This is a genomic window from Dongia sp., assembly GCF_041910485.1.
Lineage (GTDB): Bacteria > Pseudomonadota > Alphaproteobacteria > Dongiales > Dongiaceae > Dongia.
The window spans coordinates 168,832-284,174 of the sequence record NZ_JAYRQR010000035.1; the positions used below are offsets into that span (position 1 = coordinate 168,832).

At 61.3% G+C, this 115,343-nt stretch carries 102 protein-coding genes, 2 tRNA genes, 1 pseudogene and 1 riboswitch (2 of these 106 only partly in view); of the genes and pseudogenes, 38 read left to right on the forward strand and 67 right to left on the reverse strand.

Going from position 1 to position 115,343, the window contains the following annotated elements; translation table 11 throughout:
• Positions 1-723, forward strand: partial view of a serine hydrolase domain-containing protein gene (locus ACE3PP_RS11650; protein WP_374382264.1) — the 3' portion only. Its footprint begins 474 nt before the window's first position; 723 of the gene's 1,197 nt are visible here — the last part of the coding sequence; its start codon lies beyond the left edge, outside the window; it ends in the stop codon at positions 721-723.
• A gap of 3 nt (positions 724-726) precedes the next feature.
• On the opposite strand, the gene ACE3PP_RS11655 is transcribed toward ACE3PP_RS11650, so the two are convergent.
• From ACE3PP_RS11655 to ACE3PP_RS11665, 3 genes are read right to left on the reverse strand one after another with little or no spacing between them, the layout of a single operon-like run.
• Positions 727-1,827 (reverse strand): ABC transporter ATP-binding protein, encoded by a 1,101-nt coding sequence (locus tag ACE3PP_RS11655; protein WP_374382267.1) that lies wholly within the window; start codon positions 1,825-1,827, stop codon positions 727-729.
• A gap of 4 nt (positions 1,828-1,831) precedes the next feature.
• The gene (locus ACE3PP_RS11660) at positions 1,832-2,635 is read right to left on the reverse strand and encodes an ABC transporter permease (protein WP_374382270.1); all 804 of its coding nucleotides are present in this window, start codon (positions 2,633-2,635) and stop codon (positions 1,832-1,834) included.
• 2 nt (positions 2,636-2,637) lie between these two features.
• Positions 2,638-3,621 carry an ABC transporter permease gene (locus tag ACE3PP_RS11665; RefSeq protein WP_374382273.1) on the reverse strand — a complete coding sequence of 328 codons (984 nt, stop codon included), beginning with the start codon at positions 3,619-3,621 and terminating at the stop codon, positions 2,638-2,640.
• 285 nt (positions 3,622-3,906) lie between these two features.
• Between ACE3PP_RS11665 and ACE3PP_RS11670 the strand changes: the two genes are divergently transcribed.
• Positions 3,907-5,022, forward strand: coding sequence for a PotD/PotF family extracellular solute-binding protein (locus ACE3PP_RS11670; RefSeq protein ID WP_374382276.1), 1,116 nt, complete (start codon positions 3,907-3,909; stop codon positions 5,020-5,022).
• Between the two features lie 67 nt (positions 5,023-5,089).
• Here ACE3PP_RS11670 and dhaK read toward each other — a convergent pair whose 3' ends face one another.
• The 12 genes from dhaK to ACE3PP_RS11730 form a co-directional block, all read right to left on the reverse strand.
• Positions 5,090-6,091 (reverse strand): dihydroxyacetone kinase subunit DhaK, encoded by a 1,002-nt coding sequence (dhaK, locus tag ACE3PP_RS11675; RefSeq protein WP_374382279.1) that lies wholly within the window; start codon positions 6,089-6,091, stop codon positions 5,090-5,092.
• A gap of 19 nt (positions 6,092-6,110) precedes the next feature.
• Positions 6,111-6,563, reverse strand: a complete 453-nt coding sequence (locus ACE3PP_RS11680) for a hypothetical protein (protein WP_374382281.1) — start codon at positions 6,561-6,563, stop codon at positions 6,111-6,113.
• On the reverse strand, positions 6,548-8,245 hold the full coding sequence (gene ptsP / locus ACE3PP_RS11685) for a phosphoenolpyruvate--protein phosphotransferase (protein ID WP_374382284.1): 1,698 nt from the start codon (positions 8,243-8,245) through the stop codon (positions 6,548-6,550). Before ptsP ends, ACE3PP_RS11680 begins: the two co-directional genes overlap by 16 nt.
• Positions 8,139-8,468 (reverse strand): HPr family phosphocarrier protein, encoded by a 330-nt coding sequence (locus tag ACE3PP_RS11690; RefSeq protein ID WP_374382287.1) that lies wholly within the window; start codon positions 8,466-8,468, stop codon positions 8,139-8,141. The genes ptsP and ACE3PP_RS11690 overlap by 107 nt, the downstream gene beginning before the upstream one ends.
• 37 nt (positions 8,469-8,505) lie before the next feature.
• On the reverse strand, positions 8,506-8,895 hold the full coding sequence (gene dhaM / locus ACE3PP_RS11695) for a dihydroxyacetone kinase phosphoryl donor subunit DhaM (RefSeq protein WP_374382290.1): 390 nt from the start codon (positions 8,893-8,895) through the stop codon (positions 8,506-8,508).
• The gene (gene dhaL, locus ACE3PP_RS11700; protein WP_374382293.1) at positions 8,892-9,503 is read right to left on the reverse strand and encodes a dihydroxyacetone kinase subunit DhaL; all 612 of its coding nucleotides are present in this window, start codon (positions 9,501-9,503) and stop codon (positions 8,892-8,894) included. Before dhaL ends, dhaM begins: the two co-directional genes overlap by 4 nt.
• A gap of 37 nt (positions 9,504-9,540) precedes the next feature.
• A complete protein-coding gene (locus ACE3PP_RS11705; RefSeq protein WP_374382296.1) occupies positions 9,541-10,560 on the reverse strand; it encodes an ABC transporter ATP-binding protein in 1,020 nt (339 codons plus the stop codon).
• Positions 10,553-11,650 (reverse strand): ABC transporter ATP-binding protein, encoded by a 1,098-nt coding sequence (locus ACE3PP_RS11710; RefSeq protein WP_374382299.1) that lies wholly within the window; start codon positions 11,648-11,650, stop codon positions 10,553-10,555. The genes ACE3PP_RS11705 and ACE3PP_RS11710 overlap by 8 nt, the downstream gene beginning before the upstream one ends.
• Positions 11,651-11,653: 3 nt before the next feature.
• The gene (locus tag ACE3PP_RS11715; protein WP_374382302.1) at positions 11,654-11,857 is read right to left on the reverse strand and encodes a hypothetical protein; all 204 of its coding nucleotides are present in this window, start codon (positions 11,855-11,857) and stop codon (positions 11,654-11,656) included.
• Positions 11,858-11,868: 11 nt separating this feature from the next.
• Positions 11,869-12,825 carry a carbohydrate ABC transporter permease gene (locus ACE3PP_RS11720; RefSeq protein ID WP_374382305.1) on the reverse strand — a complete coding sequence of 319 codons (957 nt, stop codon included), beginning with the start codon at positions 12,823-12,825 and terminating at the stop codon, positions 11,869-11,871.
• Positions 12,822-13,775 (reverse strand): carbohydrate ABC transporter permease, encoded by a 954-nt coding sequence (locus tag ACE3PP_RS11725; protein ID WP_374382308.1) that lies wholly within the window; start codon positions 13,773-13,775, stop codon positions 12,822-12,824. The genes ACE3PP_RS11720 and ACE3PP_RS11725 overlap by 4 nt, the downstream gene beginning before the upstream one ends.
• Before the next feature lie 68 nt (positions 13,776-13,843).
• Complete coding sequence (locus tag ACE3PP_RS11730) at positions 13,844-15,160, reverse strand: ABC transporter substrate-binding protein (RefSeq protein ID WP_374382311.1); 1,317 nt, start codon at positions 15,158-15,160, stop codon at positions 13,844-13,846.
• A 400-nt stretch (positions 15,161-15,560) separates the two neighbouring features.
• On the opposite strand from ACE3PP_RS11730, the gene ACE3PP_RS11735 reads away from it, so the two are divergent.
• Genes ACE3PP_RS11735 through ACE3PP_RS11755 form a run of 5 tightly spaced genes read left to right on the forward strand, consistent with a single transcriptional unit; the run spans position 15,561 to position 21,699 of the window.
• Complete coding sequence (locus ACE3PP_RS11735; protein ID WP_374382314.1) at positions 15,561-16,598, forward strand: LacI family DNA-binding transcriptional regulator; 1,038 nt, start codon at positions 15,561-15,563, stop codon at positions 16,596-16,598.
• A gap of 16 nt (positions 16,599-16,614) precedes the next feature.
• Complete coding sequence (xylB, locus tag ACE3PP_RS11740) at positions 16,615-18,072, forward strand: xylulokinase (protein WP_374382650.1); 1,458 nt, start codon at positions 16,615-16,617, stop codon at positions 18,070-18,072.
• Entirely contained in the window at positions 18,069-19,394 is a 1,326-nt protein-coding gene (gene xylA / locus ACE3PP_RS11745) for a xylose isomerase (RefSeq protein WP_374382316.1), read from the forward strand. Before xylB ends, xylA begins: the two co-directional genes overlap by 4 nt.
• A gap of 54 nt (positions 19,395-19,448) precedes the next feature.
• Complete coding sequence (locus ACE3PP_RS11750; protein WP_374382319.1) at positions 19,449-20,504, forward strand: sugar phosphate isomerase/epimerase family protein; 1,056 nt, start codon at positions 19,449-19,451, stop codon at positions 20,502-20,504.
• Between the two features lie 13 nt (positions 20,505-20,517).
• Positions 20,518-21,699, forward strand: a complete 1,182-nt coding sequence (locus ACE3PP_RS11755; protein WP_374382322.1) for a Gfo/Idh/MocA family protein — start codon at positions 20,518-20,520, stop codon at positions 21,697-21,699.
• Between the two features lie 13 nt (positions 21,700-21,712).
• On the opposite strand, the gene ACE3PP_RS11760 is transcribed toward ACE3PP_RS11755, so the two are convergent.
• The 3 genes from ACE3PP_RS11760 to ACE3PP_RS11770 form a co-directional block, all read right to left on the reverse strand.
• Positions 21,713-22,465, reverse strand: a complete 753-nt coding sequence (locus tag ACE3PP_RS11760; protein ID WP_374382325.1) for an SDR family NAD(P)-dependent oxidoreductase — start codon at positions 22,463-22,465, stop codon at positions 21,713-21,715.
• A complete protein-coding gene (locus ACE3PP_RS11765; protein ID WP_374382328.1) occupies positions 22,462-24,492 on the reverse strand; it encodes an adenylate/guanylate cyclase domain-containing protein in 2,031 nt (676 codons plus the stop codon). Before ACE3PP_RS11765 ends, ACE3PP_RS11760 begins: the two co-directional genes overlap by 4 nt.
• 77 nt (positions 24,493-24,569) lie before the next feature.
• Positions 24,570-25,262, reverse strand: a complete 693-nt coding sequence (locus tag ACE3PP_RS11770) for a hypothetical protein (protein ID WP_374382331.1) — start codon at positions 25,260-25,262, stop codon at positions 24,570-24,572.
• A 193-nt stretch (positions 25,263-25,455) separates the two neighbouring features.
• Between ACE3PP_RS11770 and ACE3PP_RS11775 the strand changes: the two genes are divergently transcribed.
• Genes ACE3PP_RS11775 through ACE3PP_RS11785 form a run of 3 tightly spaced genes read left to right on the forward strand, consistent with a single transcriptional unit; the run spans position 25,456 to position 29,878 of the window.
• Entirely contained in the window at positions 25,456-26,421 is a 966-nt protein-coding gene (locus tag ACE3PP_RS11775; protein WP_374382334.1) for an autotransporter outer membrane beta-barrel domain-containing protein, read from the forward strand.
• Positions 26,328-28,853, forward strand: a complete 2,526-nt coding sequence (locus ACE3PP_RS11780; protein WP_374382336.1) for a PQQ-binding-like beta-propeller repeat protein — start codon at positions 26,328-26,330, stop codon at positions 28,851-28,853. Before ACE3PP_RS11775 ends, ACE3PP_RS11780 begins: the two co-directional genes overlap by 94 nt.
• Positions 28,854-28,864: 11 nt before the next feature.
• Positions 28,865-29,878, forward strand: a complete 1,014-nt coding sequence (locus ACE3PP_RS11785) for an ornithine cyclodeaminase family protein (RefSeq protein ID WP_374382339.1) — start codon at positions 28,865-28,867, stop codon at positions 29,876-29,878.
• Positions 29,879-29,885: 7 nt separating this feature from the next.
• Here the strand turns inward: ACE3PP_RS11785 and ACE3PP_RS11790 are convergent, their stop codons facing one another.
• From ACE3PP_RS11790 to ACE3PP_RS11810, 5 genes are all read right to left on the reverse strand, one after another.
• The gene (locus ACE3PP_RS11790) at positions 29,886-31,268 is read right to left on the reverse strand and encodes an L-serine ammonia-lyase (RefSeq protein WP_374382342.1); all 1,383 of its coding nucleotides are present in this window, start codon (positions 31,266-31,268) and stop codon (positions 29,886-29,888) included.
• 153 nt (positions 31,269-31,421) lie between these two features.
• Positions 31,422-32,720, reverse strand: a complete 1,299-nt coding sequence (locus ACE3PP_RS11795; RefSeq protein WP_374382345.1) for an HlyD family type I secretion periplasmic adaptor subunit — start codon at positions 32,718-32,720, stop codon at positions 31,422-31,424.
• Positions 32,717-34,435 (reverse strand): type I secretion system permease/ATPase, encoded by a 1,719-nt coding sequence (locus ACE3PP_RS11800; RefSeq protein WP_374382348.1) that lies wholly within the window; start codon positions 34,433-34,435, stop codon positions 32,717-32,719. Before ACE3PP_RS11800 ends, ACE3PP_RS11795 begins: the two co-directional genes overlap by 4 nt.
• A 3-nt stretch (positions 34,436-34,438) precedes the next feature.
• The gene (locus ACE3PP_RS11805) at positions 34,439-40,396 is read right to left on the reverse strand and encodes a hypothetical protein (protein ID WP_374382351.1); all 5,958 of its coding nucleotides are present in this window, start codon (positions 40,394-40,396) and stop codon (positions 34,439-34,441) included.
• A gap of 268 nt (positions 40,397-40,664) precedes the next feature.
• A complete protein-coding gene (locus ACE3PP_RS11810; protein WP_374382354.1) occupies positions 40,665-41,162 on the reverse strand; it encodes a PAS domain-containing protein in 498 nt (165 codons plus the stop codon).
• A gap of 229 nt (positions 41,163-41,391) precedes the next feature.
• On the opposite strand from ACE3PP_RS11810, the gene ACE3PP_RS11815 reads away from it, so the two are divergent.
• Positions 41,392-42,564 (forward strand): LL-diaminopimelate aminotransferase, encoded by a 1,173-nt coding sequence (locus ACE3PP_RS11815; RefSeq protein ID WP_374382357.1) that lies wholly within the window; start codon positions 41,392-41,394, stop codon positions 42,562-42,564.
• Here the strand turns inward: ACE3PP_RS11815 and ACE3PP_RS11820 are convergent, their stop codons facing one another.
• Positions 42,565-43,689, reverse strand: a complete 1,125-nt coding sequence (locus tag ACE3PP_RS11820; RefSeq protein WP_374382360.1) for a class I SAM-dependent RNA methyltransferase — start codon at positions 43,687-43,689, stop codon at positions 42,565-42,567. It abuts the gene before it with no gap.
• Between the two features lie 135 nt (positions 43,690-43,824).
• On the opposite strand from ACE3PP_RS11820, the gene ACE3PP_RS11825 reads away from it, so the two are divergent.
• Positions 43,825-44,187: a hypothetical protein gene (locus ACE3PP_RS11825; RefSeq protein WP_374382363.1), complete on the forward strand. Its 363-nt coding sequence runs from the start codon at positions 43,825-43,827 to the stop codon at positions 44,185-44,187.
• An 8-nt stretch (positions 44,188-44,195) separates the two neighbouring features.
• Here the strand turns inward: ACE3PP_RS11825 and ACE3PP_RS11830 are convergent, their stop codons facing one another.
• From ACE3PP_RS11830 to epsC, 21 genes are all read right to left on the reverse strand, one after another.
• Positions 44,196-45,449, reverse strand: a complete 1,254-nt coding sequence (locus ACE3PP_RS11830) for an Hsp70 family protein (RefSeq protein WP_374382367.1) — start codon at positions 45,447-45,449, stop codon at positions 44,196-44,198.
• A gap of 225 nt (positions 45,450-45,674) precedes the next feature.
• Positions 45,675-47,174 (reverse strand): cysteine synthase A, encoded by a 1,500-nt coding sequence (cysK, locus tag ACE3PP_RS11835; RefSeq protein WP_374382369.1) that lies wholly within the window; start codon positions 47,172-47,174, stop codon positions 45,675-45,677.
• Positions 47,175-47,201: 27 nt separating this feature from the next.
• Positions 47,202-47,633, reverse strand: coding sequence for a GFA family protein (locus ACE3PP_RS11840; protein WP_374382372.1), 432 nt, complete (start codon positions 47,631-47,633; stop codon positions 47,202-47,204).
• 11 nt (positions 47,634-47,644) lie between these two features.
• Positions 47,645-48,526: an alpha/beta fold hydrolase gene (locus ACE3PP_RS11845; protein WP_374382375.1), complete on the reverse strand. Its 882-nt coding sequence runs from the start codon at positions 48,524-48,526 to the stop codon at positions 47,645-47,647.
• Between the two features lie 214 nt (positions 48,527-48,740).
• A tRNA-OTHER gene (locus ACE3PP_RS11850) sits at positions 48,741-48,858 on the reverse strand.
• A 56-nt stretch (positions 48,859-48,914) separates the two neighbouring features.
• Entirely contained in the window at positions 48,915-49,466 is a 552-nt protein-coding gene (locus ACE3PP_RS11855) for a hypothetical protein (RefSeq protein ID WP_374382378.1), read from the reverse strand.
• Positions 49,467-49,942: 476 nt separating this feature from the next.
• Positions 49,943-50,785 carry a hypothetical protein gene (locus ACE3PP_RS11860; RefSeq protein ID WP_374382382.1) on the reverse strand — a complete coding sequence of 281 codons (843 nt, stop codon included), beginning with the start codon at positions 50,783-50,785 and terminating at the stop codon, positions 49,943-49,945.
• A 176-nt stretch (positions 50,786-50,961) separates the two neighbouring features.
• Positions 50,962-51,036 (reverse strand) — tRNA-Met (locus ACE3PP_RS11865).
• 121 nt (positions 51,037-51,157) lie between these two features.
• Entirely contained in the window at positions 51,158-51,463 is a 306-nt protein-coding gene (locus ACE3PP_RS11870; protein ID WP_374382385.1) for an SCP2 sterol-binding domain-containing protein, read from the reverse strand.
• Between the two features lie 18 nt (positions 51,464-51,481).
• On the reverse strand, positions 51,482-52,639 hold the full coding sequence (mnmA, locus tag ACE3PP_RS11875; protein ID WP_374382388.1) for a tRNA 2-thiouridine(34) synthase MnmA: 1,158 nt from the start codon (positions 52,637-52,639) through the stop codon (positions 51,482-51,484).
• Positions 52,640-52,665: 26 nt separating this feature from the next.
• Positions 52,666-53,979, reverse strand: coding sequence for an alpha/beta fold hydrolase (locus tag ACE3PP_RS11880; protein ID WP_374382391.1), 1,314 nt, complete (start codon positions 53,977-53,979; stop codon positions 52,666-52,668).
• A 25-nt stretch (positions 53,980-54,004) separates the two neighbouring features.
• Positions 54,005-54,211 carry a Fe-S cluster assembly protein IscX gene (iscX, locus tag ACE3PP_RS11885; RefSeq protein ID WP_374382394.1) on the reverse strand — a complete coding sequence of 69 codons (207 nt, stop codon included), beginning with the start codon at positions 54,209-54,211 and terminating at the stop codon, positions 54,005-54,007.
• Between the two features lie 17 nt (positions 54,212-54,228).
• Positions 54,229-54,561 (reverse strand): ferredoxin family 2Fe-2S iron-sulfur cluster binding protein, encoded by a 333-nt coding sequence (locus ACE3PP_RS11890; protein ID WP_374382397.1) that lies wholly within the window; start codon positions 54,559-54,561, stop codon positions 54,229-54,231.
• 48 nt (positions 54,562-54,609) lie between these two features.
• Positions 54,610-56,505, reverse strand: a complete 1,896-nt coding sequence (gene hscA / locus ACE3PP_RS11895) for a Fe-S protein assembly chaperone HscA (protein ID WP_374382400.1) — start codon at positions 56,503-56,505, stop codon at positions 54,610-54,612.
• A gap of 13 nt (positions 56,506-56,518) precedes the next feature.
• Complete coding sequence (gene hscB, locus ACE3PP_RS11900) at positions 56,519-57,163, reverse strand: Fe-S protein assembly co-chaperone HscB (RefSeq protein ID WP_374382403.1); 645 nt, start codon at positions 57,161-57,163, stop codon at positions 56,519-56,521.
• Positions 57,164-57,172: 9 nt separating this feature from the next.
• Entirely contained in the window at positions 57,173-57,493 is a 321-nt protein-coding gene (locus ACE3PP_RS11905; RefSeq protein WP_374382653.1) for a HesB/IscA family protein, read from the reverse strand.
• A gap of 77 nt (positions 57,494-57,570) precedes the next feature.
• Positions 57,571-57,972 (reverse strand): Fe-S cluster assembly scaffold IscU, encoded by a 402-nt coding sequence (gene iscU, locus ACE3PP_RS11910; RefSeq protein WP_374382656.1) that lies wholly within the window; start codon positions 57,970-57,972, stop codon positions 57,571-57,573.
• Positions 57,973-58,003: 31 nt separating this feature from the next.
• Positions 58,004-59,257 (reverse strand): IscS subfamily cysteine desulfurase, encoded by a 1,254-nt coding sequence (locus ACE3PP_RS11915; protein WP_374382659.1) that lies wholly within the window; start codon positions 59,255-59,257, stop codon positions 58,004-58,006.
• Positions 59,258-59,304: 47 nt separating this feature from the next.
• Complete coding sequence (locus ACE3PP_RS11920) at positions 59,305-60,495, reverse strand: cysteine desulfurase family protein (protein WP_374382406.1); 1,191 nt, start codon at positions 60,493-60,495, stop codon at positions 59,305-59,307.
• The gene (locus ACE3PP_RS11925; protein ID WP_374382409.1) at positions 60,455-60,964 is read right to left on the reverse strand and encodes an Rrf2 family transcriptional regulator; all 510 of its coding nucleotides are present in this window, start codon (positions 60,962-60,964) and stop codon (positions 60,455-60,457) included. Before ACE3PP_RS11925 ends, ACE3PP_RS11920 begins: the two co-directional genes overlap by 41 nt.
• A gap of 48 nt (positions 60,965-61,012) precedes the next feature.
• On the reverse strand, positions 61,013-61,789 hold the full coding sequence (epsC, locus tag ACE3PP_RS11930; RefSeq protein ID WP_374382411.1) for a serine O-acetyltransferase EpsC: 777 nt from the start codon (positions 61,787-61,789) through the stop codon (positions 61,013-61,015).
• Between the two features lie 248 nt (positions 61,790-62,037).
• Here epsC and ACE3PP_RS11935 point away from each other — a divergent pair, with 248 nt between their 5' ends.
• Positions 62,038-62,706, forward strand: coding sequence for an alpha/beta hydrolase (locus tag ACE3PP_RS11935; protein ID WP_374382414.1), 669 nt, complete (start codon positions 62,038-62,040; stop codon positions 62,704-62,706).
• 21 nt (positions 62,707-62,727) lie between these two features.
• Here ACE3PP_RS11935 and ACE3PP_RS11940 read toward each other — a convergent pair whose 3' ends face one another.
• From ACE3PP_RS11940 to ACE3PP_RS11955, 4 genes are all read right to left on the reverse strand, one after another.
• The gene (locus tag ACE3PP_RS11940) at positions 62,728-63,429 is read right to left on the reverse strand and encodes a pirin family protein (RefSeq protein WP_374382417.1); all 702 of its coding nucleotides are present in this window, start codon (positions 63,427-63,429) and stop codon (positions 62,728-62,730) included.
• A gap of 92 nt (positions 63,430-63,521) precedes the next feature.
• Entirely contained in the window at positions 63,522-64,211 is a 690-nt protein-coding gene (locus ACE3PP_RS11945) for a YoaK family protein (protein WP_374382420.1), read from the reverse strand.
• Position 64,212: 1 nt separating this feature from the next.
• Positions 64,213-66,162, reverse strand: a complete 1,950-nt coding sequence (locus ACE3PP_RS11950) for an amidohydrolase (protein ID WP_374382423.1) — start codon at positions 66,160-66,162, stop codon at positions 64,213-64,215.
• A gap of 67 nt (positions 66,163-66,229) precedes the next feature.
• The gene (locus tag ACE3PP_RS11955) at positions 66,230-66,916 is read right to left on the reverse strand and encodes a hydrolase (protein WP_374382426.1); all 687 of its coding nucleotides are present in this window, start codon (positions 66,914-66,916) and stop codon (positions 66,230-66,232) included.
• Positions 66,917-67,055: 139 nt separating this feature from the next.
• Between ACE3PP_RS11955 and ACE3PP_RS11960 the strand changes: the two genes are divergently transcribed.
• The 4 genes from ACE3PP_RS11960 to ACE3PP_RS11975 all read left to right on the forward strand — a co-directional run bounded on the left by ACE3PP_RS11960 (position 67,056) and on the right by ACE3PP_RS11975 (position 69,800).
• Entirely contained in the window at positions 67,056-67,967 is a 912-nt protein-coding gene (locus tag ACE3PP_RS11960) for a LysR family transcriptional regulator (protein ID WP_374382429.1), read from the forward strand.
• 52 nt (positions 67,968-68,019) lie between these two features.
• Positions 68,020-68,475, forward strand: a complete 456-nt coding sequence (locus ACE3PP_RS11965; RefSeq protein WP_374382432.1) for an RbsD/FucU family protein — start codon at positions 68,020-68,022, stop codon at positions 68,473-68,475.
• A 108-nt stretch (positions 68,476-68,583) separates the two neighbouring features.
• Entirely contained in the window at positions 68,584-69,087 is a 504-nt protein-coding gene (locus tag ACE3PP_RS11970) for a hypothetical protein (RefSeq protein ID WP_374382435.1), read from the forward strand.
• Positions 69,088-69,320: 233 nt separating this feature from the next.
• A complete protein-coding gene (locus ACE3PP_RS11975) occupies positions 69,321-69,800 on the forward strand; it encodes a PAS domain-containing protein (protein WP_374382438.1) in 480 nt (159 codons plus the stop codon).
• Positions 69,801-69,835: 35 nt separating this feature from the next.
• Here the strand turns inward: ACE3PP_RS11975 and ACE3PP_RS11980 are convergent, their stop codons facing one another.
• Complete coding sequence (locus tag ACE3PP_RS11980; protein WP_374382441.1) at positions 69,836-70,615, reverse strand: IclR family transcriptional regulator; 780 nt, start codon at positions 70,613-70,615, stop codon at positions 69,836-69,838.
• A 127-nt stretch (positions 70,616-70,742) separates the two neighbouring features.
• On the opposite strand from ACE3PP_RS11980, the gene ACE3PP_RS11985 reads away from it, so the two are divergent.
• The gene (locus ACE3PP_RS11985) at positions 70,743-72,356 is read left to right on the forward strand and encodes a GMC family oxidoreductase (RefSeq protein ID WP_374382444.1); all 1,614 of its coding nucleotides are present in this window, start codon (positions 70,743-70,745) and stop codon (positions 72,354-72,356) included.
• A 32-nt stretch (positions 72,357-72,388) separates the two neighbouring features.
• On the forward strand, positions 72,389-73,669 hold the full coding sequence (locus ACE3PP_RS11990; RefSeq protein WP_374382447.1) for an MFS transporter: 1,281 nt from the start codon (positions 72,389-72,391) through the stop codon (positions 73,667-73,669).
• Positions 73,670-73,733: 64 nt separating this feature from the next.
• On the opposite strand, the gene ACE3PP_RS11995 is transcribed toward ACE3PP_RS11990, so the two are convergent.
• The 6 genes from ACE3PP_RS11995 to ACE3PP_RS12020 form a co-directional block, all read right to left on the reverse strand.
• Positions 73,734-75,875 (reverse strand): methyl-accepting chemotaxis protein, encoded by a 2,142-nt coding sequence (locus tag ACE3PP_RS11995; RefSeq protein WP_374382450.1) that lies wholly within the window; start codon positions 75,873-75,875, stop codon positions 73,734-73,736.
• A 717-nt stretch (positions 75,876-76,592) separates the two neighbouring features.
• Positions 76,593-77,843, reverse strand: coding sequence for a hypothetical protein (locus ACE3PP_RS12000; protein ID WP_374382453.1), 1,251 nt, complete (start codon positions 77,841-77,843; stop codon positions 76,593-76,595).
• 196 nt (positions 77,844-78,039) lie between these two features.
• Complete coding sequence (locus ACE3PP_RS12005) at positions 78,040-78,924, reverse strand: DMT family transporter (RefSeq protein ID WP_374382456.1); 885 nt, start codon at positions 78,922-78,924, stop codon at positions 78,040-78,042.
• A 209-nt stretch (positions 78,925-79,133) separates the two neighbouring features.
• Positions 79,134-80,618, reverse strand: a complete 1,485-nt coding sequence (locus ACE3PP_RS12010) for a PAS domain S-box protein (protein WP_374382459.1) — start codon at positions 80,616-80,618, stop codon at positions 79,134-79,136.
• Between the two features lie 464 nt (positions 80,619-81,082).
• The gene (locus tag ACE3PP_RS12015; RefSeq protein WP_374382462.1) at positions 81,083-81,436 is read right to left on the reverse strand and encodes a carboxymuconolactone decarboxylase family protein; all 354 of its coding nucleotides are present in this window, start codon (positions 81,434-81,436) and stop codon (positions 81,083-81,085) included.
• Between the two features lie 120 nt (positions 81,437-81,556).
• Positions 81,557-82,309 carry an SDR family NAD(P)-dependent oxidoreductase gene (locus tag ACE3PP_RS12020; RefSeq protein WP_374382465.1) on the reverse strand — a complete coding sequence of 251 codons (753 nt, stop codon included), beginning with the start codon at positions 82,307-82,309 and terminating at the stop codon, positions 81,557-81,559.
• Between the two features lie 166 nt (positions 82,310-82,475).
• Between ACE3PP_RS12020 and ACE3PP_RS12025 the strand changes: the two genes are divergently transcribed.
• Entirely contained in the window at positions 82,476-83,387 is a 912-nt protein-coding gene (locus tag ACE3PP_RS12025; RefSeq protein WP_374382469.1) for a TauD/TfdA dioxygenase family protein, read from the forward strand.
• A gap of 19 nt (positions 83,388-83,406) precedes the next feature.
• Here the strand turns inward: ACE3PP_RS12025 and ACE3PP_RS12030 are convergent, their stop codons facing one another.
• A complete protein-coding gene (locus ACE3PP_RS12030) occupies positions 83,407-84,495 on the reverse strand; it encodes an anhydro-N-acetylmuramic acid kinase (RefSeq protein ID WP_374382472.1) in 1,089 nt (362 codons plus the stop codon).
• Positions 84,496-84,609: 114 nt separating this feature from the next.
• Between ACE3PP_RS12030 and tyrS the strand changes: the two genes are divergently transcribed.
• Complete coding sequence (gene tyrS, locus ACE3PP_RS12035) at positions 84,610-85,872, forward strand: tyrosine--tRNA ligase (protein ID WP_374382662.1); 1,263 nt, start codon at positions 84,610-84,612, stop codon at positions 85,870-85,872.
• A 150-nt stretch (positions 85,873-86,022) separates the two neighbouring features.
• Here tyrS and ACE3PP_RS12040 read toward each other — a convergent pair whose 3' ends face one another.
• Both ACE3PP_RS12040 and ACE3PP_RS12045 read right to left on the reverse strand, forming a co-directional pair.
• The gene (locus tag ACE3PP_RS12040; protein ID WP_374382475.1) at positions 86,023-87,168 is read right to left on the reverse strand and encodes a pyridoxal phosphate-dependent aminotransferase; all 1,146 of its coding nucleotides are present in this window, start codon (positions 87,166-87,168) and stop codon (positions 86,023-86,025) included.
• A gap of 9 nt (positions 87,169-87,177) precedes the next feature.
• A complete protein-coding gene (locus tag ACE3PP_RS12045; protein WP_374382478.1) occupies positions 87,178-88,770 on the reverse strand; it encodes a gamma-glutamyltransferase in 1,593 nt (530 codons plus the stop codon).
• A 71-nt stretch (positions 88,771-88,841) separates the two neighbouring features.
• On the opposite strand from ACE3PP_RS12045, the gene ACE3PP_RS12050 reads away from it, so the two are divergent.
• A complete protein-coding gene (locus tag ACE3PP_RS12050) occupies positions 88,842-90,272 on the forward strand; it encodes a M48 family metalloprotease (protein WP_374382481.1) in 1,431 nt (476 codons plus the stop codon).
• Positions 90,273-90,324: 52 nt separating this feature from the next.
• Complete coding sequence (locus tag ACE3PP_RS12055; protein ID WP_374382485.1) at positions 90,325-91,107, forward strand: DsbA family protein; 783 nt, start codon at positions 90,325-90,327, stop codon at positions 91,105-91,107.
• Positions 91,108-91,136: 29 nt separating this feature from the next.
• Here ACE3PP_RS12055 and ACE3PP_RS12060 read toward each other — a convergent pair whose 3' ends face one another.
• Positions 91,137-92,837 carry a methyl-accepting chemotaxis protein gene (locus ACE3PP_RS12060; RefSeq protein ID WP_374382488.1) on the reverse strand — a complete coding sequence of 567 codons (1,701 nt, stop codon included), beginning with the start codon at positions 92,835-92,837 and terminating at the stop codon, positions 91,137-91,139.
• Between the two features lie 253 nt (positions 92,838-93,090).
• On the opposite strand from ACE3PP_RS12060, the gene aroQ reads away from it, so the two are divergent.
• From aroQ to aat, 4 genes are all read left to right on the forward strand, one after another.
• Positions 93,091-93,552 carry a type II 3-dehydroquinate dehydratase gene (aroQ, locus tag ACE3PP_RS12065; RefSeq protein WP_374382491.1) on the forward strand — a complete coding sequence of 154 codons (462 nt, stop codon included), beginning with the start codon at positions 93,091-93,093 and terminating at the stop codon, positions 93,550-93,552.
• Positions 93,549-93,992 (forward strand): acetyl-CoA carboxylase biotin carboxyl carrier protein, encoded by a 444-nt coding sequence (accB, locus tag ACE3PP_RS12070; RefSeq protein ID WP_374382494.1) that lies wholly within the window; start codon positions 93,549-93,551, stop codon positions 93,990-93,992. The genes aroQ and accB overlap by 4 nt, the downstream gene beginning before the upstream one ends.
• 19 nt (positions 93,993-94,011) lie before the next feature.
• Positions 94,012-95,349: an acetyl-CoA carboxylase biotin carboxylase subunit gene (gene accC, locus ACE3PP_RS12075; protein ID WP_374382497.1), complete on the forward strand. Its 1,338-nt coding sequence runs from the start codon at positions 94,012-94,014 to the stop codon at positions 95,347-95,349.
• Between the two features lie 62 nt (positions 95,350-95,411).
• Positions 95,412-96,095, forward strand: coding sequence for a leucyl/phenylalanyl-tRNA--protein transferase (gene aat / locus ACE3PP_RS12080; protein WP_374382499.1), 684 nt, complete (start codon positions 95,412-95,414; stop codon positions 96,093-96,095).
• On the opposite strand, the gene ACE3PP_RS12085 is transcribed toward aat, so the two are convergent.
• The 5 genes and pseudogenes from ACE3PP_RS12085 to ACE3PP_RS12105 all read right to left on the reverse strand — a co-directional run bounded on the left by ACE3PP_RS12085 (position 96,035) and on the right by ACE3PP_RS12105 (position 98,256).
• Entirely contained in the window at positions 96,035-96,478 is a 444-nt protein-coding gene (locus tag ACE3PP_RS12085) for a DUF2155 domain-containing protein (RefSeq protein ID WP_374382502.1), read from the reverse strand. The genes aat and ACE3PP_RS12085 overlap by 61 nt on opposite strands.
• Positions 96,475-96,714 carry a hypothetical protein gene (locus ACE3PP_RS12090; protein ID WP_374382505.1) on the reverse strand — a complete coding sequence of 80 codons (240 nt, stop codon included), beginning with the start codon at positions 96,712-96,714 and terminating at the stop codon, positions 96,475-96,477. The genes ACE3PP_RS12085 and ACE3PP_RS12090 overlap by 4 nt, the downstream gene beginning before the upstream one ends.
• 68 nt (positions 96,715-96,782) lie before the next feature.
• Complete coding sequence (gene mlaD / locus ACE3PP_RS12095; RefSeq protein ID WP_374382508.1) at positions 96,783-97,259, reverse strand: outer membrane lipid asymmetry maintenance protein MlaD; 477 nt, start codon at positions 97,257-97,259, stop codon at positions 96,783-96,785.
• 43 nt (positions 97,260-97,302) lie between these two features.
• Positions 97,303-97,662: pseudogene (locus tag ACE3PP_RS12100) on the reverse strand (NADH:ubiquinone oxidoreductase subunit NDUFA12); the annotation flags it as partial.
• A gap of 66 nt (positions 97,663-97,728) precedes the next feature.
• Entirely contained in the window at positions 97,729-98,256 is a 528-nt protein-coding gene (locus ACE3PP_RS12105; RefSeq protein ID WP_374382511.1) for a GNAT family N-acetyltransferase, read from the reverse strand.
• A 166-nt stretch (positions 98,257-98,422) separates the two neighbouring features.
• Between ACE3PP_RS12105 and ACE3PP_RS12110 the strand changes: the two genes are divergently transcribed.
• From ACE3PP_RS12110 to ACE3PP_RS12130, 5 genes are all read left to right on the forward strand, one after another.
• Entirely contained in the window at positions 98,423-99,421 is a 999-nt protein-coding gene (locus ACE3PP_RS12110) for a hypothetical protein (protein ID WP_374382514.1), read from the forward strand.
• 44 nt (positions 99,422-99,465) lie between these two features.
• A complete protein-coding gene (locus tag ACE3PP_RS12115) occupies positions 99,466-100,464 on the forward strand; it encodes a DMT family transporter (RefSeq protein WP_374382517.1) in 999 nt (332 codons plus the stop codon).
• A gap of 291 nt (positions 100,465-100,755) precedes the next feature.
• Positions 100,756-104,466 (forward strand): vitamin B12-dependent ribonucleotide reductase, encoded by a 3,711-nt coding sequence (locus ACE3PP_RS12120; protein WP_374382520.1) that lies wholly within the window; start codon positions 100,756-100,758, stop codon positions 104,464-104,466.
• An 802-nt stretch (positions 104,467-105,268) separates the two neighbouring features.
• Positions 105,269-105,799, forward strand: a complete 531-nt coding sequence (locus tag ACE3PP_RS12125) for a hypothetical protein (RefSeq protein ID WP_374382523.1) — start codon at positions 105,269-105,271, stop codon at positions 105,797-105,799.
• A 69-nt stretch (positions 105,800-105,868) separates the two neighbouring features.
• Positions 105,869-106,504 carry a phosphoribosylanthranilate isomerase gene (locus ACE3PP_RS12130; protein ID WP_374382526.1) on the forward strand — a complete coding sequence of 212 codons (636 nt, stop codon included), beginning with the start codon at positions 105,869-105,871 and terminating at the stop codon, positions 106,502-106,504.
• A gap of 140 nt (positions 106,505-106,644) precedes the next feature.
• On the opposite strand, the gene ACE3PP_RS12135 is transcribed toward ACE3PP_RS12130, so the two are convergent.
• Together ACE3PP_RS12135 and ACE3PP_RS12140 are read right to left on the reverse strand one after the other, a co-directional pair.
• Complete coding sequence (locus ACE3PP_RS12135) at positions 106,645-107,958, reverse strand: aspartate aminotransferase family protein (protein WP_374382529.1); 1,314 nt, start codon at positions 107,956-107,958, stop codon at positions 106,645-106,647.
• A gap of 14 nt (positions 107,959-107,972) precedes the next feature.
• Positions 107,973-109,055 (reverse strand): phosphotransferase, encoded by a 1,083-nt coding sequence (locus tag ACE3PP_RS12140; RefSeq protein WP_374382532.1) that lies wholly within the window; start codon positions 109,053-109,055, stop codon positions 107,973-107,975.
• Between the two features lie 173 nt (positions 109,056-109,228).
• On the opposite strand from ACE3PP_RS12140, the gene ACE3PP_RS12145 reads away from it, so the two are divergent.
• The 6 genes from ACE3PP_RS12145 to ACE3PP_RS12170 form a co-directional block, all read left to right on the forward strand.
• Positions 109,229-109,693 (forward strand): RidA family protein, encoded by a 465-nt coding sequence (locus tag ACE3PP_RS12145; RefSeq protein WP_374382534.1) that lies wholly within the window; start codon positions 109,229-109,231, stop codon positions 109,691-109,693.
• A 21-nt stretch (positions 109,694-109,714) separates the two neighbouring features.
• Positions 109,715-110,872 carry a GNAT family N-acetyltransferase gene (locus ACE3PP_RS12150; protein ID WP_374382538.1) on the forward strand — a complete coding sequence of 386 codons (1,158 nt, stop codon included), beginning with the start codon at positions 109,715-109,717 and terminating at the stop codon, positions 110,870-110,872.
• A complete protein-coding gene (locus ACE3PP_RS12155; protein ID WP_374382541.1) occupies positions 110,865-112,076 on the forward strand; it encodes a TIGR03862 family flavoprotein in 1,212 nt (403 codons plus the stop codon). Before ACE3PP_RS12150 ends, ACE3PP_RS12155 begins: the two co-directional genes overlap by 8 nt.
• An 18-nt stretch (positions 112,077-112,094) precedes the next feature.
• Positions 112,095-112,320, forward strand: a riboswitch (cobalamin riboswitch).
• A 230-nt stretch (positions 112,321-112,550) separates the two neighbouring features.
• Positions 112,551-113,573, forward strand: coding sequence for an ABC transporter substrate-binding protein (locus tag ACE3PP_RS12160; protein ID WP_374382543.1), 1,023 nt, complete (start codon positions 112,551-112,553; stop codon positions 113,571-113,573).
• 5 nt (positions 113,574-113,578) lie between these two features.
• Complete coding sequence (locus ACE3PP_RS12165; RefSeq protein WP_374382546.1) at positions 113,579-114,634, forward strand: FecCD family ABC transporter permease; 1,056 nt, start codon at positions 113,579-113,581, stop codon at positions 114,632-114,634.
• Positions 114,631-115,343, forward strand: partial view of an ABC transporter ATP-binding protein gene (locus ACE3PP_RS12170; protein WP_374382549.1) — the 5' portion only. 85 nt of this gene lie beyond the right edge of the window; 713 of the gene's 798 nt are visible here — the first part of the coding sequence; it begins with the start codon at positions 114,631-114,633; the stop codon falls past the right edge of the window. The genes ACE3PP_RS12165 and ACE3PP_RS12170 overlap by 4 nt, the downstream gene beginning before the upstream one ends.

The following is a 115,343-nucleotide window of genomic DNA, read 5'->3' on the forward strand; positions in this document are numbered from 1 at the left end:
GTCCGGCATGTGCTGGATATGACGGTCGCCATCGACTTCAAGGAAGACTATCTCGACCCCAAGGGCGATTTCATGCGCTATCGCCGGGCAAGCGGCTGGAACCCGCTCGACGATCTCAGCGACATGCCGGACCTGCGCGGCTTCCTGGCGACGACCAAGCGCGCCGGCACCGATCACGGTCATACCTTCCACTACGTCTCGCCCAACTCGGACCTGTTGGGGTGGCTCCTGGAACGTGCCGCCGGCCGGAAGCTCGCCGATCTCCTGAGCGACGGAATCTGGCAGCATATCGGTGCCGAAATGCCGGCCTATGTGACCGTCGACCGCCTGGGTGCCGCGCGCACGGCCGGCGGCATGAGCGCCGCCTTGCGCGATCTCGGTCGTTTCGGCGAGATGATGCGCAACCACGGTACCGTTTCAGGCAAGCAGATCGTGCCGCGCAACTGGGTCGACGACATTCTCGCCAATGGCGATGCCGGCGCCTGGGCACGCGGCGACATGGCCCAGTTCATTCCGGGCGGCAAGTATCGCAGCAAATGGTACATTGTCGACGAGAAGCGCGGATCATTCTGCGCCGTCGGCATTCATGGCCAGTGGATCTTCATCGACCGCAAGGCCGATACCGTGGTGGTCAAGGTATCGTCGCAGCCGTTGCCCGTCGATGAAGGCATGGACCGCCACATCCTGGCGGGCCTCTGCGCCATCGGCGCCCATTTCGGCTGATCGTCAGCTATCGAGCAGTACGGCGGCGCTTTCCGGCCAAGTCAACCAAACCGGCCGGCCGATGGTGCTGGCATCGTCGAGCGACCGCTCGGACTTCTGATGCGCCACGGCGATAGGTGCCGCGAGGCCCTCGATCGCCACGTGATAGTGGCTGCGATCGCCGAAATAGGCCTCGGCCGCAACCGTACCGGCGATGGCATTGCCGGCGCCAGCCGGCTTCTCCCAGGCGAGGCGCATTTTTTCCGGGCGTACCGCGACAGTCACCGCTGAACCAAGTGCGGGGGCCGCTCCGTTGACGCTGACAGCCAGATTGCCCATCGCACCAGCATCGACGCTGGCGGATCCACCGGCCACCGAACGCAGCTTCCCGGCAAAGAAGTTCATCGACCCGATGAACGCCGCCACCTCCCGGCAGTTCGGCGCTTCATAGAGGCGGGTGGCACTGTCGATCTGCATCGCCCTGCCCCCCGACATCACGGCGATGCGGTCGGAGAGCGCCAGCGCCTCTTCCTGGTCGTGCGTGACGAAAACGAAAGTGACGCCGACTGTCCGCTGAATCTGGCGCAATTCGATCTGCATTTCCTCGCGCAATTTCTTGTCGAGCGCCCCCAGCGGCTCGTCGAGCAGCAGAACCTTGGGCTTGCACACGAGCGCCCGCGCCAGGGCCACTCGCTGACGCTGGCCACCCGAAAGCTGATGACTGGCGCGGGCGCCATATCCCGGCATCTTGATCAGTTCCAACGCCTCTTCGACCACGCGGCTCAGTTCCGGCTTGGGCAGCCCCTTTTTACGGAGCCCATAGGCGATGTTCTGCCCGACATTGAGATGCGGAAAGATCGCGTAATTCTGGAACACCATGTTCGTCGGCCGCGCATAGGGCGGCACGGTCGAGACGTCCTGTCCATCGATCACGATTGAGCCCGATGTCGGCACCTCGAAACCCGCCAGCATGCGCAGCAAAGTGGTCTTGCCGCACCCAGACGGCCCCAGAAGCGAGAAGAACTCGCCGCGCCGGATTTCGAAGCTGACATTGTCAACAGCGCGTACGGGCCCGAAATGGCGGGACACATTGTTCAGGGAAATGATGGAATCGGCACTCGGCATGATCTCACAACCCGCTTGGCTTGGTGGTGGGAACGCCGCGACGACGCAGCATTTCCGAGAAGATGACAATGATCGTCGAGACGAAGAGAATCGTGCTGCCCAATGCCAATGTCATCGGCAGGCGTTGCGGAAAGCGCAACTGGCTATAGAGGAAGATCGGCAGCGTCTGGTCGAGCCCCGACAAGAAGAAGGCCATCACATACTCGTCGAGCGAGATTGTGAAGGACATCAGCAGACTGGAGACGACGCCCGGCAACGCCAGCGGGAACGTCACGCGCCAGAAAGTCATCCAGCCATTTTCACCCAGATCCGCCGAAGCCTCCTCGAGGCTGCGGTCAAAACCTTCGAGACGCGCCATCAGCACCATCATGGAAAACGGCACGCAGAGCAGCACGTGCCCTGCCCCGACGGTCCACAGGGTGAGCGGAATATCGAAGACTTGACGAACGATAACCAGCAACGCGACGGAGAGAATGATGCTGGGCACCACCAGCGGCAGCATGATCCCGCTCATGACCGGCCCCTGCCCCGGCATCTTGTAGCGCGTGACACCCATCGCCGCCAGCAGGCCGAATGTGGTGCTGACCAGGGAAACGCCGATGGCCACCGTCAGGCTGTTCTTAAGGGCTTTGATCAAGGACGGGTCGTGGACCATCTGCTGATAGGCCTTCAGCGTGAAGCCCTTCAGCGGAAAGATCGCGTAGATCGCATCATTGAAGGAAAAGAGCGGCAGCAGAAGAACGGGACCATAGAGGAAAATCAGAAAGAGAATCCCGTACACAAGGAGGAAGTCGATCTTCTTCGTCATGATCAGGCTGCCTCACGCGCGCGGATCTTGCGATAGCCGACAGCCCAGAGGAACAGACAGACGACCGCCGTCACGAGTGCCATCATCACCACCGAAACCGCTGAACCCAAAGGCGCATCGTTCTGGCGGCCGAACAGGATCTGGATGGAATTGCCGACCATGCTGCCACCGGAACCGCCGACCAGGGCCGGTGTCACGTAATCGCCGACCGTCGGGATGAAGACCATCAAGGCCGTGGCGATCGTGCCCGGTGCCGACAAGGGCAGCGTGATATGCCAGAAGCGCTCCCAGGGCCGGTCACCGAGATCGGTCGCCGCTTCAAGCAGCGATCGGTCAATTTTCTCAAGGCTCACGTAAATCGGCAGAATGGCGAAGGCCACCCAGGCATGTGCCAGCGTCAACATCACGGCTGTCGGGCTGTAGAGCAGAAACTCCAGCGGCTGATCGATGAGCCCAAGCTTCATGAGGCTCGAATTGATGACGCCATTGAAGCCCAACATGATCTTCCAGGCGAAAACGCGGAGCAGATAGCTCGTCCAAATCGGCACCGTGATCAGGATCAACCACAGCACTTTGCGGCGGTGCACGCGAAAGGCCATGAAATAGGCCATCGGATAGGCCAGCAGGACCACAAAAGCGGTCACAGTCAGCGACATCAGGATCGATTTGACCAATAGGATAAGGTAGACCGGATTGGCGAAGGGAAATGGAATTCCCATCCAATAGGTTATCTTGTCGCCCAACCCAAAAATCTGCAGGTAGTTGCGCATGGTGAACGTCGTATCGATCTCGAAGACGTTCTGAGTCCAGAAGCTACGCACAACCATCGCGATAATTGGCGCCACCAGCATCGCCAGCATGACAACTAGCGTCGGCAACATCAGCAGATACCCTCTTATCCAGGGATAACGCTGTAGTACCGTACTCTTAGCCGCCAAAACACGGACCGACCCAGTGCCGACGCCGCTCTCCGCCGCGTCGCTCATTTCGCGAAAATCCCAGTCACGCCACCATCCCTTGCAACACGATCTTACTGCGCCGTGTCTTGAAGCAGAGTTTCAATGGCTCGACGCTCGACTGTCAAGTCGCGCGTGATTCATGGATGCGCGACCTTGTTTCATGGGTTGGGAGAAGCAAAAGCCGGTCCACAATCAAACATTTGCGATACCCTGCAATGCCCGTTGACAGCCGTATACAGGTGGTCGTCAAATCGCCAAGTTGAGATCAACTAATCAAATAAGACGATCCAGACAGATAGGGGGCTTACGGGTATGAACCGCGTTAAATTTATCGATCGCATGGCGCAGGGCCGCGTTTCACGGCGTGATGTCATGCGCTCTGCCGCTGCCTTTGGTGTCGGCTTCATGCTGATGCCGAGACAGGCGCGCGCCGCCGAGCAACTCGTCGTCATGGAATGGAGCGGCTATGACATTCCGGATCTTTTCGGGTCCTATGTCGCCAAATATGGTGCGCCGCCGGCCTTCTCCATCTTCGCTAACGAAGACGAAGCGCTGCAAAAGGTCCGTGGCGGGTTCAATGCAGATGCCGTGCATCCTTGCACCTATTCGCTTCTGCCCTTCGTTGAAGCTGGCATGGCCAAGCCGATCGACACGTCCCGCCTCAGCCATTGGAACGATGTCTTCGATCCACTGAAGACCGGCGGCGTTATGGTCAACGGACAAGTGTACATGGCGCCGGCCGATTGGGGTATTTCCAGCATCGCCTATCGCACCGACCTGGTTGAGCCGGACTTTGCCCAGAACGAGTCATGGGCCATCTTCACGGACGATCGCTACCAGGGCAAGGTGGCCATGTCAGACACAGAAGCTGCGCTTGAAATTGCGGGGCTTTTGCTTGGCTATTCCCGGAAGAAAATTTTCGAGATGACCGATGAAGAGCTGGCTGCAACACGCCCGCTCGCAGAAAAGATGGTCAAGAACAGTCGCTTTCTGTGGACCGATCAAACGGAAATCAATCAAGCACTTGCGTCTGGAGAAATTGTTGCCGCCTATGCCTGGAACGAAGCCGTGAAGTCGTTGACCGAACAGGGAATTCCGATGGCTTTCGCCAAGCCCAAGGAGGGTCGGTTCACCTGGCTTTGCGGTTTGACGCTGCTCAACACCGGCAAGGCGGATGAAGCCGCTGCCTATGATTTCCTCGACGCCTGGCTGTCACCAGAGACAGGCAAATATCTCATTAATGAGTATGGCTATGGCCACGCCAACCGGAAGGCCTTTGAAATTGCCGATCCGGAGAAGGTGAAGGCGCTTGGCATTACCGATCCGATTGCCTACTTGGCGGATGGCATTCTGTTCGAGCCGGTCGAAACGGCGCGGAATCAGAAATACATCAAGCTGTGGGAAGAGATCAAAGCGCTGAAGCAGTAGACTTCCGGCGATACGGGAAAGCCCGGCGTTGGGACGCGCCGGGCTTTCTTTGTAGCTCATCCAAGCATCACATTTTCCAACGCAAGGCGGCCGTGTGCAGCGGTGAGTCCCATAGCGCCAAGTCGGCATCATCGACCAGCGACAAGGTCAGCGAACAGCCGGCCATTTCCAGAGACGTGACATAAGACCCGACCAAACAGCGGGCGACCAGCACTTTCTGGCCCGCGAGAATTCGCCGCGCTGCATTGCACATCAAATAGAGCTCCATCGACGGTGTGCCGCCGAATCCATTGACGAGCAAGATCGCCTGCTGCCCCGGCTTTGGCGTCAGATCGCCGGTAATCGCCCCAAGCATCTCGGCTGCGATTGCATCAGCCGACGCCAATTTGACCCGGCGCCGTCCAGGCTCGCCGTGAATACCGACACCCATCTCCATTTCATCTTCAGCCAAAGTGAATGTGGGCTTGCCGGCGGCCGGCACTGTGCAACTGGTCAGCGCCACACCCATCGATCGGGTACGGCTGTTGACGTCATCGCCATAGGTCTTGAGCGCATCGATGGTCGTCCCCTGTTCAGCTGCAGCACCGACCAGACGCTCGACGATCAATGTTCCTGCAACCCCACGCCTGCCCGTGGAATAGGTCGACGTTTCCACGGCAACATCATCGTCCGTGATCACGGTTGCGATCGGCCCATTCGCCATCTCAGCGGCCATTTCAGCGGCCATCGCAAAATTCATCACATCGCCTTCATAGTTCTTCACGATGAAGAGGACGCCACCACCCGTATCCACCGCCTGGGCTGCGGCAAGCATTTGATCCGGTGTCGGAGAGGTGAAAACTTGGCCAGGGCAAGCAGCATCGAGCATCCCATGCCCGACAAAACCACCGTGCAGCGGCTCGTGCCCAGAACCGCCACCGGAGATCAATCCGACCTTGCCTTTCTTCAATATGCGGCGGCGGATGAACTTGCGCTCGTCTCCCAATTCGACGATGTCGGCATGGGCGGCCGCAAAGCCATCCAATGTTTCAGCAAGAACCGTATCAGTGGTGTTGATCAGTTTCTTCATGGCGATCCTCCCCGGCAGTTTATTGGCCGTCGTCGATGATCTTGGCAATCTGGACGGCTAGTTCGCTCAACATATGATCAAGGCGACGATTGCGATCCTCGTCACCCAGATCGGGGACGTGAAGCGTGGCCGTCCGATTGCGGCGCCCTGCTTGCGCCCGCTGCAATCGCCCCGGATGGGCACGTCCGTAGGCATCGAGAAATGCCTGACGTTCCGCTGTCGGAAAGTGGACGATCTCGAAGATCGTCTCCAAATGTGGCGCGGGAATCGGCACGGCATAACCTGGATTGGTTATTTGCGTGATGAAGCTGCGATTCTTGCCCAAGGCATGCGCCAACCGCTGCCGCGTGCCGGAAGGACGGTTGTCGAGCAGCCGTTGCAGAATGCCCTTATATTCCGCCATCGCAGAGGCTTCGACACCAATTCCATCGCGTACAATATTGTCACTATCGGCGTTCATGATCTCTGCCACCCTGATATCACCGACTTCGCCCGGGCCAGCATACTGGGCGCCATTGAGACGTTGCGCACACCGGCAGCCAGCAACAGCGGCAGCAAACGCGGATCGCCACCGGCATCGCCGCAAAGGCTGACTTCGCGCCCGGCATCCCGACCAAAACGTGCGACATGCTCAATCAACATCAATACGGCAGGATTGGAGGTATCGTTGAGAGCGGCCACCGACGACACATCGCGAGCCGCTGCCGTTACATATTGCGTAAGATCGTTGGAGCCGATCGAGTAGAATGCAGCTGGATAGCGATCGACCGCCAATGCTGCCGCAGGCACTTCAACCATGATACCCAGGGAAGGCAAGCGGCACGGGACACCCGTGCGTTCAAGATCAGCCACTTCCCCCGACAACAGGGCCTGCGCCGCCTCGATTTCCGACGGGATTGTCACCATCGGCAGCATAACCTTGATGGCCCCATGCACGGCCGCCCGCGCCAGTGCACGCAACTGGATCCGGAATATATCCGGATAAGCGAGCGACAAACGAATGCCACGCAGGCCCAGGAATGGATTTGATTCAGCCGCAACCGAAAGGCCGGGGATCGGCTTGTCGCCCCCTGCATCAAGCGTGCGGATGGTGACTGGGCGCCCGTCCGCCCAATCGACAATCCGGCGATAGACCTGATATTGCTCCTCCTCATCGGGTAAATGAGGCTGATCATGGAAGAGAAACTCCGTTCGCACCAATCCGATCCCATCGCAGATTGACGGGTCTATTCCATCAAGTTCTGCCGGCGCAGCAACATTGATTTGCGTCGTTACCCGTTCCCCATCCGCAGTGACAGCGGGTTGATGCAGATATTGCGACCATTGCTGCGCCTCGGCGGCCGCAGCCGACATACGTTGAGCGAACGCGTCGGCGAGTTCCGGCTCCGGATCAAGGGTCAGCCGCCCACCCGCGCCATCCAGCAAGGCCTGCATCCCGGCGACCGGCTGCGATAGATCGAAGTCAAGACCCACGACCATTGGCACGCCCCGCGCCCTTGCCAACATAGCAACGTGGCTGGATGGACTGCCGCCGGTCAGCGCTATACCACCACCGGCCGACCAGTCGCAGGCCAGAAAGCGCGACGGCGGCAGATCCTCGGCCAGATAAATAGAACCACTCGGCGGCAGACTGACGGCCCTTCCCTGCAATTGGTCCAGGACGCGGTCCCGAATATCTGCCAAGTCGCTGGCGCGTGCCCGGAAATATTCGTCCTCGGCCGCTGCGTATTCCGCGACTTGCACGTCAAGTGCCGCGCTCCAGGCGGTTCCGACCGCCTCACCGCTTTCAATATCGACAAAGGCGCCTTCAGCCAAAGCCTCGTCACCAAGCATGGCAATCTGGAATTCCAGAATCTCGGCGGCCTCGCCGTCGCTTTCCCGCTGCAGCGCCTCGATGTCTGCGATGGCGCGTACTATGGCACGGCGCAGCTTTTCCGCTTCTTCGTCCGGCGCGCCGACCGCAATCTTCGAGCCGGTATCCGGACGGGCGACAAAGAGTGGCCCAGCGGCAAGCCCAGGTGCCGCAGCCCGCCCGATATGCCACGACTCAGCCGCCATGCCCCGTCCCGGCAGATCCAGCGCCCTCGCCCTCCAGATGCTCGTCGAAATCACGCCGCACCAAATCGGTGAGGGCCGCGACCGCATCGCCCGCATCGGCGCCGCTGGCGGCAAAATGCAGGACCGCTCCCTTCGGCGCTTTGAGCGCCATCACCTTTACAACACTCTTGGCGTCGATCCAGGGGCCGTCCGCTGCAAAGGCAAGCTGCACCTTGGCCACAAAGCTCTTGGCGAGCTTGGTCATCTTCACCGCCGGCCGGGCATGAAGGCCGGTCGGGTTGGTGATTTCGATGGCTGCCTTGATCGTGCTTTCCGTCATGCTCACCTGGATCAAAGAACGACTCGGATTGGTTCACTCACTGCGGCGACAGTTCTTCGGCGGTTCGCCGGACAATGTCCAGTGAAGACCCACCCGACGCCTCGGTCGCGGCAATGACGGCGCCCTCGACAATCGGCGCATTGCAAACGACGACCTTGCCCTGGCGCTCGGCCGGCAGCATCTCGACCGCCATTTCGGAATTCGTCTCCGCGCCGCCAAGATCCACCAGGATGGCGACCCCGGCGTCGGACCATGCCTTGTCTATCGCGCCCAATATGTGTTCGACCGAGGTTCCCAAATTGCCGCCCGGATCACCGCCGCACCACGCCAGCGGCACCTCATCGCCGACCATCTGCCGCACCATGTCCGCCGCCCCTTCCGCCACTTTGGGCGAATGCGAAACGATAACGATACCAACCCTGTTCATGCCACTTCCTTCAGTACATCCACCACAGCACCGATCATCAAGGCTGACGACCGAGCCCCCGGATCAACGTGTCCAATCGAGCGGTCGCCAAGGAACGAAGCGCGCCCGCGGATAGCCCTCAGCGGTTTGGTGGCCTCGGCCGAGCCAAGCGCCTTTTCCTTCAATTGATCGAGGGAGAGATTGCCCGCCTCCAACTGTTCTGCCACCGGGATGAGAACATCCAACATGGTCTTTTGCCCAGCTTCAGACTTGCCACGCGCCTGAACAGCAACAATGGCTGCGCGCAGGGCCTTGACGACATCCCCAGCCCGCGGCTCTGGCGGGAGTTCCTTCCCCAACGTCATGAAGAGCGTGCCGAAGAGCGGGCCGGACGCGCCACCAACCTTCATCACCAGCGTCATGCCGACGGCCTTCAGGAAGTCCGGCCACGGTTTCGAGGTGAGAGCCGCAGCGTCGCCCATCACGGCCTCGAAGCCACGCTTCATGTTGATGCCGTGATCGCCATCGCCAATGGCCTGGTCGAGGGAGGTCAATTCCTCGGCATGCCCGGCAATGACCTCGCCGATGGCCCGCAACAGCGCCGCCCGCAATTCCGCATCCTGTTTCATGCAATCAAGCTCGTCTATTCGACCGTTCCACAGAAACCTAGGCAGCTATACGCTCGCCATCCGCTCCAAAGTAAAGCGCCCCGCGCAGGCTCAGGTCCACGGCATCGCCGACCTCAAGGGACATATCGGGATCAACCAAAGTGACCAGCTTGTGCGGACCGAGGCTGAGGTGAAGGTGGTTCTGGTCGCCCAAATGTTCGATCCACTCCACCTTCGCAGCATGTCCGCGATCCTTTGCCGACCGATCGACAACCACATGCTCCGTTCGCGCGCCAATAGTCGCCGTCCCGGGCGGCATTGGCTGGGCAGCAAAGGCCGACGCCGGCAGGAGATTGATCGACGGCATCCCCAGCCGGGTTGCCACATAAATGTTGCGCGGCGATTCATAGATTTCACGCGGCGTTCCTACCTGGACCAGGCGACCATGATCAAGCACGCCAATCCGGGTCGCCATTGTCATGGCCTCGATCTGATCGTGCGTAACGTAGAGCATGGTGGCGCCGAGATCGCGTTGGATATGTTGCAGTTCCAGCCGCATATCGGACCGCAGCTTGGCGTCAAGCGACGACAGCGGCTCGTCCATCAAATAGATCGACGGTGAACGCACAAGAGCCCGCCCGATCGCCACACGTTGCATCTCACCACCCGACAGTCGCGTCGCCCGGTTTTGAAGCTTCTTCTCTATTCGCAAGAGCGCTGCAATTCGCTCCACCGTCGATTTGATGGCCGCCTCCTTCAATCGCCGGGTCGGAGATCGCAACGGAAAGGCCAAATTCTCAAAGACCGTGAGATGCGGGTAAAGAGAGTATTGTTGGAATACGAAGGCAACATCCCGTTCCGCCGGAGATAGGCCGGCTGCATCCTTGCCATTGATTGAAATGTGCCCAATATCGGGCTTCTCGAGCCCGGCAATGAGACGGAGGGTCGTGGTTTTGCCGGCACCGGTCGGACCAAGCAAGACGACAAACTCGCCATTCCGCACATTGAGGTCGATATTTTCAACGGCCGTCACGTCGCCAAAGTTCTTGGTAACGCCTTCGAGGCGGATGTCAGCCATGAATTCCTCCCTCGAACAACGCGGTCCGCACAGCACGCCCATCCTTGCCATGAAAGAGCGATAGACGATCGGCCGATAGACGCAGGCCAACATGGGTACCAGCCGCCACCTGGATGTGAGAGTTGGTTCGCGCCTTAACTTGCCCGAATTCTGTATCGACCGTCACGATCTGCGTCGTCCCCAGATATTCGGCCCCATAGACGGACCCCCGCAACGGCGAGGAATCGTCGAACCGGATATGCTCCGGCCGTACGCCGAGAACGAGCGGCCCCGGCGCTACATCCTCGTGAACGGATGGCATCGACACCAGCGCATCACCCAGTCGCGCCTCGCCCGTACCACGGGCAAGACCTGCTTCGAACTGAAGAAAATTCATCGGTGGCGACCCGATAAAGTCCGCGACGAACATGCTGACCGGCCGTTGGTAGATCTCCTGCGGCGTCCCAAATTGCTCGATGAGGCCACCATTCATCACCGCAATCTTGTCTGCCATCGACATGGCTTCCAACTGGTCGTGGGTGACATAAACGGTGGTCGCCTTCAGCCGATTATGCAGGGAGCGCAGCTCACCGCACATGACGTGCCGAAACTCGGAATCGAGTGCCCCCAGCGGCTCGTCCATCAGGAAACACATCGGCTCTCGCACGATGGCCCGGCCAAGGGCGACACGCTGCCGGTCGCCGCTGGAAAGACCGGAAACCGACTTGTCGAGAATATGCTCGATACGCAGGATGCGACCTGCTTCATCGACCCGTCGCCTGATCTCAGCTCGCGAGAAGCCCTGGCACTTCAGCGAGAAGCCGATATTCTCGCGGACATTCATGTGCGGATAGAGGGCGAAGAGCTGGAACACAAAGGCGATGTCCCGCTCCGCCGCACGTTTGAACGTCACATCGCGGCCACCGAGCAGGATGCTCCCCGAGGTTGGCAGCTCCAAGCCGGCAATCATGCGCAAGGTTGTCGTCTTGCCGCAACCCGACGGTCCCAGCAGCACGAAAAACTCGCCATCCTCAACCGTGAAGTTCGAGTTCTTCACCGCAGCGAAGTCGCCGAAACTCTTGTGCAGGTCGCGTACTTTTATCTCGGCCATCGCCTACTCCGGAAATTTGCTGACGATGGTGAACATCACAACGCCGACCAGCACGGTCAGGAACGACCAACCGTAAAGCGTGATCGAGAACGGTTGCACGAGCATGACCACACCCAGCAGGATCAAAGCGATGGCCACATTCTCCAGAAAGCCACGCCTTGCCCAACCCGGCCAACTGCGCTTGGTCCCGCCCGTCATCTTGGTCATCGGATCCGGGCTCATTTGCGCACTGCCCCAAATGTGATACCGCGCAAGAGCTGCTTGCGTAGCAGGACGGTGAACACCACGATTGGGATCAGGAACAATGTTGTACCTGCGCCGACCGCTGGCCAATCCATGCCGCCTTCGCCAATAATGGTCGGTATGAAGGGTGGTGCCGTCTGCGCCTCGCCCGAAGTGAGCAGCACGGCGAAGGCATATTCATTCCAAGCGAAGATCATGCAGAAGATCGCAGTGGCGGCGATTCCGGTCGCGGCCTGCGGCAGCACGACCTTGAAGAAGGCCTGGAGACGTGTATACCCGTCGATCATCGCGGCTTCTTCATACTCGCGCGGGATTTCGTCGATGAACCCTTTGAGCAGCCAGACCGCCAGCGACACGTTGACCGCTGTATAGAGCAGGATCATACCAAGCGCAGAGTCCGAGAGCCCCAAGGCGCGGTACATCAGATAGATCGGGATGGCGACGGCGATTGGCGGCATCATGCGGGTCGACAGGATGAAGAACAGCAGGTCGTCCGCCAGCGGTATCTTGAAGCGCGAGAAGGCATAGGCCGAGAAGACGCCAAGCGACACTGCGAGAAAGGTCGAACCGAAGGCGATGATCAGCGAATTGGCAAAGCGCGGCAGGTAATTCGACGCCCCCGCAATCACCATTTCGCGCCGCCGCGTCACTTCATCGCATTCACCGCTTGGAGCACCAAGTGCCGCGATATACTCAGCCGTTTGGCGCGTACGCGTGGTGAACAGGTTGCAATACCCTTCAAGCGACGGATTGAAGATGACTTTCGGCGGGTATGAGATCGAATCCGGGGGTGTTTTCCAGCCAGTGAAGAATATCCATGCCAACGGCACCATTGAGACCAAGGCGTAGAGGATCACCAGGAACCCGGCGACTCTTTTCGAATTGGCCGATGGCTCGACGACGGAATGAGCTGTAGTCGACGCGCCGCTCATCTTTGCTTCACCTTGTTAAGAGCCTTTACATAGACATTGGCCAAGCCAAAGACGACGACAAACAGGATGATGGCAAATGCCGAGGAATATCCTGTCCGGTAGGCTTCGAACGCCTGGCGCTTTAGGGCAATCGAGGCAAGCTCGGTGGTCGAGCCGGGGCCGCCACCGGTCAGCAGCATAACCATGTCGAACATCTTGAAGTTTTCGATGCCGCGGAACAGCACTGCCAACATGATGAAGGGCAAGGCCATCGGCAACGTGATGGACCAGAATTGCTGCCAGCGCGAGGCTCGATCCACCTCGGCCGCCTCCAGGATGTAATCGGGAATGGAACGCAGACCGGCAAGGCAGATGAGCATCACATAGGGCGTCCACATCCACGTATCGACGATGATGATCGCCCAAGGCGCCAGCGTTACCGATCCCAGCATCTCGAAGGAAGAAGGGGGGATGCCGGTGAAGAACGAGACGACATAGTTGAACAAGCCGATCTGCGGCTGATAGAGGAATTTCCAGAAATTGCCGACCACAGCCGGCGACAGCATCATCGGAATAAGAATGATGGTCGTCCAGAAGGCATGGCCACGGAACTTTCGATCGATGAGATAGGCGAGCGAGAAGCCGATCAAAGTCTGGAACACGATCGTCCAGAACACGAAATGCGCCGTCGCCTGCATTGCTGCCCACACCTCAGGCGAGCTTAGAATGTCCTGGTACCATTTGAGGCCGACATTGACGACCGGCCGATTGGGACGGTTTGAGGCATAGTTGGTGAAGGACAGGTAGACGGTCCAAATCAACGGGAAGATGTTGATTGCCAACAGAAGGATCATCGTTGGCGCGACGAACAGCCAGGCGATGGATCGATCGGACAAACCACGGACGGCCCGGGCAACGGCAGGCGGCGTCGCGGAAGCGGCACGATCGGCAATGGCATCAATATCAGGCATGAGTCTCTCTGGAAGAAGCGGCGTCTCCGGCACGGCCGGTCGGAGACGCCGTCATACGCGAACAGGTCTTAAAGCTTGCCTTCTTCCTTGAAGATGGCGGTCCAGTCCTGGATCAGGCCATCAAGGGCCTCCTTGGCCGTGCCTTTGTCGGCCACGACATAGTCATGCAACCGCTTTTGCATGGCCTGCAGCAGCTGGGCATAGGACGGCTCCTGCCAGAAATCCTGAACACCGCCCATCGCTTCCAGGAACTGCGCCGCGAAAGGTTGCGAGTCCTTGAAGCCCGGGTCATTCAGCACGGCATTGTGGCAGGCATAGCCACCGAGCGACCACCACTTCTTCTGCACATCCGGCTGGGCGAACCATTTGATGTAGGCGAGCGCCCCGTCCATGTTGTCGGTATTGGCAACAACCGAGATGCCTTGCCCACCCAGCGTGGACGCAGCAACCTTGGCGCTCGGGTTGACGAAGAAGCCGGTCTTGGAACCGACATTCTCATCCTTGGCCATGCCCGGCATGAAGGCAAACCAGTTCATCATCATGGCCACCTGGCCGGATTTGAACGCGTCGAGGCCTTCACCCATATAGCTGTCGGTATAGCCCGGAGGGGTGCAGCACTTGTAGATCGCCTTGTACATCTCAAGGCCGGCAACCGCGTCGGGGGAATTGACAGCGCCTTCCATGTCATACTTGCCGGGTGTGTTCTCGTACTTGAAGCCGTAGGGATAGAGCGCCGAAGTGGCGCCCATGGTAATCCCTTCCGACGCGCGCTCGGTGAAGATGGCGGCGCCGTAGACTTTCTTGCCGTCGATCTCGCGGCCCTGGAAAAATTCCGCCGTTTCCTTCAACTCTTCCCAGGTCTTCGGCGGGGCCAAGTCGCGATTGTACTTGGCCTTGTATTCCTTCTGCAGGTCCGGATTGGCAAACCAGTCCTTACGATAGAACCAACCATTGGCATCGCCCATCGCCGGCAGCGCCCAATAATTCGGCGTGCCCTTGGGCCAGGTCGAATAGGCGTAAACGGTTGCCGGCGCAAAGTCCGACATTTTGATTCCTTCCTTGTCGAAGAAATCATTGAGCTTCACGTAATAGCCGTTCTCCGCGGAACCGCCGATCCACTGTGAATCGCCGATCAAGAGGTCGCACAGCTTGCCGCCCGAATTGAGTTCGTTGAGCATACGGTCAGCGAAGTTCGGCCAGGGCACAAACTCGAACTTCATCTGCGTACCGGTCTGCGCCGTGAAATCTTTCGAGAGTTCCACCAGCGCGTTCGCCGGATCCCAGGCAGCCCAACAGAGCGTCAGTTCATCGGCCTTGGCGTTCGAGGCTGGCGCAAAGACGATGGCTGTGGCCAACGCGCCCGCGCACGCAAGGAGCTTTTTCATCCAAATACCCTCCCATGGTTGCATCCATACCCGCCAAGCTGCTCCCGATCTTGCGGTGGCGCCGACGGCCCCCGATCACGCTCCCCGCGTGTCGGATATTGTTCGATGGATTCCGCGCCGGTATAGCCGCTTGAGGTCTTTTTCGACCGGCTCGTGGTGTTCAGTGATAATTCAACTCACTAAACAACTCAAGCCAGGACATGCTACTTTCGCTCATTTTGTTATGCTGCACTGCGAATGTTTGATCATTAAGTTTTGTGCAGTCGCGAATTTGCGTCCGCTCTGAAACGACGGCCCAGCACTGCACTAAACAGCATAAACACCATTTGAGTGCTCAAATTTCTTCTTCACGTCATTTTTTGCGTTGCGCACCTCATTTTTTGCCGTCACCTTCCCGGCCATGAATGACAAACCCCGCCGCCCTACTCTCGTCGACGTCGCCGAGCACGCCCAGGTAAGCCTCGCGACTGTTGATCGCGTCTTCAATCGTCGCCCTGGCGTCAGCAACAAGACGGTCCAGCGCGTTGAACAGGCCCTGGCCAAGCTCGGCTATAGGCCCGACGCGGCCGCGGTGCGATTGGCACGCGGCATCCAATTCAACTTCTGTTTTGTCCTTCCCACCGGCACCAACACTTTCATGTCCATGCTCGCCAACCAGGTTGAGCGGTCACTGCAATGGCTCGACGACCAAAATACGTTCGGCGACATGCTGCGCGTTGATGTGTTCAACCCTGAAGTCTTGGCCGAAACACTGCGTGGCCTTGTCGGTCAATATCACGGTGTGGCAGTGGTAGCGCTTGATCACCCGGCCGTGCGCGATGCCATCAATACACTCGTCGACGCCGGCACCTATGTTGTGACACTGGTCTCCGATGTGCCGGCATCTCGCCGCCAACGTTATGTCGGCATCGACAACTCCGCGGCCGGTCGGACGGCCGCGACGCTGATGGGCCGCTTTGCGGCGCAACGAAGTGGAACGATCGGCCTAATCGCTGGCAGCCTGTCGCTCCGCGACCATGCCGAGCGCCTTTTCGGCTTCCAACAGGTGCTCGCGGCGGAGTTTCCGACACTGACCGCCCTACCGCCGCAAGAAGGAAATGACGATGCGGGGCGATGCAAAGACCTAACTGCCGCCATCCTTGCCGGCAATCGCGACATCGTCGGCATCTACAATATCGGTGCCGGCAATCGCGGCATCGTCGAAGCGCTCGATGAAGCCGGCCGTACCCGCGACATCCTCTTCATTGGACATGAACTGACCGAATATTCCCGTCGATACCTGATCCAAGGAACTATGGATGCGGTCATCAATCAGGATCCCGGACACGAGGCCAGATCTGCCGCCCGCGTGCTCCTCGCCTATTGCAGCGGTCAGCCGATGATCGATGACATGGAACGAATCCGTATCGACATCTTCCTCCGCGACAACCTTCCTTGAAACGACGGGGCGACCATTGTTCCTGGGGCTCGATCTTGGCACATCTTCCATCAAGGCCGTGCTCGTAGACGAGCAGCAATCGGTCGTTACGACGGCGTCGGCACCGCTGGAGGTAAGCCGGCCAGCGCCGACACATTCCGAACAGGACCCGACACATTGGTGGCATGCCACATTGTCGGCGATGGATGCCATCGCGGCTCAAGCACCGCGAGAGATGGGGGCCGTACGCGGCATAGGCCTCTCCGGCCAAATGCACGGCGCCACGCTGCTCGACGCCGCAGACCGCGTCTTGCGCCCCTGCATTCTCTGGAATGATGGTCGTTCCGCACTGGAATGCGACGACCTGGAGGCAGCTTGGCCGAGCCTGCGCACTGTCACCGGCAATATCGCCATGCCGGGCTTCACAGCGCCAAAGCTCCTATGGGTGCGAAAGCACGAGCCCGACATTTTCAGTGCGATAGCGAAAATACTTCTCCCCAAAGCCTATCTGCGCCTGCTGCTCAGCGGAGAACATGTCGAGGAAATGTCGGATGCCGCTGGCACCCTCTGGCTTGATGTCGGCAGACGCGATTGGTCCGACGATGGCCTTACTGCCACCCACCTCTCACGCAGGCAAATGCCCCGGCTGGTGGAAGGCTCGGCAGCGGCGGGACGCCTGCGTCCGGAACTCGCCCGGCGCTGGAAAATGGCAGCATCTCCTATCATCGCTGGCGGTGCCGGCGACAATGCTGCCGGCGCTGTCAGCCTGGGCGCCATCCGGCCCGGTGATGCATTCGTGTCCCTCGGTACATCCGGTGTGCTTTGGGCGACGACGGCACGCTTTGCCCCCAACCCGAATGCGGCCGTCCATGCCTTTTGCCACTGCATACCGCAAACTTGGCACCAAATGGGCGTTATTCTCTCCGCCGCTTCCTGCCTCGCATGGCTCGCCGAAATTTTGGGCCAGTCCGAGGTTACGCTCCTTGCTTCGATGCCAGAGCGCCCTGCTCGTCCCAGTGACATCTTCTTCCTTCCCTATCTCTCCGGCGAGCGTACGCCACATAACGATCCTCGTATCCGCGGCGCCTTCGTCGGCCTCTCGCACCAAGCGGACCGCGCCACAATGGTTCAGTCCGTGATGGAAGGTGTCGCCTTTGCCTTGCGCGACTGCCTGGAGGCATTGCGTGCCGCCGGGACGCAAATCGACGCCGCTGATGTCATCGGCGGCGGCGCACGCTCGCCACTCTGGCGGTCGATCCTCGCCAACGTTTTGGACCTGCCTCTCAGCGAAATTGTCGGCGCCGATGTCAGTGGAGCATTCGGTGCGGCTCGCCTCGCTCGTCTCGCCGTCTCTGGCGAGCCACCCGCTGATGTCTGCCTGCCACCAGAGCGTGGCCGCACGATCGCCCCTGACCGAGATCTCCGCGATGCCTATGCCGCGGCCTATCTGCGCTACCGAAAGCTTTATCCTGCCTTGAAGGAGATTGCGTCATGAACGCCCCTACCCGCCCCTTCTTCACAGCGACGCAGCCGATTGCCTATGAAGGTGCCGGTTCGCGCAATCCACTGGCGTTCAAATATTACAATCCCGATCAGATGGTCCTGGGCAAGCGCATGGAAGATCACCTGCGCTTCGCCATCTGCTATTGGCATTCCTTCTGTTGGCCGGGAACCGATCCATTTGGCGGCGACAGCTTCCAGCGTTTCTGGATGCAACCCGGCGACGCCATGCAACTCGCCAAGATCAAGGCGGATGTGGCGTTCGAGCTCTATCGCCTGCTGGGCGTTCCCTTTTTCACCTTTCATGATCGAGACATAGCGCCGGAAGGCACATCCATTGCCGACTCCAACCGCCAGCTGCGGGAAATGGGTGACTATATCGGCCGCAAGATGGATGGCGCCAAGGTGAAACTCCTTTGGGGTACGGCCAACCTCTTCTCCCATCGCCGCTATATGGCTGGCGCCGCCACCAATCCCGACCCACAGGTCTTTGCCTATGCTGCCGCGCAGGTAAAATCGGTCCTCGAACTGACACATGACCTTGGTGGAGCCAATTATGTTCTCTGGGGTGGACGCGAGGGCTACGAAACACTGCTCAACACCGATCTGCGGCGCGAGCTCGATCAACTTGGGCGATTCCTCAACCTCGTCGTCGAACACAAGCACAAGATCGGCTTCAGCGGCACAATTCTCATCGAACCGAAGCCGCGCGAGCCGACCAAGCACCAATATGATTTCGATGTCGCCTCGGTCTACGGCTTCCTGGTTCGTTACGGATTGGATAAGGAAGTCAAAGTGAATATCGAGGCCAATCACGCAACGCTTGCCGGCCACAGCTTTGAACACGAAATTGCGCTTGCACAGGCCCTCGGAATTTTCGGTTCCATCGATATGAATCGCGGTGATCCGCAACTTGGCTGGGATACGGATCAATTCCCGAACAATGTGCCGGAGACCGCGCTGGCGATGTATTACATCCTGCAGGGCGGCGGATTCACCACCGGCGGGCTCAATTTCGACGCCAAGATTCGCCGCCAATCCCTGGATGCCGACGACCTTATTCATGGCCATATCGGCGGCATGGACGTTAGTGCGCGCGGATTGTTGATAGCGGAGAGGATGATCAAAGACGGAACCCTTTCCGCCCATGTATCCCGACGCTACGCCGGTTGGGACACCGATGCGGGAAACGCCATTCTGGACGGAAAGCGCAGCCTTGCCGAAATCGCGGCGGACGTGGAGGCGCGCAACACGGAGCCGCAACCGCTGTCGGGCCGTCAGGAATATCTGGAGAACCTCGTCAACACCTACCTCTGACCGACCGTCAAGACGAACGCGCCGGCAACAAGGCGCAACAAGGGAGAAACGATCATGGCCACGACGATCAAGGGACCTGCCATTTTCTTGGCTCAGTTCGCCGGCGACAAAGCGCCATTCAACTCATTTGACTCCATCTGCAAATGGGCCGCATCGCTCGGCTTCAAGGGCGTTCAGGTTCCCAGCTGGGACGGACGCATGATAGACCTTGAGAAGGCGGCGAAGTCGAAAACCTATTGCGATGAGTTGAAAGGCACCGCCGCCAAACACGGCATCACCATCACCGAGCTTTCCACCCATCTTCAAGGCCAATTAGTTGCCGTGCATCCGGCCTATGATCAAGCGTTCGACGGCTTTGCGCCAACCAAGGTGCGGGGCAATCCGAAGGCACGGCAAAAATGGGCGGTCGACCAAATGATGCTGGCGGCAAAGGCGTCTTCCAATCTGGGCCTCAACGCGCATGTCACCTTTTCAGGCGCGTTGGAATGGCCCTTCATGTATCCGTGGCCGCAACGGCCGAAGGGGCTCACCGACACCGCATTCGAAGAATTGGCCAAGCGATGGCTCCCCATTCTCAATGCATTCGACAAGGTCGGTGTCGACGTCTGTTATGAGATTCATCCGGGCGAAGATTTGCATGACGGCGTTACATTCGAAATGTTCCTGGAGCGCGTGAAGAACCACCCGCGCTGTAACATCCTCTACGACCCGTCGCACTTCATCCTGCAGTGTCTCGACTATCTCGACTACATCGACATCTATCACGAGCGCATCAAGATGTTTCACGTCAAGGATGCGGAATTCAACCCGACCGGCCGCCAAGGTGTCTATGGCGGCTATCAGAGCTGGGTGAACCGGGCCGGCCGCTTCCGTTCCCTCGGCGACGGCCAGGTCGATTTCCGGGCCATCTTCTCTAAATTTGCGGCCTACAACTTCAAGGGTTGGGCCGTGCTGGAATGGGAATGCTGCCTGAAGCATCCGGAGGATGGTGCAAGGGAGGGTGCAATCTTCATCCGCGACCATATCATCCGCGTGACGGAAAAGGCCTTTGACGACTTTGCCGCCGGCGGAACGGACAAGGCAGCCAACCGCCGTATGCTGGGCATCTGAGGGAGAAAAAGGGATGTCGATCGAGGGTCGTAAGGATAAATCCGGCAAGGACCGCATTCGTCTCGGCATGGTCGGCGGCGGCGAAGGTGCCTTCATCGGCGCCGTTCATCGCCTCGCTGCTCGTATGGATGATCAGTATGAGTTGGTTGCCGGTGCCCTCTCCTCCACGCCGGCGAAAGCCAAACGCTCTGGTGCCGCACTCGGTCTCGTCCGGGACCGCATCTATACCAGCTTCGCGGAAATGGCCGAGAAAGAGGCTGCTCGAGAGGACGGCATCGAGGCCGTAGCGATCGTGACGCCCAACCACATGCATGCGCCGGCAGCACGGGCATTTCTTGATGCCGGCATTCATGTCATCTGCGACAAGCCACTGACGACAAACCTCAAAGACGCGCTCGACCTGCAAAAACGAGCCAAGACGTCCCGCCGACTTTTGGCCGTTACCTACAATTACACCGGCTATCCGATGGTGCGACATGCGCGGCAGATGGTGGAGGAAGGTGCTCTCGGCGCCCTGCGCGTGGTCCAGGTGGAATATCCGCAGGATTGGCTGACGGAACGCTTGGAAGCCACGGGACAAAAGCAGGCTGCATGGCGATCGGACCCCAAGCAATCCGGTGCCGGCGGTTCCATCGGCGACATCGGTACGCATGCCTACAATCTCGCCAGTTTCGTCAGTGGACTGACGCTCGACTCACTGGCCGCCGACCTTTCCAGTTTCGTCCCTGGCCGCAAGCTCGATGACAATGCCCACATTCTGCTGCGCTTTCGCGGTGGCGCTAAAGGTATGCTGTGGTGCAGCCAGGTCAGCCCCGGGAACGAAAACAACCTGCGTCTGCGCCTCTACGGCTCCAAGGGCGGACTGGAATGGCATCAGGAACACCCGAACCAACTGCTATGGTCGCCATTTGGCGAGGCGACCAGGATCATTTCGCGCGGTACAGGCTCGGCCAACGCAGCGGCAGCACGCATGACCCGCATCCCTCCCGGACATCCGGAAGGCTATCTGGAAGGCTTTGCCAATATCTATGGTGAGGTTGCAGCAGCAATCCGCGCTGCCCGGCACCGCCGTCGCCCCGACCCTTCGGTCACTTTTCCCACGGTCACCGATGGGGCCAAAGGCGTCGCTTTCATCGAGGCTTGCGTCAAATCGGCCAGCCGCAATGCCGGATGGGTGAAGGTGCCCAAACTCTAAATGGCCACCTGATCTAGACCATCAGCTGCCCGCCATTCACCTCGATTACTTGCCCGGTGACATAGCCTGATAGCTTGTCCGAGGCCAAATAGAGGACTGTGCCCGCACAATCTTCGGCCGTGCCCAGGCGTTGCTGGGGGATGGTCTTGCGCGTCGCCTCGAGCTTTTCTGGTGTGGAATGGCGAACATGAAAATCGGTGTGGATGGTGCCCGGCGACACCGCATTCACCCGCACGCCATCGGGCGCCAGCTCCCGCGCCAAAGATCGGGTGAAGGTCGAAATGAAACCCTTGGCGCCGCTATAGATGCTTGAGCCCGGCGAGCCACCGGTAATCGCCGAGACAGAGCTGACATTGATGATGGTGCCATGCTCTTGCGCCCTGAACGGATCGATCGCCGCGCGACAGCAATGCACCGTCGAGCGAACATTGAGATTGAACACTTCGTCAATGAACGCATCGTCGATTTCCGATAGCGGCCGACGCCCGACCATACCACCGGCATTGTTGACGAGAACATCGAGCCCGCCCAACTTCTCGACGACCGCCTGCAGCAACCTGTTGCAGGCGTCTGCCTTCGAGAGATCCGCGCCAACGGCCAATGCCGCCTTCTTTTCCGCTACCAAGGCGTCTGCAGCCGCTTTGCCGGCGTGATAGTGCACGGCAACCTTGGCCCCCGCGTCGGAGAAGGCGCGCGAAATTGCCGCGCCGATCCCTGTCGCACCGCCCGTCACCAGAACGCGCTTTCCTTGCAACTCAACCATCATTTCGATCCCTGCTGAATGATGCCTTCCCAGTTCGACATCGGTGTTTCGGCATAAGTTTGCGCCCAGGCAACATAGCGAGCCGCCAGCGTGTCGCCCTGTGCTGCGAGCACACCGAACGCCTTGCCGGCCTCGACAAACTGACCACGGCGCCACAGATGCAGCGCCGTTTCGAAGCCTGCAAGGTCCAAGGATGCAGCCACTTCCGGTTCCAGCGGCTGGAAAAGACGAACCGGTTGATCGCGCCCCACAACACGTATGAAATCAAGTTCCCGGAATACGATCCGTCCGGTCTTGATTGCCAATTCCTGAACCTGCTCGCTCACCACGATCGGGATACCGTAGTGCTTGCCGACACCTTCAAGACGCGACGCGACATTTACCGCATCACCCATGACAGTATAGTTGAAGCGCTGTGCCGAGCCGATATTGCCGACAATCGCTTCGCCCCGATGAAGGCCGATGCGGATGGCGATCCGGCCGTCGCCACCGATGAACAGCGGATCTTGCTGCAGCGAACGGATCATTGCCAAGCTTGCCAGTACAGCGTCGGCTGCAGCATTCTCCCGCGCCAGAGGCGCGCCGAAAATCGCCAGCACGCCATCACCGATGAATTTGTCGACAAAACCGCCATGCGCTTGGACGATGTCCGTCATGCGACCGAAATAATCGTTGAGTTCATCGACCAAAGGTCCCGGCGGGACCCGTTCGGACAAAGTTGAATAGGACGCAATATCGGAAAAGAGGATCGTAACGTCGCGCAATTCGCCGCCGAGCGCCGGCAGAGTCTCCTCTTTCACCAGCCGATCCACCTCGCTCTTGGGCAAGTAGAGTGAAAAGGCGCTGCGCAATTGCCGGCGTGAGCGATCCATTGAGCCCAACCGCAAGGCGATACCGGCAGGGGCCGCCAGCGCCATCACAGCAAGGCCGGTAATCAAAGGGGCAGCAACATACACATGAAAAGCGATCATCGCGGCGGCAATCCAGATGCCCCCCAAGACCAGCCATAGCGGCAGCGCCAATCGCACGCGCACGTGGACGAATATGACGATTGATGCCAACGCCACCAGCAAAATAGCAATGGCGCGTGTCGTCGTGCCCGGTTCGCGCAAACCGCTTCCATTGAGGAGATTGTCGACGGCGGCGGCGTGAACCAGGACCCCCGGGATGAGATCGCGCGCGAACCCGCTGAAGTACCTCCCAACATCGCCACTAGTGGCGCAGCGGGGGCCATAGCCGCTCCCTTCGGGGGAGGTTGCAAATCGGTTCGACGTCAGTTTGCGGTCTTCCACGTCGAGAATGCCGCCCAAAAGCACGACCTTGTTCGAAAAGGCTTTGACGAGGAAATCACTCTTCCCCGCTTCGACGCAGGCGCGCAGATCGGCCAATGAATAGAGGACTGGCCGCTTTGCTGCGGCAAAATTGAGGATGAGTTCGCCCTGCCCAGCCAGTTCCTCGGTCTTTGTACCGGTCACTCGCTGATACAGTGCCGCTGAGAGGACCGGCAGCGGCCCATCTCTCGCCGGAAGGACCACGGGCATGCGCCGGACGACGCCGTCCGGGTCCGTTACGGTATTGGTTGGCGCTTGGTTGACATAGGCATTGTAGAAATCCTTGACTGCCTTTCGCTGCTGGATCGTCGGCAGGATCGGTTCAGCCTGGTTCTGCGAGAATCCGAGAACGACCTTATTTGCATCGGCGCCGCGCTTAAGGGCCATCAACCACGGGCGGTCATAGCCCGGCGCAATACTGTCCGCGGTCGTACCAATGATGATATCGACGCCGACCGCTTTTGGCTCGGCCGCCAGCACGGCATCCAGTACGCGTCCCAACTCAGGCGTCCACAGCGCCTGCGGCAGGTTGCGGAAATGCTCGTCGCGATAGGTTTCTTCGTCGATGGCGATAATCGCGATCTCGTCGCTGATCGGCGCTTGGCCGCGAATCTTGAAATCGATGAGATGCAGGACGTCCAATGACAATCCGTCGAGCGCCCGCCCCCAGGGAGAAAAGGACGCAACACTCAGCAGCACTGCCACTGCCAGCGAAATAATGAGATTGCGCCGTCCCCGCAAAAAGCCGCCCCACCCTGTCTAGTCGCGGTCAATCCTCAATCGAGAATGACGAGACGCTCAAGCTTGCCGGTCTTTGCGCTGGTCGCCTTAGGGTCAACCTCAACAATGACGGTTTGGGTGAAACCCTTCAGGCGGTAACTGGCGCCAGGTGTCAATTCGATTTTCTCGTCAGCGAAATCGATTCGACCGTTCTTAGGCACGACCTTCCAAGTCTGATCACCATCCATCGCTTCGACGACAACGCCCTCGCTTTTGCCGGCCATCACGACGGGCTGGCGCACATAGATATGTTTTACGGCGCCGCGAAAGGCAATGGTCGCGCTCTGTGCCGATTCGTCAGCGTTCAGGGCCAGTTTGTTGACCGCACATTGTACAGTTTCCCGGTTGACGCTCCCCCCCGTTACGGTCGATTCCTTGCGACCCACGACCACCCTGCCACCGGTGATGTGCTCACGGACACACGACTTGGTGTAGCCCAGAGTAATTGTCTCAGTCGGCGCGAGTTCGATGACGTCGTTTTCCGCCAACATGTCAAAAATCTGGCCAAGACCTGCCGTTTTCTGCGAATCCTCGACCACGGCCACCCGGGGCGGGGTCGCCTGTGCACTCCCGGCTAGGGCGGTCAGGATCAGTCCAGCAATAGCAAGAGTTTTAGTCAAGTTCATGATCTTTAGCAGTTTTTTAGGGTTGAGCGGAGAAGTGCCACCTTCTCTCGCCGATTTCTTCATGCATCATAGCGCCCAAGTTTGATTGGACGCCACAGCAGGTCGATCGGTTTGTGACTGAGGTCACAAGGGTGCATTGACGGGCTTGGCTCCTGTCATTAGAACCGCTATTCGACCAATTGTACAAAAATAATCATCTTCGTGAATCGGCCGTCGCCCAATGCGGCAGCCGCGTCACAGACTTTTGAGGGACGACATGACTTTGTTGGCAAAAACATTGCGGCTCACGCCGCGACTGCTCCTGGCCGCCACCATTTTCAGCGGCGTGACTGCCACCCTGGCCCGGGCAGATGACGAAATCGAGAAGAAGATCCGTGACGAAGTCGGCCGCCGCGTGACGGACGCCATTTCGAAGCGCATTGGTGACGACGTGACCTCCGACATGGATGGCATGCCCGACACCGGCTACACCAACAGCGTCTGGCTTACCCCCAGCTACGCCAACATCACCAGTGACAGCGACAGCCTCATCGAGAAGGCTGGCAGCAGCTTCAGCACCGATCTCTGGACGATCCCGTTCGGCATCGACCATCGGTTCGGCGACAGCTTCTTCGTTGGCATTTCCGGCGCCTATGCGAATGCAGCGACGGATATCGACGTCGATGGTAGCGACACAGACTCTGACTTCTACGCCGATACCTTTACGGTCTCGCCCTACGTCGCCTATCGCTTCGCCGATTACTTCTTTGCAACAGCACTCTTCTCCTACGCCTATACAGACGGCAAGGCGACGTCAGACGATGCGGAATCAGTCGATTCCGACAGCCAGACCTACTCGGGCGAACTGGCATTGAATGCCGCCGCTCCGGTTGGCGACTTCATCCTGAAGGGCAAGGCCGGTTGGCGTTATTCCTACACCGAACTACTCGACTTTGAAGCCGAAGGCGATGACGACAGCGATGCCCATACGGCGGTTGCATCATTCGAAGTCGGCTACAATCTCGACCCGTTCGTCCCCTATCTCGGCGTCCAGTACGAGCATAGCTGGCCGGAAAACGTCCCGGAAGTGGATGAAGGCGATCAGGACTTCCTCTATCTCTCGGGCGGCGTTCGCGGCCAGGTCAATAATTGGCTGTCGCTCGGCGCCGGCGTGCGCGCGGAAGTCGTCAACCAGGAAACCAACCAGATCGGCGGCCAGTTGGAGCTCAAAGCTCGCTTCTGATCCGACGATCGGCCTGGGATGGCATAGAATGGGGGTGTGTTCGCCACTGGCGGGCACACCCCTTCTCGTTTAAGCGGGACGGGACAGCAGATCAGGAGACGACGTTCATGTGCGCCTTCAAACCAAAGCTTACTTTGGGTGCCCTTGGATTAACCCTCGTGCTCAACTCAATTTCAGGGGCCGCGCAGGCGCAGGACGCCGTATTCGATGCCATCAGCAACAACCTGTTCGAAAATGTTCTCTACGCCCAGGCGCAGCTCAAGATTTCAACGCCGCTCCTGAAGCTGGACAGCGTCGTCACGGCAACAGGCGGCAACAACTTTGCCATCAAGGGCAGCGACGGCGCCTATCACCTGTGGAGCTTGCAGGCAGGGTCTCAGCAGGCCGTCATCAAAGCGAACGCCGGAACAGTCTCTGCACCCTCGGCCGGTGGAACAACCTTCTTCGTCGGACAGGCCGACGGTGCCGTGCAAATGATCGACACGCAGAGTGGTAAGCCCTTCGCCAGCTTGCCCGGCAAGGGATCGACGGTTGCGGCAATTGCCAGCGCACCTGATGACGCAACCCTCTATGTCGCCTATGCCAATGGGGAGATTACCGCCTGGCAACTCGATTCACGAAAGATATTGTGGCAGGCGCCCATCGCCGGCGCGGCTCCATCGCGCCTTGCTGTTGACCCCGACGGCAAGTCGCTGGCCGTTGCCAATTCCGACGGCGCTCTTCTGGCCCTTGACCCAACCAACGGCAAAGCACTTTCGGCACAAGTGTCGCTCGGCGCCGCTCCCGTGGCACTGCATGTGGGCAACAATGGTATCAGCGCCATTTCCACGGCTGGTAAACTGGTGCACGCTGGCAAAGGCAGCGACATCGGCGCCCTTAAGCTGGCCGATATCGGGCTAGCAGGCACAACGGCAGCGGTCATCCGATCTGATGATTCGCTGGCTGTCATCGACCTAGCGAGTGGTAAGCCGAAGCAGATAATCGCCAAGCTGGAAACGCCCGCTGCCGGCCTAGTCTATGACGAGGCGGCTGCCAAGGCTATCGTGATCGGCGCCGATGGTACGCTCAAAGTATACGATACCGTGACCAAGGACATGGTTCTCTCGATCTTCATCAGCAGCCAAGGCTGGGCCATGATCGACCGTCAGGGCCGTTTCGACGGCTCGACGAGCGGCCTGCGTGGCATTTCCTGGGCCGTCAAGAAATCGAACTTCCCAATCACTTCGCTCGGCCAGGCGTTCGCTGACCCCGGCATGCTGTCTGCTGTTCTCGACAAGGACAAGCGCGACCTGCGCAAAGTTCCGGGCAACCCGACCGAAAAATTCCCCCTGCCGCCCAAGGTCGAGATCGAACCTATTTCGACCGAACTCTCCGGCGATAAACCCTATCAGCTTTTGGTCGTTGCAACGGATCAAGGTGGCGGCATCAAGGATGTCCGTCTCTATCACAATGGCAAGATTGTTGATGTCGGTGCTGTCCTTGAGCAAAAGGACGCCAATGCGGACGGCAAGCATATTCGCGTAATCGGCTACAATCTGTGGCCGGTTCCTGGTCCCAATGTCTTTCAAGCGGTGGCGACCGGCGTCTATGACAATCCTGGCGATCAAGCAGAGTTGCGACAGACTTTCTCCGGCGAACCGCGCAAGGGTCGCCTCAATCTCGTCACTGTGGGCGTCTCCAGATACTCTCGCCTTCCGCAAGAGTACCAGTTGAAGGTCGCTGCCGACGATGCCGAGCGCGTCAAGGCGGTCGTGTCGAACTACTCGAAGTCGGTCTTCAGTGAGATTGCCGCGACAGATCTCACCGACGCCAAGGCAACTCGAGCCCAGATACTGGCTACCCTGGCCGGCCTGAAATCAGCCAAGCCGGAAGATTCCGTCATCCTTTTTCTATCTGGCCACGGCCTTACCGACGAGAATGACTGGTACTTCCTGCCGAGCGACGCCAGCGCCGACGATGCGGACAGCTGGATTTCTGCGACTGATTTGCGCGAAGCGCTTGAGAAGTCCGGCGCCCAACGGGTTTTTGTCATCATCGACGCCTGCTATTCCGGTGGCACGGTCGAGAATTTCTATGCGGTCAGTTCGTTCCAAAAGCGTTTTCTCGCCAACGGTCTCAGAAGCTCTGGCATTCAGGTTCTGACTGCAACCCGGCGCGATCAGTTGGCGCCAGAAAGCGCGGAACTCGGCGCCGGCTTCCTCACATATCTGGTCGATCAGGCCTTAAAGGGCAAAGGCGATGTCGACCCACGTGATGGTTGGGTTTCCTCGCAGGAAGTTGCCAAATTTACCTATGCTTCGCTCCCGGACCTGTTTCTGGCGCAGCGTGAAAAGAACCCCAAAGCATTCCGTGTGGCCTATGGAGCAGATGTTCAGCAGCCTGACATCTATACGATCGGCGCCGATCTGCTGATCGCGAAAACGCAGCCATAGCGGGGCAAACGATGACAGCGAGCCAGCCGATCCATATCACCTTCCTAAATGGCGCCGATGTGGCGGCACTGGCCCTGACAGATGATGAGATCCTGGTCGCGGTGGAAGATGCTCTCCGCGCTCAAGGCAATCGCCAGACTGTTATCGAACCGCGCGTCCACTTGATTCCCGAGGATTCGGCCAAAGGGCATTTCAATGTTCTGCGCGGTGTCGTGAAGCCCTTGGGCCTGGCCGGCGTCAAAGTCGTCGGAGATTTCGTCCACAATTTCGAGCGCGGCCTCCCATCGGAGATGGCAGTGCTCAATCTCTTTGACCCAGAGACAGGCATGCCGCGTGCGATCCTGGATGCGACCGCTATCACGGATATGCGAACCGGAGCCATTACGGCCATCGGCGCCAAACATCTGGCGCGCAGGAACGCCAAGATCCTCGGCCATGTCGGCGCCCGCGGTACGGCCTATTGGAATGTGCGCCTGCTCGATCACCTATTCGATTTCGATGAGATCCGCATTCACTCTCGCCGGAAAGAAAGCCGGGATGCTTTCGCTTCTCGGCTGGAGGCTGACCTCGGCAAGAAGGTCCATGTTACCGAAGATTGGGAATCCTGTGTCCGCGGTTCGGATATCGTTGTTGAAGCGTCTCGCCTTCCCGCACCACAACCGCTTCTCAAGACCGAGTGGATCAAGAAAGGAGCCCTTGTCGTCCCCTACGGCACGATGAGCGCAGTCGAACTATCTCTTACCGACATCATGAACAAGATGGTGGTCGACGATTGGGGCCAGTGCCGCAAAGGTCTGCCATTTGGCGCCTTGCGCCAGCATGTCGACAGCGACCGGCTGAATGAACAGAACCTGCACGCTGAACTTGGCCAGATCGTAGCAGGGCTAAAGCCAGGGCGGCAGAGCGATGCCGAAACCAACCTTTTCTGGCACCGCGGCCTCAGCCTCAGCGATATCGCGCTCGGTCACGCTCTGCTTGCCAAGGCGGCTAAGGCGGGTATCGGTCAGTCTCTACGCTTTATCTGACGAAAGGTCAGCATTCCGGCAGATTGACCGCAAGTCCGCCGAGGCTTGTCTCCTTGAATTTCGAGCTCATTTCCTCGCCGGTCTGTCGCATCGCTTCGATGCAATTGTCGAGCGGCATGAAGTGAGAACCATCACCACGCAGTGCCAAGGACGCAGCAGCAACAGCCTTGATGGCACCGATACCGTTGCGCTCGATACACGGCACCTGCACCAAGCCCCCGACCGGATCGCAGGTCATGCCCAGATGATGTTCCAGCGCAATCTCGGCCGCATTTTCCACCTGTCGGGGCGAACCGCCCAGCACCGCACAAAGGCCAGCCGCCGCCATCGCGGACGCCGAGCCGACTTCACCTTGGCAACCGGCTTCGGCGCCTGAGATTGAGGCATTGTGCTTGATAAGGCCGCCGATGGCCGCTGCCGTCAGCAGGAATTCAGGCACACGTGCAACACTCGCTCCGATGCAATGATCCAGATAGTAGCGGATAACGGCTGGCACCACGCCTGCAGCCCCGTTGGTCGGCGCGGTCACCACCTTGCCACCGGCGGCATTTTCTTCATTGACGGCCATTGCATAGACGCTGAGCCAATCGGACGAGACATGGGGCTGCGCCATATTGCTGCCCTTCTCCCTTTCCAACTGAGCGCGGATCGACTGTGCCCGGCGTTTGACATGCAATCCGCCCGGCAATTCGCCCTGTCGCGATAGGCCGCGCTCGATGCAGCCATTCATCGTCTGCCAAATCTGGTCCAGGCCGTCGTCAAGTTCGGCCTTGGACATGGTCTTCAGCTCATTCTCGCGCTTCATATCGGCGATAGATCTGCCGCTTGCCGCCGCCATCTCGAGCATCGTCTCAGCGCAATCAAAGGGAAACGGCCTTTCGACGCGCATGCCGCTATTGTCAGGCTCCTTGGGTTTCCCAAGCTCCCCCTCGGTTACCACGAAGCCGCCGCCGATCGAATAGTAAGTCTCCCGCAATACCGGGCGACCGTCGGCATCGAACGCTTCAAAGATGAGGCCGTTTGAGTGCCCGGGCAAGGGTGGGCCATAGTTGAAGATGATGTCGTTCGCAGGATCGAAGGTCAGCGCCGGCAATCCGATCGGATGAACCACTTTTTCATCAGCCAAGACCGCGAGCTTTTCATCAGCCTCCCCCGGCACGATCCCGGCTGGTGTATAGCCGATTAGACCCAGCGCCACGGCGCGGTCGGTCGCGTGCCCCTTGCCGGTAAAGGCAAGCGACCCATAAAGCGTCACGCGTACGTTGGACGGTCTGCCACCCTGCGCCCGCAGCTGATCCAAGAACCGCACTGCCGCCGTCATCGGTCCCATTGTGTGCGAGGAAGACGGCCCGATACCGAGCTTGAAAATATCGAAGACACTCAAAAACATGCGATGATCTCAGGAACGCTGCTGTAGCCGGCTGCACCGGATTCGCGTTCATGCTACCCCAACATGGCCTTGGCGTCATAATGTCGCCAGCGACGAACTCGCGTCATTTACCGACGCCATGAATTCGCTGCAGCGCAGCAAATTTCTGGCTTGTCAGTCCTCCCGGAAGGTCCGGGCCAGCTGGTCCGTAAGCGGCTTCATGAAATAGCTGAGGACCGAACGCTCACCAGTCTGCACATAGACCTCCGCCGGCATACCCGGCACAAGCTTGGTCCGCAGTTCCTCAGGCAGGGCGTCGCGCTCAAACTGCAGCCGCGCAAGATAATAGCTGACACCCGTTTTCGGATCGACGGTCGCATCGGCCGACAGGCTGTAGACCCTACCCGTCAATTCCGGCGTGGTCTTCTGGCTGAAGGCACTGAAGCGAACAAAGGCTTCCCGGCCGATCGACACTTGGTCGATATGCTGTGGGTCGATCTTCGCCTCGACGATGAGCCTGTCTTCCTCCGGGACGATCAGCATCATCGTCTCACCTGGATTGACGACACCGCCAATCGTGTGGACCGTCATTTCTTGCACAAAGCCGGCGCGTGGCGCCAGAACGTCGATGTGGCGCAGTTCGTCTTCTGCGGCCACATGCCGCTCGGCAAGCTCCGAGAGCTTGGCCGAAACGTCACGCAATTCCGTCAGGGTTTCGGCCAGCAGATCCGCATCGATCTGCGTCATCTGCATTTCGATTTCGCTGATCTTGTTCTTCGATTGCGCCAGCTGGGCCGCCAGTTCCCCACCTTCACCATTGAGCTGCTCGGCGTCCCGCTCCAGTGCCATGACGCGCGTCACTGGTACCAGCTTCTTGGCGGCAAGCTCTCTCACCCCGACAAGCTCCTGGTTGATCAGCGCCAATTGTGCCTCGCGCGATTGTGCCTGGGCGGTCACGCCCTTCATTTCCTGCCGGATCTGTGCCACCTGTTCCTTGAGCTGCTTCTGCTTCTGGTTTCTCAGATCCCGTTGAGCGGCCAGTAGATTTTTCTCTGCGTTCAACGCGCTTTGGAATTTCTCCGCCTCTCCCGGCACGACCAAGTTCGAAGCCGGCACGATTTCTTCAGCATTGTCCCGAATGGCTTCCAGTCGCAGCCGGCGCGCTGTCAATTCGATCAACTGGTTGCGAATGACCTCCAAATTGGCCCTGGGCAACGTATCGTCCATGCGGACAAGCACCTCCCCAGCGCCGACGCGCTGCCCCTCACGCACAAGAAGCTCGGCGACGACGCCACCTTCTCGATGCTGGACCTTCTTGGTATTCGATTCGACGACAACTTGACCCGCCGCGACGACAGCACCGGCGATATCGCTGGCCGCGGCCCAGCCGCCAACCACCCCAAAGAACAGCACAATCATGAAGGCGCCGACGACAATATGTCGCCGAATGCCCCACGGATCCTTGTCCATCATTCCGCAGCCTGCACGACTTTGGGTTTCTGCTGCACCAGAACCTGACGCAGCACCTCATCTTTTGGACCGAAGGCCTGCGCGCGACCATCCGCCAACGCCAGAATCAAGCCGACCTCAGCCAGGGCACTTGGCCGATGCGCAATCACAATGACGATACCACCACGATCGCGAACGGAAGCGATGGCCCGGCCAAGCGCCTCGTCGCCAATGACGTCCAAGTTGGAATTCGGTTCATCCATGACGACAAGGAATGGGTCACGGAACAAGGCACGTGCCAGGGCGATACGCTGCCGCTGACCGGCCGACAGCCGTTGTCCGCCCTCGCCGACCTGGGTGTCAAAGCCCTGGGGCAAGCGCCGAACCAGATCGTCGACGCCGGCAAGCTGCGCCGCCCGCAATATCTCGTCCGAACTGGCCGTAGGATCAAAACGAGCGATATTCTGGGCCACCGTACCGGCCATCAGTTCGATCTGCTGCGGCAGATAGCCAAGAAAACGGCCCGCCTGGACGCGCGTCCATTGATCTAGCGTGGCACCGTCGAGGCGCACCGTACCCCGAGCCGGCGTCCACATGCCGATCAATGCGCGCGCAAGGGTCGACTTACCTGATCCGCTTGGACCGATGATCCCCAGCGCATCACCCGCTTTCAACGCAAATCCGACATCGCGCAGGATCGGTTCCGCCAGTCCTTCAGCCGCAACCGTCAGCTTGTCGATCTCCAGCCGTTGGCTCGGCGTCGGCAGAAAGACCATGCTGGATGGGGTCGGCGCCTTCAGTTCGTCCTGCAGGCGCCGATAGCTTTGCCGTGCGCCGATAAAGCCCTTCCAATTGGAAATGGCCAACTCGACCGGCGCTAGGGCCCGCCCTAGCAGAATCGACGAGGCAATCATGACGCCACCAGTGGATTCGCCGCTGATGACCAAATAGGCCCCCAGCGCCAACACCAGGGATTGCAGCGACATGCGCGCAAACCGCGACAATGACGAGAAGAAGGATGTGATATCGCTGCTTGCCAATTGCTCCAGAGCCGCTTCCTGGGCCACTTTGCGCCAGCGGTCAAGCAGATGACCGGCCATGCCCAGCGGCAGGATCGACTCCGCATTCCGCCGTGACGCTTCGGCCAATATGGTCGCCTCTCCACTCTTTTGACTGGCACGGCGCTGATGATCGACGCTGAAGCGATCCGTGAAGAAAGTCAGGCTCGACAATGTGACGATGCCAGCCAGACCGATATAGCCAAGCCAAGGATGCAGGCCGAACAGTAGAAAGACATAGAGCGGCATCCACGGCAGATCGAACAAAGCCGAAGGGCCGCCACCGGCCAGAAAGCCACGCAACTGTTCTATGTCGCGAAATGGTGAATGCGGGGAAGTCTTTGCCCCGCCTGGAGCGCCTCGCTCGAGATAGGCGTCGAAGGCACAATCGGCAAGCTTCGCATCCACCGACCTCCCGATCCGGGTAAAGATGCGCGAACGCAGCATCTCCAAACCACCCAGGAAGGCATAGACCAGCACGATCATGACGACGAGCGCCGCCAGTGTCGGCACGCTTCGGCTGGCCAACACCCGGTCATAGACCTGCAGCATGAAAATGGAGCCACTCAACATCAAAATGTTGATGGCACCGCTGAAGCCCGCGGTCGCCAGAAAGGCGCCGCGGGCCGATGCGAGTGCCGCCGCGGCTGGTGACCGCGGCGGCTTCTGGTTTACGGTCATGACTTAGACAAAGCGGAAGTCGCTCTCATGCAGGTGATTGATGACCACGTCCTTGATGACGACCGAATTGTCATCATTGAGAGTGATCACCACATCGTCACCATCCTGTTCGGCTGCCGCCATGACAGCCGAGAAGTTGGCGAAGAGCGAATGGTCGAACTCGATCGCATCGGCGCTGCAGCTGCTGCTACGAAAATCCGTGATCGTGTCGTGGCCGAAATCGGCTTTGAAAACGAAGACATCCTTTCCAGCACCGCCGGTCAGATCGTCGTCACCAAGACCGCCATCGATACGGTCGGCTCCGGCATCGCCACGGATCGAGTCATCGCCGGAACCGCCATTGATGATATCGTTCCCAGCTTCACCGCGGATGTCGTCCGCGTCGGCACCACCATCCACCTTGTCATTGCCGGCACCGGCCCGGATTGTATCCTCGCCGTCCCCGCCATTGATTGTGTCGTTGCCGGCACCACCGCGCAATTCGTCCGCGCCACTGCCACCTTCGACATGGTCGTTGCCGGTGCTCGCGTCGATATAGTCGTCGCCACCGCCACCGATCAGTGTGTCATTGCCTTGACGGCCCAGCAACGTATCGTCGGCATCGCCGCCCTGCAGCAGGTTGGCGCCGCTCGTGCCCTTGAACTCAACGGCCACGTCCGGCGATCCATTCACCAGGTTTTCGACTTGGCTGACCGTCGATCCGTCGTAATTGCCGCCTTCGACATGACCATGAGCCAGATCGACCGCAACATCGTCGCCGCCTGATGTAACGATCAATGTGTCGGTCCCGGTGCCGCCGTTGAAGCTGGACTTCTGCACCGCATCGTCGCCGCCAAGCGTATCGTTGCCGGCGCCACCGCTGAGGCTGTTGTCACCTGTACCGCCGACCAATTTGTCGTCGCCGGCACCGCCAAGCATGCTGTCATTTCCGGCACCGCCATCGAGTTGATCATTGCCGTTGCCGCCGTCGATCTGGTCATTGCCCTGGCCACCCGACAGCTTGTTGGCTTCTTCATTGCCCGTCAGCTGGTCGTTCTGGTTGGTGCCGACCACATTCTCAAAGTGGATCGCCTGGAGGGCAGCCCCATTGAGGCTCGTGGCGCCGGTCGCCAGATTGACAACGGCGGGTCCAGTCGCCTTGGAAAGATCGAGCGTATCGCCCTCGGTCTCATTCCCCTCGCCAGCATCAACTTGCGCCGATCCGAAGACGTTGCCAATGACCACCCGGTCGTCGCCGCCCTTCAGGTCAGCCGTGACCGGCGTGTTGCTGGTCAGGTCGCTGAGATCCAAGGCGTTGGCACCGTTCGAACCCTGGACGTCGACCTTCGTGACGCCGGTAAGCGAGCCATTGAGATCGGCCTTCTCGCCGTCCGCCAGTTCGACCTTCAATGTCTCGATGCCACCGGTCTTCACCAGGGCGTCGGAACCACCGGCTGCCAGTCCGATCGCGATGTCAAACCCGCCAGCCTTGCCATTGACTTCATAGTTCCGAGGTGTCCCGGTCTCATTGCGCAGCACGGTCAAGCCGTCATTGCCGGCACCGCCCGTGAACTTGTCGTCACCGCCAGGTACCTGATAGAAGAACTGGTCGTCACCAGCGCCACCGTCGACGGTATCGTCACCGGTGCCGCCGTCGAGCGTGTCGTTGCCGGCACCACCGGCAAGGACGTCGTCACCGGCGCCACCGATGAGGTGATCATCGCCCGCATTGCCCTCCAGATCGTCATCGCCTTCACCGCCATCGACGGTATCGTTGCCACTGCCGCCATAGAGGGTGTCGTCGCCCGCAGCACCGCCCAAATCGTCATTGCCGGCACCACCGTCGACCGTGTCGTCGCCGGCGCCGCCATCGAGATGGTCATTGCCATTGCCGCCGGTCAGATCATCATCGCCGCCATTGCCGAACACTTGATCGTCGCCATTGCCACCGGCAAGCACGTCATCGCCGGCGCCCCCCGTCAGGCTGTCATTGCCTGCACCGCCGGTAATGTCGTCATCTCCGCCATTGCCGGCCAGAACGTCGTCACCTGCCATGCCGTCGATGATATCGGCACCGTTTCCGCCCGCCAGATTGTCATTGTCCGGCGTACCGTCGATCACCTGATCTTCGTCAGTTGCCTCGTCGGCGAGCGAGACGACACTCACATCTTCAAAGGCCAGGCCCTGGTTACCCCAAGAATAGAGAGCAAAGCCGCCCTTGGTCAGGGAATGGTCGGCAATCTCATGACCGAAGATCTGCACGCCATCGAGATAGGCCTCGATGATGCCGCCCTTGATGTCGACACGCAGGTTGGTGAGTTCGCCCGGTGTATACTTGCCCGGAACGATCCCGAGGATTTCTTCGACCCCGTTGCGCATGCGGATCAACTGGAAGATGCTGCCGGCCCCGTTGCTGGGGTTGCGGTCGAGATCGCCTTCCGCATCAAGCTCCAGCTTGTAGTAGTTGTTGGCATCCACATAGTGGAAGAGAATGCCAAGTCCGTCATTGTCCGGCGTCACGAAGTTCGTTTCGACCGAGTAGTCCTCCCAGTCGCCGGCACCATCGCCATTGTAGAGCGCATAGGTGCCCTTGCGCAGGACATTGACGCCGTCACCCAAGGGGCTCCAGCCGCGATCCCACAGATCTGCTGCCGTCGCACCGGTCCACTCCAGTTCGCGGCTCTGCAGGTCGGAAAGCTGTTCCAGCTTGCCGCCCTCGAAGCGCCAGTCGGATTGCAGACCATTGGCGCCAAGGCCGCCGAATTCGCCTTCATCGACGATGGTCCAGTTGCCGGCCGAGGCCACGGTCGCAAAATCATCGTGGAACAGCACGTTACCCTTGGCTACGACATCGATTTTGACGGTATCGGTCGAAACCGTGCCGTCGCTGTCGGTTACCTCAAGCGTCAGCACATGGGCATCGGCACTGAGGGTCACTGTCGGGTTGGCTCCCGTCGCCAGGACATTGCCGTCGGCATCCTTCCAGACATACTGGCTGATCGGATCCTTGCCAAAGGTCGAACCGGCATCCAGGGTCACACTGACCGAACCGTCACCGTCCAGGTCGATGATACGCTGATCATCACCGGCATGGGCCTCCAACGTTACCTGGTTGACGGTGATATTGTCGAAAATCGTCGCCTTCTGCTCATCCGAGTAAATGCCAACCGTGCCCTTTGACAACGGGCTCGTCGCATCGGTGACGGGCCCATCGAACAGCGCCTTGTTATCAACGAAGACGGAGATTTCATTTCCGACGACAGCCACTTTCAAGGTCATGTCGGCGTTGAAGCGATAGCCGCCATTCTCGCTGGCAAGCACCGTTTCGACGCCGTTCTGAACCTTCACCAACTCGTGGGTATTGGTTTCGGCATTGAGCTCGAGACGATAATAGTTGTTGGCATCGGTGTAGTAGAAAACAACACCGACACCGTCATTGTCCGTCGACCGGATACCGGCTTCGAAGACATAGTCGTGCCAATTCTTCGCAGCGGCATCGCCCCAGACGAGAATGTTGCCGTCGGTGTCCGACTGATCGTAGAGGCTGCCTTCCGGCGCTGGCATGCCCGCTTCGGCGGCATCGCGTGAAAAGACAGTGCCCTTGACGATAAAGTTGCCCGTTGCCCCGCCTTCGCCCACCGTGAGCGAGGCTGCACCAAAGGTCGGCGCCAGCGTTTCGTTATTGAAATCGAACTGCACCGAGGCTGGCGTCGGCGCCGAGGCCAGGATGCCACCAGCTTTGGCCGTGCCCAGAGTCGCGATTTCGGCGTCGCTGAACAGCTTGTCGGTGACGAGTACGCTATTCACATAGATATCGCTGGTTTCACCGTCTTCGTCAGTGAAAAGCAGCAGACCGGTGCCGGCATCGAGGCTGAAGCGGGCAGCGTCGACCGTCTGCGTGCCGATCTTCACGCCCTCGATATACTTGCTCATCGTCAGCGTGCCGTCGCCATTATCGCTGAACGTCACGGCAACACGCTGCCACACGCCATAGGTAAAGCCGGCCGGGTAAGTACCGCTGATGCCGATACCGCCCTGACCGCCGCCAATATCTTTGACGAAGAAATCGCCATCGTCATTGTTGTTGGTGTTGAGCTGGAACAGCGACGTATAGCCGTTGTGGGTGGTAGGGATGAGAATATCGAAGACCAGCGAATATTCCGGCACCTTATAACCGGCCGGGAGACCCAGGTTCGGATTTACGACCAGTTTCTGGCTGGGTGGCAGTGCGTTGATCAGCGCCACCGTGTCGTTGCCACCCGGAACAGCCGGAATGCCAAGCGCCGCCGGCGTATCGATGGTCAGGACGTCGCTGCCATCCTGCGTGGGCTTCACCCAGCCGTCGGCATTTCCATCGTTGAAATTCTCGACCAGCAGCGTCTTTTCGCCTTCGACGACGGTGAGGAACTTGTCGGTCGTGACGTAACCTTCCGAATCGGTCACGCGGAGGGTCAGATGATGCTGACCAAGATCCAGTTCGACTTGCGGCGTTGCGCCCGTCGCGATGACATTACCATCCTCATCGAGCCACTCGTAGCTGACGATATCGTGCTTCGGATCGAGCGTCTGCGAGGCATCAAGAGACACCAGCGCCTTATCTGAACCGTTCGGCGCATGGACGAAGAGATCATCGCCAGCGCGCGCCTGCGCGAGAACCAAGGGCGTGCCGAGGTCGACATTCTCGAACACTTCCTGATGTCCGCGATAGTAACCCGTGAGGCCGTCGCGATCGAGCTCGGGCTTCACACGATAGCCGTCGAGGTAGTCGTCGAATTCGGTGAAATAGGTTTCGGTCGTGACTCGGTTGTTGTCCGGATCGATCGTCACGAGGCGAATGGCGCCATTTCCGCCGCGATTGCCCAGCGACTCATCACCATTGCCGGTGATCTCACGTGACACGCCGTTCTGGTAGTTCACCAGCATCTGGAAGGTCGGGGTGCCGTACTGAGATTCAACCACATCGGTCTCGGCACCGTCGCCGAAAATATGGCCGGAGAAAGTGAAGGTGATGTTCGGATACTTTGACAGCAATTCGCGATAGACGGTTTCGCCATCGTTCGCGCCTTGCGGGTCGCTGCCCATGCCGTAGTCGTAACCGGCGCCCTCGTCATAGAGCGGTGCGCCGAGCGGATCGTGCTGGCCGGCATAGGATGTCAGTGAGTGGGAGGCCAGAATGACACGGTGGTCAAGATGCTGATCCAGAATGTCGCTGGCCCAGCGCAGAACGTCGTCGCGCGGGCCGAACTCCAGCGACAGGACGAGCCATTTGGTACCGTCGGGCGCGGTAAACGTGTGATAGTTGTTGGCGCTGCGATCCAGTTCCTGATCATAGACGCCACCGAACGTGTCGCTGACCGCTGCTTGTTCTTCGGGCGAAAAGCGATCGTCGAGATAATAGGTGGAATGGTCGGCAGCCGAACCGCCAGCCGCCTGGTCATGGTTACCAGGAAGAAGCGAGTACGGAATGACACCGTCGAGGATACGGAGCGCCGGTTCGGCGACGTTCCACTGGTATTCCAGGTTGTTGTCGGTGATATCGCCGACATGGACGAGAAATTGGATATTGTGGCTTTCCTTGTTGTCGACCAGCCACTGCGTCATGTCGGAGAAGATGTAGTTGAGCTCCGGGTGCGACGTGTAGTTCTGCGTGTCCGGGAACACAGCGATCGTATAGGCATTCTCGCCCGCCACGCGGACGCGGAAATCGTCATAGGCCGTGTGGCCGAGCCCATCGTTGGCAATGACACGAATATCAGAGTGGCCAAGCGCACCCGGCTCGATCGTCAAAATGCCGTTCTCGTCAATGCTGGCTCCGGTCACCACGTCGCCGTTCGAGTTCTGCAGCGTGTAGGTAAAGCCGGTACCACCGAAGGCCGTGTTAAGGTCGATCGTCTGGGCTTCACCACCGGGGTGAAGCATCATGTCGAGGATCGGCTGGGTACGTTGCGGAACGGTGGTGGGCAGCACGGAGGAATCGGGCATGTCGTGAATGTCCTTCTTCTGGCGTCTTTAAGTGACTGAGTGAATTGAGTGTGCGAAATGGGCGAGCAAACTCGCGCCGCGAATCCGGCTTTTTCAGCACGTTGAATCGGGTACGACCTCGCTCTGCCAAGGACGATAAAATTGATTCCTAATACTGTGTGTTAATGTTTCGTTAGCCAAATATGACTCGTCGACGTCACCACAAACCTCGATCAGGTAGCGGTGTACGCAGCGCGGCTAGAGCGAAACGAGGGTGGCCTCTGCGCGTCTATTGCAGACGCCAATTCTGCAGCGGCGCGCGATACCATTGGCGCAAAAGCGAATGTCTGTTGCCATAGTCTTCGAGCGCGATGAACTGCCCAACAGCTCCCTCCTTGGTCCGCAACGGCCAGATGCCGTATGGATATTCCAAGGTCTTATCAAAGACAGTCGCAACGCGATTGATGCCATAGACCGGCGCCGCCGTATCGAAGGAACGGCGATAGCGCGCGGGCCAGTCCTCCTCATCGCCCGGCGCGATAAGTTCGTCGAGATAACGGCCGACGAAGTTGAAGCCGGACGTGTCGGCGACCTCGGTTCCAATCAAACGATATTTCACGCGGAAAGGCGCCACCACCTCTGAAAGGACGAGATAGGGAAGCAGCCGCCGGAATTGCGCCGGATCGAAAGCATCGCGCGCAGGCGGCGCACCGGGAGAGCCAGCCTGGTGCCACCAACTGTCGAGCTCGCGGATTCGTTGTGATGATATCTGATCAAGACTGGGCACGGCTGGCATCATGACTGATCGCTGGTTCTGATCGCATCAGGATAGTCAGGGGACGATCAATCCCTTTGATATACGTCAACACGGGCGGGGAAAGCCGCCAAACAGCCTCTATTCTTCTTATACACGCGTAAAATCAGCTAGTTAGCCGATACCGTTATTGACAGTTGGCCGATCACCCTTCAGCGTGCGCAGCCCCTCACCTCTGCGAAAAGGTTGAAAGTCGATTCCGATGGATGCCGAGTTCCACCGCACTAAGCGCCTGCCGCCCTATGTCTTCGCCGAGGTTAACAAGCTGAAGGCCGCCCTGCGCGCAGCCGGGCGCGACATCATCGATTTCGGCATGGGCAATCCCGACCAGCCTCCGCCCAAGCATGTCAGCGACAAGCTGGCCGAGACTTTGGCCGACCCGCGCGCCCATCGCTATTCCAATTCGCGCGGCATACCGGGCCTGCGGAAGGCGCTCGCCGCCTATTATGCGCGCCGCTTCAATGTCGAGATCGACCCGGAGCGCGAGGCGATCGTGACCCTTGGCTCCAAGGAAGGCCTGGCCAACCTCGCCCAGGCGATCACGAGCCCCGGCGACGTCATTCTGGCCCCCAATCCCTCCTATCCCATCCACGCCTTCGGCTTCATCATCGCCGGCGCAGCCATCCGTTCCATCCCGTTCCACCCCGACAATGAGTTCCTGGTGGCAATGGATCGGGCCGTGCGCCATTCGGTGCCGAAACCGCTGGCGGTCATCGTCAACTATCCCAGCAACCCGACTGCCGAGGTGGCGAGCCTCGACTTCTATCGCGAGGTGGTCTCCTTCTGCCGCCGGCACGAGATCTTCATCATCTCCGACATCGCCTATGCCGAGGTCTATTTCGACGGCGTCCCGCCACCTTCGATCCTTCAGATTCCCGGCGCCAAGGATATCGCCGTCGAATTCAGCTCGCTATCCAAGACCTATTCCATGCCGGGCTGGCGCATCGGTTTCTGTGCCGGCAATCAACGCCTCATCGGCGCCCTGACGCGGGTCAAATCCTATCTCGACTACGGCGCCTTCACGCCGATCCAGGTAGCGGCGACGGCGGCCCTCAATGGTCCGCAGGATTGCGTCGATGAAATGCGGGCGCGTTACAAAAGCCGCCGCGATGTCCTCATCGAAGGGCTCAACGCCGCGGGCTGGCCGGTCACGCCCCCACCCGCCTCCATGTTTGCCTGGGCGCCCATCCCTGAGCGGTTCCGCGAGATGGGCTCGCTCGAATTCTCGAAATTCCTCATCGAGAAGGCCGGCGTTGCCGTGGCTCCCGGTATCGGCTTCGGCGAGTATGGCGATGACCATGTCCGCCTCGCCCTGGTCGAGAACGAGCATCGCACGCGCCAGGCCATCCGGGCCATCAAGGCGGCACTGAAATAGCTATTCGGTGAGCGGCGCCGTGAGATAAAGGGCAACGCGCGTGCCGCCGTGCGAGACGGTCCCTCCCGGCGTCGCGAAAGGCAGCCCGGTCGCTTTGGCCAGTTGCGGATCGCTGGTGATAAGCGCCACGCGCCAACCAGCAAAGCGTGCGAGCATCGTCTGCCCGAAGGATTTATAGAGCGCGAAGAGATTCTTCTTGTCGCCGAGCCGCGCGCCATAGGGCGGGTTGACGATGACCAGCCCCTTAGGCCCGCCTGGTGCCGTCGCCGCACTCACGGCGCATTGCCGGAAAGCGGTGATATCAGCGACTTCGGCGCGCGCAGCATTGGCACGGCTCATTTCGATGGCGCCGGTATCCCGGTCGCAGCCATAGAAGCGGAAATCGGGCTTCGGCTTGGCTGCCCCACCCTTCGCCTTCATTTTCGACCAGGCCGCAGCGTCAAAGGTTGCCAGTTTTTCGAACGCAAATTCGCGTGCTCGCCCCGGCAGCAGACCCAATGCCACTTCCGCGGCTTCAATGACGAAGGTGCCCGACCCGCACATCGGGTCGAGCACGGGCTCCGTCCCGGCAAAGCCGGCTTGCCGCAGGAAGAGTGCAGCCAGCGTCTCGCGCATGGGCGCCTTGTTGACCGCTTCCTTGCTGCCGCGCTTGTGCAGGCTCTCGCCGGACGTGTCGATGCTCAGCGTGCAGATATCATCCTCAATGCGCGCCTTGACGCAAACCTCCGCCTCGTCCGACAGCGGCGCTCCCAAGGTTTCGGCGATGGCCGTCTCGACACGCTGCTGTGCTGCGCCAGAATGATAGATCTTGGAATGCTTGCAGGAGGCCTCGACCCGGAACGGCACGTCCTTTCGCAGCACCCTGCCCCATTCCACCTTCCGCGCCCGTTTATCGAGCTGCGCCAAGTGAAAGACCGGAAAGCTGGCGATGCGCGCAAAGACCGATGAGGCGCCCCGCAAGGTCAAATTGGCCCGCCACACCTCGGCCCAGCCGCCGGCAACGGTGACCCCACCGCCAACGATGGTCACCCCTTTGAACCCCGCCTCCCGTGCCTCGGCCGCCAGTACCGGCTCGAAGCCGGGCGCCGCCACCAGGAAGATCTCGAAATCGCTTTCTTTGCTCATGACGCATGTATATCGGCTGCTCATCGCTGCGGCGACTGGTTTCTGCCCAAGCTGCGCCACCCCTTGCGGTCGACTCAAGTTCAACCATAAGGTTCGATCCGCGAGGCGGAACAGTCGAACGGAAGGGCAATCTCGATGAAATGGACACTGATCGCCGTTGCGGGACTGGCCGTACTGGCCGGCATTGGCTACGGCATCTGGACCAAGCTCGCCATCGATACCGCGCAACCGGAGTTCGTCGCCAGCTACAAGAAGAGCTTTGCTACGAGTTGCGTTGACGGCGCCGTGAAGACGGTTACCGAAAATGGCAAGACCGTCGACGACACCCTAAAAGCCAAAATCACCGAGGTCTGCGCGTGCGGCGCCGAGACCAGCGTTGGTGAGTTCAAGGAAGGCATGAGCTTCGCCGACATGATGGCCCTGAAGGATAACCCCGCCTTCCGTCAGAAGGTGAATGAGATCATGGTTTCCTGTCGGCAGAAGATCGGCGGTTTCTGAGCCGGGATTCAGCTGAACTTGCGTGCAGCATCCATGGCAAGGCCGAGGCCCACGCTGCCGAAGAGATCGCCGGTCACGGGCCGTGCATTCGGAAGGTGCGCAAGGATCTGGCGGCGGATTTCGGGAACGGCGGTCGAACCGCCCGTCAGGAAAACCGACTGAATCTTGGTGGCTGCAATCCCCGCAGCACTGAGGCACATGTCGATGGCATGTACGATGCGCATTCCGTCATCATAGACCGCATGATCGAGATCACCCCGATGAAGGATCTTCTCCCGGGGCGGTTCCAGCGGCACGCGCAGCGCGACCTCCGGCTGTTCGGACAGAGCGATCTTGGCGGCTTCGACTTCCGCGGCGATGCGATGGCCTTTCCGTTCGGCGAAGACGGCAATCAGTTGCTCGATCATCTCGGGATGATCGACCTGATGGAGGATCGAGCGCAGATAGTTTATGTTCTGCGGCGTATAGAGCATCGGGATGCGATGCCAGGTGGCAAGGTCATGATAGAAATGGCTTGGCATCGGCAGCTTTTTCGGCCCGATGAGCGCATCATAGCCCAGCATCGGCATCACATGATTGATGCTGAGGCGCCGATCGAAATCGGTACCGCCGATGTGAACACCGCTGCGCCCCAGAATATCGCCGGATCGGTCATTCAGCCGGGCCCGCTCGGGCGACAGGCGCGCTATGGCAAAGTCAGACGTACCGCCGCCCAGATCGACGATGAGCGCCAACTCTTCACATTCCAATGATTGTTCATAGGCGAGCGCTGCTGCCACCGGCTCGAATTGCATCTCGACATGGGCAAACCCTTGCGCCCGCGCGATGGCGATGAGCTCGGCCTCAGCACGGGCGTCCGCTGCGTCGTCATCGTCGACGAAGCGCACCGGTCGCCCCAGCACCACATGCTCGACCGGGCGACCGACTTTGCGCTCGACGAGACTTTTGAGATGCCGCATGAACATGCCGATGATATCGCGCATCGCCACGCGCTTGCGCTCGATCAGCGTCGTCTCTTCGATCAGGTTCGACCCCAGCACGCTCTTGAGGGCACGAAGCAAGCGCCCCTCGGTTCCTTCGATATAGGCGCCGATTCCCTCCCGCCCGAAACGGACCTTGTGCTCTTCGTAATCGAAGAACACGGCACTCGGCAGCGTGACGCTCTCGCCTTCCAGCGGGCACATGGCAAAACCGTTGCCGACGGGGATACCGACGGTCGAGTTCGACGTCCCGAAATCGAGACCGCAGAATTGTTTCGACATGGCCATCACTAGCGAAGGAGGAGCACGACGCGCGTCGGCGCCTCGACTCTGGGGGATATCAGGGCGGAATGAAACTCGCAAAAAGGCGGCTGCCAGCCGCCAACCCAAGGGTCGCACCCCAAGGCCAGGAAGGTTCTATGGCGTCACGGCGCCGTTTTCAAGACGAACCTACCCCAGCCGCCGTGCAAAGCAGCTGGGGTACCCCGAATGAAGAAGCTGGCCGTATCAGCTGCGCGCGTGCAGCCAGCCCGGCAAGAAGGTGTAGGGGTCGACCGTGTCGCGGCGGAAAGCCACGCCGGCCGCCTCCATACGTTGCTGCAGGTCGCCTTCCTTCCATCCGTCGAAAAGATCGGTGCACCCGCCGACATGCTGCCCGGCAATGAAAATCTGCGGAATGGTCCGCATCCCCGTCTCGGCACCGAGTGCCGCACGTATCTTCCCGCCCCAATCATCCTTTTGATAGGCGACGGAATCGAGGTCGATCGAGCGGTAAGGGATGCCATGATGTTTGAACATTTTCCGTACCGACCAGCAGAATTCGCACCATTCCAAAGCGAACATAACGACTGGTGTCCCGGTGTCGCTGACGGCCTCTCTGACGAAGGCAGTTGCTTCCGGTGCGACAGTAGGCTGCTCGGCAGCGGGTGCCGGCTTCACCGGGGTGCCGGCTGGCGCGTCAAAACGAGCAAATGGAGTGGAGCGCGAGATGGCGCGTTCTTCTTCCGTCATGTCGACTGGAATATCGGCAAAGAGTGGCGTGCTAAGATAGCGCTCGCCAGTATCCGGCAACATGCACAAGATGCGGCTGCCCTTCGGTGCTCGCTTTGCAACCGAGATGGCACCAGCGAGCGTGGCACCCGCTGTCGTACCGGCCAGGATGCCTTCATACCGGGCCAGATCTTGAGCGGCTGCCAGCGCATCATTGCCCGCCACCGGGACAATTTCGTCGACAAGGTCGAGGTCAACGGCATCTTCAACCAGCTTTGAAATGAAGTCCGGCGTCCAGCCCTGCATGAGATGCGGTCGGAAGGCGGGATGGGCTCCCGCCTCGTTGCCGTCCGCATTGCGTTTCGTCCGAATGCCGCTGCCCAGCAAAGGCGAATTATCCGGTTCCGCCACAACGATCCGGGTCTCCGGCCGGTTCTGTTTGAGCGTTCGGGCAACACCTTTCAATGTTCCACCCGTGCCATAGCCCGTCACCCAGAAATCGAGCCTCTCGCCGTCGAAATCGGCGAGGATTTCCTGCGCCGTGGTACGGGAATGCATCTCGGCATTGGCTTCATTGTCGAATTGCCGGGTGAGGAACCAGCCATGCGTGTTGGCAAGTTCCACCGCCTTCGCCAGCATCCCGCTGCCCCGTTCGGCGGCCGGCGTCAGTACCACCTTGGCGCCCAGGAAGCGCATCAGCTTACGCCGCTCGACGCTGAAATTCTCCGCCATCACCGCGACGAACGGATAGCCTCGCTGCGCACAGACCATCGCCAGGCTGATGCCCGTATTGCCGCTGGTTGCCTCGATGACTGTCTGCCCAGGCTTCAGCACGCCCCGACGTTCGGCATCCTCGATCGCGGCCAAGGCGAACCTATCCTTGACCGAGCCCATCGGATTGAAGGCCTCGATCTTGACGAACAAATCGACGCCCGCCGGCGCAAGGCGCGAAAGCCTCACGACCGGCGTTCTACCGATAGTCTGGGTGATGTTGTCGTACTTCCGACCCATTTCCATGCTCTCTTACTCAGGGGCACGCACCGGTTATTCGGCGACAGCTTCTCCGGACCCACCGAATTCCTTCGGAAAATCCTTCAGCTTCGGCAGACCGTCCTTGATGCGCAGGACGGTTTCACCGTAGTTGACGTGAACGCCGGGCTTGAATTCCAGATTGGGTAGCATCGCTGCGAATACGTCGACGAGGCCTAGACCTGGATGATCGGTCAGCACGTGACCGCCGCATTTGGTGCAGAATTTCCGCGTGCTGCCGGGCGTCTTGTTGTAGCTGGCGAGATTCTGCGCACCCTTCGTTACTTTGACCGATCCCGGCTGCCACAAAGTGAAGGCATTGACGGGCGATGCCGACCATTCGCGGCACGAGCTGCAATGGCAATAACCCATCGCCGCGGGCTCACCCGTTACCTCGATCTCGACCGCTCCGCAAAAGCACTTTCCCACTTCGATTGACTTGGACATGTTCTCACTCCTCACTTGGCTATTGATGCTTCAAGAAAACGTGGCGACGAATTTTCTTCCTGGATTGTTGACATTGGATCGACAGGCTGATGCCGCCTGATGTGGCCCGCCATTCGTGCTGCAACTTCGGCCCCATGCGTGATCGGCCCCATATGCCCCGCCCCGGGCAGTACCGACATTGTGCTGTTCGGCATCTGGTCGCAGACAATGCGCGCAATTTCTCTAACCGGGTCGGGTGACCGCTCCCCGGAGACGATGTGGCAAGGAACGTCGAGCCAATCGAAGCGGGAAGACGCGCCCGGCCCTTCCAGCAAGGCGCGGAAGTCCAATGCCGCTTTGGGCGCCCATTGCATCAATGCGCGTTGCGCATCGGGCGACATCAGGTCCCACGCACCGGCACCGTTCCAATAGTTGACGAACCGCTTCATGGCGCCGCGATGATCACCACGCAAAAGCAGGGCATCTACGTCCCGTGCCAGCCAGAGGATTTCGCCATACTCAATTCCGTCTGCCGATTTCAGCAGATGGAAATTGGCCGGCTCATAGAGAGCAAGGCTTGCAATCCGGCTGGGGCGCTTCAGCGCTGCGTAAAGAGCGACCGCGCCGCCATAGGAATGACCGACGAGATGAACCGGTTGCGGACTGTTGTCGATCATCCCAATGATCGGCGCCGCTTCGGCATCGAGCGAGAAGGCGCTGTCTCCCGGCCAGTCCGGACCATCGGCCGCGCCATAGAGGTCGGGCGACAACAAGCGTACGTCGCTACCAAGTGCGTTGCGCAGCGGCTGCCACATGGCACCGCCCGCGCCTGAGCAATGCAAGGCGATGACAGTCGCCCGGGGGTCGGCCGCACATTCTTCAAGACGTGCCCTGAAGGCACTGATCTTGGCCATCTTGCTTCTCCGCCAATCCTGGACACCCTCGATTCAGTCGAGGTCCTGAGCGCAAATTAGGCGGACGGGTATAGGGAGACATCGGGAGTCCTCCCTATTTTTGGAGATTAAGAGAGATGCGAAAAATGGCCGATAACAGCACGAACGCAGAAACAATCCCGCCTGTCGGCAAGGGTCACACTCTCTGGAACAAGCTATCTGCGGGTGGGAAAGGTGGTAGCACCGGACGGATTTGAACCGCCGACCAAGGGATTATGATTGCCTTCGTATAATGCTAAGAATCATAGGCTTAAGCAGTGCGGAGGACATGGCGGGGACATCTTAACGGTGCCCTGCCGGCTCATAACGGTCTGGCGTATGCTTATGCTATTTGAGCCACTCCGGAGCGTCACAATCCTTCAGGATGCGAGGACAACCACCCTGCAAAGTGCGACTTCAATTGGATGACCTCATCGCTGGATGCCGGAAAGAGGTCAAAGCCGCCATCGTAAGGGGCGAAAATTTTCCCCGTTTCGCGACTCATCCACAAAGTCGGCCCCACTCGATCGTGTGCTATCGCGAGCAGAATTGGCGTGAGCGTTTCTCGTCGCCATATGACTTGCGAAACATAGACATTCCAAATGAGGTCGCGGTCTTCGTCGTCCGCGAACGTCGATGAGATGACACCCGTAGCAGGAAGGGTTGTGCGCGGCCGAATAAGTTCTTTCAGCCTACATTCAACCTGCCAACAAGCTGCACCCTCCCCCAAAATCACATCGCCTAGAGTCTCGGCACGAGAAAGAATGATCTCTTCTTCTTCCCCATTCGCCGGATAGCGCTTCGATTCAGGCAATGAATGAAATCGCACCCAGGGCAATGAGCCTGCTTGTCGAAGCATCCATCCGGCAGGTTTATGGTCCCCGTAGACCTCAGTCCACTCGCACCCAAACATGGCCGCCATGTCGGAATTCAAAGGAGTCATTGGATGGGTACCGTGCTCGGGAACTCACCGGATCATCAGGTGCGACAGTATATGCGCGCATTTCCACAGCCGTTAAGTGCGGCGGCGTATTGATCGTGTGAGGAAGGTGAGAATGGTAGCACCGGACGGATTTGAACCGCCGACCAAGGGATTATGATTGCCGTAGTATATTTAGAGTAATCAATGGGATGAATGGCACGGGAGACAGGCGGGGGACATTATCCCAAAAGCTCGGCGACGTCCCGCACCTGATCAAATACATCGACCAAATATCGATTATCGGTGTGTCGTTGAGAGGAATGATGCAGCGCGGACTCCAGTCACCCGCAGATGCCGTTTCAAACAACGCCCTAACCCCCATCCGACGGGCATCTTCATGCATTTATTGATCGATTGGCCTATCGATCACACTATTCCCGCTGGGTACGACATACCTAGGTGAGGTCATCAAGCAGCTACTGTTTCTGGGCCCTCAGCCAATCATCAAGCACCTTCAAGTAGGTCTTCCATGCCATCCCGGAGTTAACACCATCGCTATATAGAAATCGCAGCGCCGTACGCGCATTCGGCCCTAATTCAAGTGCGTTCAAGATGTCATCCGCTCTCCCTTGAAACAGACTCTTTAGCTCCACGGGTGTTACGCCCAACGCCGAATAGCTGAAGAAGGCCGTGCATCGTGTATGTTGTTCAAACGATTGCTGATCAGTGAGCAGATATGCTGCTCCAATTTCATTGCCATTCTTGGAGACACCCCCGAGGCAGTAGCCTCGCTCAATGTTTTCTAAAGAATTTTTCACATAGCCCCGTAGCGCGACGACCGTGCGCTCATCCCTAAAGTGCAGCCGTTCAATGACGTCGTTGATGATCGCAGGAGACTCCGGAGAAGCAAGGTAAGCAAAAACTATGTCGGCGCGCCTCTGCGCACATTTCGGCAATCTGTTCCCAACTGCCTCAACATTTACCTCGCATTGAGAAGCTTTCTTTCCAACAGTTTGCACAATGCTACTGAAGAGTCGTAGGTCGTCGCTCACAACGTCCGGGCTTGGTTTCCCCTCAACGATTGTAATTACATTGAGGTCAATCTCTTCCAGGCGTACAAATCGTGCTGTAGCATCCGGGTCTTGAATGATCGAAAGACCCTGGTCACGCGTAGTGGCACTTGTGACGTATTCCCGAATTGCGGCCTCATCTAATGCTAGTGCGGCGGGCACGCGTGTTAGATCTCCGGCGAATAGAGCGATCAGGCTCGCCACCACTGCCCTGATGTTCCATATCGTCCTATTCACGTTTTTGCTCATCGAGCCTGCCCTTGTGATGTGTCAGCCCTTTCGCCCGCTTCGGCGCGACCACCAAGCGAACGACGTTCGTTTGCAGATATCATTCCAAATTGCACGTAGCCCCAGGCCGCAAGAATATGCCTTCCGGCTACGCCCGCAAAGTGCCGCAGTGGATCGATTGTGTAAGGCGGGAGAAATGGTAGCACCGGACGGATTTGAACCGCCGACCAAGGGATTATGATTCCCCTGCTCTACCGCTGAGCTACGGTGCCACACTCTGTACCGGGGCCGGAGATTGACTAGGCGGCCCGGCCGGTCGGGGAAGCGTATATAGGGGTGCCGCCCCCACTGTCAAGGATTACGCAAGCCCTTGGAAAGACGGCCGGATTCGCCTCAATCCGAGAACATGGAGGTGAGTTTTAGGGCTACCCCCATGCTGCCTTCGACCTTCAGCTTGCCAGTCATGTAGCCCAGCGTCGGGTCGAGCTTGCCGGCCATCAGCTTTTCGAGGTTTTCCGGGGTGATGGTGATGGTCGTATTGGCCTCACCCTTATCCCCTTCCTCGATCACCGGGGGATGCTCGGTTCCGTCCCACCAGATGATGCCGTCATCGCCCAGCAGGAATTTCACTTTATAGCCCAGCTTCAGGTTCTTTTCGGCCCGGCGGCGCATCTCTTCGACCAGTTCTTCGACGCTCATGGGGCGCTCCCTGCTGCTTCACTCCGCAGCAATATCCTGCCCGAGCTTGGCCGTCGCCGCAATCCACCCGCCGCCGATCAGCCGGTCGCCCTGATAGGCGACGGCCGCCTGACCGGGCGAGATACCGAATTGCGGCGCATCGAGCACGATCTCGGCCGCACCGCCCGCACCAATCGAGAGGCGTGCCGGCGCCGCCTCGGTCATCGAGCGCAGCTTGACGGTGACGGCGACATCCCGTGTCGGCTCGCCATCGCGGCCCAGCCAGTTCATCTCGCGCAAGGTGACGACATCGCGCGCCAGTGCAGCCTTCGGCCCGACGATGACACGCTTCGCCGCCGCGTCGATGCGCACGACATAAAGCGGTTCGTTGTTGGTGCCCTTTTCGTTGACGCCGATGCCGCGGCGCTGGCCGATCGTGTATTGGACGATGCCTTGGTGTTGTCCCATGACGCGCCCATCGACATGGACGATTTCGCCGGGATCGATGGCGCCGGGACGCAAACGCTCGACGACGCTCACATAATCGCCGTTGGGGACAAAACAAATATCCTGGCTATCCGGCTTGTTGGCGACTTCAAGGCCGAAGCGCGCAGCGAGCGCCCGCGTCTCCGTCTTCGGCATGTCGCCCAACGGAAAACGCAGATAATCCAGCTGTCCTTGCGTCGTCGCGAACAGGAAATAGCTCTGGTCCCGCGTCGGATCGCTGCCGCGATGGAGTTCGGCGCCCTTGGGTGTTTCGACACGGCGCACATAGTGGCCGGTCGCCAGGCAATCGCCGCCAAGATCGCGGGCCTGCTCCAGCAGGTCGCGGAACTTCACCCGCTGATTGCAGCGCACGCAGGGGATCGGCGTTTCGCCTTTGAGGTATGAGTCCGCAAACTCTTGCATCACCGCATCGGAGAACTTGCTCTCGTAATCGAGGACGTAGTGCGGAAAATCCAACCGCTCAGCGACCATCCGCGCGTCATAGATGTCCTGCCCCGCGCAGCAGGCACCTTTGCGCGCCAGCGCGACACCGTGATCGTAGAGTTGCAGCGTCACGCCGACCACATCATAGCCCTGCTCCTTCAGGAGCGCCGCCACGACGGAACTATCCACGCCGCCGGACATGGCGACGATGACGCGGGTATCGGCGGGTGCCTTCGGGAAACCCAGGGTGTTTAGGGGCGAGTTCATGGGTCGAGCTTATACCATCTTGGGCGTCAGGCGCCCAAATGCCCCTTAAGCAGGGCCAGTGCGCGCACAAAGGGGGCGGGATCGGCCTCCAATCCTATGGCGGCCGAGAAATGGCCCTGCTCCCGCACGAACAGGTTTTCCGCCGGAATCCGCCAGTTCTCGGCCATCCGGCGGCCACCGTCATAGGGCGTCACATCGTCCCTGGTACCGATCAGCAGCACGATCCGCGCCGGATCAATGGGCGGCGACGCACCGCAATCGGTATAGCGGCCGAGGGTTGTAACCTCGTTCTCGTTCCAGCCGGCAAGCTTCGCCGCTTCATCGAGCTTCATAATGGCCGCGAGGGACGAGTTGAACGTCAGCGAACTCACCTTGTCCGTGGTGGTCAGCAGCAGCAGGAGATCCGGCCGCAATGCCGCCGGCCAGGTACCCATCCGTTCCGCCGTAACCTGCGCCGTCAGCGCGCCGAGACTGATCCCGCTCAGGCCCACTTGGCGGCTGCCATTGTCGCGGCACCAATGAATGATGGCACCAAGTTCCCGCGCCGCCTGCCGGAAGTGCAGCAACCCTGAAAGCGGTGGCTGGCGCAGGAAGCTCTCGCCGCCATAAAGGCCGGCAGCCACCCGTCGATTGTGCCCCGGCGCGTCGGGCAACAGGATGCGGCAGCCGCTGGCAGCGATCGACCGGAAGCCCCGCAAGTCGCCGCGCATCATCTCCATTTCCATGGCGAGCCCGTGACCGTAAATGAGGCTCGGCACATTGGCCTGCTTTCCCTCATAGACATGGACCCAGCATGTATCGGATGCATCGTCCGGCGACGGGAAGCGCAGCCAATATTCCCGCACATCCTCATGTTCGATGATGTGGCTCTTCTCGATCGTCGGAAGGTCGTTGGGAAGCGCAAAAAATGCGTCCGGAGATTGCCCGCCGGTCAAGGTCTCGATTGCGCTGGGTGGTAGCATATCCACTTGCACGGCCGGAACCCGCGCCCGCCGCGCGAACCAGATATAGTTCATGCGATGGCCGAGATAATTGTGCGCCGTGTCGCGGCGCAGCCGCTCGGCGTCGAGAAGATTCCGCCCGTGCCCGAAGGCCGCTGCCACCCAGCGCGCCTGAGCCTCGGCAGCGAGGCGCCCAAGGTCACCCGTCTGACGCACGCGCGCCGCGATCGCCCCCGGCACGGCATGAAGCTTCAAGTCGCTCTGGAAACGCTCGACATCTCCCGACCCAGCCGCCGCCCAGCAGCGCGCCGCCGGCAGCAGCCAGCTCATGCCCCAATGGCAGAGCGGATCAAACCAGGGTTTGGCGAAAAGTCGGACGAGGCCGTTGGTGCTGCTCATGTCGCGCCGGCCTCAGTGCAATGCGTCAGTCGCGTTCCTCGAGCCACGCCATCTGGATGGCCTCGAGGATCTTCTCATTGCTCTTGTTGGGGTCGTCCTCGAAATCGGGGATCTCCTGCACCCACTTCCACAGGTCGGTGAAGCGCAAATTGACCACGTCGACATCCGGGTGCAGATCCTCAAGCTCGATGGCGATATCGTGCACGTCCGTCCAGCGCAGCTTCTTCGCCATGATAAGCCGGCCCCCGTTCAGCCGACCTGCATGTTGCGCGTCGCCGACGGCAGGCTGACGACCAGGCCGTCGAGCTCTTCCGTCATCTTGATCTGGCAACCGAGGCGCGAGGTGTGCGTCAGGCCGAAGGCGAGATCGAGCATGTCTTCCTCGTCTTCGCTGGCTTCCTTCAGCACGTCATACCATTCCGGATCGATGATCACGTGGCAGGTCGAGCAGGCAAGCGAACCTTCGCAGGCACCTTCCAGGTCGATATTGTTGCGGTGGGCGATCTCCAGGACCGAAAGACCCATCGGGGCCTCGCATTCGACCCGGGTTCCGTCCTGCTTAACAAACGTCATTTTTGCCATTTTTTCTTTATCTCCAACAGGAACCCGGTCTTCCGGGCCCAAAATCCGTCAATTTGAGCCGTCAGGTGCCATACCGGCTTCGACCTCGTCAAGCCGTTGACCCTTGAGGGCCGCCTGGATGGCCCGGTCCATGCGCCGCTGGGCGAAGGCATGGGTCGCCCGGTCGAGCGCCTCCATGGCATGGTGAATCCGGTCGCGATCCTCCCCGGCGATGGCCGTGGTCACCTGGCCGGCCACCTGGTCGATCCCGCTCCGTTCCTCTGGGCTGAGCAGGCCGCCATCGGCCTTGAGCGCGGCATTGAGGGCCAGGAGCACCCGCTCCGCCTCGACCCGGGATTCGAGCAGCAGGCGCTTTTCCATGTCCTCGCGGGCATAGGTCAAACTGTCGCGCAGCATGTCGGCCATCTCGTCGTCGGTCAGACCATAGCTCGGCTTCACCGCGATCTCGGCCTTGACCCCCGTCGTCTTTTCCTCGGCACCCACGGTCAGAAGCCCGTCCGCATCGACCGCGAAGGTGACGCGGATGCGCGCCGCACCCGCTACCATAGGCGGAATGCCCCGAAGCTCGAACCGGCCCAATGAGCGGCAGGCATCCACCGTCTCGCGCTCACCCTGCACGATATGGATCAGCATGCCGGTCTGGCCGTCCTGATAGGTCGTGAAATCCTGCGCCTTGGTGACTGGGATGGCCGTGTTGCGGTCGATCACCTTCTCGACGATGCCGCCCATCGTCTCGATCCCGAGCGACAGCGGAATGACGTCGAGCAGCAGCGTGTCCGACCCTTGCGTCAAGGCCTTGGCCTGCAGCGCCGCACCCACGGCCACGACCTCATCCGGGTCGATATCGGCCAGGGGCTGCTGCTTGAAGAAGTCGGCGACGATGGCGCGGACCAGCGGCACGCGGGTTGAACCGCCCACCAGCACAACGCCCTTCACATCCTCGACATTGAGCTTGGCGTCGGCCAGCACCTGCCGGCAGGCGCGCAAGGTGCGGCCGATCAGCGGCTCGATCAGCACTTCGAATGTGCCGCGATCGATCGACTGGCGCACATCATGGCCGGCGACTTTGGCTTTGAGTTCAGCGCCCGAGGCGGTCGTCAGGCGTTCCTTGGCCGCGCGTGCCGCCTGCAGCAGGACCTTCGCCTCGCCACTGGTCAGGCCATCGATACCAGTGCGGCGCATGGCCCAGCTGGCCAGCGCATGATCGAAATCGTCGCCGCCCAACTGCGCGTCACCGCCGGTCGCAAGCACCTGGAAGACGCCCTTCTGCAGCTTCAGCAGCGAAATATCGAACGTGCCGCCACCCAGATCGTAAACGGCGTAGATACCTTCGGCAGCGCTGTCGAGCCCATAGGCAAGGGCGGCCGCCGTTGGTTCATTGACGAGGCGCAGCACCTCGAGGCCAGCCAGACGCGCCGCATCCTTCGTCGCCGTGCGAGCGGCATCGTCGAAATAAGCGGGAACGGTGATGACGGCCTTTTCAATTTTGTGGCCGAGGCTTGCTTCCGCGCGCACCTTCAAGGCTTTGAGGATGTCAGCCGAAATCTCGACCGGCGACAGGATCTGATCGCCGACCTTCAGGCGCACCATCCCGCCGCTCTTGCCCTCTTCGTTGGGCACGATCTCGTAGGGGAGTGCACCCGCGAGGCTCTTCACATCCTCCGGACCCCGCCCCATCAGGCGCTTGATCGACGAGATGACGAAGTCCGGAAATTGCGCAAGGTCGGCAATCGCCTGCCGCCCTACCACCGGTTCGTCATAGGCATAGGACACGACGGACGGCACCAGCCCGTCACCGCTCGCATCGCGCAGTACCTCCGGATGCTCGCCCGTCACCATGGCGACGACCGAATTGGTGGTGCCGAGATCGATCCCGATCGCCTGCTTGCGTTCCAGGGCGTGCGGTTCCGGCGTCTCCCCGGGCTCGTGGATCTGCAGCAACATCAGAAATTCACCATTAATCTTCCAGCGCGGAACGGCGCAGGCGCGCCTCTTCCAGGAATTTGCGCAGATATTTGAGGCGCAGCGTCGCGCGATTGGCGGCGTCGAGATCGTCGGCGGCGAACGCCTTCGAGATATCGCTCAGCAATTGGATGGCATCGCCCGCCGCGGCAACCGTCAGCTTCTCGATGGCGTCGGCGCTTTCTGCCTCGGCGAGCGCCTCGCGCTTCTCCATCGCTTCCATGAGAAGCGCCGGATCGTTGACCGTCTTGTCGGCTGCCGCTTCCGAGATGACGCCTTTGAGGCGCAGCAAATAGGTGGCCCGCTTCAGCGGATCCTCGAGCGTCTCATAAGCTTCATTGAGGGCAACAGATTGCGCCTCGGCCAGAGCCCGCTCCTTGGCGCTCTTCGCGGCGAAGCGGTCGGGATGGAGGACGCGCTGGTAGCCGAGATACTGCTTCTCCAGCCGGTCGTCATCGATATCGTAGCTGCGCTCCAGACCTAGGCGCGTGAAATGATCCGTCTGCCCCGGCCCCTGGATCGCGCCGCAGGTGTGGCAGAAAAGGGCACGGCTTGCGACCGGTCCCTTGCAGGACCAACAGGAAACGAATTCGGTGCCCCCGGCCGCTCCGGCCCCACCGATGTTCTGGACCACGGACATGACACTCGCTCAGACGTGGAAGGATTCGCCGCAGCCGCAGCGTCCCTTTTCATTCGGATTGCGGAAGACGAAGCCGGATTGCAGCTTTTCCTCCACATAATCCATCTCGGTGCCGAAGATGAAGAGCGACGCCTTCGGGTCGATCAGCACGGTGACACCGTCCTGCTCCAGCGCCTCGTCACCAGGCCCACGCTCATCGGCATATTCGATCGTGTAGGAAAGGCCCGAGCAGCCCTTCGAACGCACGCCGATGCGGATACCGACCGACGGCTTGCCGCGCTTCGACAGCAATTCGCGCACGCGTTCGACGGCGGCCGGCGTCACGGTCATCGCCGCCGGTTTCGGACGTCGCGGCTTTGCAGCCGGTGCGGCCGTGGCAGTGGCCGGCGTAGCTGTGCTTGCCTCGGTCATTCTGCGGCCTTCTCCGCCGTGCCGGTCTTCTCGCGGTAATCCTTGATCGCCGCCTTGATCGCATCCTCGGCGAGGACCGAGCAATGGATCTTCACCGGTGGCAGGGCCAGGAACTGGGCGATCTCGGTATTCTTGATGCTCGCGGCTTCATCGAGCGTCTTGCCCTTCACCCATTCGGTGGCAAGCGAGGATGAGGCGATGGCCGACCCGCAGCCGAAGGTCTTGAATTTCGCGTCTTCAATGCGACCGTCGGCACCGACCTTGATCTGCAGCTTCATGACGTCGCCGCAAGCCGGCGCGCCCACGAGGCCCGTGCCGATGCCCGCTTCTTCCTTCGCGAAACCGCCGACATTGCGGGGGTTCTCGTAGTGATCGACGACCTTATCGCTATACATGATGTGCTCCTTTGAACTCTTCCAGTAGGCGGGCTCAGTGCTCGGCCCACTCGATCGATTTGATATCGATACCCTGTTGCGCCATTTCCCAAAGCGGGCTCATCTCGCGCAACCGCTGCACCGCCTGAACGAGATGTTCGACGGCGTAATCCACTTCCTGCTCCGTCGTGAAGCGGCCGATGCCGATCCGGAGCGACGTATGCGCCATCTCGATCTCGACGCCGAGTGCGCGCAGCACGTAGGACGGCTCCAGCGAGGCCGAGGTGCAGGCCGAACCCGACGAGACGCACAGATCCTTGATCCCCATCATCAGCCCCTCACCTTCGACATGGGCGAAGGACAGGTTGAGATTGCCCGGGATGCGGTGCTCGGCATCGCCGTTGAGATAGACTTCCGGCAGTTTATCGTTGATCCCTTTGAGGAAGCGCTGCTGCAGCTTCTTCAGACGCTCGGCCTCGGCGCCCATCTCCTTCTCGGCAATGGCGCAGGCTTCGCCCAGCCCCACGCAAAGCGGCGTCGGCAGGGTGCCGGAGCGGAACCCACGCTCCTGGCCGCCGCCGTGGATCAGCGCCTCAAGGCGCACACGCGGCTTGCGGCGGACGTAAAGCGCACCGATGCCCTTCGGCCCATAGATCTTGTGACCCGAGATCGACAGCAGATCGATGTTCATCGCATCGACATCGAGCGGAATCTTGCCAACCGCCTGCGCGGCATCGGTGTGGAAGAAGACACCGGCCGCGCGACAGATCTTGCCGATCTCGGCCAGCGGCTGGATGACGCCGATCTCATTGTTGACCGCCATGATCGAGACGATGACCGTCTGCGGCGTGATTGCGGCCTTCAGCTCATCCAGGTTGATGAGGCCGTTCTGCTGCACCGGCAGATAGGTCACCTTGAAGCCTTCCAGCTCCAGATGGCGGCATGAATCCAGCACGCACTTATGCTCGGTGTTGGTCGTGATGATGTGGTTCTTCTTGTCCTTGTAGAAGTGCGCCACGCCCTTCAATGCCAGATTGTTCGATTCCGTGGCGCCCGAGGTGAAGATGATTTCCTTCTCGTCCGCCTTGATGATGCTGGCGATCTGGGCACGCGCCTTCTCGACGGCCGCCTCGGCATCCCAGCCATATTTGTGGTTGCGCGAATGCGGGTTGCCGAAATGCTCGGTGAAGTAAGGCAGCATCGCCTCGACCACGCGCGGATCGCACGGCGTCGTCGCCTGGTAGTCCAGATAGATCGGCAGCTTGGGAAGGTTGACGCCGGGCTTGTCCGACGCGTTCGCGGCCTTCATGTTCTGGTTCGCGATATTCATGATTCCTTCGTCACCTTTCAATTCACTCATGCGACCGACATGCGCGCGTCGGCCACATCATTACGCACCGCCCCCGCGCGCTGCACGCGCCCCCAGGCGGCAATAAACTGATCTACATCCTGCTGGCTGTTCTGCCAGCCGAGGCTCACGCGAATGGCCGAGCCGGCCGTCGCCGCATCGAAGCCCATCGCCGAAATGACATGGCTCGGCCGCACCTTGCCCGACGAACAGGCGGACCCGGCCGAAACGGCGATGCCGGCAAGGTCTATCGCCATCACCAGCGTCTCCGCCGTCTTCGTGCCGCTGGCAAAGCAGCTGGTATTGGGCAAGCGCTTCGCGCCGCGGCCGAAAATGGTCAGTGGCAGGCCGAACGCCGCCAGCTTTTCTTCCAAGGCATCGCGGAGCCCCGCAATTCGGTTCGCGTCATCGAGGCGCGCAGCTTCATCCGCCGCCGCACCGAAGCCGGCGATCGCCGCCACGTTCTCCGTACCGCCGCGCCGATTGCGCTCCTGCCCGCCACCCTGGACGAAGGGCTCGACCGGCAAGTCGGCGCCAAGGACAAGGGCGCCAGCCCCCTGCGGTCCGCCGATCTTGTGCGCGGAGATGGTCAGGTAATCGACGCCAAGCTCTTCGATAGCGATTCCGATGCGACCGGCGGCCTGCACCGCATCGCAATGGACAAGCGCGCCCTTCGCCTTGGCGACGCGCGCGATCTCCGCCACCGGCTGGATGACGCCGGTCTCGTTATTGGCCAGCATCACGGAAACGAAAGCCGGACGCTCGGCCTTGTCCAAGAGGAACGCCAAGTGGGCCACGTCCACTTCGCCATTGCGACCGACCCGCGCCACCTGGGCACCGGCCAACCGCGCCGGGCGCAGCACCGATTCATGTTCGATGGCACTCACCACCAGGGGCCGGCCTTGCCTCGCATGGAGCGCCAGATTGTTGGCCTCTGTCCCGCCGGAGGTGAACGTCACCAGCGGCGCGCGGCCGGCAACCAACCTTGCCACCGCTTCGCGCGCATGATCGACCCAGGCCCTGGCGCGACGTCCAAAAGCATGGACGGAGGACGGATTGCCGACCTCCTGCAGAACGCTGGACATCGCCGCCAGCGCCGAAGGGCGCAGCGGTGACGTCGCGTTCCAGTCCATGTAGACGCCGCTCGGCATGGCGAACTTACTCGGCCGCTGCAGCTGCGTCGGCCAGCGCCGCGCCATTGCCGTTGGGCGCCGCCACAGCTGCGGTGGCACCGTCCATCTTGTGCGCGATGCCCAGGATGCGCCGCTCGACCACGTCGGCGAGCGAGACCGAGCTCAGGAACAGATGGATCTGCCGCGACAGCTCTTCCCACAGATCATGCGTCAGGCAGCGCGACTTGTCGGAATGGCAACCGGTTGCCGTGTTCGGCTTGCAGCGCGTGGCGCGAATGGGCTCGTCGACCGCAAGGATCGCATCGGCGATGCGCGTATCGTCGGCGGGCCGCGCCAGCAGATAGCCGCCGCCCGGTCCGCGGACCGACTTCACCAATCCAGCCCGGCGCAGCTTGGCGAAAAGCTGCTCGAGATAGGACAGCGAAATCTCCTGGCGGCTCGAAATATCGGCCAGCGACACGGGCCGGCCCTGGCTGTTGGTCGCCAGATCTACGAGCGCCATCACGGCGTAGCGGCCCTTGGTGCTCAATCTCATGACAGGTCTCCTAATGCTAGCTGGCGATGGCTTGCGCTTCGACCAGCGTCAGTTCCGACCGAACCGGCGAACCTCGCCGCTCCGGTCGTGTTCCTTGGTTTCAGGAACCAGGCCGTCTTCGGCCTTGGCCCTAGCGGTAGTGTCGACTTCAGATTCCAGAACGGTGATGCGGGCCTGCAGGCGCGAGATCTGATCGAGCAGCCCCTCGATCGCCCGCGCCACGGGATCGGGCAGGTCCTGCGTCGGCAGACCGTAGGCCGCGAACTCGCTGCCGCATTCCTTGGGCATGATGATGCGGGCCGGCACGCCGACCGCGACGCTGTTGGCGGGCACGCTCTTGATGACGACCGCATTGCCGCCGACGCGAGCACCCTTGCCCACCACGATATCGCCCAGCACCTGGGCACCGGCACCGATGATGACGCCGTCTTCCAGCGTCGGGTGCCGCTTGCGGTTGACCTGGGCCGCCGAATTGACCGAGGGGGAAATGCCGCCGAGCGTCACGTCGTGATAGAGCGTCACGTCATCGCCGACGATGGCGGTTTCGCCGATGACGACGCCCATGCCGTGGTCGATGAAGAAGCGCTTGCCGATCTGGGCGCCGGGGTGAATTTCGATGCCGGTGATGAAGCGCGAGAATTGCGAGATGATGCGCGCCAGCGTCGGGAAACCGGCCAGATAGACCGGCCGCGCCAGGCGGTGCAGCAGGATGGCGTGGAAACACGGATAGGTGAGAGCCACCATCAGGCGCGACCGGGCAGCGGGGTCCCGGGCCTTGATTGCGTCAAGCTCAGCCGCAATGTTCTTGAAAAACATCATCGCCATCGTGTTTATTAGCGCGCCGCCGGTTCTGGCCAATGGCTGACGAACGAAGTCAACTATGGACCCGGGCCCCAGCGGTGGGTCACCCATGTCGGTGATATAATATGCCTGACTATGACGATCAAGTATTGATCGTCGTAACCCAACGGATCGAGCGGCTGCAATCCATTCGCATTTGTCAACTAAGCGTGCCTTTGCAACCGCGCCGTAAACCCCTAACCTGCTGATATTCATCGGTTATTGGACAAAAAATGCCTGAGATTATCATGAACGGGCCGGAAGGCCGGCTTGAAGGGCGCTATCAGCAGGCAGGGTCGCCCAATGCCCCTATTGCGCTGATGCTTCATCCGCATCCGCAGCATGGCGGCACGATGAACAACAAGGTCGTCTACAATCTTTACCAGACCTTCCAGCAGCGTGGGTTTTCTGTCCTGCGCTTCAATTTCCGTGGAGTCGGCCGCTCCCAGGGCAAGTTCGACCGGGGCGAAGGTGAGCTTTCCGATGCGGCGGCGGCGCTCGATTGGCTACAGACCTGGAACCCCAACGCGCCGCAATGCTGGATCGCCGGCTTCTCGTTCGGCGCCTGGATCGGCATGCAGCTGCTGATGCGCCGGCCGGAAATTTCCGGCTTCATCTCGGTGGCGCCGCCCGCGAACATCTACGATTTCAGCTTCCTCGCCCCCTGCCCCTCCTCGGGGCTGGTGATCCAGGGCGACCAGGATTCGGTCGTCCCGCAGGAATCGGTGCAGAAACTGGTGACGAAGCTCAGCCATCAGCGCGGCATCAAGATCGACTACCAGATCGTGCCGGGCGCCTCGCATTTCTTCACCGAGCATCTCGATCAGCTGACGCGTCTCTGCGACACCTATCTCGACACGGCACTTCCCGAAGCTGCCGCAAAGGCCCGCGCCGGGAAGTAACCCCGGCGCCGCCTTTGCGTTTTATCGCAGGTCGAACAGCAGGAATTCGCTGTCGGTAACCGCTTTGACGGTGACGCTTTCGGCGTCTTCAATCCCGATGCCGTCGCCTGAGCGCAGAATCGTGCCGTTCACATCGATCTCGCCCTCGACCACCTGCACCCAGGCGCCGCGGCCTGTCTCAAGCCGGTGCGCGACCTCGGCACCGCTATCCAGCAATGATGCGTAGATGCGCACATCCTGGTTGATCGCCAAGGCGCCCTCGGCCGCCGCGCCCGACACGATGAGGCGCAGCTTGTTGCGCTTTTCGTCATCGCTTACCCGTGCCTGGCGATAGGCGGCGGGCAGGCCTTCGCGTTCCGGAATGATCCAGATCTGCAGGAAGCGGACCGGATCGCTCAGGGAATCATTGAACTCGCTGTGCCGCACGCCCGTACCGGCCGACATGGCCTGCACGTCGCCGCGCGTCAGCACGCCTTCGCCACCGGTTGAGTCACGATGCGCGAGGCCCCCTTCGACGACATAGGAGACGATCTCCATGTCGCGGTGGCCGTGGGTCGGGAAGCCGCCGCCGGGCGCCACCCGGTCATCATTGATGACGCGCAGGTTGCGGAATCCCATGTGGCGCGGATCGTAGTAATGGCCGAAGGAAAAGGAGTGGCGGCTGTCCAGCCAGTCCAAAGTCTCGCGCCCGCGCGCGTCGGCCGGTCGATGCATGATGGTCATCTGCGTTTCTCCATGAGTGGGTCTTGTTGACCCTCAATTTGGGGCCACCACCCGCCTGCAACAATCACCTCAATTGGAACAAGATTGTTGCATCATTTAGGACGATAGATTAGGGCGACGCCGGCTATGGCAACAATCGGCGCCGCCAGGGCCGCAAAGCCGACAAATCCATAGGCGAGCGCCCCGGTCAGTGCCCCCACTGCGAAGGTCAGCACGGGCGGCGACATCTTGCGCAACCGCGCCTTCGCTTCCTTCTGTTCATCGACCAGGGCCACATCGACCAGATCGATGACGATCTGCGTCACATTGCCGGTCATGACCGTGGTCGGTGCGAGGGCGGCGAAGATGGTGCGCGACGCCGTGTTCTGGATCGCCATCGCCACCACAGCGCTGAAACCGGTCACCATCGCCGCCGCCGAATCCGCATGGTCGAACGGCGCCAGCGCGCTTCCGCAGGCCAGAAACAGGCCGAGGAACAGTAGTTCGCCCAGCAGCAGGGGCATCGCCGCGTCGCGCGCCCGCCGCTCCTGCCTGAGGATGAACAACCGCGTCAGCGCCACGGTGATGACGAAGAGCGGCAGGGCCAGCAGCTTGGTAAGCAGACCCGCATGCAGATCGATGAGCGACGCGCCGATCAGCACGAAGTTTCCGGTGACATGCGCAGTGAACAGGCCGAACAGCGCCACGAACCCCACCGTGTCGACAAAGCCCGCGGTGAAGGCGAGCAATGCCGCAACGGTCAGTGGATGCGAGGCTTGCCTCGTCACAGCAACGCCCGCCATCTCACACCGCCCAGCAGGAGCAACCGAACGAACCCCAGAAGCTCCGCTCGTCCGACGCTGGCACGGAAGCCGTCAGTGCCTGCGCATGGTCATGTCCGTGAACGCCGCAGCCATGCGAACAGCCGCAGGCGGCCGCTGCCGCGCGCTGCACGTTTTGCTGGGCACGATCCTGATAGCCGCCGAAGGTCCGGACCGGCGACCAATCGGGCGCTGCCGGCGGCAGGACCGGTGCCAGCGGCGCAAAATCGCCCGCCCCATGCACGACCTTGCCACCCAGCAAGGTGAGCACCGATGAAAGATGCGCGATCTCATCCTCGGCGACGGTGAGATAGTCTCCCGACAGCACGGCGAGATCGGCGAGCGCTCCCACCTTGATGTGCCCCTTCTTGCCTTCCTCGTTCGAGAACCAGGTGTTGGCTTCGGTCCACAGGCGCAGGGCCTCCAACCGGTCGAGACGGTTGGCCGCCGGATAGAGCCTGGTGCCGCCTACCGTCTTGCCGCTCACTAGCCAGGACAGCGAGACCCACGGATTGTAGCTGGCAACGCGCGTCGCATCGGTGCCGGCGCCAACGGGGACGCCCGCCGCCAGCATGCGCTTGATCGGCGGCGTCGCTTCGGCGGCCTTGGCACCATAGCGTTCGATGAAATACTCGCCCTGGAAGGCCATGCGGTGTTGCACGGCGATGCCGCCGCCGAGCTTGGCGATGCGGTCGATGTTGCGATCGCTCACCGTCTCGGCATGGTCGAAGAACCAGTTGATGCCTTTGAGCGGAATATCGCGGTCGACCTTCTCGAACACATCGAGCGCGCGGTCGATCGTCTCGTTATAGGTCGCATGCAGGCGCCAGGGGAAACGCTTCTCCGCGAGCAGGCGCACCACCTGTTCCAGGTCACGCTCCATATGGTCCGGCATGTCCGGGCGCGGCTGGCGGAAATCCTCGAAATCAGCGGCGGAGAAGACCAGCATCTCGCCCGCGCCATTGACGCGGTAGAGATCGTCGCCCTGCCCCGGCTTCACCATCTTGGTCCAGCGGGTGAAGTCCTCAAGCTCCTGCCCCGCCTTCTGGGTGAAGAGGTTGTAGGCGATGCGCAGGGTCATCTCGCCATCGGCGTGCAGCTTCTCGATGATGGCGTAATCGTCGGGATAATTCTGGAACCCGCCGCCGGCATCGATCACCGAGGTGACGCCCAGGCGGTTGAGCTCGCGCATGAAATGACGCGTCGAATTAAGCTGGATCTCCGGCGGCAGCTTCGGCCCCTTGGCGAGTGTCGCATAGAGAATGAGCGCGTTCGGCTTGGCGAGCAGCAGGCCGGTGGGCTCACCACTGGCGTCGCGCTGGATTTCGCCGCCCGGCGGGTTCGGCGTGTCCTTGGTATAGCCGACGGCTCTTAATGCCGCGCGATTGAGCAGTGCGCGGTCATAGAGGTGCAGAATGAACACAGGCGTCTCGGGTGCGGCGGCGTTGATCTCGTCCAAGGTCGGCAGGCGCTTCTCCGCGAACTGGTGTTCGGTGAAGCCGCCCACCACGCGCACCCATTGCGGCGGCGGCGTGATCTCGGCCTGGCGCTTCAGCATGACAAGCGCGTCGGCAAGGCTCGGCACACCGTCCCAGCGCAATTCCATATTGTAATTGAGGCCACCACGGATGACGTGCAGATGACTGTCGATGAGGCCAGGAATGACGCGCCGGCCATTCAGGTCGATCACGCGCGTCTTCGGTCCGGTCGAGCCCAGAATGTCCTGAGCGTCGCCCACTGCGCTGAAGCGGCCGTCGGTGACGGCAACCGCTTCCGGGTTCGGGTTGGCGCGGTCGAGCGTCGTGAAGCGGCCGTTGACGAGTATGAGATCGGGATGCATGGGCGTTTCCTGGGCGAGAAGTGGGCGGGTGTTGAAACCGAGTGCCAAAGCTGAAGTGGCGGCGAGGATATCACGGCGGCGATAGCGTCGCATCGGTACCTCCTTTGATGTGCGGAAACAAAAGAAGCGACCGCCGGCATCGCGGCGGTCGCCCCTCTTCTTACTGTGCCTTCACCGGCGCGATCGCTTCGTGCGGGGTGGCGGTGCGCTGTGCCGCCTTGTGCACCATCGTATAGGCATAATCGACGCCCATCCCATAGGCACCCGAATGTTCGCGCACGATGTCCATGACCGGGTTGTAGGTATCGCGACGCGCCCAGTCGCGCTGCCACTCCAACAGCACCTGCTGCCAGGTCACCGGCACCACACCGGCCTGCACCATCCGCTGCATGGCGTAATCATGGGCTTCCTTCGACGTGCCGCCCGAGGCATCGGCCACCATGTAGATCTCGTAATCGCCTTCCAGCATGGCGCAGAGCGCGAAGGTGGTGTTGCAGACTTCGGTCCAGAGGCCGGCGACGACGACCTTCTTGCGGCCATTGGCGGCGAGCGCGTCACGCACCTTCTGATCGTCCCACGAATTCATCGACGTCCGCTCCAGCACCTTCTTGCCGGGGAAGACATCCAGCAATTCCGGATAGGTGTAACCGGAGAAGCTCTCGGTCTCGACGGTGGTGATGATGGTCGGGATGTCGAACGCCTTCGCCGCCTTGGCAAGGCCCACCGTATTGTTCTTCAGCACCTGGCGGTCGATCGACTGCACGCCGAAGGCCATCTGCGGCTGGTGGTCGATGAAGATCAGTTGCGAATTCTGCGGGGTCAGAACTTCGAGCTTCGGGTTGGTCATCGGGGTCTCTCCTGTCGGTGCGGTTTCAGTTTCGGGTTCGTGTCGGGAGCGTTCTGTGCTCGTGGGGAAAACCTACCGCTGGCCATCGGATGCAACAATCTGATATATTGGAACATGATTGTTGCATGGAGCGAGACAAATGGATCGTCTGGCCAATATGGAGGCTTTCGTCCGCGTGGCGGAAACCAAGTCCTTCTCCGAAGCGGCGCGGCGCCTCAGAAGTTCCAAATCCTTGATCAGCCGGCAGGTGGCTGCGCTAGAGGCGGAGCTTGGCGTCCGCCTCTTCCACCGTACCACCCGCTCCCTCTCGCTTACCGAGGAAGGCCGCGGCTATCACGAGCAGGTGGCGCGCATCCTCTCTGAAATCGAGGAAGCCAATCTCTCGGTCAGCAAGTCACAGGAGGCGCCGCGCGGGCGCCTGCGCGTCAGCGCACCGATGAGCTTCGGCATCTTGCATATCGGCCCGGCCATCCGCGATTTCCTGGCCCAATATCCCGAGGTCGAGCTCAACCTCGCCCTCAACGACCGCTATGTCGATGTCATCGATGAGGGGTTTGACCTCGCGATCCGCGTCGGCCGCCTGTCGGATTCCAGCCTCATCTCGCGCAAGCTCGGCCAATACCGCATGATGCTCTGCGCCAGCCCCGCCTATCTCAAGGAGCATGGCACGCCCACCGACCCGGACGACATCAAGCGCCATCCCTGCCTCTGTTACAGCACCAACAGCCTGGTGCCGGAATGGCATTTTGTGCGACCCGACGGCAAACCCTGGCCGGTCCAGATCAAAGGACCCTTGCATTCCAACAATGGCGATGTGCTGCGCGCGGCGGCGCTACAGGGCCTAGGCCTCGTCTATTTGCCAAGCTTCATCGTCGGGCCCGACGTTCAGGCCTCGGCGTTGGTTTCACTTCTCTCCGACTTCGTGCCGACCGACACGGCGATCTATGCCGTCTATCCGCATTCGCGCCATCTCTCGCCCAAGGTCCGGGCGCTCATCGATTTCCTCGCCGGCCGCTTCGGTGCCCGCCCGCATTGGGATTTGGTGGAGTGAGCGCTTTGCTCTAACTTGCGTGTTGATCAACCAGCAAAGGGAGGAGATATCAGTGCTGAAGAACATCGACCCGCTGCTCAATGCGGATGTGCTGCATGCCCTGCGCGCGATGGGTCACGGCGATCGGCTCGTCATCTGTGACACCAACTTCCCCGCCGATTCCGTTGCGCGCCAGACCAGCATCGGCAAATTGCTGCGCATCGACGGAGTCGACAGCGCGGCGGCAGTTCGCGCCATTCTCTCCGTCATGCCGCTCGACACCTTCATCGACGATGCCGCCATGCGCATGGAAGTGGTCGGCAACCCAATCGAAATTCCAGCGGTACAGAAAGAGGTGCAGGCCGAAATCGACCGCGCCGAAGGGAAATCCTGGCCCCTCGTCCCCGTCGAGCGCATGGCGTTCTATGAGCTCGCCAAGAAGTCATATTGCGTCATCACCACCGGCGAGCGCCGCTTCTACGGCTGCTTCCTGCTGACCAAGGGTGTCATCCCGCCCGAAGCGAAATAGCAAAAATAGGGAATCCTCCCGATGCCCCTATCTGCGGACCCTCCTAGTTTCCGGGCTGGGCGGGCCGAGCGGCTCACCGTGCAATAAACTTCATCGGGAGAATGAAAATTGAGCACCTGCAAGACAGCCGCGCGGATTGCCGCCGCGGCGCTGATCACCGTTGGCACCGTCTATACGCTGGCTTCGGCCTTGGCCTCTGATACCGGCAGCCTGCCGGACCAGGTGCGCAAGGCCAATTCCCGCTTCGAGGACGTGAAGGTCGCGATGAAGGAAGGCTATGCGCCGATCCCCTGCACCAGCGGCATCGAAGGCGGCGCGATGGGTGTCCACTATGTCAACGCCAACCTCATCAACGACACGGTCGAACTCGATAAGCCCGAAGCCGTGATGTACGAACCGATGAAGGACGGCAAGATGAAGCTGGTCGCTGTCGAATATATCGCGACCAAGGGCCCGGCCAATCTCGGCGGCCAGCTTTTCAGCTTCACCAACACGCCGAACCGCTACGGCCTCCCTGCCTTCTATGAACTTCACGTCTGGGCCTGGAAGAAGAATCCAAAAGGCGTCTTCGCCGACATGAACCCCGACGTCTCCTGCGAACACGCCCACTGAGCGCGCAGTTCTTCTCTGTCAGTGACTAAAGCCGACCGGCCCCGGGCCGGTCGGCACTTTTCGTTTGCTCGATCCGATCGCAGCAATCGCCACCACCAGAAAATCGACCCGATCTAGGCATCCGATCCTCAATCGCACTGCACAAACCGCTCTCTCACTTGGCAACCGGATTCGCAGCAGACAATCTGTCTTCTGAAAGTGCCGCGATGCCTTCCTGCCAGTGGGTAGCGAAAATGGATGATCTCGACGAACATACCAGCATCACCGTCCCAACGAATGGGAACATGGCGGGGCTCGGCGATCTGTCGGCGCTGCTGTCGATGTGGCAGGAACGTTGCGACGCAGATCGATTGCCGGCGCGCGCATCTTTCGATCCGCTGGACATGCGCACCTTTCTCGGCCGCATCGTGATGTTCGATGTGCTCACCGATCCGCTGCGCTTTCGTTTTCGGCTAGTCGGCACAGATTGGGTGAAACAATTCGGCTTCGATCCGACGAACACTTTCGTCGAGGATTTCCCGCGCGTTCAGTCGCGATCTTTCATTCAGAAGATTCTGACCAGAAGCGTGACCGAACGCGTGCCGCTCATGGTGCGCCGGTCGGTGATCATCAACAGCGAATATTTCCGCTACGGCATGCTGCTCCTGCCGCTGGCATCTGACGGACAAAAGGTTGACGTCATTCTGATCGGTTTTGATTTCTCGAACAGTTGATGGATGAATCGGATTCCGAGTGAAATCCTCTACTTTCACGCCTGTCTTGGCAAAGTCTCCGCCAACGCCTGCGCCGCTTCCTTGAAGATCGGCAGGCATTCGACTGCGCGCATCAAGCTGAAGCGGGCGCTGGGGGCATGGCAGGCGATGGCGGCCAGCACCTCGCCGCCGGCATCCCGCACCGGTACGGCGATGGCGACGAGGCCCAGCAGGAATTCCTCGCGGTCGAGGCTGTAGCCGCGCGCGACGATCTCGGCCAGTTCGGCAGCGAAGGCCTCGGCGCCGGTGATCGTGTTCGGCGTGAAGGGAGAGAAGTCGATATTCTTCAGAAGCCGCGCGCGCCGCGCTTCATTGAGATGCGCCAGCAGCAACTTGCCACTCGCCGTGCAATGGATGGGCACGCGCGAACCGGGCTCGAGATGGAGCCGCAGAGGCCAGCGCGCCTCGACACGGTCCAGATAGATCACTTCGTCGCCGGCCAAGGCCGTGAAGTTGCAGGTCTCGCCCACTTGATCGACAACGTGCTGCAGGATCGCGCGCCGGTCGCTCCCCGCCCCGCCCTTCACCACATTGAGCCCCAGCCGCATGAGCCGCGGTCCCACCGTGTAGTGATGCCCGCCCGGCTCACGCGCCAGATACCCGGCGGCCGCCAAGCGTTGGCATAGGCGATGCCCTGTCGGCTTGGGCAGGTCGAGCAGTGCACACAGCTCCGGCACGGTCACGGCGCGGCCTGCCGCCGCGACCGCATCGATCAGATCGAGGCCACGGTCGACCGCCGTGCCTCCCTCCCGCGCACCCGGCTTTGTTGGGCTCAAGGCGCTTCACTCCCCTCGTTTTGAGCTATTTTACACCGTCTCGGTGTTTGAGACAAATCGTCTCATTTTCGATTGACTCACTCTGGGAATCTGGTCAGCCTATCCGTCAGGGGAGAAAGACACCGCCATGAGTGTCGAGGCAGAAGTCGATTTCATCGTCGTCGGCGCCGGCTCTGCTGGCTGCTGCTTGGCCAATCGCCTATCCGAGGACGGGCGATATAGCGTTGCCTTGCTCGAAGCTGGTCCGCCCGATCGCAACTTCTGGATCCATCTCCCCATCGGCTATGGCAAGACGATGTGGGACCCCAGCATCAACTGGCGCTTCTACACGGAGCCTGAGCCCGGGATGAACGGGCGCAAGATCTATTGGCCGCGCGGCCGCGTGCTGGGCGGCTCCTCCTCGATCAACGGCCTCATCGTCATTCGCGGCCAGCATGAGGATTACGAACGCTGGCAGCAGATGGGGAACACGGGCTGGGGCTGGTCCGATGTTCTTCCCTATTTCCGCAAGCTTGAGACCAACCCGCCCTTCGCCGACGATCCGCTCCACGGCAAGGATGGCCCGCTGCATGTGACGCCGATCGCCAAGCCGCATCCGATCATCGAGGCGGTGATCGACGCCGCCGGCAAGCTCGGCGTACCGCGCACGCGCGACTTCAACGGCGCGGCGCAGGAAGGGGTCGGCTACTACCACCTCACCACGCGCAACGGTTGGCGGCAGAGCAGCGCCGTCGCCTATCTGAAGCCGGCGCGGGGACGCAGCAATCTCGACATCATCTGCAACGCGCAGGCGACGCGCATCCTCTTTGACGGACGTCTTGCCAATGGCGTTGAATATGATCAGCTGGGCCAGCGCCGCCAGATAAAGGCACGGCGCGGCGTTGTTTTGTCGGCCGGTGCCGTGCAGTCCCCGCAATTGCTGATGCTGTCCGGCATCGGCCCGGCGGCGCATCTTAAAGACCAGGGCATCGAGGTCCGCCATGACCTTCCCGGTGTCGGCAGCAACATGCAGGACCATCTGCAGCTCCGCCTCATCTACAAGCTCAACCGGCGCATCAGCACCAACGATACCCTGCGCTCGCTCGTGGGGCGTATGCGCATCGGCCTCGACTGGCTCATCTCGCGCAGCGGACCGCTGGCCATCGGCATCAATCAGGGCGGGCTCTTCACCCGCGTACTGCCGGAATCGGCAACGCCCGACATCCAGTTCCATATCGCGACCCTCTCGGCCGACATGGCGGGTGGCGAGGTGCATGACTTCTCCGGCATCACTTTGTCGGTCTGTCAGTTGCGCCCGGAAAGCACCGGCGAGATTCGGTTGACTGGGAACGATCCGCTCGCCGCCCCCAGAATTGTCGCCAACTATTTGAGTGCCGAAACGGATCGCCGCTGCGCCGTTGCCGGCATCAAGTTCGCGCGGCGTTTGGCCGGTACGGCACCGCTTGCCGATTTGATAGAGGACGAATTCCTGCCCGGCCGTGACAAGGCCGATGACGCAGACTTGCTGGGCTTCGCGCGCCAGCATGGCGCCACGATCTTTCATCCGGCCGGCACCTGCCGCATGGGACCGGAGAACGACCCGCAGAGTGTCGTCGATCCGCGCCTCCGCGTGCGCGGGCTGGACCGGCTGTGGGTCGCCGATTGCTCGATCATGCCCAGCATCGTCTCGGGGAACACCAATGTTCCCACCATCATGATCGCCGAGAAGGCAGCGGATCTCATCAAAGAGGACTTGAAGTAACGGCATAAAACAAAAACAACGGGAGGAATGCAATGCAAGCCAACGAGCCAACACCCGGCCAATTAAGGCGGGTGGTCTTCGCCAGTGTCATCGGCGCGACCATCGAATGGTATGATTTCTTTCTCTACGGCATCGTCGCCGGCATCGTCTTCAACAAGCTCTATTTCCCGGCGGATGATCCCGTCGTCTCGACATTGCTGGCCTACACGACCTTCGCCATCGGCTTCGTGGCGCGGCCGCTGGGCGGTATCATCTTCGGCCATTTCGGCGACAAGCTCGGCCGCAAGAACATGCTGGTGATGACCCTGATGATCATGGGCGTTGCCACCGTCCTCATCGGCCTGCTGCCGACCTACGAGCAGATCGGCATTCTGGCGCCGATCCTGCTGTTGCTGCTGCGCATCGCTCAGGGCATCGGCATCGGCGGCGAATGGGGCGGCGCCGTGCTCATGGCCTATGAATATGCGCCGGGCCACAAGCGCGGCCTCTATGCCAGCCTGCCGCAGATCGGTCTTGCGATCGGCCTGTGTCTGGCCTCCGGCGTGACCGCGCTGGCCTCGTTCCTGCCGGACGAGCAGTTCATGGCCTGGGGCTGGCGCATTGCCTTCCTCGCCAGCGTCCTTCTCGTCATCGTCGGTCTCTATATCCGGCTGAAGATCGTCGAGACGCCGGAATTCGCCAAGGTGAAGGAGACGCAGACCGAGGCCAAGCTGCCCTTCGCCGAGCTCATCCGCACCTATCCGAAGAACATCCTGCTCGGCATGGGCGCGCGCTATATCGACGGCGTGTTCTTCAACGTCTTCGCGGTCTTTTCGATCAACTATCTGTCGAAGACCGTCATGATGCCGCGCACGACTGCCTTGTGGCTGGTGACGATCGCAGCACTGGTCATGATCGCCGCCATCCCGATTTTCGGCAGATTGTCCGACCATTGGGGCCGGCCGAAGACCTATGCGGTGGGCTCGCTGCTGCTCGCCATCGTCGCGTTCCCGGCCTTCTGGCTGATGGGCACCGGCGATCCGTTCATCGCAGGCATCGGTCTCATCGTGCCGCTCGGCATCCTCTATGCGATCTGCTACGGGCCGGAAGCTGCCCTCTTCTCCGATCTGTTCGACGCGCGGGTCCGTTATACGGGCATCTCGTTCGTCTATCAGTTCTCGGGCATTTTCGCGTCCGGCATCACGCCGATCATCGCCACCTATCTCATCACAGAGAATGGCGGCGACCCGGCGTATCTCGCGGCCTATGTCGTCTTTGCCGCCCTGGTCAGCATGGTCTCGGCCATGGCGATCAAGCGGCCGCAGAACGACTGACAAAAGGAAAGGCGCAGGGCCGGTATGCCGACCCTGCGCCCATTTCCCCCACCCCGAAGAATGATCAGCCGGCGCGGACTTGCGAGATGAAGCGGTCCACTTCACCCGCCAGCGCCTGCGACTGACGCGAGAGATCGCCGGCCGCACTCAAGACCTGAGACGATGCGGAACCGGCATCGTCGGAGGCACGGCTGACGCCGCTGATGTTGCGGTTCACCTCATCGGTGCCCTTGGCGGCCTGCTGCGCATTGTTGGAAATCTCCTGCGTCGCCGCCGATTGCTCCTCGACCGCCGCCGCGATCCCTGACGAGATCTCGTTGATGCGGCTGATCGTCTCGCGGATCTGCGCCATCGCGCTCGCCGCCGCCCGGGTCACGTCCTGCATGCTGCCGATCTGGCCCGAAATTTCCTCGGTCGCCTTCGAGGTCTGCGTGGCAAGGTTCTTCACCTCGCTAGCCACCACGGCGAAGCCCTTGCCGGCGTCGCCGGCGCGGGCCGCTTCGATCGTCGCATTCAAGGCGAGCAGGTTGGTCTGACTGGCGATATCGTTGATGAGTTGCACGATGCCGCCGATCTTCTCGGCCGCAACGGCCAGGCTTTCGACCGTCTGACCGGTCTTTGCCACCTCATCGACCGCGACGCGAGTGATGTTGCTGCTCTCGGCCACCTGCCGGCTGATCTCGTTGATCGAGCTGGAGAGTTCTTCCGACGCAGCAGCAACCGTGGTGACGTTCTGCGAAGCTTCGGTCGCCGCGTTGGCGACGGCACTGGCCTGGCGCGAGCTTTCCTCGGCCACGGCCGACATGGACTGCGCGTTCGACTCAAGCTGCGTCGCCGCACTGGAAACAGTCTGCACGATGCCCTTGACGCTGGCTTCGAAACCGTCGGCGAGCTGCAGCATGGCGCGGCGGCGTTCGGCATCGGCCTGCTTTTCAACCTCGGCCTGACGCACGCGCAGTTCCTCGACCTCGATGAGCTTCTGGCGGAAGAACTCGACCGCCTTCGCCATGACGCCCATTTCGTCGCCGCGTGTCGTCATCGGCACCGTGACGCGGGTGTCGCCATGCGCCAGTGCATCGACCGCGAGGGTCAGCGACTTCACCGGCCGCGCCGCCACCATACGCACCAGGATCATGATGACGATGGCGAGAACAACGACGACGACCGCGGCCACCAAGATGTTGGCGAACATGACGCTTTTGACCGGCGCCATAATCTTGTCATCCGGCAGGTTGAGCATGACGCCCCAGGGCTTCTTCACTTCGCCGATGGTGAGCGGCACGAAGAGGCGCGTCACATTGGTGTTGAGCGCGTTCGACCAGTCGGTGAGATCGAACGTCTCGCCGGCCTGGATGCGCGGCAGCGCTGCCTTGAAGGCCGGGCTGAGGCCGGTAAAGGGCTTGCCCAGATTCTTGGGCTCGATCGAGGCCGCCATCAGGCCGCCGCTGGAAATAACGGCAACCGAACCGGTGCCGAACGGGCGCACCTTGAGAAGGTCCTGGTTCATCTGCTCGAGCGACATGTCGACGCCGATGACGCCGATGACCTTGCCGTCGACCTTGATCGGCGTCGCCAGGCTGACCAGCAGCGTGTCCTTGCCGGCGAGCGCGTAGATATAGGGTTCGAGTACCGTGTCTTCGCCGGTCTTGAAGGGGATCTGATAGAAGTCGCCGCTGGCATCCTGCTTGTCGAGCGACTTCATCGGGTCGAGTTTGATCTGCCCACTGTCGGGATAGGCATAGGGCACGTAACGGCCGGTTTCATCAGCGCCTTCGCTGCCGACGCCACCCGCATCATTTCCGTCGAAAGCGTCCGGCTGGAAACCCGCCCAGACACCGACGAGATCAGGATTGGCCTGGAGCGCCGCGCGCAGCGCCGCGGTGAAGCCCTGGCGCGTCAACGCATTCTCGCCGCGCATGCCGAGATAGGTGTCCCGCAGCGAATAGGCGATCTGGTAATTGGCATTGAACATCGCCTGCATTTCGGCAGCGCGCGCCTCGGCCATCTGGCGGCCCTGGTCGAGCGCCAGATCGTGGACGATGGCGCCGTTGCGGCTGGAGGAAATCCAGGTCGAGGCGACATAGCCCAAAATCACCGCCGCCATGATCGGCAGCAGGATCTTGAAGGAAAGGGGCAGACGCGACGCGAGGCCCGGTTTCGCCGCCGTCGAAGAATCAGTCGCGGTCGGCATGGCAGTGTTGGTCATGGAATCATCCCTGAGAGGCGAATGAAGCGATAGGAACGCCCTTCTAGGTTCGGTCCGTGAACAATGTATTAAGGCCTAGGTACGAAATTCGTGACGCCATACCAGCGTGGTAGTCGCCGGTATTTGAGGCGAATGCGCCGCTCATCTCTCCTTCGAACTCTCGCGGCCGATCATGTGGAATTGTCCGGGCAGAGATGGCGCGTTTCACCTGCCGCGCCGACAGGAGATCGCTTGACCCCACGATCCAAGGGCGGCCCGCTGTACCGTGCAGGACCGTAGAACGGGATGGCTGACCCGCTTCCATCAGGGGGGCCGGTTTACCGAGGCGGCCCGGTCGGACCGGCCCACTTTGCCGGCAAAAGAGCGCGGTCTTGTCCCGGCCAAAGCGCCATGCGGGGGATCAACGTTTCCCTGGATCCGGGGGGCCAGTTTAATCACCGGCCGGGATGCGCCTGGATGCCACTCGACCTTCCACAAGGCGACCTGCTGACAGCCCCCTTGAGAAAAGCAAACGACACCCGCCCCGGCGCGCAGGGTTCCCGGCCTGCGCCGCATGAAACGCGGCTTGCGCCAAGGTACAACCGGACAATTCCACCTGAGCGGCCCTCGTCAGCAGGGGACCGATCCTTGGCGCCGCTTGCAGTTGGGCGGCGCAAGGATATTAGTACCACATTCCTAGCATTCTTGTCAAGAACAAATTAGGAACTATTTCCAACTTCATTGAGCCGGTTGCTGGGCCGACTCCTTCTTTTTCATTTCCAGCAGATTGTTGATGACCTCCAACTGCTTGGCAGTGAGGGCACTTTCCTGAGTGACCATCTGGACCCGGAAGGTGAGGACGCTGAGCGGCAGTTGCAGGAAGGCGTTGACCAGATCGAGCGGCAATTTGGCGATGGCCACCGCCTCGCTGGGGCTGCTGCGGTCATAGCTGACGGGGACCCCCTTCACGAAACGCACCGAAGTGCTGTTCTGGTCGGAGAAGAGAGAACCTTTAAAGCTGATATGGCTGATGGGCCCGGCAACGGCTTGAACCGTGAATGTGAACTCGGCCCCCTCAGCATATTTCAGTGTGACTGGCACGCGCTTCAAGGCACGGTAATAGACACCGCCAATGTCGTCCAATTTCGGCACGGTCAGGGCCTCAACAGTGCCAGCCGTCCAGGTATCGAGAGCGAAGTTCTCGCTTTGCGCCGGGTCGATCTCACTTGCCTTTGTTTGAAGGAAGAGCGGCGGACATGCTGCCAGCGCTTCGTTAACCTGGGCATTGGGTTGTTGGCCAGGCAACGTTGTTGGAACCCCTGTGATGACCGCGCCGGCGATCTGGGCGAGGATCTTGATGAGTTGATCGAGTTCGCCGGTCGACATGGTATCAGCGGATTCAAGCAATCCGTCCGAACTGATGTTGAGACCGACCTGCTCAGTGCGGAAGGCGGACCTCTCCTGCGTCAGCAGCAGAGTGACGTCCGGATCGGCGACGATATAGGGGCCGGTCACGGTGATCTCGGCATCGAACTGGCATCCATCGGGGCCGGGAATACGTGACTTGAACACCTCTGGCACGGTGCTCACCGGTTTCTCGATATCAGGCCGAGCGGGCGGCGTTGCGGCGGATCCGCCACCACCAGCCACGGCATTCGCTGCCTCAGCCGGCTTGCCATTTGCCTTGTTCCCACCTTCATCCTGTGCGGCTTGCCCCTCCCCAGCCCCGCTTTCCTTCTTTTTCTTGTTCGTGCCATCGTCGAGGCTACTACTTTGCGCCACAAATCCCGTCGAACCTCCGCCACCACTACCGGGTTTTGCCTTCGCAACCGGCTTGCTTTCGACACGATATAGATATTTGGGGAAGTGATAGACGAGACCCTCGTCAATGACCGGGACAGTGCGGCTCTTCGCGCTTTTGTTCAGACCCGCTGTGAGGTCGGTACTGCCGACGATCGGCGTGCACGCGGTGACGATGGCGCTGGCCATCAGCAAGAAAGTCCGATGCGTGATCCTGGTCATGTCGTCCCCCTGTCTAGAACAAGTTGAAGCCTCTTACATTGTGCGGATATTCCACGCTCTTTGCGCGTATTACACTATGCACCCTTTTTTTTAGCTGTGCAGCGGATTGTGAGCGTGGCCTGCCTGAATTTGCGGCATTGGCAGCGCGTCGCCCGGGTCCCTTTTAAGGAATGGGTTCGATCTGCTCGTTAACGTGCTGGCTCTTCACCCGCTCGCGGTAGAGGACGAAGAGGCCGCTGGCGATGATGAGGAGGTTGCCGATGAGGATGGGCGGTGTCGGCGTGTCGGCAAAGACGATCCAGCCGAGGATCGTGGCCCAGAGGATCGCGGAATATTGCAAGGGCGCCAGCAGCGAGGCGGGGGCCAGCGACAGGGCCTTGGTGATGAGCATGAAGCAGCCGCAGGCAACGAGGCCGACCAGCGCCATGAGGGCGAAATCGAGGAGGCTCGGCGTCACCCAGCCGATGGGCGCGGTGACGGCGCCGACCAGGCCGCAGCCGATGAACTGCCAGGCGACCAAGGTCACCCAATGGCAATCGCGCAGCCGCCGTGTGATGACTAGCGCCAGGGCAAAACAGGCCGCACCGAACAGCGCCACCAGGGCCGAAGGTGAAAAGGCGGCGCTGGTCGGCTGCAGCGCGATGACGACACCGACGAAGCCCACCAGGATCGCCGCCCAGCGCCTGACGCCCACTTGTTCCTTCAGGAGGAGCGCCGAGGCCGCCGTGATGATGAGCGGTCCGGACATGTAGAAGGTCATGACATCCGCCAAGGGCAGCGCCTTGGTCGAGAAATAGAAGGAGAAACTGTCGCCGACCAGGAAGGCGATGCGCAACAGATGCAGCCACCCCTGCCCCTTCGGCAGCTTCAACGTCGCCCCGGTCGAACGCGCCAGCATGATAAGCAACAACCCGGCACCGAGCGAGCGGATCAGCATCAGCTCCGTCACCGTGTAATCGGTGACGAGCCACTTGCCGAGCGCATCATTGGCCGCAAAGAGTGCGACACCGGTGAGATAAAAAACGATGCCGCGGGATTGGGGGGACATGGGGGGACCGGTTGATGTGGTAGGGCGTTGGCCATATCTAGCCGTTATGTTCGGCGATGGCCATGACGATCATGCCCCTTACCATATCGTCATGGCCCGCTTCAGGCGGGCCATCCACGAGTTTATAGCCGCACGAGGAAAGCAACTCGTGGATGCCCCGGCCAAGCCGAGGCATAACAGCGTGGGTGGAGCCGGGTCGCCGTCCGCCCCTACTGCATCAGCTTGCGGAAGTTCTCCATTTTGGCTTTGAGCAGGTCGGCGGTGGCGGCGAGGCTTTGGGAGATTTCGGTGAGTTCGCCGGCCATGTTGCCCGTCGTCCGCGCGGCGTCGGCAACGCCGACGATGGCGGCGGAGACTTCCTTGGTGGCGGCCGATTGCTCCTCGACCGCGCCGGAGATCGACGTGTTCACTTCGCTGACGGCGCTGATGACGGATTCGATCTGGTGGATCGACGCGGCCGTCTGGCCGCTGGCCCCCTTCATCTCCTCGATCTCGCCGTGGATTTCCTTGGTCGCGTTGGCGGTCTGGGTGGCGAGTGCCTTGACCTCGGTCGCCACCACGGCGAAGCCCTTGCCGGCCTCGCCCGCGCGTGCTGCCTCGATGGTCGCGTTGAGGGCCAGCAGATTGGTCTGGCTGGCGATCTCGTTGATGATGCCGGTAACGCTGCTGACCTTCTCGCTGGCCGCGGTGAGGCGATCCACCATGTGTCCCGATTCCTGCGCGCTCTTGACCGCGGCATCGGCGATACGCGCGGCCTCGACAACCTGGCGGCTGATTTCGTTGACCGAGGCGGAGAGTTCCTCGGCCGCCGTCGAAACGGATCCGGCCAGATTGTCGGCGCTCTGCGCCGTGGCACTGAGGCTGGTCGATGCCGTACTCAGGGTCGTCACCAGACCGTTCATTTCGCCGACGGAGGCCAGCACGTCGTCCATGACCTTGAGCACGGCCTGGATGCGGGCGGTGATGTCGGTCGCGAACTTGACGACCTTGCAGGGGCGGCCGTTGAAATCGAGGATCGGGTTGTAGGTCGCTTCGATCCAGACGGTGCGGCCGCCCTTGGCAACGCGCTGGAAACGCGCCGCTTCATATTCGCCGGCGCGCAGCCGCGCCCAGAAATCGCGATATTCCGGCGAGCCGCGGTATTTGGAATCGACGAACATGGAATGATGCTGGCCGACGATCTCGTCGAGGCGATATCCCATCACGTTGAGGAAGTTCTCATTGGCCGTCAGAATGCGCCCGTCCATGTCGAACTCGATCACCGCCTGCGAGCGCGAAATGGCGTCGACCTTGCCGAGCAGTTCGAGATATTCGAGACGCTTTGCCGTGACGTCGGTCGCAAACTTCACGACCTTATAGGGAACGCCCTTCTGATCGAGCACCGGATTGTAGCTGGCTTCGATCCAGACTTCCTTGCCATCCTTGCGGATACGTTTGAACTCGGCGACCTGATGCTTTCCGCTGCGCAATTCCTGCCAGAAGGCGGCATAGGACGGCGCATTGCGATCGGCTTCATCGACGAACATGCTGTGATGGCGCCCGACCACTTCGGCCAGCGTGTAGCCCATCACCCTGAGGAAGTTCTCATTGGCCGTGAGAATCTTGCCGTCGAGATCGAACTCGATCTCGGCGAGAGAACGCTGCAGCGAATTGTAGATCGCCATCGGGTCGCGGTTGAATGTGATCACGCCCATCCGTTCTTCCTTTCAAGATCGCAGTCGCCGGCAGAATAGGAATGCGTCACCCCGGGCGCCGTTACCCACGCCCATCCATGCGCTAGTTTTACGTGCGATTGCTTAATTTGTCGTATATGGCGCCGGATGGGCTCTATTCGCTACTAGGAGGCACTTCCTCCGACAATCCTTGTTGCACAAAGATGCAGCTACTGGTTGAGAGCGGCGATATCGTCGGATCGTTCAATGAGCAGGACAGGTTAGCCAAATCGCTTTGAGCAATGGCTGAACATCGTTGGTTGTTGCGAGGCGAGATTCTATTCCGCGTCCGCGCGCGCTGTTGTTAACGATAGATATACGCGACAGATTTTTTCGTCGCACTGCGGCAGGAACGAAATCACCGCAAGCCTATGCACCAAAGGCGATACGCCGCCGCCTCACCATCGAATGGCAACGGCGAGCTATGAGTACCGGGTCGATGCAGTCTAAGCCGCGGGATTGCCGGAAAACTCGTCGAAGGCCCGCAGAGCGTCTGCCGCATACATCAGCGAAGGACCACCGCCCATATAAATGGCCATGGCCAGCGCCTCGCCTACTTCTTCGCGGGTCGCGCCAAGACGGACAAGTGTGCGGGAATGAAAGCCGAGGCAGCCGTCGCAATGGCCGGCCACACCGAGGGCGAGGGCGATCAGCTCCTTGGTCTTCTCATCGAGCGCCTTGGTCTGCGTCGCCCCCTTGGCCATCGCCGAGAAGCCGGCCATCGTCTCGGGGATGAGCTTGTGCAGCTCCTTCGTATAGAGGCTGATATCGCCAATGATGGCCTTGTATTCCTTGCTCATGCCCATTCCTTTCCGGTCCAGGTTGCGATCGATGGAACGAAGATAAGGCCAGCCAGACGCCAATTCGACCGTGGATGCTGTATGGAAGGCGCGGCCAAGCGCCTCAGGCATCAAAAATCGTCAGAACCCGCAGACGCCGCCGCCATCGACGGAAAGGATGGCGCCGTTGACGAAGCTCGCCTGATCGGAGGCGAGATAGAGGATGGCGTCGGCCACTTCCCGGGGTGTCGCCATGCGTCCCATAGGTGCCCGGGCCCGCGCCTTGACGAGATAGTCGGCCGCATTGCCGCTGGCCCTGGCGGCCCCGGCGATCATGTCGGTATCGACATTGCCGGGGGCGACGCAATTGATGCGGATGGTGTGCGCGAGTTCCAGCACCATCGCGCGGCTCATGTTGATGACGGCGGCCTTCGAGGCCGAATAGGCCGCCCCCAGCGGATAGCCGATGATGCCGGCGTCGGAAGCAAGATTGACGATGTTGCCGCGATTCTTCTTCAGCTCAGGCAGGGCCGCCTGCGAACAGAAGAAGGTGCCGGCGACGTTGGTCTCCATGATGCGGTCCCAATGTTCCTGGTCCACGGCCTCGACCGGCACCTCGGCGAAATAGCCGGCCGAATTCACCAAGATGTCGAGGCCGCCGAGGCCGATCTCTGCTGCCACCACCACCTTGGCGCACGCCGCGCGCGAACCGACGGGGCCGACGGCGGGAACGATGCGGGCGCCGGGATGGGCGGCGGCGAAGGCATCATAGGAGTCCTGGCTGCGCGCACCCACGGCGACATGGGCGCCTTCTTTCAGGAAGGCCTCGACCGTGGCGGCGCCGATGCCGCGCGCCCCACCCGTCACCAGCACCCTTTTGCCTGCAAAACGCATGTCCCGTCCTTCCCGCAACGCCTGATCCCGTGGGGCCGGCAGCTTGGCGCCGGCCAAATTCCCGCCGCTTGATGAAAGAGGACGAGGTGCGACCCGATGCATCAAAATGCATGTTCGGTTCGATGGTCCCATGACCCTCATAAAAAGACAAACGGAGGCTTTGGTCATGAAGGCAGTGAGCGAGACAGCGAGCGGCATCCGGGTGCGGCGTCTCGCCGGACGCATCGGCGCCGAGCTCTCCAACATCAAGCTCACCGGCGGCCTGTCGCGACAGCAGGTCGAGGAGATCCGCCAGGCGCTGCTCGCCAACCGCGTCATCTTCTTCCGCGACCAGAACGATTTCAGCGATGTCGACCAGGAAGCCTTCGCCAACATGCTGGGCGGGCTGGTCCCGCACCCGACCGAGCAGGTGCGCCAGGGATCGGCCGGCATCCTGGAACTCGATGCGGCAGCGGGCAACGGCAAGGCCGATGTGTGGCACACCGATGTGACCTTCGTCGACGCCTATCCGCGCTATTCGGTGCTGCGCGCGATGCGCATTCCCGAAGTGGGCGGCGACACACTCTGGGCCAACACGGTCGCGGCCTATGACGATCTTTCGCCGCAATTGAAGGCGCTCGCCGAAAGCCTCTGGGCGGTGCATTCCAACAAATACGATTATGCCGCCCAGCATGCGGCGGCCACACCTGAGGAAGCTGCGCATTACGAGAAGGTCTTCGCCTCCCAGGTCTACGAGGCGGAACATCCGGTGGTGCGCATCCACCCCGAAACAGGCGAGAAGACATTGGTGCTGGGCTATTTCATCCAGCGCTTCGTCGGGCACAACCACATCGATTCCAACCTGCTTTTCACCCTGCTGCAGAACCATGTGATCCGCATGGAGAACATCGTGCGCTGGAACTGGCGGGTGGGCGATGTCGCCATCTGGGACAATCAGGCGACCCAGCATTACGCGATGAACGATTACGGCAAGGAGAACCGCACCATGCGCCGTGTCACCATCGCCGGTGAGGTGCCGGTCAGCGTCGATGGCCGCTATTCGCGCATGCTGAAGGCGCCACTGAAGGCAGCGGAGTGATCATCAAGGCCGAAGAGCTTCAGGGCCGGTGGAACCTGCCGCCGGTCATCGGTTCAGGCACGCCGGTCGTGGTCGGGAAGCTCAATGGCAGGCCGGCGCGGCTGCGCAGCGCCAGATAGGCAAAGGCCTGCGCTTCGAGCGCGTCGCCGTCCCAGCCCACCTGCTCGACGCCTTTGACCGGGGCATCGAGCCGTTCTTCCAAAGCCTCCATCAGAACCGGGTTGTGCCGCCCGCCGCCGCAGATGAGCCACACCTGCGCCGGTGCCGGGAAGTGGTAGACGGCGCGGGCGATCGAGGCTGCTGTAAAAGCAGTCAGGGTCGCGGCACCGTCGGCGACCGAGAGATGATCGGCCAGCGTCGAATGGAAGGCGTTACGGTCGAGCGATTTCGGCGCCTTCTGATCGAAGAAGGGGTGGCTGAGAAGATGCGCCAGCACGTCCTCGTCGATACGGCCACCGCGTGCCGTGGCTCCGCCGCGATCGACCGGCACGTTGCGGTGCCGCTGCATCCAATCGTCGATGAGGGCATTGCCCGGACCGGTGTCGAAAGCGAGCAGCAACCCGTCGGGCCCGACCCAGGTCACGTTGGCAACACCGCCGATATTGAGCACGGCAACGGGGCGCGGCACGTCGGCCGGCAGAGACGCCACCAGCGCCTGATGGAAGACGGGGACGAGCGGCGCCCCCTGCCCGCCTGCCGCGACATCGGCCGAGCGGAAATCATTGACGACAGGGATGCCGGTGAGCTCGGCCAGCAGTTTGCCGTCGCCGATCTGCCAAGTGCGGCGCTGGTGCGGCGCATGATGGATGGTCTGGCCGTGGAAGCCGAGGATCTCGATATCGGCCGGTTTCAGCCCGGCGCGTTCGAGGAGGTTGAGCGTCGCCACGGCATGGCGCTCGGTGAGGATGCGTTCGACCTCGGCGATCTCGTCGGCCGGGGCCTTGCCGCCATAGAGGCCGACCAGCCGGGCACGGAAGGCAGGGTCATAGGGTTCCAAGAGAGCCGGTCCGAAACGGTAGATATGCGTGGCGTCGGCCTCGATCAGGGCGGCATCGACCCCGTCGGCGCTGGTCCCGCTCATCAGCCCGATCGCCCATTTTCCCGGCATTTCCTTGATTCCCAATCATTTCCCAGGCGATTCCGGCACCGCTTGGCCCCTATCCGGCGAATGTGTTACATGACCGGCCGCAAGACAAGAAGCGAGACCATCCGGAAGTCGATGATGAGCAGCTACCAGCCCAAATCCCCGTTCCTGCGCGATTTCGTGGCGCGCGGATACCTCCATCAATGCACCAACATGGAGGAGCTTGATCAGGCGGCCCTGGGGCCCAAGCCGCTCATCGCCTATATCGGTTTCGACGCCACGGCGGATTCGCTCCATGTCGGGTCAATGGTGCAGATCATGATGCTGCGCCTGCTGCAGAAAACAGGCGGCAAGCCGATCGTGCTCATGGGCGGCGGCACCACCAAGGTCGGCGATCCGACGGGCCGCGATGACATGCGCAAGGTGCTGACCGATGCCGACATCGCCAGCAACATCGCCGGCATCAAGAAGATCTTCTCGAAATTCCTCACCTTCGGCGACGGCCCGACCGACGCGGTGATGGTCAACAATGACGAATGGCTGGCGAAGCTCAACTATCTCGAATTCCTGCGCGACTACGGCCGGCATTTCTCGGTCAACCGCATGCTGGCCTTTGACTCGGTGAAGCTGCGGCTCGAACGCGAGCAGGCCCTTACCTTCCTCGAATTCAATTACATGATCCTGCAGGCCTACGATTTCCTGGAACTGGCGCGGCGGCAGAATTGCGTGCTGCAGCTGGGCGGGTCGGACCAGTGGGGCAACATCGTCAACGGCGTGGAACTGGCGCGGCGCTGCGATGACAAAGCCGTCTACGGCCTCACCTCGCCGCTCATTACCCTGGCCTCCGGTGCCAAGATGGGCAAGAGCGCCAACGGTGCGGTCTGGCTCAACGAGGAGCGCCTCTCGGCCTATGATTACTGGCAGTTCTGGCGCAACACCGAGGATGCCGATGTGGGCCGCTTCCTCAAGCTCTTCACCGATCTGCCGCTCGAAGAAATCGCGCGCCTGGAAAAACTGCAGGGCGCCGAGATCAACGAGGCGAAGATCATCCTCGCCGACGAAGCGACCAAGATGTGCCGTGGCGCCGATGCCGCCGCCGACGCCAAGGAAACCGCACGCAAGGTCTTCGTCGAGGGCGGCCTCGGTGGCGAGCTGCCGACCATTGAGGTGCCGCGTGGGGATCTGGCTGCCGGTATCGCGGTGATCGATCTGCTGGTGCAGGCCGGCCTTGCCGCCTCGAAGAGCGAAGCGCGGCGCCTCATCAAGGGGAACGGCGCCAAGCTCAACGATCAGGCGATCGGCGACGATGCGCTGAAAGTCGGCACCGGCGATCTCAATGCCGAGGGCGTCATCAAGCTGTCGGCCGGCAAGAAGAAGCATGCGGTGGTGAAGGTCGGGTGAGCGATCTGCCCGGGTAGTGATTTTCAATTGCCGACACCCCCACCCTACCCTCCCCCTGAAGGGAGAGGGTTTTGAGCGAGGTGGTTCGATAGAGTTTGGTGCCAAAGCCCCACTCCCTTCAGGGGTTGGGGTGGGGGCAGTGCCGCGCAGCTACTTACGCCACCCCTTGAGCCGGCGGGCGGCTTCGGCCATGTCGTCGGTGGCACCCGAAAAGCAGAAGCGCATGAAATGACGCCCGCGCGCCGGGTCGAAATCTATGCCCGGCGTCGCCGCGACCCCCGTCTCGCTCAACATGCGGCGGCAGAAATCGAGGCTGTCGTTGGTGAGCCGCGCCACATTGGCGTAGATGTAGAAGGCCCCATCGGTGGTGATGAGATCATCGAAGCCGGCACGCGGCAGTTCATTGAGGAGGAGTTCCCGGTTGCGCGCATAGCGGGCGACGTTGGCTTCGAGTTCCTCATGTGCGTCAAAGGCCGCGACGCCGGCGCTCTGCGACAGAGCCGGCGCCGAGATGAAGAAATTCTGCAGCAGCCGCTCGGTGGCCTTCACCAGATCATCGGGCAGCACCATCCAACCCAGCCGCCAGCCGGTCATGCTGAAATATTTCGAAAAGCTGTTGATGACGATGGCGCCTGCCTCGTTGGCTGCGGAGGTCGCCTTCGTGCCAAAGGTGATGCCGTGATAGATTTCGTCTGAGATGAGGCGCACGCCCTTCTGCGCGCACCAAGCGGCGATCGCACTGAGATCGGCCGGCGCCACCACGGCACCGACCGGGTTCGATGGCGACGCCAGGATAAGCCCATCGAGCTTTCCCTCGACCGCTTCGAGATCGGCAATGGTCGGTTGGAACTTGGTCGCCGCATGCGCTTCGATCAGCACCGGCTCAAGCCCGAGGGCAGTCAGGATATGACGGTAGCAGGGATAGCCCGGCATGGCCAGCGCCACCCTGTCGCCCGGGTCGAAGGCGGCCAGAAAGCTGAGCAGGAAACCACCCGACGAGCCGGTGGTGACGGCAATCCGCGCCGCAGGTACATCAAGCCCATAGAAATCGCGGTAATGGCGCGAGATGCGGGCGCGCAAGGCCGGTGTCCCCAACGCATCGGTATAGCCGATGAGCTCCCGATCCAGCGCACGCCTGGCGGCCTCCAACACCAGACGCGGTGCCGGGGTTGAAGGCTGCCCGACTTCCATATGCAGGACATCGCCGCCGCCGGCCGCGCGCTCGTTGGCCGAGCGCATCACCTCCATCACGATGAAGGGATCGATGGCGGCGCGGCGCGATTGCTTTAGCGCCATGATCCGGCCTTATTCCTGCCCAAGGATCGAGCCCAGACCATAGCCGCGGTAATCGTTCCTGATCTGGCAGGAATCGGGATCCGACGGATTGCCCTCGGCACAGAAGATGGCGTTGATACGACCGATGCGAACACCGGATTGCTCATCGACCTGCTGGTCGCCTGAATCGAAGGCACGCGGCAATTGCATCGCTTGATCGAGCGGCATCGCCCGCCGCATGACCGCATCGAGCAGCAGCGCCTCGGAGACCGCCGCCGGTGCACCACCGGCCCCTGCCGCGGCAAAGAACATCTGGCCATTGTGCTTGCTCGCCACCATAACCGGCGACAAGGTCGAGAAACCGACCCCTTGATCGTTCGGCGCCGGGGCGAGGACGATGCCGGTCCCTTGTGCCGCGCGCGCGGCACCGAAGGGCGCGTTCATGGTGAAGGCGCAGGCAACGGCGACACCATCGGAATCGACGGCGACGATCGATGCGGCGCTGGTGTTTTCCTGCGGCAGCGTGGCACTGGCCCGCGCCGCAAGTTCCTTGACGGCGCCAGGCGAGAGCAACTCGGCCGGGTTGCCGGCCGCAAGACCATCTGGCTGCATCCAGACCGAACGTGCCTGCATGATCTGACGCGAAAGGGCGGCCTGGCCGCTCGGCGAATTGTCGGCACCGTCCAGCATCGCCACGGCCTGGGCCGTCATGACACCACCGGAGGCCGGTGGCGGCGCCACGTAGAGGCTAAGATCGGTGAATTGCGCTTCGAGCGGCGCATAGATCTGCACCTTGTAACCACGCAGATCGTCGATGGAGAGGGGCGCACCGATCGCCTGGGCACCTTCGACCAGCTTCTGCCCGAGAAGGCCGCTGTAAAAAGCGTTGACGCCCTGGGCACGGATCTGGCCGAGGCTCGCCGCCAGATCGACCGGCCGCATATTGTCGTTTTCGGCAAGCAGCGTGCCGTCGAGCTTGGTGAAGCTTGCCCGCAAGGTGGGGTCGTCCGTCAGCAGGTGGCCATATTGCTGCAACTCGCGCGCCAGCCCCTTGCTGACCGGCACACCGGTTGTCGCCAGGCCTTCGGCCGGAGCAACGAGGGCAGAAAGCTGCAACTTGCCATAGCGCGCATTGAGTGCCGCCATGCCGCGCACATTGCCGGGAACGGCGACGGCCCCCGCCTTGGCCGCGCGCGGCAGGAAATCGATGACATCGGTCGTCTTCTTGTCGGCATCGTGGGCAATGCAGATGCCGCCACCGCCCAGCCCCGTCGTTGCCGGGCTGGTGACTGCCATCGCGAAATAGGCCGCGACCACGCCGTCCGCGGCATTGCCGCCATTGGCAATGATGGTGCGGCCGATGAGCGCAGCCCTGGGCTCGTCAGCGACCACCCCGGCGCGGAACCCATCGATTTGGGTGGCGTCGGACGCGACCGACCGGGTACTGCCGCAACTGCCGAGCAACAGGGTCGGCAAAAGTGCCACGGCCGTCAGCGCCGCCGCCCCGGCCCGCCGGACATTGTCCGGTCCAACGGCGAATCGACGGTGCCGAATGGCCCGATCATGCATGCAGGTCTCGGGTTGGCCGGTCTCGGGTTGGCCGTTATGATAGGCACCAGACATATGAAACTCCGCCCTGGTCGACATTGTTCGGCCGGGGAAGGCCCCCGAACGCCGGGGGAGAATAAAGAAGGATGCCCGGATTGATCAACCGAGCCAATGCAAGGCGGCCCCAAAGCCGCGGCTGGGCCGTCGGGAAACGCCTTGCGACCATTGGCCTGGCTGCCCTCCTCTGCGCCGCCGGACCGGGATTTCCACCCCTGCAGCCAAAGCCGGCTCTTGCCCAATCACGCCCCTTGAGCCTGATCCGGGATGCCGAGATCGAGGCGACGATTCGCCATTACGCCGATCCGCTCTTCCGAGCAGCGGGCCTCGACCCGAACGGCATTCGCGTTCTGCTGGTCAATGACGATTCGATCAACGCCTTCGTAGCTGGCGGGATGCGGCTGTTCATCAACACCGGTCTGCTGATCCAGTCTGACAGCCCGAACCAGGTCAAGGGCGTCATCGCGCACGAGACCGGCCACATTGCCGGCGCACATTTGTCACGCCTCCAGGACGAACTGAAGAACGCCACGATCGAGCAGATCATCGGCATGGTGCTGGGCGCCGGCGCCGCGGTCGCCAGCGGCAACGGCGGCGCTGTGGTCGCCGGGGCGACACTTGGGACCGAAATTGCCAAGCGCAACCTGCTCAAATATTCGCGCACCCAGGAATCTGCGGCCGACCAGGCCGGCATGGGATTCCTCGACGCCACTCATCAATCCTCGCGCGGGATGCTGGAATTCTTCCAGAAGCTGGAGGGCCAGGAGTTCCTGCTGGGACAGAACCAGGATCCCTATCTGTTGACCCACCCGCTGACCACGGACCGCATCGATTCCGTTCAGCAGCATGTCGACAATTCGCCCTATAGCGACGCCAAAGACCCCCACGAAGACATGGCGATGCAGGAACGCATGGTGGCGAAGCTCAAAGGCTATATCTGGCCACTGACCCGGGTCGAACAGACCTATCCGGCCAGCGACAAATCGGTCGGTGCCCGCTATGCCCGCGCCATCGCCTATTACCGTGTGAGCCGCGCACCCGAAGCGCTGCAATTGATGGACAGCTTGCTCGCCGAAGCACCCGACGATCCCTTCTTCCTGGAACAGAAAGCACAGATCCTGTTCGAGAACGGCAAGCTTGCCGAGGCGCTGCCACTTTATACGGCCGCCTACAATCAACGCCCGAACGAGCCGCTTCTCGGCCTGGAACTGGCCCAGGCCGAAATCGAACTGGAACAGCCGGAGCTCACCAAGCTGGCGATCAAGCATCTGGAAGGCGTCACCACCATCGAGCCCAGAAATGCGCGCGCCTGGTATTTCCTTTCCGTGGCCTATGGCCGCGATGGCAATCTGCCGATGTCGGCACTGGCACAGGCCGAGCAGGCGATGGCCCAGGGGAATTCACAGGAAGCCTGGGCGCAGGCCAAGCGCGCGCTGGAAGGGATGCCGGCGGGATCGCCCGGCTGGCTGAAGGCCAACGACATCATCACCGAAGCGCAGCAGATCAAAGAAAACAATTAGTCCCGGTCGCGCCGGCACGTCAGCAGGCAGCGATATCAAGCAAGGAAACCACATGTCCAATTTCATGCGTCATCTTCCCAGCCTCGCGGCACTGGCCCTCAGCGCCGCCGCCTTGGCGATCAGTCTCGGGTTGGTCGAGCCGAAGCATGTCTATGACGGGGATGCGAATTTTAGCGAAGCCCAGGTCAACGATATCGGCAAGATTTCGCGCAACTATCTGCTGGAAAATCCGGAAGTCATCCGCGATGCCATCCAGGCCCTGCAGGCAAAGGAAGAGGCGGCGAAGGCCGGGATGCAATCCGAGGCCGTGAAGCAGCACAAGGATGCACTCTATGCCGACGCAGGCGACCCGGTGGCCGGCAATCCGCAAGGCGACGTCACCCTGATCGAGTTCTTCGACTACAAATGCCCTTACTGCAAGCAGGTGACACCGGCGCTGGAAGCCTTGCTGAAGGAGGACGCGAACCTGAAGATCGTGTTCAAGGAATTCCCGATCCTCAGCGACGGGTCAGTCCTCGCCGCCCGTGCGGCGCTCGCGGCGATGAAGCAGGACAAATACCTGCCGCTGCACCAGGCCCTGATGGCCTACCGCGGCGCCCTCGATCTCGGCACGATTACGTCGGTCGCGACCTCGGCCGGGCTCGATGCGCAGAAGCTGCTGGAGGACATGAAGTCGGAAGAGATCGACAAGCAGCTCAAAGCGACGCATGAGCTGGCCCTTGCCCTGTCGATCCGCTCGACGCCGACCTTCATCGTCGGCGACAAGGTGATGCCCGGTGCCATGTCGATCGACGATCTGAAGGGCCTCATCGCCGACGCGCGCAAGGGCTCCTGACGCCTTAGCCCGCTGCCTCAGGTAAACGTTCAGGCCAGCGGGACAGCGCCGGCCTTCATCTGCGCCAGTTCCGCCTCGCCCGGCAGATCGCCGGGTTCGTCGCGATAGGTGCTGGTCCCGTTGATGGGTTGCCCTTGCCATTTCCGCTCCAGCGTAGCGCGCTCCGGCTGGTCCTTGAACCAGCGGATGAACGCGTTGACCTTGGCCAGTAGTTCGTGGCTCGCCCCGGTTGCCGCAACACCAACGGCGTAATACCAGGGGGCGGGGGCGAGATTGCCGGGCAGGAGTTCGATCTTGTCCTTCCACCGGCTCTCAGGCCCGGTCGCAGCCCAATAATAGATCGGCTGGTCGACCGCGAAGGCATCGACGACCTTGTTCACCAGGCAATCGTGGATCTGGCTCTGGTCGGAATAGGCAATGAGATTGGCGAGCCGCACCTTGCCGCCAGGCTTTGCCGCGTTCGCCGCCCAGCGGATGCCGGCCGCTTCAAGGGTCGCGAAGGCGCCGGGATCGTTGATGCAGCCCAGCACCTTGCCGGCCAAATCGGCGACACCGCGGATCTGCTGGTCGCCGGCACGCCGCGCCAGACAGTAATTGAGGTAGGTGTAGCTTTCCGAGAAGGCGGTGCCGCGATAGGCGGCGTTGGGCGGCAGCGCACTCCAGACGAGATCGGCCGGCGCCTCGCCGGGCTTCGCCCCCAGATGCAGCAGCTCGGTGCACTGGTCCCAGGGATATTCGACGAACTCAGCCACCACACCCAACCATTTGGCAAAGGCCGTCGCGTAATCGATATCGAGCCCCATCAACGGTCCGCCGGGTCGCAGGCGGAAGGAAAGGCCGACGAAGGCGGGCTCGACGGCGATGCGGACCTTGCCGCGCGCGCGGATATCAGTGAGGCGGTCGTAGTCGGCGCTGCTCGGCAGGTGATGCTTCTGCAGCACGCGGCGCACGGCATCGGTGCCCAGCTCAAGCGCTGCACCCAGTTCTTCGGCCAGCTGCATCGACCAGCGCGATTTGCCGACGACGCCGTCATTGCGCGAGGTCGCCTGCGGCACCGCCACTGAGATGACGCGGTTATTGTCCTTGAGATCGTCGATGCGGTGGTTTATGGCGTCGAAATTGGCATTGAGCCGGTCAAGCTCGCGTGCGAGATGCCCAGAAATCTCGTTCAGCATCTGGTCGGACTTCGCTGCCGTGCCGGCCACACGCTTCTGCACTTCGCTGAGGTCGATGGAACGGCCGGCTTCCTTGGCACTGTGCATCGTGCGCTGGGCAAGCTGGCGCACTTCGCTCGCAACGACCGCAAAGCCCTTGCCTTGCTCGCCGGCATGGACCGCTTCGATCGTGGCGTTGAGGGCGAGGAGGTTGACCGACTTGGCGATGCTTTCGATCTCGCGCAGCACGGTCATCGCGTCGCCGGCCTTGCTTTCAATGGCGTTCACCACTTGGTCGAGTTCGGCGCGGATATTGGCAACAACGTCGGCCATCTCGGCCGCGAGCTGCTGCCGCAAATCGGCAGCGATACGGCCGCTGGCGAGCACCTCCTCAGTCGAATGGTCGAGGGCGGCACTCATGCGCGCGCTGCGCTCGGCGATCTCGCCCAGGGAGAGGGTCTGCGCCTCCAGCACGCGGGCGATGCCGTGCTGCAGGCTTTCCAGCCCGCCGAGACCGGCTTCGATGAGACGAGAATCAAGGTCGCGGGCGTGAGACGCCCCAGATGAATCCGACACGCTATTCCCCCAGACAGTCCCGGTTCGGTTCCGGTTCAGGCTCGCTTTGGGGCCGATTCCAGCCCCTATCCCGGCTCTTTTGGCCGGATTATAGTCATAATGTGCACTATATTAAAAAATTGTGCATCACATTAAACAGGTTCCGACTTAGTTCTCAAGTCCGGACGCAGGCGCGGTTGCCCTCCCCTGCCGGCACAGCTATAAGGGCGCGAAATCGGCGATTTAGTGCCCGATATCGTTGGGAAATCCGCTCTTGGCCAAAGATCCGACCGTTCTGGTCCTCAACGGACCGAATTTGAACATGCTGGGGCAGCGCCAGCCTGAGGTCTATGGGCGCGAGTCCCTGAAGGATATCGAGGCGGCTTGCGGCGCCAAGGCAAAGGCGCTCGGCCTGACGCTCGATTTCCGCCAGAGCAATATCGAGGGTGAACTGGTGACGTGGCTGCAGCAGGCGCGCGGTCGCGCCGCCGGCATCGTCATCAATCCGGCGGGCTACGGCCACACGTCGGTCGCCCTCCTCGATGCCCTGCTGGTGACGGAACTTCCCGTCATCGAGGTCCATCTGTCCAACATCCACCGGCGAGAGCCGTTCCGCCATCACACCTACACCTCGCAGGCCGCCACCGGCGTCATCTGCGGGCTGGGCAGCCAGGGCTATCTCCTGGCTTTGGAGGCGATGGCCAATCTGATCAAGACGAAGAAGGCACGCGCATGAGCAAGTTCGATATCGATGAAGCCCTGATCCGCAAGCTCGGGAGCCTGCTGAAGGAAACGGGTCTCACGGAGCTTGAACTGGAGAAGGACGGGCAGCGCATCCGCGTCACGTCGCAGGCAGCGCCCGCGACCGTGGTCCATGCCTCGCCGGTTGCCAATGTGACGGCACCCGCGGCGGCGGTGGCACCGGCCAAGGCCGAGGCGGCGAAGAACGCCCTCACCTCGCCCATGGTTGGCACGGCGTATCTGTCGTCGGAGCCCGGCGGCTCCCCCTTCGTGAAGGTGGGCGACCGCGTCTCCAAGGGGCAGACGGTTCTCATCATCGAAGCCATGAAGGTCATGAACCCGATCGCGGCACCGGCCAATGGGGTCGTGAAGGAAGTCCTGGTCCATGATGCGCAGCCGGTCGAGTTCGGCGAGCCGCTTCTGGTCATCGAGTAAGCAAGGGCCGGCCGCGACGATGTTTGAAAAAGTCCTCATCGCCAATCGCGGCGAAATCGCGCTGCGCATCCACCGCGCCTGCCGCGAAATGGGCATCCGCACGGTGGCGGTGCATTCGACCGCCGATGCCGACGCGATGCATGTGCGCCTCGCCGACGAGAGCGTCTGCATCGGCCCGGCCCCGTCGCGCGATTCCTATCTCAACATGGCGGCGATCATTTCGGCCGCGACGATTACCGGCGCCGACGCCATCCATCCCGGCATCGGCTTCCTGTCCGAGAACGCCAAGTTCGCCGCGATGGTCGAAGAGCATGGCTTCACCTTCATCGGCCCCTCGCCTGAACATCTCTCACAGATGGGCGACAAGGTCGAGGCGAAAGCCACGGCGAAGAGGTTCGGCATCCCTTGCGTCCCCGGCTCGGACGGCGCCATCGCCGACGAAGCGGAAGCGGCGCGCGTTGCCGAGGAGATCGGCTATCCGGTCCTCCTCAAGGCGGCGGCCGGCGGCGGCGGCAAGGGCATGAAGGTCGCCAACCATGCGGGCGAGCTCAAGGAAGCCTTGTCGATGGCGAAGGCCGAGGCGAAGGCCGCCTTCGGCAACGACGCCATGTACATGGAAAAATATCTGGGTCATCCGCGCCACATCGAAATCCAGATCCTAGCCGACAATCACGGCAATGCGGTGCATCTGGGCGAGCGCGACTGTTCGCTGCAGCGCCGGCACCAGAAGGTACTGGAAGAAGCCCCCTCGCCCGCCCTCAATGCCGACCAGCGCAAGGAGATCGGCGAGATCGCGGTGAAGGCCGTGAAGGCGATGGGCTATCGCTCGGTCGGCACGATCGAATTCCTGTTCCAGGACGGCAAGTTCTACTTCATCGAGATGAACACGCGTCTGCAGATCGAGCATCCGATCTCGGAGATGATCACCGGCATCGATCTCGTGCGCGAGCAGATCCGCGTCGCCTCCGGAGCGCCCTTGGGTTTCGGCCAGTCGGACATCACCTTCACCGGCCACGCCTTCGAATGCCGCATCAACGCGGAAGACCCGGTGACCTTCATGCCGTCCCCCGGCCTCATCACGGACTTCCACGCCGCGGGCGGTCTCGGCGTCCGAGTCGATTCGGCGCTCTATGCCGGTTACAAGGTGCCGTCCAATTATGACAGCCTCATCGCCAAGCTGGTGGTGCACGGCAAGAGCCGTAACGAAGCCTTGATGCGCGCCCGCCGCGCGCTTGAGGAAATGGTGATTCTGGGCGTCAAAACCAACATTCCGCTGCACCAGCGTCTGGTCGCCGCCCCCGACTTCATCAACGGCGATTACGATATCCGCTGGCTGGAGAAGTTCGTCGGCATTTGACGCTGGCCGGGACCTGCGGCACTCTTGGTGCCGTGGGGTTCACCCGGACAGAAGAGGTGCCGATGTCCAACAGGGTCAGACCGCCGAAGATCACGCCGGACATGCTGCTGCGCGCCTACGCGATCGGCATCTTCCCGATGGCGGAGGCCCGCAACGATCCCGAGCTCTATTGGATCGACCCCGAGCAGCGCGGCATCCTGCCGCTCAACAGCTTCCACATCCCCCGCAGCCTCAAGAAGACCGTGCGGCAGGCCCTGGCCGGCGGCGACGATCAATTCCGCGTCACCTGCGACCAGGCTTTCGAGGACGTCATCGACGGCTGCGCGACCCCGGCCCCGGGCCGCGCGCAGACCTGGATCAACGACACGATCTTCGATCTGTGCCGGCAGCTCTTCCTGATGGGTCACGCCCACAGCGTCGAAGTCTGGCAGAATGAGAAGCTGGTCGGTGGCCTTTACGGCATCAGCTTAGGGGGCGCCTTCTTCGGCGAGAGCATGTTCAGCTGGGCGACCGATGCCAGCAAAGTGGCCCTGGTCCATCTGGTGGCGCGGATGAAGCATGGCGGCTACAGCCTGCTCGACACGCAATTCGTCACCAGGCATCTCAGCCGCTTCGGCGCAGTGGAAATCCCCCGCGACGATTACCGGCAGCAGCTCAACGCCGCCCTGGCGCGGCCGGCGAGCTTCTATTGCGACGTGCCGGATTCGGTCGTGCTGGATTTGCTGGGCGCGGATTCAGCCGGTTGAGACGCAGCCGGCGCATCGTTGGTGCAATCGAGGACCCAAAGATCGTAGACGGGATGTTCCAGCGCCGAGAGGGCGGGGCTGGAAGCAAACATCCAGCCCTGGAAGCGCGGTTGCGGCGCCTCGCCCGGCTTTTCCTCGACCACATCAAGATAGGCCGACGCCTCGGGTGTTTCCTCTGGCGGATGCTTGTCGCAAGCCTTGGCGGTAATCTGCAGCGAGCCGAAGGCGACTGTCCCGCCCACCGGCACGGTGATGGTGGAAACGCGCGCCGTGATCTTGTCCATCGCGCGCAGCACCACATTTTCCTCGGGGATCGCGTGGGCCGCCTGCATGCCGGCGGCACTCAACAGCGCCACCGCTGCAACAGCCATCAGGAACTTCATGACTTCTTTCCGTAGGGATTCTCGAGTTTCGTGACGAGATCGTAGAAGACGGCGCGAATCTGGGCTTCGTCACAGCCCATCAGCACCGCATCTTCCAGCGCGTCCTGCGCCAATTGCCGAATCTCGACTAAATTCTGGTTGAGGACTTTGACCTTTTCGAGGCACGAGACGGGCTGGCCGTCCGGCTGTTTCCAGACCGGGACCTCGAAACCGCTGCTGGCCTTGTCGTTGCTCATTTGCGTCTTTCCGCCTTGCGGGCAACCGGCACCGGGTAAAAGCCCGACGCCGAAGAGCCTGCCGCCGATCAGGGCGTTGCCGATTCTTCCGGCTTCGGCGCGGACGAACCGCCCACCACGAATTTGTTGATCAATTCGACCAAATCAAGGGCCCCCTGCGCATAGGCGATCTCATCGCCGTCCTTGAGGATCGCATCCTCGGCGCCGGGTTCGAGCTTGATGTAGTAATTGCCGAGCAAGCCGTCACTGGTAATGATCGCCGAGCTGTCCTTGGGCAATTCCACATCCTTTCGGATGTTGAGCGTCACCACCGCCTGGAACATCTTCGGGTCGAAATCCTGGGCCGTCACCGCGCCAACCTTGACGCCGCTGATGCGGACATCGGTACCCGGCAGGACGGAGCCGCCGCGATCGAAGCGCACGGTCAGCGTATAGCCGCCGCGGTCTTCCTTGATGCCGCTGCCGCTATAGATGACCCAAAGGAAGGCTGCCGCGGCCACAAGCACCACGGCACCCATGATGGTTTCAAGGACATTACGCTGCATGGACCGGCTTTCCCCCTTGCCCGCTGACGATACGCCGTTCAACTCAGGCCGGTTGCCAGGGTTCGTAATCGGCACTGGCCTTGGCGCGCTGGCCGCCTTGCAGCGTATGGCCGGGCGGGCGGTAGGCGAGCGAGGTGCCCGTGCGGTTGGGCTCGTGCGGCTTTTGCCAATCCTTCGGCTCGGCGCGCTTCAGCGGCGGGTTCTTGGTGGTCGCATGCAGCCAGGCGTGCCATTCCGGCGGCACGCGGCTCGCCTCGGCTTCGCCCTTATAGAGCACCCAGCGCTTTTCCCGCTTCTGGCCCTTGGTACGCCGATGGACATAGTATTTGTTGCCAAATTCGTCCGTCCCGACGAGTTCGCCGTTCAGCCAGGTGAAGAGGCGGGTGCCGATGCTCATTCTGTCATTCGCCGTTTGGGTTGCCCAAAGGGGGCAACGGGTTGAATTCGGGGGTTAATTGCTCGGGCCGGACTATACAATCGGGCTTCCGCACAGGCAAGGAACGGCGGACCACCCCTGAAAAGTCAGGTCTTTTTGCATGATATGGAAGGTCGGTACCGCGAATCCGGGATGACTCCCCTGCCCTGTGACCCGGTAACCCGCCCCTTCGAAGAGGCGGATGTTCCCAGAGAGGACCAGCCGGACGTTGAGGGTTAGCCGCGCCGCGCCCCTCGCCCGGGCATAGTCTTCGGCCGCTGCCAGCAGCTGCCCGGCGATACCCTGGCGGCGGCAATCGGGCCGGACCGCGAGGCGACCGATATAGATTTCCGCGCCCTTATCCTCGGCGACGACACAGCCCACCAATTGGTCGCCCGCCAGCGCCTTGAAGATGGCGCCTTTCTCTAGAAGAGCGCTGATGCTCTCCAGCGTCTCCCCCGCCGCACCCGACGGGGGCGTCAGGACGGCAAGCTCGGCAAAGCAGAGATGGATCAGGTTCACAAGCTGCGGCACGTCCGCAGTGTCGGCGCGGCCAAAGCTGAGGAGCGAATCTGCTGACATGGTTCGAAAGCTATCCTGTGCGCTGGATACACACCGTGGTTGGCATCATACCCATCGGCATCTCAGCACGGCACAAAAGCTGTGACCGCCCCCACAATTCACACGATCATCAATTGCCGGTTGCAGGGCTTATTCATAGCCTCCGCCCCGTCGCAACGCTCCTCTCTTGTGCGCCAAGCGCCTGGAGGGAGCAATCAAAGGAAGGCTGATCATGCTTGAACGCAAGATTCCTGACCACGCGCACGACCTTAAGATCGACATGAAGGAACAGTATTCAGCCACGGAAGTCATAGGCCTGATCAGTCTGGCCCGGGCCGGCATGCTCGCCTTTGGCGACGGCGTTGAATACGCACCCGGACGCGCCCCGACCATGACCTTTCGTGACGGCCCCGCCGGCGGCTTACGCATGCGCTCGCCCTTCACCCACCCCAATCCCGAACTGCTCAAACGTCTGGCAAGGGTCTACCAGCCCAATGACGCGTTGCGTGCCTTCCGTATCGGCAGCAACCGGTTCGAATACCAGTATCAGGAAACACTGGCTGACGGGCAGCAGATTGAGCCCGCCGGCAACCCGCGCGCCAGCGGGGCATTGATGACAAATGTGTTCATTCCGGCCGGCGACAAGCGGGAGCGGACCTTCTCATCGAGTTCGGCCTTCTTCATCACCTTCAACCCGACGCACAACGAAGATGGCCGGTTGTGCCTGGCCAAGGTGAAGCTGCCGGCCCTCAATATTACCTGGGCCATGAGGGTCACGGATAGCGAACCGCCGGTCGCCTTCTTGGCCAAGTTCGTCGATATCCAGGCTATGATGTACATACGGGCCTTCACACTGCTGCCGCCTGAGCAGCAGCCAGTACCGCCGCGTTACGCCCCGCCGCCCCGCTCACCGGTGGTCAACAATACGCCCTCGGCCTTGATGTTCAAGGAAATGACGCTCAACCGCAGCACCGGCTATTCGACCGAACGCGAGGAGATCGCCTTCGCTCCGATGACACATAGCTTCGTGGCCGACGCCGAGGCGCATTACCTGATCGAGATCGGCTTGCACCATCAAGCGACCGTGCGCTGGCCGTGGCCAGACCCGGAGACCAGCCAGATTGCACTCAGTGCCTGGACGGATGTCGACTTGGTCAGCATCACGACGCAGAAGCTCGTCGACTGATCCCCCACCCTCTGCGTCGTTTGACGCTGCGCCCGCTTTGTTCCATGTTCGGCATCAACGCCGATCCGCGCAAAGCGGGCGCATTCTTTCCCGGGGGATCCATCCTGAACGACCAACCTCTTGCTCAAGGCCGCGGCCATTGGGCAGCGCTGGGCCTGCTGCTGATCGGCACCGTCTTCGTCAGCCTCATCACGACCTTCGCCAGCCTCGCCTATCAGGGCGGGGCGACCCCGATGCTGCTGGTCTGGTCGCGCTTTACGGCGCTCACCCTCACGCTCTTCCTGGTGCTGCGGGCCGGGGGCGGCACGTTCCGCCTGCCACAACGGAACTTCCGCGCCACTTTCTGGATCGCCATCTGCCTGATGATGATGTCGGTCGGCTATCTGAGCTCGGTCGCCTTCATCAAGGTAAGCCTTGCCGTCATCCTTCTTTATACCTACCCGCTGCTGGTCGCGGTCTTTGCCGCTCTTTCTGGCCGGGAGAAGATCAGCCCCTTGCGCGCCCTGCTGCTGGTGACGGCCTTTGCTGGCCTGGTCATCGCCCTGGGGCGCGATATCGGCCTCACCGTCGACCTTGCCGGCATTGCCTTCGACCCGGCGCAGATCTCGCTCGACTGGCGGGGAGCGGCCCTCGCCCTCATCGCCTCCCTGGGGGTAGCGGGTTTCGTCACCTGGGGTGGGGCCTATCTCGACGGCGTCGATTCACGGGTCATGAACTTCTGGGCCAATTTGTGGATGATCGGCCTTGCCACCCTCTATGTCGCCATCGTCGGCGGCGTGGCCCTGCCGCAAAGCGGTCTTGGCTGGGTCGGCTATCTGGGGGCGACCGCCTGCTATGTGACCGCCATGATCTGCTGGTTCGCGTCGATGAAGACCCTGTCCCCGACCGAAACGGCCATGACCTTGAACCTGGAACCGGCCATCAGCCTGGTCGCGGCGACCCTAGTCCTAGCCGAGGCGACATCGGCGCAGCAATGGATCGGCACCATCATCCTATTGATATCGATCATCTTTTCGAGCGTCGCCGTCCGTCACAAAAAATGAGAATCGATTAATTTCGGCATTTTGCGGTGCGGCACGCATGAGAAACGCCCATAAACCGGGAGGTTCCTCAACATCTATGGGCGTCAAGATTAATAATCACCAAATATTGATATTTTCCTGTTGCCGCTGAACGCCTTGAGGGATCAATATCTGGTCACGGCGCCGGTCTAGCCGACTAGATATAGGCGCGCCGAACCAATCCTTTACCCCTTTTTGCTGAACCAGATTCTGCGAAGGGGCGAGGATTCGGTTCGTGATGCCAGATAAAGATCACTTTCGGGGGCCAAAAAGATGCGGATTGCTCGTCGTTTCACCAAAGCCGGCCAGTCACCCTATGCCGAGATTCTGTTCCGCCGCACGACGAGCGAGATCAAGAATCCGGACGGCTCGATCGTCTTTCAACTGAAGGACATTGAAGTCCCGGCAGATTGGTCGCAGGTGGCGAGCGACGTGCTGGCGCAGAAATATTTCCGCAAGGCCGGCGTCCCCGCCGCGATGCGCCCCGTCGTTGAAGGCGACGTGCCGGATTTCCTGTGGCGCCGCGAGGCTGACCGGGAAGCGCTGGTGAAGTTGCCGGCCGAAAAACGCTTCGGTGGTGAGACCAGCGCCAAGCAGGTGTTCGACCGCATGGTCGGCACCTGGACCTATTGGGGCTGGAAGGGCGGCTATTTCGACACGGAAGAAGACGCCCTCGCCTTCTATGACGAAATGCGCTTCATGCTGGCGCGCCAGATGGGTGCGCCGAACAGCCCGCAATGGTTCAACACCGGCCTGCACTGGGCCTATGGCATCGACGGTCCGGCGCAAGGCCACCATTATGTCGACTTCAAGACCGGCGAGCTGACCCTCTCCGCCTCGGCCTACGAGCATCCGCAGCCGCATGCCTGCTTCATCCAGTCGGTTGCCGACGATCTCGTCTCCGAAGGCGGCATCATGGACCTGTGGGTGCGCGAGGCGCGCCTCTTCAAGTACGGTTCGGGCACCGGCTCGAACTTCTCGAAGCTGCGCGGCGACGGCGAGAAGCTGTCGGGCGGCGGCCGTTCCTCCGGCCTCATGAGCTTCCTCAAGATCGGCGATCGCGCTGCCGGCGCCATCAAGTCGGGCGGCACCACGCGCCGCGCCGCGAAGATGGTGACGGTCGATCTCGATCACCCCGATATCGAGGCCTATATCGACTGGAAAGTGCTCGAGGAGCAGAAAGTTGCCGCCCTTGTCGCCGGCTCCAAGGCCTGCAACGAGCACCTCAACAAGGTGATCAAGGCCGCCCATGAAGGGACCGGCGCCGACAAGCTCGACCCCAAGGCGAACCCGGCGCTGAAGAGCGCCATCCGCGCCGCCCGCAAGGCCGGCGTGCCGGACAATTACGTCCAGCGCGTGCTGCACTTCGCCGGCCAAGGCTATTCTAAGATCGACTTCAAGACCTACGACACCGATTGGGATTCGGAAGCCTATCTCACCGTGTCGGGTCAGAACTCGAACAATTCGGTGCGCATCTCGAACGACTTCATCGAGCGCGTGCAGAAGGATGCCGAGTGGGATCTCATCCGCCGCACCGACGGCAAGCTGCACAAGACCATCAAGGCCCGCGACCTGTGGGAAAAGATTGGTCAGGCTGCCTGGGCCAGCGCTGATCCGGGGGTGCAGTACGACACCACCATCAACGAATGGCACACCTGCCCGGAATCCGGCCGCATCAACGCGTCCAATCCGTGCTCGGAATACATGTTCCTCGATGACACGGCCTGCAACCTCGCCTCGCTGAACCTCATGACGTTCAAGGGCGAAGACGGCAGCTTCGATATCGAGAGCTATGAGCATGCGGTGCGCCTGTGGACCATCGTGCTCGAAATCTCGGTGCTGATGGCGCAGTTCCCGTCGAAGGAAATCGCCCAGCTCTCCTACGAGTTCCGCACGCTGGGCCTCGGCTACGCCAATATCGGTGGTCTGTTGATGTCGATGGGCCTCTCCTATGACAGCGAGGAAGGCCGCGCCATCACGGCGGCCCTGACCGCGATCATGACCGGAATCGCCTATGCGACCTCGGCCGAGATGGCGGGCGAGCTCGGTGCCTTCCCGGGCTATGCCAAGAATGCCGACCATATGCTGCGCGTCATCCGCAACCATCGCCGCGCCGCCTACAGCGAAACCAAGGGCTATGAGGGCCTGTCGGTTCTCCCCGTGGCGCTCGATGCCAAGAACTGCAAGGACACCCGTCTGGTCGAGGCCGCGCGCCGCGCCTGGGACGAAGCCCTGGCTCTCGGTGAGAAGCACGGCTATCGCAACGCGCAGTCGACCGTGATCGCGCCCACCGGCACGATCGGCCTGGTCATGGATTGCGACACCACCGGTATCGAGCCCGACTTCGCCCTGGTGAAGTTCAAGAAGCTCGCCGGCGGCGGCTATTTCAAGATCATCAACCGCATGGTGCCGGACGCCCTGACGACGCTCGGCTACACCGAGGCGCAGATCGATGAGATGGTGCGTTACGCGGTGGGTCACGCGACCTTGAAGGACGCGCCCTATATCAACCATCAGAGCCTGAAGGCCCGCGGCTTCGACGAGGAAACGATCGAGAAGGTCGAGAAGTCGCTCGAATCCGCCTTCGACATCCGCTTCGTCTTCAACAAGTGGAACCTCGGCGAAGGCTTCTGCGAAGCCGCCCTCGGCTTCTCGGCCGAAGAGCTCGCCAACCCGGCCTTCGACATGCTGTCGGCCTTGGGCTACAGCAAGGCCGAATACGAAGCCGCCAACACCTATGTCTGCGGTGCGATGACACTGGAAGGCGCTCCCTTCCTGAAGGACGAACATCTCTCGGTGTTCGATTGCGCCAACCCGTGCGGCCGCATCGGCAAGCGTTACCTGTCGGTCGAAAGCCACATCCGCATGATGGCGGCGGCGCAGAGCTTCATCTCCGGCGCCATCTCCAAGACCATCAACATGCCGAACCAGTCTTCCGTCGAGGATTGCAAATCGGCCTACCTGCTCTCCTGGCAGCTCGGCATCAAAGCGAACGCGCTCTATCGCGACGGCTCCAAGCTGTCGCAGCCGCTCTCGGCCTCGGTGCTGGGTGACGACGACACGGTCGACGATGTCATTGACGCGCCGGCCGCGGCCCGGGCACCGATCGTCGCCGAGCGCATCGTGGAACGGATCGTCGAGCGCATCGTCGAGAAGGGCCGCTCGCGCCTGCCCGAGCGCCGCAAGGGCTATACGCAGAAGGCCATCGTCGGCGGCCACAAGGTTTACTTGCGCACCGGCGAATATGAGGATGGCAAGCTCGGCGAGATCTTCATCGACATGCACAAGGAAGGCGCCGCCTTCCGCTCGCTGATGAACAATTTCGCCATCGCCATCTCGATCGGCCTGCAATATGGCGTGCCGCTCGAGGAATTCGTCGAGGCCTTCACCTTCACGCGCTTCGAACCGAACGGCATGGTCGAAGGCAACGATGCCATCAAGATGGCGACCTCGATCCTCGACTACACGTTCCGCGAACTGGCGGTTTCTTATCTCGGCCGCAACGACCTCGCCCACGTGCAGCCCTCGGACCTCTATCCGGATGCGATGGGCACGGGCGCCGACGAGCAGGCCATTCCGGAGAAGCTCGAGCGCGGCGTCGAGGCCGTGAAGAAGATCGCCTCCAGCGGCTTCGTGCGTTCGAACCTCATCGTGCTGAAGAACGCCAGCATGATCGCCGGCAACACCGCCCTGGCGCATGATCATCACCATGATCACGAGCACCAGCACACCCAGGTCTCGCAGGCGACCGGTGGCGGCAATGGCGGCGGCAACGGCATGGCGACCATCGCGGTTGCGACCAGCATGACCACGGTCGGCGCTGCCGTCGTACAGGCGGTCGACACGCGGCTCGAAAAGATCCGCGAAGCCAAGATGAAGGGCTATGAAGGCGACGCCTGCGGCGAGTGCGGCAACTTCACCCTGGTGCGCAACGGCACCTGCATGAAGTGCACCACCTGTGGCTCGACCAGCGGCTGCTCTTAAGAGGGTTCTGACGAGGTCTCATCATCCGCTGTGACACATAGTTTATGGGAAATGGCCCCATAACTTGCAGTAAATGACACAACAGCGTGCAGTAGGTTGAGAAACACCCCCCAGATGCCCAGCCAGGCGCTGGGGGGCCAATTAGAAATACCTGGCGCGGTAGATTCGTTCTTCGAACCGAGCTCTTCTGGAATAACTTCAAGGAGGAAATCGGCATGACCAGGAACAGGTCGGGCACCGCCGATACCGTAGATGAAGTTCGGAAGATGCCTCTTAGCAATCTAAATGCCGAGATCGCGAAATGCGAATGGGGTTTCCTGAACGGCGGCACAAGTCAGGGCCGCAAATCGTTCTTTAAGCGCCTTGTTTGGCTGGAACAAGTTCGTGAGGAAATACATGGCACGCCCGCTCCGAAGCGATCTTTCCGCTCGCAGTAGCATCTCGGTGACGTAGCCATTTCTCTGCTGAATGACGTTGTGTGGCATTGCACCCGAACTATGCCATCATCACTATTGAGGCGACCCCGGAACCTACTGCATGCTGTTGAGTCAATTTGCTGCAGGTTATGCGTCAAAGGCTATTGACGTGGTCTTACGTCTCAAGGAGTTAGCGAACCCTCAACTGCAAACTATGAGTCACGTAAGACATCAAGGGCGGCCAGCCAGACCGCCCGCTCCTCCGACCTCCTGGAACTGGCCTTAAGTCAAAGACCACCGGGTCCGTGTGCATCACGGGCCCGGTTTTCTTTTGGCTCGTGATAGGAGATACTTCTTCCGCATTCACAACAAATGGAATAGAGGACATGGTCGATCCGCATCTTCTTCTCCCTGGCGAGAAATTGCTTTGGCAGGGCCAACCGGCACCCGGTCTTCGCTTCGAAGCTAAGGATGCGCTTCTCTCCCTCTTCGGCTGCTTCTTCTTTGGATTCTCATTGTTCTGGGAATATCAGGCCTACAACATGGGAGCGCCTGTCTCCTTTCAGATTTTCGGCCTGCCTTTCATCGCTGTCGGCGCCTATCTCGTCATCCTGCGCTATTTCTGGGAGGCGTATGAACGCGGCAAGACGACCTATGTGCTGACTGACAAGAGAGCAATCATCTCGATCGATGGTTTGCGCCGACGCCAGAATACTGTGACACTTGCCAGCGTCGATGAACTGACGTTTGAGGAGAAATCCAGTGATCTCGGGACCATCGTGTTTGGCCGGGACGTAAAGACCGGAAGCGGGAAGAGCCAGCGCACGAGCTATGCGCCACGTTTCAAGTTCATCCCCGCGGCCAAACGTGTCTATCAACTGGCCGACGGCGCCCGTATCAAATCCATCGAGGCATAGTGAAGGCCAACAACACCCCCTTCTCTGCAGAAGGTCGGACGGGGTTAAGATCCTTGCCAGGATCGGCCAATGGCGAAAATTGAAGTCAAGATCTGCGGCGTGAAGACGAAACAGGCGCTAACCGCTGCCGCCAGGAGTGGCGCTGCGTATATTGGCTTCAACTTCTATCGTCCATCCCCGCGTTATGTGACACCAGAGCAGGCGGCGGTCCTCGCCCGGCACATGCCGCCCGGCACAAAAGCCGTTGCCGTCACGGCGGACGCTGACGACACTCTTTTTGAAGAGATTATTCGGCACTTCAGGCCCGATTTCATCCAACTGCACGGTTCGGAATCACCGCAGCGTGCAGCGGAACTCCGCGCCAAATGGAAGATTCAGATCATTCGCGCCGTTCCCATAGACAGTGCAGCTTCTCTTGAAGCTGTGAAAACTCATGAGGAGACGGCGGACTACTTCCTCTTCGATGCCGCGCCGCCAAAGGGCGCCATCCTTCCCGGCGGAAATGCGGCGCGCTTCGACTGGAAGCTCCTGCAGGGACAAAGCTTCCCGAAGCCCTGGTTTCTGTCGGGTGGGCTCAGGGCCGACAATGTGCGGGAGGCCATCGCGCTTTCCGGTGCCATGCGCGTGGATCTTTCATCCGGCGTCGAGCGTTCGCCGGGGGAGAAGGATCCAGCCTTGATTGACGAATTGCTGCGCACGCTTTGACCGCGCGACGAGAGCATCCCCCCAAATCCCCCACACTCAGACGTCATCCCCGGGCGCAGCCCCGGGGATCCAGATTTCCTCGGATAAACTGGATGCCCGGGTCAAGCCCGGGCATGACGCCAGCAGAAATGTGACGCGCTCTACAGTCCCGCCAGCGCCTGCCCCACCGCATCAAGGAAGATGTCCGCATGCTCCTGGGTGAAAACCAGCGGCGGGCGGATCTTCAGGATATTGGCACCGGGGCCGGTGGCGCTGATCAACACCTTGCGGCGCCTGAGATCGTTGACGACATGGGTCGCCGCTGCCGCCAGCGGCTCCTTGCTCTTGCGGTCTTTCACGAATTCGAGGCCGAGGAACAGCCCCGCCCCGCGCACATCGCCGATGATGTCGAAGCGTTCGGCCAGTTTCTCAAGTCCCGCCTTCATATAGGCGCCGACCTTCGCCGCATTGGTGGGAAGGTTCTCGTTCTCGATCACCTCCAGCACAGCTCGGCCCACGGCGCAGGAAACGGGATTGCCGCCGAACGTATTGAAATAGCGCGAGCGGCGGCCGAACTCCTCAACCACGTCCGGCTTCATGATGGCGCCGGCGATGGGGTGGCCGTTGCCCATCGGCTTTCCCACCGTGACGATATCCGGCACCAGCCCGTGGCGGGCGAAGCCCCACCAATCAGTGCCCACGCGGGCAAAGCCCGGCTGCACCTCATCGGCGATATAGATGCCACCGGCGGCCCGCACCGCCTCGACGGCCTCCTTCAAGAAGCCGGGATTGCCGGGAAAGACACCGTCGCTGGAGAAGATGCCGTCGACGAGCAGCGCGCAGGGTTTGATCCCCTGCTCCTTCATCTCAGCAAGAGCCTGCTTGACGCCGGCCGCGAACGCGGCGCCGACATCACCTTCGATCCGGTAGGTGTCGGGCGCCGGCACCAGCTTCACACTCGGCCCGCGCTCGATATAGTCGCCAAGCGAGGGCGAGAGTTCGGCAATCGCCAGAGTCAGGCCATGATAGGCGAGCTTGGTGACGATGACGCCCGTCCCCTTGGTGTATGAACGGGCAATGCGCAGCGCCAGATCATTGGCCTCCGACCCCGTGCAGGTGAACATCACATGCTTGAGCTCGGCCGGAAATTTGGTCAGCAGCTTCGCCGCATAATCGACGATGGTCTCATGCAGATAGCGCGTATGGGTGTTGAGGATGGCCGCCTGCTTGGTGAGCGCCTCGACCACATGCGGGTGGCAATGGCCGACCGAAGCCACATTGTTGTAGACGTCGAGATAGGCCTGCCCCTCGGGGTCATAGAGCCAGACGCCCTCGCCGCGCACGATATGCAGCGGCTTTTCATAGAACAGCCGATAGGCCGGCCCAAGGAGCTCGGCGCGGCGTTTGATGAGCGCCGCGTCGCCGGCGCTGATATCGCCTTCGCGGCCGGGGACATATTGGTTCACCATCGCCATGATCGTCTTCTCCTTCAGGCGCCGCAAAGGTGGCGCAGATAGTCTTGGGCCTTTTCCCGCGGCAGGTCGGCAAAGGCCTTGAGGCCGGCCCAGGCACGCGGCGCGTTGCGCAGGATATAGTCGCGGTTCTCCGGATAGCGTGCCGCGCGCCAGCTGGTGATGCAGGCGGTCGTTGCCATGCGTGCGGCGATCAGATCGTAAAGCAGATCAAGCTCTGTCGGCGTCAGCGGGTTGGTCTCGTGATAAGCGCGGATGAAGTCGCCGGCTTCGGCCAGCGGATTGCCGTCGAGCCCCAATTGGTAAGACGCAGCTACCGCAAGGTCATTGACGAGCGGGGTATGCACCATGTCGCCGAAATCGAGAATGCCCGCGATCTCGTCCTGCCGGTCTTTCTTGACCAACACGTTCGACGGGTTGAGATCGGCATGCACGAACTGCCAGCGCAAGCTTGGCATGACCGGTTGGACATGCGTATCGAAAGCCGTCAGCACCCGCTCGACCAGGGCGCGCCGCTCGTCACCCTCGATATAGGGGAGATATTGCCGCAGCCGGCCGGCATGCTTGATGTCCCAGACCAGTTCGTGATCCGCCGCCGGATGCGTGAGATCGCGGAGCGCAATGCCGAGGCGCGCGAGGGCGCTGCCGATCGCCCGCCGCTGCGCCGCCGAGCGCGGCACCATGCTGAGCGGATCGCCTTCGAGATAGCTGAAAAGGCGCAGCACCATCGGCCGGCCTTCTGCATCCCGCAGCACTTCCTCGTGGCAGCCGTTGACGCTGGGCAACACGCGCTGGACCGGCATGCCGGGATCGACCCGCGCGATATGCAGCAGCGCTTCGGTCTGGAGGTTGGTGACAAGCGCCGCCTCCGCCGGGTTGGCGATCTTCAGCACATGGCTGCCATGCGCATTCCGGATACGGAAGTTCGCGTCGCGCTCGCTGGTGAGCGGACTCGCCGTGCCCGCCAGGCCGAAATAGGTCCGGGCCAGTTCCTCTGCTTCCGCCGTCGTGAAGACCGGCGGCGGCGCCGCTAGCTGGCCATCACCGGAGCCGGCGGCATTTTCGTGTGCGGGCGCGTCTATCGTCTGGTCGGTACTCACGTCTGCTGCCGATATCGGGAGAAAAGTCGGGGAGCACTTATAGCCGGGTGGCGAGACTTGCACCAGTCGCCCCTCCCCACTGGCCAGCGCACTGGCCAGCACACTGGATTGACGGCGGCCGACCCGCTAGGATCGCCGCCGAATTCAACATCATTGCCTGGAAGGAGCATCTCATGGCCGGCAAAATCGAAGCCCGCTTGGCGGAACTCAACATCGAACTGCCGAAGGCGGCCGTGCCGGTGGCAAATTATGTGCCCGTCGTCATCACCGGCAACACGGCCTATGTTTCCGGCCAGGTCACTGTCTGGAACGGCGAGTTCAAGTTCATCGGCAAGGTCGGCCAGGAATTCTCGACCGAGCAGGCGGCCCAGGCGGCGCGCATCTGCGGGCTCAACATCATCGCCCAGTTGAAGAACGCGCTCGGCGATCTCGACCGCGTGAAGCGCATTGCCAAGCTCGGTGTGTTCGTCAATTGCGTCGATAGTTTCTCCGAGCAGCCTAAGGTCGCCAACGGTGTCTCTGACCTGATGGTCGAAGTGTTCGGCGAGGCCGGCAAGCATGCTCGTTCGGCGGTTGGCGTCAACGTCCTTCCGCTCAACCTGGCTGTTGAGGTCGATGCCATCGTCGAGATCGCTTAAGGCGGCACGAGGTCGGTTGCCATGACCGACCTCACCCTCACCGCCCGTGTCGTCGACCGCATCGGGGCGATCGCCCCCGATGCCTGGGATGCCTGCGCGGGGGCGGAAAACCCCTTCGTCAGCCATGCTTTCCTGCAGGCGCTCGAGGCTTCCGGCTCGGTCGGGCGCGGCACCGGCTGGCTGCCGCAGCATCTGGTGCTGGAAGATGATGGCGGCCGCATCCACGCCGCGACTCCCCTTTACGTGAAGGGTCACAGCCAGGGCGAATATGTCTTCGATCATGGCTGGGCTGAAGCTTACGAACGGGCGGGCGGTCGCTATTACCCGAAGCTGCAGATCGCCGTCCCCTTCTCGCCGGTCCCAGGACCCCGCTTGCTGGTGCGCGCCGATGGCGATGTCGCCGCAATCCGCAGTGCCATGATCGACGCGCTGACGGCGACCGCCGAACGGTCCGGCCTCTCATCGCTCCATGTCACTTTCTGCGAGCGCGACGAGGCGATGGACATGGTGGATCACGGCTATCTGCTGCGGCTCGGCACGCAATATCATTGGTCGAACGAAGGCTATCAAAGCTTCGACGATTTCCTCGGCGCCCTCGCCTCGCGCAAGCGCAAGGCCATCCGCAAGGAACGCGCCAGCGTCGCCACCACCGGGATCGACATCCGCGCTTTGAGCGGCGACGAGATCAAATCGGCGCACTGGGACGCCTTCTTCGCCTTCTACTTGGATACCGGCGGTCGGAAATGGGGCCGTCCCTATCTCAACCGCGCTTTCTTCGAGGCGTTGCACCAGACCTTGCGCGACAAAATCGTGCTGGTGATGGCTTTCCGCGACGGGCAGCCCATTGCTGGCGCGCTCAATCTGCGCGGATCGGAAGCCCTGTTCGGCCGCAATTGGGGCTGCATCGAGGATGTCCCCTATCTCCATTTCGAATGCTGCTATTATCAGGCGATCGACTATGCGATCGCGCATGGGCTGAAGCGCGTCGAGGCCGGCGCCCAGGGCGAACACAAGATCCAGCGCGGCTACCTGCCGGTCGAGACCTATTCGGCGCACTGGATCGCCGATGACAATTTCCGCGCCGCCGTCGCCGACTATCTGGACCGCGAACGCCGCGTCATGCAGAACGAGATCGCGGGCCTCATGACTCTCTCGCCCTTCCGCAAAGAGAATGACTAAACACGCCATCGTCATCGGCGGCGGACCCGCCGGGTTGATGGCGGCCGAGCAATTGCTCGCGGCCGGGATCGCGGTCGATCTCTACGAAGCCATGCCCTCGCTCGGCCGCAAGTTCCTGATGGCCGGCAAGGGCGGGCTCAACATCACCCATTCCGAACCGCTGGATCGTTTCGTCGCCCGCTATGGCGATCGCGCAGCGCAAGTCGGCGCCTGGCTTGCGGACTTCGGCCCGGACGATTTGCGGCGCTGGATTCAAGCCCTCGGCGTCGAGACCTTCGTCGGCACGTCGGGCCGCGTCTTTCCGGCGGAAATGAAGGCAGCACCCTTCCTGCGCGCCTGGCTGCACCGGCTGCGTGGTCAAGGCCTCCGCATTCATGTCCGCCATCGCTGGACCGGCTGGTCGGCGGCGGGCCGTCTCACCTTCGCGACGCCCAAAGGCACCGTCGAGAAAGAAGCCGACGCGACGATCCTGTCGCTGGGCGGTGGTTCTTGGCCGCAGCTTGGCTCGGATGGTTCGTGGCAATCCTTGCTGGCGGCCGAGGGGATCGCCGTCGCCCCGCTCGTCCCGGCCAATTGCGGCTTCGACGTCGCCTGGAGCGATCATCTCCGCACACGCCACGCCGGCGCCGCGCTCAAGAACATTGCCGCCACCTTCGACGGACAGCGGCGCATGGGCGAGGCCATCGTCACGGAAACCGGCATCGAGGGCGGCTTGATCTATGCCTTGTCGGCCAGTCTGCGCGAGGCGATTGCCGCCAAGGGTGCAGCAACCCTCAGCCTCGACCTCCTGCCCGATCGATCGGTCGAGGAAATCGCCCGCATCCTGGCCGGTCGCGGGTCACGCTCTTTGTCGTCACACCTCAAATCGGCGCTCAATCTGCCGCCCATCAAGGCAGCGTTGCTGCACGAATGCCTGCCGGCGGACCGATTGAAGGATCCCTCGGTGCTTGCCGCCGCATTCAAGGCGCTGCCCCTCACTCTCCGTTCGCCGCGTCCATTGGCCGAGGCGATCAGTTCGGCGGGCGGCGTCAAGTTCGCGGCGCTGTCGCCTACGCTGATGTGCGAAGCGAAGCCCGGCCTCTTCTGCTGCGGCGAGATGCTGGATTGGGAAGCGCCGACCGGCGGCTATCTGCTCACCGCCTGCTTTGCCAGCGGTCATGTGGCGGGCCAAGGTGCTGCCGATTGGCTCAAGCGTCCTTCTTGACGCGCTCCCCCCTCGCCCCTTAAGAGAAGCGTCGATGGTTCCCCAATGGATGAATTCCAGGGGATTAATAGGGAACACGGTGCGGACGACCCAGAAGGGGCCAAAACCGTGACTGCCCCCGCAACTGTAAGCGGATAGCCTGGTGCCCATCAAAGGCCACTGATCTCCCTCAAAGGGATTGGGAAGGCCGGTACCAGGCAGTGACCCGCGAGTCAGGAGACCTGCCATCGACGCGTTGGATTTCAAACCGGGCGGGGTGCCCGAGATGGAGACGTCGATATGCCGCCAAATTTGGCGTGCCGGTCAGCCGGCCATTCCTCTTTCCTGCGTGCGCTTGCATTCGTCCGGCCAATAGCTGGAACGGGTCATCGCCCAAATTCTCCGCATCCCTCCCCGGCAAGCGCTCAACGCTAACCCGTTGTCACATCGCATTTTATAATGTTATGTTATAACATAACATTCATGGAGATATCTATGCGCCTTTCTGTTCTTTTGCTCACCCTAGTCGCCCTTGCGGGCACCGGCCTCGCTGCCGCTCCCGCCGCTGCCAAAACGCAATACCCCCTCACCCTGCAGAACTGTGGCGAAACGCTCGTCTTCGAGAAAGCGCCGACCCGGACCGTTTCGATCGGCCAAAGCAGCACGGAGATACTCTACGCCTTGGGGTTGGCGGATAAGGTTGTCGGAACCGCCGTCTGGTTCACCCCGGTCCTGCCGCAATTCGAATCCGCCAATGCCAACATCAAGCGCCTCGCCGACAATGATCCGAGCTTCGAAAGTGTCGTTGCCGAACGACCGGACCTGGTGACTGCGGAATATGAATGGCATGTCGGCCCGCAAGGGTCCGTCGCCACGCGGCAGCAGTTCCATGATCTGAAGATTGCCAGCTACATCTCCCCCGCCGATTGCGTCGCCAAGGACAACACGGCCGGTGGAGATGGCGTGCGCAAGGAAATGTTCGACTTGGCCCTCCTCTACCAAGAGATCAGGGACATGGCGAAAATCTTCGACGTCGAAGAGCGCGGCGAACAATTGGTTGCCGACCTCAAGGCGCGCACGGCCAAGGCCGTTGCCTCGGTCGCCGACACGCAGGCAAAGGGTCTCTCGATGGTCTTTTGGTTCTCAAGCCCGGAGATCAAAGGCGATGCGTACATCGCCGGCAAGAACGGGACCCCTGCCTACATCATGGCGGCACTGGGTGCCCGCAATGTCGTAACGACCGAGGAGGAATGGCCGCTCGTGGGATGGGAGACGATCGCGCAGGCCGATCCGGATGTGATCGTGCTGGCACGGATGGACCGCCGCCGCTTTCCGGCCGACGATGTCGAAGCCAAGTTGAACTTCCTGAAGACCGACCCGGTGGCCAGTCAGCTCAAAGCCGTGAAGAGCGGACACATCGTCATCCTCGATGCGCAGGCGATGAATCCGTCGCTGCGCGTGGTCGACGGCGTTGAGGCTGTCGCCAATGGCGTCAGAGCTCTCGGCCTCAGCAATTGATCGCCGTGGCCGTCCGGTCATTGGACAAGGGCGAGCGGGGCTTTCGGGCCGCGCTCGCCCTCGCCGCGCTCACCTTGGCGGCTGTCGTGGCCTTGATCCTTGCCATCGGCATGGCGATGTCGATCGGCGAACTGCCGACACCGCTGTTCGCAACCTACCAGGCGATTGCCCATCACCTGATAGGTGCCAGCACCGACCTCTCACCCATCGAGCTCGGGATTCTATGGGATTATCGCCTCAGCCGGGCTCTCGTCGCCGCCTGTTGCGGTGGCGCGCTCGCTATATCGGGCGTCATCCTGCAGGCCCTCCTCCGCAATCCGCTGGCCGAACCCTATGTGCTTGGCATCTCGGCCGGCGCATCAACGGGTGCCGTCAGCATCATGATTCTCGGCCTCGGCGCGGGCGTCCTCACCGTCTCTGGGGGCGCATTTCTTGGCGCTGTCGTCGCTTTCGCCGTCGTCAGCCTGCTGGCGGCTGGTACGGGCGGCGGGTCGGAGCGGATCATCCTCGCCGGCGTTGCTGGATCTCAACTCTTCAATGCCGCCACATCCTATATCGTGACGACCGCGGCCAATGCTGAACAGGCGCGCGGCGTGATGTTCTGGCTGCTCGGGAGCCTCAGTGGCGTGCGCTGGCCGGACGTTTACATGGCGGCGCCAATCGCCATTCTGGGGTTTGTCGTTTGCCTGCTTCACGCGCGCGCCCTCGACGCTTTCGCTTTCGGGACCGATGCCGCGGCTTCGCTTGGCATAAATGTGCGGCGGGTCCGGCTGACGCTTTTCGGCCTCACGGCACTCATGACGGCAACGATGGTGGGGATCGTCGGTTCAATCGGCTTTGTCGGGCTGGTCATTCCGCATGCCGCGCGCTTTCTGATTGGCCCTTCGCATCTGCGCCTGCTGCCCTTCTCCTTTCTCGGCGGCGCGCTCTTCATGGTCGTCGCCGACATCATTTCGCGAACCATCATCCCACAACAAATTCTCCCGATCGGCGTGGTGACGGCGTTGTTCGGCGCCCCGGCCTTCGCCTTCATTCTCTATCGCGCAAGGAGATCCATATGAGTATCGCGGCTCGCGACATTCGCTGGTCCGCCGGCGGCCGCCTGATCGTCGATGGTGTCAGCTTGGAGGTACCTGCCGGCAAGACTGTGGGTCTGATCGGCCCGAACGGATCCGGCAAATCCTCCCTTCTTCGCCTTCTGTGCAAATTGAGAAGGGTGGAAGGCGGCGTCATCACGTTGGGGGGTACGGATATCGCATCGCTTACCGCGCGCCAGATCGGGCAAAGAACCGCGTTTGTCGAGCAGCAGGTCCTGACCGAGGCAGATTTGACCGTCGCCGATGTCGTGCGGCTTGGGCGAACACCCCATCGCTCGGCGCTGGCGCCCTGGACACCGATAGATGAGTCTGCTGTCGCAGAGGCACTCTCCGCTGTCGGGTTGACTGAATTCAGCACGCGCTTGTGGCGCACGCTTTCCGGCGGCGAGAAGCAACGCGTGCAGATCGCGCGCGCGCTGGCTCAGTCACCCAGCGAATTGCTGCTCGACGAGCCGACCAACCATCTGGATATCCAGCACCAGCTTGAAATCCTTTCTCTGGTTTCCAGCCTGCCGCTGACCGTCATCGTGGCATTGCACGACCTGAACCTCGCCGCCATGTTCTGCGACACGCTGGTCGTCCTCAATCAAGGCCGCGTCTGCGCCCACGGAACACCGGTTTCCGTCCTGACCAAATCATTGCTGCGCGAGGTGTTCGGCGTCTCCGCGGACAT

Excerpts from the sequence above, each read along its gene's own strand:
- ACE3PP_RS11655 (WP_374382267.1), bottom strand. The coding sequence starts at position 1,827 with ATGCCGAGTGCCGATTCCATCATTTCCCTGAACAATGTGTCCCGCCAT.
- ACE3PP_RS11660 (WP_374382270.1), bottom strand. The coding sequence starts at position 2,635 with ATGACGAAGAAGATCGACTTCCTCCTTGTGTACGGGATTCTCTTTCTG.
- ACE3PP_RS11665 (WP_374382273.1), bottom strand. The coding sequence starts at position 3,621 with ATGAGCGACGCGGCGGAGAGCGGCGTCGGCACTGGGTCGGTCCGTGTT.
- ACE3PP_RS11670 (WP_374382276.1), top strand. The coding sequence starts at position 3,907 with ATGAACCGCGTTAAATTTATCGATCGCATGGCGCAGGGCCGCGTTTCA.
- dhaK (WP_374382279.1), bottom strand. The coding sequence starts at position 6,091 with ATGAAGAAACTGATCAACACCACTGATACGGTTCTTGCTGAAACATTG.
- ptsP (WP_374382284.1), bottom strand. The coding sequence starts at position 8,245 with ATGCGGGCGATGCGGTCGCGGCCCTCACCGATTTGGTGCGGCGTGATT.
- ACE3PP_RS11690 (WP_374382287.1), bottom strand. The coding sequence starts at position 8,468 with ATGACGGAAAGCACGATCAAGGCAGCCATCGAAATCACCAACCCGACC.
- dhaM (WP_374382290.1), bottom strand. The coding sequence starts at position 8,895 with ATGAACAGGGTTGGTATCGTTATCGTTTCGCATTCGCCCAAAGTGGCG.
- dhaL (WP_374382293.1), bottom strand. The coding sequence starts at position 9,503 with ATGAAACAGGATGCGGAATTGCGGGCGGCGCTGTTGCGGGCCATCGGC.
- ACE3PP_RS11705 (WP_374382296.1), bottom strand. The coding sequence starts at position 10,560 with ATGGCTGACATCCGCCTCGAAGGCGTTACCAAGAACTTTGGCGACGTG.
- ACE3PP_RS11710 (WP_374382299.1), bottom strand. The coding sequence starts at position 11,650 with ATGGCCGAGATAAAAGTACGCGACCTGCACAAGAGTTTCGGCGACTTC.
- ACE3PP_RS11715 (WP_374382302.1), bottom strand. The coding sequence starts at position 11,857 with ATGACCAAGATGACGGGCGGGACCAAGCGCAGTTGGCCGGGTTGGGCA.
- ACE3PP_RS11720 (WP_374382305.1), bottom strand. The coding sequence starts at position 12,825 with ATGAGCGGCGCGTCGACTACAGCTCATTCCGTCGTCGAGCCATCGGCC.
- ACE3PP_RS11725 (WP_374382308.1), bottom strand. The coding sequence starts at position 13,775 with ATGCCTGATATTGATGCCATTGCCGATCGTGCCGCTTCCGCGACGCCG.
- ACE3PP_RS11730 (WP_374382311.1), bottom strand. The coding sequence starts at position 15,160 with ATGAAAAAGCTCCTTGCGTGCGCGGGCGCGTTGGCCACAGCCATCGTC.
- ACE3PP_RS11735 (WP_374382314.1), top strand. The coding sequence starts at position 15,561 with ATGAATGACAAACCCCGCCGCCCTACTCTCGTCGACGTCGCCGAGCAC.
- xylA (WP_374382316.1), top strand. The coding sequence starts at position 18,069 with ATGAACGCCCCTACCCGCCCCTTCTTCACAGCGACGCAGCCGATTGCC.
- ACE3PP_RS11750 (WP_374382319.1), top strand. The coding sequence starts at position 19,449 with ATGGCCACGACGATCAAGGGACCTGCCATTTTCTTGGCTCAGTTCGCC.
- ACE3PP_RS11755 (WP_374382322.1), top strand. The coding sequence starts at position 20,518 with ATGTCGATCGAGGGTCGTAAGGATAAATCCGGCAAGGACCGCATTCGT.
- ACE3PP_RS11760 (WP_374382325.1), bottom strand. The coding sequence starts at position 22,465 with ATGATGGTTGAGTTGCAAGGAAAGCGCGTTCTGGTGACGGGCGGTGCG.
- ACE3PP_RS11770 (WP_374382331.1), bottom strand. The coding sequence starts at position 25,262 with ATGAAGAAATCGGCGAGAGAAGGTGGCACTTCTCCGCTCAACCCTAAA.
- ACE3PP_RS11775 (WP_374382334.1), top strand. The coding sequence starts at position 25,456 with ATGACTTTGTTGGCAAAAACATTGCGGCTCACGCCGCGACTGCTCCTG.
- ACE3PP_RS11785 (WP_374382339.1), top strand. The coding sequence starts at position 28,865 with ATGACAGCGAGCCAGCCGATCCATATCACCTTCCTAAATGGCGCCGAT.
- ACE3PP_RS11790 (WP_374382342.1), bottom strand. The coding sequence starts at position 31,268 with ATGTTTTTGAGTGTCTTCGATATTTTCAAGCTCGGTATCGGGCCGTCT.
- ACE3PP_RS11795 (WP_374382345.1), bottom strand. The coding sequence starts at position 32,720 with ATGATGGACAAGGATCCGTGGGGCATTCGGCGACATATTGTCGTCGGC.
- ACE3PP_RS11800 (WP_374382348.1), bottom strand. The coding sequence starts at position 34,435 with ATGACCGTAAACCAGAAGCCGCCGCGGTCACCAGCCGCGGCGGCACTC.
- ACE3PP_RS11805 (WP_374382351.1), bottom strand. The coding sequence starts at position 40,396 with ATGCCCGATTCCTCCGTGCTGCCCACCACCGTTCCGCAACGTACCCAG.
- ACE3PP_RS11815 (WP_374382357.1), top strand. The coding sequence starts at position 41,392 with ATGGATGCCGAGTTCCACCGCACTAAGCGCCTGCCGCCCTATGTCTTC.
- ACE3PP_RS11820 (WP_374382360.1), bottom strand. The coding sequence starts at position 43,689 with ATGAGCAAAGAAAGCGATTTCGAGATCTTCCTGGTGGCGGCGCCCGGC.
- ACE3PP_RS11825 (WP_374382363.1), top strand. The coding sequence starts at position 43,825 with ATGAAATGGACACTGATCGCCGTTGCGGGACTGGCCGTACTGGCCGGC.
- ACE3PP_RS11830 (WP_374382367.1), bottom strand. The coding sequence starts at position 45,449 with ATGTCGAAACAATTCTGCGGTCTCGATTTCGGGACGTCGAACTCGACC.
- cysK (WP_374382369.1), bottom strand. The coding sequence starts at position 47,174 with ATGGAAATGGGTCGGAAGTACGACAACATCACCCAGACTATCGGTAGA.
- ACE3PP_RS11840 (WP_374382372.1), bottom strand. The coding sequence starts at position 47,633 with ATGTCCAAGTCAATCGAAGTGGGAAAGTGCTTTTGCGGAGCGGTCGAG.
- ACE3PP_RS11845 (WP_374382375.1), bottom strand. The coding sequence starts at position 48,526 with ATGGCCAAGATCAGTGCCTTCAGGGCACGTCTTGAAGAATGTGCGGCC.
- ACE3PP_RS11855 (WP_374382378.1), bottom strand. The coding sequence starts at position 49,466 with ATGGCGGCCATGTTTGGGTGCGAGTGGACTGAGGTCTACGGGGACCAT.
- ACE3PP_RS11860 (WP_374382382.1), bottom strand. The coding sequence starts at position 50,785 with ATGAGCAAAAACGTGAATAGGACGATATGGAACATCAGGGCAGTGGTG.
- ACE3PP_RS11870 (WP_374382385.1), bottom strand. The coding sequence starts at position 51,463 with ATGAGCGTCGAAGAACTGGTCGAAGAGATGCGCCGCCGGGCCGAAAAG.
- mnmA (WP_374382388.1), bottom strand. The coding sequence starts at position 52,639 with ATGAACTCGCCCCTAAACACCCTGGGTTTCCCGAAGGCACCCGCCGAT.
- ACE3PP_RS11880 (WP_374382391.1), bottom strand. The coding sequence starts at position 53,979 with ATGAGCAGCACCAACGGCCTCGTCCGACTTTTCGCCAAACCCTGGTTT.
- iscX (WP_374382394.1), bottom strand. The coding sequence starts at position 54,211 with ATGGCGAAGAAGCTGCGCTGGACGGACGTGCACGATATCGCCATCGAG.
- ACE3PP_RS11890 (WP_374382397.1), bottom strand. The coding sequence starts at position 54,561 with ATGGCAAAAATGACGTTTGTTAAGCAGGACGGAACCCGGGTCGAATGC.
- hscA (WP_374382400.1), bottom strand. The coding sequence starts at position 56,505 with ATGTTGCTGCAGATCCACGAGCCCGGGGAGACGCCGGAACCGCACGCC.
- hscB (WP_374382403.1), bottom strand. The coding sequence starts at position 57,163 with ATGTCCGTGGTCCAGAACATCGGTGGGGCCGGAGCGGCCGGGGGCACC.
- ACE3PP_RS11905 (WP_374382653.1), bottom strand. The coding sequence starts at position 57,493 with ATGACCGTGACGCCGGCCGCCGTCGAACGCGTGCGCGAATTGCTGTCG.
- ACE3PP_RS11915 (WP_374382659.1), bottom strand. The coding sequence starts at position 59,257 with ATGAAGGCCGCGAACGCGTCGGACAAGCCCGGCGTCAACCTTCCCAAG.
- ACE3PP_RS11920 (WP_374382406.1), bottom strand. The coding sequence starts at position 60,495 with ATGGCGCGGCGCTGGCCGACGCAGCTGCAGCGGCCGAGTAAGTTCGCC.
- ACE3PP_RS11925 (WP_374382409.1), bottom strand. The coding sequence starts at position 60,964 with ATGAGATTGAGCACCAAGGGCCGCTACGCCGTGATGGCGCTCGTAGAT.
- epsC (WP_374382411.1), bottom strand. The coding sequence starts at position 61,789 with ATGGCGATGATGTTTTTCAAGAACATTGCGGCTGAGCTTGACGCAATC.
- ACE3PP_RS11935 (WP_374382414.1), top strand. The coding sequence starts at position 62,038 with ATGCCTGAGATTATCATGAACGGGCCGGAAGGCCGGCTTGAAGGGCGC.
- ACE3PP_RS11940 (WP_374382417.1), bottom strand. The coding sequence starts at position 63,429 with ATGACCATCATGCATCGACCGGCCGACGCGCGCGGGCGCGAGACTTTG.
- ACE3PP_RS11945 (WP_374382420.1), bottom strand. The coding sequence starts at position 64,211 with ATGGCGGGCGTTGCTGTGACGAGGCAAGCCTCGCATCCACTGACCGTT.
- ACE3PP_RS11950 (WP_374382423.1), bottom strand. The coding sequence starts at position 66,162 with ATGCGACGCTATCGCCGCCGTGATATCCTCGCCGCCACTTCAGCTTTG.
- ACE3PP_RS11955 (WP_374382426.1), bottom strand. The coding sequence starts at position 66,916 with ATGACCAACCCGAAGCTCGAAGTTCTGACCCCGCAGAATTCGCAACTG.
- ACE3PP_RS11960 (WP_374382429.1), top strand. The coding sequence starts at position 67,056 with ATGGATCGTCTGGCCAATATGGAGGCTTTCGTCCGCGTGGCGGAAACC.
- ACE3PP_RS11975 (WP_374382438.1), top strand. The coding sequence starts at position 69,321 with ATGGATGATCTCGACGAACATACCAGCATCACCGTCCCAACGAATGGG.
- ACE3PP_RS11985 (WP_374382444.1), top strand. The coding sequence starts at position 70,743 with ATGAGTGTCGAGGCAGAAGTCGATTTCATCGTCGTCGGCGCCGGCTCT.
- ACE3PP_RS11990 (WP_374382447.1), top strand. The coding sequence starts at position 72,389 with ATGCAAGCCAACGAGCCAACACCCGGCCAATTAAGGCGGGTGGTCTTC.
- ACE3PP_RS11995 (WP_374382450.1), bottom strand. The coding sequence starts at position 75,875 with ATGACCAACACTGCCATGCCGACCGCGACTGATTCTTCGACGGCGGCG.
- ACE3PP_RS12000 (WP_374382453.1), bottom strand. The coding sequence starts at position 77,843 with ATGGCCAGCGCCATCGTCACCGCGTGCACGCCGATCGTCGGCAGTACC.
- ACE3PP_RS12005 (WP_374382456.1), bottom strand. The coding sequence starts at position 78,924 with ATGTCCCCCCAATCCCGCGGCATCGTTTTTTATCTCACCGGTGTCGCA.
- ACE3PP_RS12010 (WP_374382459.1), bottom strand. The coding sequence starts at position 80,618 with ATGGGCGTGATCACATTCAACCGCGACCCGATGGCGATCTACAATTCG.
- ACE3PP_RS12015 (WP_374382462.1), bottom strand. The coding sequence starts at position 81,436 with ATGAGCAAGGAATACAAGGCCATCATTGGCGATATCAGCCTCTATACG.
- ACE3PP_RS12020 (WP_374382465.1), bottom strand. The coding sequence starts at position 82,309 with ATGCGTTTTGCAGGCAAAAGGGTGCTGGTGACGGGTGGGGCGCGCGGC.
- ACE3PP_RS12025 (WP_374382469.1), top strand. The coding sequence starts at position 82,476 with ATGAAGGCAGTGAGCGAGACAGCGAGCGGCATCCGGGTGCGGCGTCTC.
- ACE3PP_RS12030 (WP_374382472.1), bottom strand. The coding sequence starts at position 84,495 with ATGCCGGGAAAATGGGCGATCGGGCTGATGAGCGGGACCAGCGCCGAC.
- tyrS (WP_374382662.1), top strand. The coding sequence starts at position 84,610 with ATGAGCAGCTACCAGCCCAAATCCCCGTTCCTGCGCGATTTCGTGGCG.
- ACE3PP_RS12040 (WP_374382475.1), bottom strand. The coding sequence starts at position 87,168 with ATGGCGCTAAAGCAATCGCGCCGCGCCGCCATCGATCCCTTCATCGTG.
- ACE3PP_RS12045 (WP_374382478.1), bottom strand. The coding sequence starts at position 88,770 with ATGTCTGGTGCCTATCATAACGGCCAACCCGAGACCGGCCAACCCGAG.
- ACE3PP_RS12050 (WP_374382481.1), top strand. The coding sequence starts at position 88,842 with ATGCCCGGATTGATCAACCGAGCCAATGCAAGGCGGCCCCAAAGCCGC.
- ACE3PP_RS12055 (WP_374382485.1), top strand. The coding sequence starts at position 90,325 with ATGTCCAATTTCATGCGTCATCTTCCCAGCCTCGCGGCACTGGCCCTC.
- accB (WP_374382494.1), top strand. The coding sequence starts at position 93,549 with ATGAGCAAGTTCGATATCGATGAAGCCCTGATCCGCAAGCTCGGGAGC.
- accC (WP_374382497.1), top strand. The coding sequence starts at position 94,012 with ATGTTTGAAAAAGTCCTCATCGCCAATCGCGGCGAAATCGCGCTGCGC.
- aat (WP_374382499.1), top strand. The coding sequence starts at position 95,412 with ATGTCCAACAGGGTCAGACCGCCGAAGATCACGCCGGACATGCTGCTG.
- ACE3PP_RS12085 (WP_374382502.1), bottom strand. The coding sequence starts at position 96,478 with ATGAAGTTCCTGATGGCTGTTGCAGCGGTGGCGCTGTTGAGTGCCGCC.
- ACE3PP_RS12090 (WP_374382505.1), bottom strand. The coding sequence starts at position 96,714 with ATGAGCAACGACAAGGCCAGCAGCGGTTTCGAGGTCCCGGTCTGGAAA.
- mlaD (WP_374382508.1), bottom strand. The coding sequence starts at position 97,259 with ATGCAGCGTAATGTCCTTGAAACCATCATGGGTGCCGTGGTGCTTGTG.
- ACE3PP_RS12105 (WP_374382511.1), bottom strand. The coding sequence starts at position 98,256 with ATGTCAGCAGATTCGCTCCTCAGCTTTGGCCGCGCCGACACTGCGGAC.
- ACE3PP_RS12115 (WP_374382517.1), top strand. The coding sequence starts at position 99,466 with ATGTTCGGCATCAACGCCGATCCGCGCAAAGCGGGCGCATTCTTTCCC.
- ACE3PP_RS12120 (WP_374382520.1), top strand. The coding sequence starts at position 100,756 with ATGCGGATTGCTCGTCGTTTCACCAAAGCCGGCCAGTCACCCTATGCC.
- ACE3PP_RS12125 (WP_374382523.1), top strand. The coding sequence starts at position 105,269 with ATGGTCGATCCGCATCTTCTTCTCCCTGGCGAGAAATTGCTTTGGCAG.
- ACE3PP_RS12130 (WP_374382526.1), top strand. The coding sequence starts at position 105,869 with ATGGCGAAAATTGAAGTCAAGATCTGCGGCGTGAAGACGAAACAGGCG.
- ACE3PP_RS12135 (WP_374382529.1), bottom strand. The coding sequence starts at position 107,958 with ATGGCGATGGTGAACCAATATGTCCCCGGCCGCGAAGGCGATATCAGC.
- ACE3PP_RS12145 (WP_374382534.1), top strand. The coding sequence starts at position 109,229 with ATGGCCGGCAAAATCGAAGCCCGCTTGGCGGAACTCAACATCGAACTG.
- ACE3PP_RS12150 (WP_374382538.1), top strand. The coding sequence starts at position 109,715 with ATGACCGACCTCACCCTCACCGCCCGTGTCGTCGACCGCATCGGGGCG.
- ACE3PP_RS12155 (WP_374382541.1), top strand. The coding sequence starts at position 110,865 with ATGACTAAACACGCCATCGTCATCGGCGGCGGACCCGCCGGGTTGATG.
- ACE3PP_RS12160 (WP_374382543.1), top strand. The coding sequence starts at position 112,551 with ATGCGCCTTTCTGTTCTTTTGCTCACCCTAGTCGCCCTTGCGGGCACC.